This is a genomic window from Paenibacillus sp. FSL H8-0548, assembly GCF_038630985.1.
Lineage (GTDB): Bacteria > Bacillota > Bacilli > Paenibacillales > Paenibacillaceae > Pristimantibacillus.
In genome coordinates this window covers 6,392,844-6,508,186 of the sequence record NZ_CP152049.1, presented here as the reverse complement: position 1 = coordinate 6,508,186, position 115,343 = coordinate 6,392,844, and the positions used below count along the sequence as shown (strand labels likewise).

Genomic DNA, 115,343 nt, shown 5'->3' with positions numbered 1-115,343 from the left:
CTTCCATCTATACGCTGAACGGCGAAAACTACGGCGTGCCTAAGGATTTCGACACGATCGGATTGGCGTACAACAAAGAGTTGTTCGATCAAGCGAACATACCGTATCCTGACGACACTTGGGATTATGCCAAGCTTGCAGAGGTTGCTAAGCAACTGAGCCAGCCTGATAAAGGCATCTATGGCTTTGGGGCGAAGCTTGACACTCAAACTGGATATTGGAACGATATTCTAGCTAATGGCGGAAGTATTCTGTCCGCTGATCTGAGTAAGTCGGGGTACGATGATCCGGCGTCCATTGAAGCTTTGAAGGCTCGTTATCAAATGATTCTCGACGGCGCTTCTCCGACTCATCAACAAATGACGGATACGGAAGCGACGGAGATGTTCAAGTCCGGAAGATTAGCGATGATCTTTGACGGATCTTGGCGGATCAGCGATATTGATAGCAGCGAAATTATCAATGGGAAATGGGATTGGGCGAAATTGCCTACGGGCAAGGAGAAAAGAGGCAATATCATTAATGGCTTAGGAAACGTTATGTCCGCAAAAGGAAAGAATAAGGAAGAAGCTTGGCTATTCCTCAACTTCCTTGGATCCCAAAAAGCAGCGGAAATTACGGCGGAAATGGGTGCGGCAATACCGGCATTCAACGGTACACAAGATGCGTGGCTGACTTCAAGACCACATCTGAATCTGCAAGTATTCACGGAGCAAGTAGCTGATGCGATTCCGTATCCGAGTGGTTCCGAGTCGTACCCTGTATGGTTCGCGAAAGAGCCTGAAATTATGTCGCAAGCGTGGGGCGGAGCTATCGCGGTGGAGGAAGCTGCGAAGAAGGTCGCTGAGATGATGAATCAAGCAATAGCTGAAACAAAATAAGCCTATTATCCAAATTAAAGTGATTCGGGAGACGTTCCTGACGAGCAGGAACGTCTCCAATGAATAGGGAGTGGTCAGATTGAATTCCAGAAGCAGATATGTTTGGGCCTACTTCATGATCGCGCCGACTCTCATAGGCACATTGGTTTTCTGGGGTTGGCCGGTTCTCCAGTCAATTATGCTAGGATTCCAACAGTCGGAGAATTTCGGGCTCGTCAATCATTGGGTTGGATTTGATAACTATGAGAAATTATTCCGTGACGCAGAGTTTTGGCAGAATCTGCGCAACACCTTATATTATGTTGTTCTGTTTGTGCCAATTACGCTAATCCTCTCTACCATTTTTGCTGTGCTGCTGAATACCAAGATTAAAGGTTTGTCCATGTACCGTGTCATTTTTTTCTTGCCTCAGGTCACGATGCCTGCAGCGGCAGCGATGGTTTGGGTCGTCTTGTTCGCTCAGGACTTCGGACTCGTCAATCATATCTTGGGAACGCGCGTGGCATGGTTGTCTAATCCTAATTATGCGATGATCGTGTTGGTTATCGTTGGTGTGTGGGGGGCAATCGGCTTAAATATGCTGCTGATTCTCGCAGGTTTGCAAGGGATACCTAAATCGCTCTATGAAGCGGCAGACATTGATGGTGCCAGGAGATTCAACAAGTTTCGCTATATAACCATTCCCATGCTGACACCAACGCTTTTTTTCACGAGTATTATTCTTTTGATTGGAGCAACGCAGATCTTTGACTCCATCTTTCTAATTATTGGGAAGACGAATGTAGCGCTTCCGTCGGTTCGCTCACTTGTCTATGCCTATTACCAAAATAGCTTCGTTTACTTTAATCCCAATTATGGAGCTGCAATTATCAATGTATTATTGTTGATTAACCTTTTGCTGACAGGGATTCAATTTGCTTTTCAGAAAAAGTGGGTCGTCTACGACTGAGGAGGAAGGATGACAGAAATGCAAATCTCATCGGCGAGGAAGATCAACTGGATTGTTCATAGCATTCTTATAATCAGCGCCGTTATTATGCTCGTTCCATTTGTGTGGATGGTGCTGACTTCGCTGAAGACAACTACGGAAGCTACCCAAATTCCAATTCATTTTTTTCCTGAAGCCCCCAGCTTAAGAGGATATATGGAGGCGATCAAGCAATCCGCATTTCCGTATTATTACATGAATACCGTTTTTACAGCGATAATGAAGACCGTATTTCCGGTTATATTTAGTTCGATGGCGGCATATGCCTTTGCTCGGTTAAGGTTTCCAGGAAGTACGATTCTTTTTGTATTGATTATCTCAGTCATGATGGTGCCTAATCCTGTTTTTTATACGCCGCAATATATGATGATGAGTGACTTTGGATTGGTCAATACGGTTACTGCGCTTTGGATTACTTCATTAATTAGTCCTTTCGCTACCTTTCTTTTAAGGCAATTCTTTATGTCCATATCAAAGGAATTGGAAGAAGCGGCAGTGCTGGATGGCTGCAATCCATTTCAAATTTACTGGCATATTATGCTTCCACTCGTTAAGTCGGCTTTAGTGGCCATTGTCATTATTCAATTGCAGTGGTCTTGGAATGAACTGCAGTGGCCGCTCATTATTAACAGCTCACCTGAGAAGATGACCTTGTCATCAGGTATTGCAACACTCGTCTCCATGTTCGGAACGGATTATCCCGTGTTAATGGCAGGCGCCTTCATGGCGGTAGTTCCGATGATCGTGCTCTTCTTTATATTTCAAAAGCAGTTTATTGAAGGCATCGCATTTAGCGCGCATAAAGGATAAACGATTGATCCTTGTGTCTCTCATTAGCCTTATCGGTTTCGAATGCATTTCCGCAGGTATCCGGACTTATGTGAGTCCGGATTGGCCTGCTGCTTATGATGCAAGGGGCAAATTCAAATAAGTAGAAGTAATTATGACAGCGCTCTCAATTAATTAACAGCGTAATCGAGGAGGATTTTAATGAATCCATTATCCGTACACAAGATTAGGAAGGCATCATTCAAAGTGTTGCTTATTGGCAGTATGTTATTAAGCTCACTCTTTGGGAATGCTGCAAGCATTGCAAGCGCGGACCCCGCGTCAACGCGCGTACCCGCTAATCCATATCCGAGCCCTACGGTGGATAGCACCTTAGCTAAGCATGATTTGAGCTATGCCCCAAGCCCGCTGGACAACCCGTTAAAAGGATTCGCTCCGTTCTATCCGTGGGAAACGGAAACTTCATTCCCCCACAGCTTGGAATGGTATTATATCCCGCTGAAAGCGGTGATGAATGGCCCTGATTCCTATACATTCAATACGGGCATAGAGCCAGCACTGAATGCCATTGCGGCAAGAGGGAATCAGGCGGCACTTAGGGTCTATCTTGAATATCCGGGCAAGGAGGACGCCATACCGGACTTTATTCACCAAAGCGGCGTTGAAATGCGTCATAACGCTACTTTTAACCAGGACGAACCTGATTACGATGATCCGTTAATGATCACTTATTTGACAAACTTCATTGAAGCCTTTGGGGCGGAATATGATGGTGATCCACGCATTGGATATATTCATATGGGCCTCGTTGGACTATGGGGGGAGTGGCATACTTACCCTTATGATGAGGATGCTGCGGATGGTTTGCCGAACTACATGCCTAGCGCAGATACAATCGGAGAAATTTTCACTGCATATGATACAGCGTTTGACCAAACCAAGCTCGAGGTCCGATATCCCGGCTTGCCTGGTGCATCGGAGTATAATTTTGGCTACCATGATGACTCTTTCGGGTACAAGGAAGGCGATCCGCTGCAAAGCGTAACACAGCCAGAGAGTATGGGCGGAGCCTATTATTCTTTTTTGACCAAAATGCTGGAAGCCGGTTCCGAGAATAAATGGATCACGCAGTCGATTGGCGGAGAAGTGCGTCCCGAAATTCAGAGCAGCTTCTTCAGTGGCGGCGCCAATGTTGATGATGCAATGGATGATATTGAACTCACTCATGCGACGTGGATGATCAACCAAGGCGGTATCAGCAACTACAACGCCAACGATGCTGCCGTTGCGGCGGGTGTGCGAAAGATGGGCTACGATTTGAATGTGAAGAGCTCGCATTATAATGACGTAGCTCAAGGTGACCCGCTTAAGGTCGGAGTAACCATCCAGAATAATGGCGTTGCTCCCTTCGCTTATCCTTGGAAGGTAGAGCTGGGAGTGAAAAATGCATCAGGGAAGCTGGTTAAGCAATGGGATACGACATGGGATATGACGAAGGTTATGCCTGTGCAAATCAGAACGTATCCAGAATGGAACCTCTCTGGTGATCCGAAGTATGTCCCATTCGGCGAACCCTATTATTTCGATACGTCGATTCCTGCTCTAGGCTTGAATGACGGTTATTATTATTTGGTTATGAAGGTCGTTAATCCGTTAGAAGCCATTAGCAATAAGGCGAAAAAGGTAGGATTTGCGAATGCGGATCAGGATAAAGAAGGCTGGCTCAATTTGGGGCCGGTGCTGGTAGGGGATTGCGCTTCACCTTGTTCGGCGCCTCCGACTTCACCGCCACCGCCGCCTAAGCGCCTGCTAGTGGATGATTATGATGGAACGCCAGCATGGTCTGGAAACACTCAAAATGATCTAAATCAATGGACCGGTTCAAGTAATTTTGCCAATGGGAATGGCGCTGGCGTTGTCCAAGATGGCGCATTAGTTCTGCAGTATCAGAATATGTCGCGGCTCGAAACCAATATCGGACGAAATGTGGCAGATACGGGGAAGCTGGTCATTCGGGTGAAAGGAGCCGCCGGGGGAGAAGAGAATCAGGTCAGCCTCAGCGTTGGCGGCGTAACGAAAACGCTTGGTCAATTCAGCGGAGATACGATAACAACGAGTTATAAGGATCTGGTCATCGACTTGCATGATCAAGGCATTAATTTGTCGCAAACCATCTGGAGCATTGCGATTTCACAAGCGGCTTGGGATACGACAGGCACTATCTATATTGATGAAATATACTTTACGGACAAGTATGAATCAGATTCTGATCCGGGTACTGACCCTGGTACTGGCCCTGGTACTAATCCTGGTTCAGGAAAGCCGGGACTCATTGAAAATTTCGAGTCTTATGCCGACGATGCTGCGCTTGGGCAAGCATGGACGGAAGCGTGGTCGGACAAACCGGGCTCAGTGACTAGAGCGCTAGGCCAAGCGAGTGGAAGCAAGGGCCTTAAGCTTTCGGTTGCGATCACTGATTCGGAGTGGTCGAATACGATCCATTCCATCCCTTCGGACAAACGTGATTGGTCCAAATTCGACGGTTTAAGCTTCTGGGTGGACAATACAACAAACGATAATAAAGATTTCAGCTTGAATGTTGCGCTTCAAACTCCTGCAGCGAGTGGCGAGTTCGGGCTGAAGGAAGGCGGATCAGCCTTGACGATCGCTGCTGATGGAAGCTGGCAAGCTGCGGCATTCAACGGAAGCTCGCTAAATGTTCCCGCAGGCTTCAAAGGCGTTGTAAGAATGGCTTGGGATCAATTCGTTCAATCCGCATGGCAATGCGACGGCGTTCAAGCTGATTGTGCTGCAGCGTTGGATGCCAGCGAAGTAACTGGCCTTCAGTTGGGATATCCGCCAGCCGGTTATATTCACAATGTCATCACGATTGATGACATCATGCTCTATCGGGCAGATAAAATACTGGAAGATTTCGAATCGTATGAGGGCGATGCCGCCTTGCAGAACGTCTGGAGAGTAGACTGGGAATCTGGAGAACCATCTGCGCTTCGTACGATTGACAAAGTAAATTATGCGAACGGCAGTCAGGCGATGAAGTTTTCGGTTTCTCCTCCTTCGGGAAAACCCATATCCGATTGGGTCAATATTAAACGTGCGGCGTTTACTGGAGCAGACTCGGATTGGTCGGCATTTGACGGCCTCACATTCTGGGTCAACAATATGTCGCCAAGCAACAAAAATATGGATTTGAACCTATCGCTTGTTACTGATGCACCGAAAGGCGAATTCTCATTAAAAGAAGGAGGAGTCGTGAATTTCTACCATGCAGCTGACGGCTGGAAGTTAACTACGCTCGGTGGAGGTTCCCTTTCGATCACTGCTGGCTACAAAGGAATGGTTAGAATTCCTTGGAGTGCGTTCGCTCAATCCGCATGGCAAGGCTGCGATGCTTGCGAGGCAACCTTCGATGCGAGCAAGGTTCTTCAAATTCAATTCGGCTTTGGCCCTAAAAATCAAGCGGACAATGTCCTCAGCATAGACCAGATTGGAATCTATGCGTTAGTGGGCAGAACAAACGGATCTGGAGGAGGTACAACGACACCTCCTGCCGAGCATCCGAGCGCGCCAGTGTGGGCAACAACGGAAGGAACGCATGCCTTGGCGTATCAGCCTGCTCCGGTAGATAATCCGCTCAAGGGATTCCTTCCTTTCTACGATGCAGCTGAGGAAGCCTATTTCAAAGCTGGCGATGATTGGAGAGATCGCCCTACCCAGCTGCCCTACAGCTTAGAATTTTTCTACTTGCCGCTGAGCAAGCTGATGAACAATCTGGATGACTTTAATTGGTCAGAACTGGACAAACGGCTTGCAGAGGTGGCATCCAGAGGCAATCAGTCCGTATTCAGGGTGTATCTGGACTACCCGAACAAACCTTCAGGAATACCGCAATTCCTTATTGATGAAGGGCTGTCGACTTACAATTATGAGGAATTCGACAACGGCAAGGATGCCACGAGTTTGGCGCCTGATTATAATGATGAGCGTTTATTAGGCGCTTTGGACAATTTCATTGGTGCGCTTGGAACTCGTTATGATGGCGATCCTCGAATCGGGTCCATCATGATCGGGTTAATCGGCTTCTGGGGCGAATGGCATACGTATCCCTATGACGGGAATCTGCAATCTCCTAACCTGATGCCAACAGACGCGAACATGAAGCGGGTTCTTACCGCTGTAGACAACGCCTTCAATGAAACACAGCTCGTATTAAGATATCCAGTGGAGAACAACACGCTTCAAACCAAAAATTTCGATGTCGGCTATCATGATGATTCATTTGCATTCCAGACACTCCCGCCAAGCTTGGGCGGACAAGGCTGGCATTTCTGGGGTAGAGTCAATGACGCAGGAGTAACTGAATTCTGGAAGACGAACAGCATGGGCGGAGAGATGAGACCGGAAATTCAAGTGAAGATGTGGAACAATGATCCGCCAAAATACAATGAACCATCGACGCCGATCGAGGGGGCACAGGGAGAGGATTATTACACAAGTCTGGGCTTGACCCATGCATCCTGGTTGATTGCTCAAGGTATATTTCAAACTCCGCTAGATTCAGAGCCTTTGGCGAGAGCTACGGAAGGCTCGCGCAGAATGGGCTATGAATACTATGTGCCTACTGCCTATCTGGATGCACCAGATGGAAACCTGAAGGTGGGAGTAGAGCTTGAGAACAGAGGGGTAGCGCCGTTCTATTACAACTGGAAGGTCGAGCTTGCTGCCCAATCAAGTAATGGCATCATTGAAATATGGAATCCGGATTGGGGTCTGGAAGGCATTCTTCCTAATATGAATGGATTTGATAACAATAAGCTGTTTGAATCGACTAACAATCCGGAATTAAGCAATGGAAGCTATCAAATTTTGATGCGCTACGTAAATCCGCTAGAGCAATTGAATGCAGACGCCAAGAAGTTCCACTTCGCAAATACGGAGCAGAATGGGAGCGGGTGGCTGAATCTAGGCAGCGTAGACGTATCGAATAGTGATTCCGACGGCCCAGTAAGGGTTACGGGATTAACGGCGGATTCATCGGGCCAGGTTCAATTGGCTCCAGGCGCAAGTAAGCAGATTAATGCCACGATAGCGCCGGTAGAAGCCAGCAATAAAAGGATCGTTTGGTCTTCGGCAGACCTTAAAGTTGCCTATGTATCTGCCGCAGGCTTGGTCACAGCAGTTGGTGTTGGCCAAACTGTCATTACGGCGAAGTCTTCTGACGGCAATCTAGAACAACAATTTCATGTAACGGTTGCGTCTGATTCGAACCCGCCTTCTGGTGGCAGTGGCGGCACATCAACACCGACGGCAACGCCAGCACCAGAGATAACGGACAACGGCATCAAGCTGGGACAAGACGCGGTCATACTTGTTCCAACTACGAATGAGAATGGCATCATTGAAGTGGCGGCAAACATTGATTGGAAGAAGCTTCAGGATGCCTTCCTTGCCCTTCTTAAAGGCTCAACTACCGCAAACGCGAAATCGGTTATTATCGAACTGAAAAACGACGGTGGGAATGTGAAGGTCAATATTCCATCCTCTGCATTTGCAGATGTGGCGAATAAGCTGCCAGAAGCGTCAGTGCTTATACAGACGGATTTCGGAAGCTATAAGGTTCCTGTCAAAGCTTTTGGATTAGCTGCTTTAGCGGAAAAGCTAGGCGTGAGTCCTGAAGAGATGACCATAAGTATCGTTATTAGCAGAGTTGCAGGCAGCAGGGCAGATCTATTGTCTGAACAGGCAAGCAAAGAAGGTTTGACGCTGCTTACCCCTGCACTGGATTACAATATTTTTGCTCAAGCGAACGGACAGTCGATCGAGATGAGCAGCTTCGGCAGCACCTATCTCGAAAGAACGGTTATTCTGCCAGGAGCAATAGATCCAGCGAAAACGACGGCACTTCTATTCAACCCGGATACAGCAACCTTTCATTTTGTTCCGTCCATATTCCTAGGCAATGGCGAAAATACAGAAGCTGTAATCAAACGGAATGGAAATAGTATTTATACGGTAGCTTCAGGCAGTAAGACTTTCTCTGATCTTTCTGGCCATTGGGCAAAATCGGAAATTGAGCTGCTGGCCTCTAAGCGGATTATTAACGGGGTTTCGCTGAACAGCTTTTCGCCGGACAAACCGATCACTCGCGCGGAGTTCACAGCCATACTCGTTCGTTCTCTCGGACTTAGTCCTCTAAGTACGGACGCCGCTTTTAGTGACGTATCCACAGGAGACTGGTATGCAGCTGCGATTGCTACCGCGGTTGATGCGGGAATCATTGAAGGCTTTACGGACGGTTCATTCAAACCAAATGAGCGAATCACCCGTGAGCAAATGGCTGTCATGCTGTCCAGAGCTCTGAGCTATATGAACAAATCCGTCCAAGTCGATGAAAAACAGCTTGAGAAATACACGGATAACGGTTCTATCGGTTCTTGGGCAAGAAATTCGATAGCTGAGCTGCTCACCGCTCAAATCATGCAAGGGAAATCAGGAACTACGATTGATCCTGTCGCCGATGCAAGCCGAGCTGAAGCAGCTGTCATGATCAAAAGGCTTTTACAATTTACGCAATTTATTAATTAAATGTTGAACTAAATAAAGGAGCACATGACATTAGCATTCATGTGCTCCTGTTTTATCTCTCCTTTTCGTACATAAATGTGGCTCTGAGCCCCACTTCCGTATCGAATATTTTGAAACGTATTGCCCTTTGTTAAGGGTAGAAGCCTTCATGGTAGTATCATATTCACTTTGATAGAATTAGTGTAGACTAGCATTGAGGTTCAATGGTAAAGGAGGTTGTGTTTTTCGATGAAACCTGCTGTTATTGGAATAGTTGCCATACTTTTCATATCTCTGATGTACATCCTTTACAGCAAATATAGCGGACCCGACCTATCGAATTCGACGGGATACCACAATGCAGATGCAGCGGATAAGCAAGCGGAAGATGTGCCAGAATCATTTGTCACATTGAAAGTAATTATGCCTGGCGATCTGTCGGCGCGCATGGGCGACTTCGTTGAGAATGAATTGAATGATCGACTTAAGAAAGATTTAAATATGAAGCTTGACTTGACTTATATTCCTTGGTCTAATTACCAACAAAAATTAGAACTGGCCTTATCCACCGGAGAAAAGTACGATTTGTTCTGGTATGGCGCACCATTCGTCTCTGTTTATTACACGAAAGGTTATATTCAGCCTTTAGATGAGCTGCTGAACCAATATGGGCAGGATCTTATTCAACATATTCCTGATGAAAACTTCAAGCAGAATCGGATCGATGAGAAGCTCTGGGCGATACCGTCTCAGGCATTTACGTCTGCAGGGAAATTCTCTTCCGTCATGGTTCGCCAGGATTTGCTAGAGAAGGTCAGCATGTCAGAAATTAAGACAATCGCTGATCTCGAGCTTTTTTTCGAAAGAATGCAAACCATAGATCCAAGTTATTATGGCTATTTGGAAACGGACCGAGGCCATGAAATGTTGTGGCGTGAATTGACAGATCGAAATTACTCTTCATTGGATGAGCGATTGTTATTTGTGGTTGATGAGGACTCTGGAGAGATTCTGAGCTATGTAGAGTCTGATTTATATAAAAAAGCGGCTCAATTGCGTGAGTCATGGGTGAAGATGGGCATCATTGACAAGAATCTAGTGGGCAATCCGGCAGCGAAGATCGATCAGGAGAATGCAGGAAAGCTTCTATTTCGAGTAGGTGCGGTCTCCAGGGCAATGGAGAACCTGCAAACGGCACGGAATGCTGATCCGAATGCCAGGCTCCGCGAGTATTATCTTGCAAAGGAGAAACCGAAGTTTATTACTACCCCAAGCAATGAAGCCTTTATGATAACGGAGGCATCGGAAAATCCTGAACGGGCGATGATGTTTATGAATTGGATTTTGCAAAACAAAGATAATTATAATTTTATTGTTTATGGGGTAGAGGGAAAGGACTATGAACTGGAGAATGGTAAAATTAAGCAATTGACCAATGACCAGTTAATATACGAATGGATGTGGCGAAACAAGGATTATTTTCTCGCACCTGCCAGTGTAGAGGATGATATTATTGATGACATGCTTACGAATGATGAAAACTCGCGCATTTCCAAATTATTCGGATTTCATTTCAATGAGGCGTCCGTCAAAAATGAGATAGCCCAGGTCATGGCGGTCTATAAGGAAAAATTCGAGCCCATCAATTTTGGCTTGGCCAGTTATGATGAGTATTATGAAGATGCAATCGCAGCTCTTAAGAAAGCAGGCTTTGACGTTGTTTTTGAAGAATTGAAAAAACAGTTCTCGGAATTCCAACTCCAACATTAAGATGCTGAGCCCGAATTTGAGAGGACGATCGATTATGAGCAGATTCAGCATATTCACAAAACTAATAGCCACTTTGTTGATTTTACTTATCCCAATCCTACTCCTATTTGCGGTGTCGAATCGAACAAGTACGCGTGTATTGACTGACGAAATTATTAAGGTGAAGCAATATCAGATTGAAACGTTCGCCAACCAATTGGATCAGTTGTTTTTTCGACTGGATACCTATAAAAAAATGCTGTACGAAAGCACGGATGTACGAAATTTAGCCTACCCTGATTTGCTTGACGATGTCTTAGATAAATATAGAATCAATCGAACGGTCTCTGAAGAAATTAATCGACTTGCCGGTTACGGTGATTGGAAAGCAGTGATTGCTGTTCTCTATCCTCGTACCGGAATCGTCATCAAAAGCAACTCCAGCTTAAATGCGCTCCCCAAAGAGTTTCCTGCGCAGGATACATTTTGGCAATATTATTCCGATCCTAATGAAGATTATTTCATGGAAATATTGTCTTATCCCGAAAACTCAGCGGAGTCAGGCGAGGCGCATATGAGAGTAGTGCTTAAATTCGGCGTGGCAGCCTTGCGAAGTGCTTTATCTGAATTTAAAGCGAATGGTTCGGGAGATCCGTTCCTCTATCATCCAGGAGCGGACCCTATTCATAATTATTCCGTAAATGTAGATCAAATTGACGAATTTCTTCCTAGGCTTAGAGAGATCGACAGTTCGATGGAAAGCGGATACATGCTGCTTAAATCCGACAAGACGAGGTTTCAGGTCCACTATCAAAAGCTGGAATCATTAGGCTGGTATCTGGTTGATTACGTCCCCATCAGTCATATTATGGCACCAATTAGTCGGAATCAGACGATGTTTTATGTGATAAGCGGAATGCTTCTGTTTATGGGGGCGTATCTTGCTTTTGTGATGTATCGAAATATTCAGATCCCATTCCGGAAGCTGATTCAGAACATGAATTTGATCGAAAAAGGTATTTATTCCGTAAGGATGGTAGACAAGCCCAAAGGGGAATATCGATTTCTTTATGAAAAATTCAACTCCATGGCGTCAAAAATAGAGAAACTGATCGAGGACGTGTTTAAAGAACAGCTCCGCTCAAAGGATGCGACGCTGAAGCAGCTGCAATCGCAGATCAATCCGCATTTTCTGTACAACACGCTTGCTTATATCAAAAGTATGATTGAGCTGAGTGAAGACAAAGCCGCCATTTCAATGACTATGAATTTGAGCAAATACTATCGTTACACGACCAAGACGGGGAACAAGATGGTGAAGCTGAAAGAAGAATTGGACTTGGTTCATTTCTATCTAGAGATCCATTGCATGCTGAGAGATGATTTTGAATTTCATATCGAGGTCGAGCCGCAGATGGAAGACTTGGAAATTCCACGCTTGATCGTACAGCCGCTTGTTGAAAATGTAATCCTTCATTCGTTCAATAATCATTCGGAATATGGAATGATTCGAATTAGGTGTTGGCGGGAAGATAGCATGAACCATGTAGCGGTTGAGGATACGGGCACAGGAATTGATTATGCAGTGATCGAGTCGATTAGAAGGAAGATTCAATCGAGCAATGAAGAAATAGAATCCGGCCTGAAAAATGTACATCAACGACTACGTTTGATGTACGGTGGCGACTCAGGCTTGCTGCTCAGCCAATCGGAATTAGGTGGACTTTGCGTAGAATTATGTTGGAGCAACAGGGAAGACGTATCTTGACCTAAGGAGGGACAAGGATGTTCGAAATATTGATCGTGGACGACCACACACATTTGGTTGACAGTCTGGCAATTGGACTTCCGTGGGAGCAAATGGGGATCACTAATGTTTATAAAGCCTATTCCGGCGAGGAGGCCTTGGAGCTGCTCAATTACCGTTCCGTTGATATCGTGGTAACGGATATCCATATGAACGGAATGACTGGACTAGAGTTGATCGCCCGAATCAATGAGAAATGGAAAAATACAAAAGCGGTTATTATAACCGGATTTGATGAGTTTCAATATGCGAAGGAAGCCATCCAACAGCAAGTAAGTGACTATCTCTTGAAGCCGGTATCGAATGAGGAATTGGAACAAACCCTTCGAAACATTATTAATCGAATTACAGAAGAAGGAAATGAGCTGCTGAATCAGCAGAAATTTGTTTACCGTTTCCGAGAAAGCTTGCCCAAATTAAGAGAAATGTTCTTATATGAATTGATCTCCGGCAAAAATTACCCTATATCTGATTTAAAGGAGAAGATCCATCTCTATGGGCTTCCCTTTTCTGTTGAAAAAGAGGCTATCCTCTTATGCATGAGAGTAGAGGAGGATTATTCGAATACGGATCTTTATAGTCTCTCTTTGATCGAATATGCCATGTTTAACATCGTAGAAGAGGTTTTTTCGAATAAATTTAATGTGATGCATTGCAAAGATTCGCATGATTATTTGATTTTTCTGGTTCAAGCAAGTTCAATAGAACAATCAGACATAGATAACTCCGCAATAATAGAAGACTTGGCCAGGCTCTCCCAGCATCAAATCAAATTATATTTAAAATCGAAGGTTTCCATTGTACTTAGCAATTGGGGAGGATTCCCAAAGGACATATTGTCCATGTACCACTCTTCATTATCCATATATACCGATTACATAGGAAATCAGACGGAAAGCTTTTTTCATGTGACGCAAAAGAAAGAAGTTTTCGAAATCCAACCGCTTGCGGAGCTTTATCGTTCCCAAACGTTAATGGAGTTAATTGATATTGAACAGTGGACGGCATTTGAGAGTAAGCTGACCCGGATATTCGATGAGCTTGAAGGCGCAGGCAGCGGGGCCCGTGAATACGGGCTTGAAATCTATGTTACCTTGCTACAAACCTACGCCTATTATTTGCACAAGAAGGGCAAACGGATCTTTGAAGTTTTTGGAAGAGATATCGAGAAAATGCTGAAAATTGATGCCAGTTGGAGTTTGGAGCCGTTAAAAGAATGGGCTTTCGGCAGCTATGTCCAAATCAAAGCTTACAGCGACAGCCGTTCAGACAATATACGGTTTGACTTGATGGAACGGATTCGCCGATTTATACAAGAAAATATCAAAGATATAACCCTTCAAACAGTAGCTGATCATGTTAATCTGCATCCCGTATATGTATCCAACTTATTTAAGCAGGAAACGGGAGAGAACTTCTCAAACTATGTGCTTCGCCTGCGAATGGAGAAAGCGGTCCAATTGTTGAAGCAGAAGGATTTGAAGATCAGTCAAATTGCGCATGAAGTTGGCTATCAGAAACCGCAGTATTTTATTAAGCTGTTTAAGTCTCACTATGGGATGACTCCACAAGAATTTAAGAACAGTTTATGAAGAGGACCCATGGCTGGCCGAAATCACCGAGAACGGGAGCCGTCGTGGATTGTGGCACGTCCAGTATATTGTCCGAGGGCCGCTCGGTTTGCCCGGGCCGCCGAAAGGACGGCATCAAAATTCTAAGTTAGAAAGAAGATGAACGCAAGGCCGGTGGAGGGCTTTGTGTTTTTTGCGTTGCATGGTTCATTCCCAAACTGTGTCGGATAAGACCAGAAATAAAAGGATCGACCGCTACTAAACCCCCGCCGCCTCTCCTATAATTGGAGACAAGACAGAGAAAAGTAGGTGGAGAACGTGAGCAAACGTAGCGGAGGAGAAGGCGCTCTCCTTGGCGCCGGCGGACGGCGCTGGAAGCTGATTCGAGGCAACCTGGATATGTATTTGCTGCTTATACCGGGCCTTGTGTTCTTGTTATTGTTCAAATACACGCCGATGTACGGCATCATCATCGCCTTCCAGGACTTCAACATCTTCAGCGGCATATCCGGCAGCGAGTGGGTAGGGACGGAACAGTTCGAGAGACTACTGCATTCGGAAGAATTTCTGCAGGTGCTTATCAATACGCTGCTGATCAGCTTGTACAAAATAACGATTTTATTCCCGATACCGATTGTCATCGCGCTTATGCTCAACGAAGTGCGGCGCATGTTCTTCAAGCGGACGATCCAGACGATCATCTATTTGCCCCATTTCCTATCATGGGTCATTATCTCGGGATTATTCCTTAACATCCTGTCGCCAAGCGGCGGCATCGTCAACGAAATCATTCGTTCGTTCGGCGGAGAGCCGATCTCGTTCTTTACCGACAACAGCTTGTTCCGCAGCTTGGTCGTCTTCACGGCCGGGTGGAAGGAAATCGGCTGGAACGCCATCGTCTTTATCGCCGCGATCGCGGGCATTGATCAGGAGCAATACGAAGCCGCCGCCATCGACGGGGCGGGGCGGATCAGACAGATGTGGTCGATCTCGCTGCCGGGCATGCTGCCTATCATCGTTCTGATGTTCATCCTGCGGATCGGCAGCCTGCTGGAAGCAGGGACTGAACAGATTCTGACGATGTACAATCCGCTCGTGTACGAATCCGGGGACGTCATCGGCACTTACGTGTACCGGATGGGACTCGGCCAGCAGGATTACAGTTTCAGCACGGCGGTTGGCCTGTTCAACTCTGCTGTCGGCTTCCTGCTTATCGTCATCGGCAACATGCTCAGCCGCAAATTCCTGAATCGCAGTATCTGGTAAGGAGGAACGACCATGTATAGGAGAACCGCCAAAGATTTTATGCTCGATGGCTCGATCTATGTTGTGCTTATCGCGATGGGGCTTATTACGCTGCTGCCGTTCGTTAACATTTTGTCCAAGTCGATCAGCGAGGAATGGGCCATTCTGTCGGGTCAGGTCGGGATTTTCCCGGTCGGATTCCAGCTTGACACGATGAAATTCGTCGTCACGAACAGCCAGTTTCTTAACTCGCTGTGGATATCGCTGCTCATTACGGTCATAGGTACCTTCGCGTCGCTGCTCGTAACGGCGCTGACCGCTTACCCGCTGTCGAAGCGAGAGCTCCCCGGCATGGGCAACATTATCGTATTGTTCATCTTTACGATGATGTTTAACGGGGGCATCATCCCGAACTATTTGCTCGTTCGCGAGTTAGGGCTTATCAACCATCTGGGCTCGCTCATTCTCCCGGCGCTCATCAGCGTGTTCAACATGCTGGTCATCAAGAGTTACTTTGAGAGCTTGCCAGCCAGCTTGGAGGAATCCGCCAAGATCGAAGGCGCTAACAATCTGACGATTCTGTTCCGAATTATTTTGCCGCTAAGCGGCCCCGTGCTGGCGACGATCGGCCTGTTCTACGCCGTCTATTATTGGAACGACTACTTCAACCCGATGCTGTACATCAACAGCTCGGCGCTGAAGCCGCTGCAATTGTACCTGCAGGACATCGTCATGAACGCGGATACGTCTTCGGCAATCGACAAGTCGGCCGACGATCTCATGAACGTGCCGGCGGAGGGCGTTCGGGCGGCAACGGTCATCGCATCCACGATTCCGATCTTGCTCATTTACCCGTTCTTGCAGAAGTATTTCATCAAAGGCATGCTGATCGGTTCCGTCAAAGGTTGAATCGACATCTAGTCAAGGTTTGCTGACACGCGCATTAACTTTTTCAACAGGTCCGTTGCCTGTGTTACTCGTCACGATCGTGCTCCCGGTACCGGAGCATCGGCCCCTTGCAACGGACGTTGTTGGAAACTTAATGATATAGATTACACTAATTGCAGGAGGGTCTCATTATGCAAAAAGCATTCAAACTTATGTCCGTCATGGCGATGTCCGCGTTTCTGGTAACGACAATGGCCGCTTGTTCTGGCAATAACGGCAAGAACAACGAAGGTTCCGGCAACGGAGCGAACACAGGAAGCGAAGCGACGGCCAAGCCGGACGCGGAGAAGCCGGGCCTGAAGCGATTGAGCGTATGGCAGAACGATGATTACAATGCTTACCCGGTAGCCAAACTGCTTGAAGACAAAACGGGCTACAAAGTGCAATACGATATGATGCCCCAAGACAAATGGGTTGAGAAGCTGAACCTGATCATGTCCTCCGGCGAAGCGTACGACATCGTCACATCCTATAGCGACATGGCTTTATATTCGGACTATGCGCAGAAGGGAGCGCTTGTCGACTTGACGCCGCTCATCGAAGAATTTGGTCCCAACATCAAAGCGGCCATAAAGCCGGAATCGATGGAGGCATTAAAGGTGAACGGCAAGCTGTATGCCATCCCGACAACCGTTACGTACGACATCAACAGCTCCATCCTCATCCGTACGGATTGGCTCGACAAGCTGGGACTTTCCATGCCAACGACGACAGATGAGCTGACGAACGTGCTGACGCAATTCAAGGAGAAGGACCCGGGCGGCAACGGCGACCGCAACGTTCCGCTTACGATTAAAGGCGATCAATCGTTGATCGACAACCTGGTAGGTGCGTTCGGCATCGCCAATGCGTGGAACGACGTAGACGGCAATCTCGTTCCGCGAGTTATGGACCCGGCGTTTAAGGACTATGTCGCTTTTGTAGGCAATCTCTATCAGCAAGGGCTGATCGACCGCCAATTCGTAGTGAACAAGGATGCTACGGCGAAAGAGAAATTCGCAAGCGGCGTGGCTGGCGCCATCGTCGTTCACTGGGCGGATATTCCGGCCATCGCGGATTCGCTTACGAAGACGAAGCCGGAAGCCCAATTCGCTTTCGTTCCGGCGCTTAAAGGTCCTAACGGCGAAGCTGGATTCGCGGCAAATGCCGGATTCGACCGTCTGACGTACATTCCGAAAGCATCGAAGCATCCAGAAGAAGCCATTAAATGGATTAACGCGAGCCTAGAGTCGGAAACGTTCAAAAATATGGCGATCGGGGTCGAGGGCACGCACTATAAAGTTGTAGACGGCGCTTATGAGCCGATTCAGCCGATCTTTACCGATGAGCGCAATCTGGCCAATAACTACATGGCTGGAACAGACGAAGAAAATTATCCGCAATATTGGCAAGCGCGCGTTCGTAAAAACCCGGTCATGTTCGAAGCGTTCAATTTCCTGAATAATGAGCAGCCTGCCGAAGCGAAAATCAAAAACGTGCTTGGTCTTGCTCCCTACATGCAGCAATATTCGAAGTCGAACCAACAGCTCAGCACGATGCTTGGCGACTACACCGTTAAGTTAATCGCCGGCGCAGAGTCTATCGACGGCCTTGCCGACTTCCAGTCCAAGTTCATGTCGTCGGGCGGGGAAGCCGCTTCGAAAGAAATTAACGACTGGTACGCAACGATAAAATAAAAAAAGATAAGCGGCGGGGGTCCATTATGGCGCTTGTCGCTTTCTTTCATCTAAGGGAGAGATTATTATGCATAACGCAGCTTATTCGTTCGCACGCCAAGTAAAAACTCATGCCAAGGCAGATGTCGTTGTCATAGGCGGTGGCCCAGCGGGAACGGCGGCAGCCATCGGCGCGGCCAGACGCGGCAAACAGGTGATCTTGCTGGAGAAGTCCGCTCAGCTCGGCGGAATGGGGACGCTGGCCAACGTCAGCGTGTTTATGCCCGTCGGCAACGTCACCGGCATCTACCGCGAGATCGTCAAGGAGATGCTAGCCGACTATTTGCCCGCCGGCCACGACGAATCGACCGCGCCGCAATATTCGCCGTTCTTGCTTCGCCAATACTTGAATGACAAAATGAAAAAGGAAGGCGTATCAGTTTACTTCCACTGCGAATTCGTTGGCACGATCCGCAGCGGAAATGGAATCGGCGCGGTTATCGTCTCGACGCGCGAAGGATTAAGAGCGATAGAAGGCGATGTTATCATCGATTGTACGGGCGATGCGCGAGTGGCGATCGATGCTGGCGTGCATTATCGTACTGGCCGCGAGACGGACGGACTCACGCAGCCGATGACGCTGATGTTTACGATGCAGGACACGGGCAAGCTGGTAGAGAAAATTCTTCCGGAAGGCTGTTATCATTACGAGGAGGTATCCGATCTGCCGCAAGGGCGCAGACTATATTGGAAGCAGCGCGACGACGGTGTGTTGCTCATCAATATGTCGCGCGTCAAAGCGAACGGAGCTGATATAGAGCAAGTCAATTACGCGGAGACCGAAGCTTTGAAGCAGGTGTTCTCGATTGCGCATTATTTGCAGAGAACGGGCTTCGAGACATACGCGATCGCTCACATTGCTTCGCAGACGGGAGTTAGGGAGACCAATCAAATTGAGGGACTTTACACGCTGACTGAACAAGACGTCGTGAGCGGTACACGATTCCCGGACGTGGTCGCCCAAACGAATTACGAGATCGATATTCATAGCCCGGACGCCAGCAAGACGACCGACGAACGCCGAGTCGACGGCTATGATATTCCGTATCGTACGATGGTGCCCGTGGGCGATATCGACAATCTGCTCGTAGCGGGTAGATCGATCTCTGCGACGCATGTCGCGATGTCCTCGATGCGCGTCCAAGCGACTTGTTACGCGCTGGGGCAAGCGGCAGGCATTGCGGCGGCGATCTCGCTGGAGGATGGCGTATCCGTTCGCGAAGTAGCGATCGACAAGGTGCAAGCCGAGCTTGCGAAACAGGACGCTAGACTGTTAGGCTGATATAATAGACGGAGGGAGATGGCGGGCGATGTACCGATTGCTTATCGTAGACGATGAACCGACGGTTCGGGCGGGCTTGCGTTCTTATTTCGATTGGGCCGCGTACGGAATTGTAGTAGCGGGCGAAGCGGATGACGGGGATGTTGCGCTCGAGATGATCGCCCGCGATCAGCCCGATCTTATACTGACTGATGTCCGGATGCCGAGCATGGATGGCATTACGATGTCGCAGTGTGTCTCGGAGGAATATCCGGCCGTTAAGATCATATTCGTCAGCGGGCATGACGACGCCGAGTATCTCAAGTCGGCGATGAAGGTCAGCGCGGTCGACTATATATTTAAGCCGGTTAATTTGCAGGAGCTGAGCACGGTCATCAAGCGCGTCGTCGCCGATCTGGATGCGGAGCGTTCCGAGCAGATTCATAAGCAGGAGCTGCTCGTTAAGCTGAAGGAAGGCATGCCGCTGCTGCGCGAGAAGTTTCTGCTCTCCATGATCGGAGAGGGGGCGCCTAAATCGGAGTTGGCCGAGCGGGTGTCGTTTCTGGGTTTGAACTTGTCCGTTAATGCCTCCTACTGGGTGATGGTCGTCTCCGTGGACGATCTTGCCGAAGTCATGGCGAGCCGCTCCGAGCGCGACCGCCAGTTATTATGGTATTCGGTGCTTAACATTTACCAGGAACTGATCGACGCCCATATGCGAGGATATGTCTTCGAGCACCGGGCCGGCGAATTCGTGGGCGTGCTGCAGGCGGCGGAGCCCGGCGGCGATTCGGCAACCGAAGCGGCGGAGGCATTGTTTGCACTTGCTGGCGATCTCAGGTCCAATCTGGAGCGCTGGCTCAAAATCGGCGTGACGATCGGCATTAGCGATTTGGCTGGTGGCTTGCCCGGTCTTGCACCGGCATACAAGCAAGCTCGCGAAGCAGCCGACTACAAATGGTATCTAGGCAAAAACCGCATCATCACGATGGATAGTCTGGAAGGCGCTGACCCGGAGGACGGCACCATGCGGAGATACGATTACGAGCTCAACGACAAGCTGATGTCGGCGCTTAAGGCGGATGATGAAGCCAAGGTCGGCGAAGCCGTGGAGTTGATTTTCGCCAGCTTGTCCTATAGCCGGCCCGACGGCCTGAAGTACGGTCGCAATCTGTGCATGCAGCTGGTGCTCGTGATCGGACAGCTGCTCATGGAGCTTGGCGCTGGGGATCCCAAGCTGGAAGCCATGGAGGCGGAGTTGACGGAGGCGTTGTACGAGAAGGAGACGCTGAAGGATATGCGTGGGTTGATGGAGTCGTATCTGGCGGCTGTCGGCGAATGCATCCGGGAGAAGCGGACGGGAAAGGTAACGAATGTGGTTGAGCGAGTACGTGCGTATATTGAGCAGAACTACGCCAACGGTGGACTCACGGTTGCCGATGCCGGCAAAGCGGTCTATTTGTCCTCCACGTACGTCAGTCTTTTGTTTAAGCAAGAGACGGGGCAGACGGTCGGTGAATATTTGACCCAAATACGCGTTGAAAAGGCCAAGGAACTGCTGCGCGATCCGCAATACAAGTTCTACGATATTTGTTACGCGATTGGATATACCGACCCCAGCTACTTCACAAAGCTGTTCAAAAAAGTGACGGGCGCTACTCCTAGCGCATACCGGGACTCTCATGCGTAGAGCCTGGAACGCCGCAACAAGCTTCTTTTCGCCGCTGCGCCAGCTAGCGGCGATTCGCCGTTTCACGATCCCTCGCGCTTGGTTGATCGCGTATCTGTTGCTCATTGTGCTCCCGACGGGTATCTTCTTGTACGGCTATTATGAGCGCTCCGCGGATATTCTGAAGAGTGAGGTCGTCCGGACGATGCAGCAGGCGCTCAAGCAGGCTGGGAGCAATCTCTCTTACCGACTGGAGCGCATTGAAGATATTAGCGACGCCGCGTTCATGAACGCAAACCTGCATTCATATTTGTTAATTAATTCGGATGATCAGTCCATCGGCACTCAGATCAAGGTGATCGAGGATTTGCGGTATTTGGTCGAGACGGTACAGTCGAATTCCGACGTGTTTCGCGTTCGGTTGTTCGTGGACAAATCTAAGCTGTACGCGGAAGAGAGAATTAATTTTTTTACGCTGGACAGCTTGAGGAATAGGTCGTGGTTCCATTCCATCATCGGCGGAAACGGCAGTATCGTATGGACAGGCGTCTACGAGGAGTCGTATCTCGGTGCACCTGATGAGTCGATATTGTCCGCCGCTCGTATGCTGCGCGATCCCGACGATTATGCTAAAGTGTCCGGCGTGCTTATGATCGACATCCGTCAGGGCATCGTCTCGGGCATTCTCTCCGAGCTGCAGTTCGCGCCGGGCACATCGGTCTATCTCGTTGATCGGGAGGGAGCGGTCGTCTATCATCCCGATGCGGCGCTTATCGGCACGGCTGTAGAACCGCATATGCTGGATGCGCTGAACGAAGGGACTGAAGGAACGACGTCTCTCCTGCTGAACGGCGAACAAAGCGACGTGCTGTACACGACGCTTTCACCAACGGGCTGGAAGTTAGTCGCTCAGGGAACGAAATCCCAACTTTCCAAGGCTACGCAATTGCTAACGAAACGGTCGGAGTGGCGCTCACTGATCGAATATATCGCGTTGTTTCTGATCCTTCCGTTTGTCCTGCTGGCGATTATCGTACGGGGGATGAATCGCCGCGTCAATCATGTGATCACGGTCATCCGCAAAGAAGGCAAGGAGGGCAAGGACGGTATCGACGGCTTGCACGATCTGCCTGCGGTCAATGGCGACTTCCATATGCTGGAGCGAAGCGTCGACCATCTGATCCTGCGAGTTCGCACGCTTGTGGAAGAGAATTACACTGCCGAGATTCGCGAACGCGAAGCACAGCTGTCAGCGCTGCAAGCGCAGATCAATCCGCATTTTCTCTACAATACGCTGGATACGATCAACTGGATTGCCATCGGGAAGGGCGCGACCGACATAAGCGCGATGATCGACAGTCTCGCGAAATATTTCCGCCTCAGTCTGAATAAGGGCAAAAATATCGTAAGCGTGATGGACGAGCTGAAACTGGCCGAAGTGTATCTCGAAATCCAGCAGAGCCGTTTCCTTGGTTCGTTCGATTTTAATGTTGCCGCGGGCGAGGGGCTGGAGAGGTACAGAATGCCCAAGCTGATCCTGCAGCCGATTGTCGAGAACGCCTTGCTGCATGGCATTCGCAAGGCGAAGGATCGCAAGGGACGAATCGATATTACGGTCGAGTTGGAACAAGGCGATCTCGTCTTCGTCATTTCCGACAATGGTATTGGAATGGACGAAAAGCTGTCTCGCCGCCTCCTGACGGAGGAGCGCGTCGTCACTGACGATCATACGGGCACCGGAAGCTCCTATGGCTTGTTTAACGTGAACGAGCGGATCAAGCTGTATGCTGGCGAAGGGTACGGTCTAAGCATCGCTTCACAGGTCGGAGTCGGCACCTCCGTCACGGTTCGGATGAGAGCGGAGGTTGCTGCCTCTCGGAATTCTAACGATACTGGAGATTAGTGGCTCTATTGAAAGGCAGTCGTTGGAAGTTTTTAAAAGGGTAAACAGATCCGCGCCTTCATGACTTGGAGGTGTGGATCTGTTGTTGTTGACAGTTAGTTACACTTAATCTAGAATATGAACATGAATGAAAGTGAGCACTTGCATTAAAGGGAGAAGAGATTCATGAGCGCTAATCCACCTACAGGCGAAAAAATATTGCTGGCAGCCATCAGCCTCATGGCCGAAAAAGGATATGACAGTACAACTACCAAAGAAATCGCATTAGCCGCCGGAGTGAACGAAGTCACTATATTTCGGCATTTTGGAACGAAAGAAAAGCTGCTAGAGGCCGCTTTCAAGCGGTTTCACTACGGGAATGAGATGACAAAGCTTTTTAACGAGGGTCTGAAAGGGAATTTGCATGAGGATCTTCTTACACTCAGCCGTACGTACCATAACATCATGAATAGGAACAGAAAACTAATTTCAATCTCACTCAAAGGAAGCAGTATTCTTCCTGATTCCGTTCTTCAAGAGGCTTCCAACAACCCTAAGCATTTGAAAAACCTGCTCACGGAGTATTTAACGACCATGTCATCACAAGGCAAAGTTGTTACTTCAAATCCAGAAATCCAAGCATTATCGTTTATGTGGATGAATTTTGGAGCTTTTATCAGTAGTCTAAATACGAAAGAAGCGGTTTCGGAAGAGACGCTGAACGAATTTATTGAAGAAAGTGTACGTTTATTTGCTAAGGCGCTTAGTCCCTAATTATATTTAGGTTGCTCTTTGAACAGCTCCAATCGGGGCTTTTCTTTAACAACATATGAAAGTATGTACTTGCATTCATTTTAAAAGTGAAAGGTGAGATGCTAAATGATTAGTTCGTCTTTTCCCTACGAAAAGAAGCGTCAACGGGTGTTTGATCTAGAGATGGCCTACGTGGAGGTGGGAAGTGGCGATCCGATTGTATTCCTGCACGGCAACCCTACTTCCTCGTATCTCTGGCGGAATATTCTTCCTTATACTCAAAATCTCGGTCGCTGCATTGTTCCTGATCTCATTGGCATGGGGGACTCCGAGAAACTTCCGAGTAGTGGACCGGGATCCTATACCTTTGTCGAGAATCGTCGCTATCTCGATGCCCTTTTGGATCGACTTGGCGTTCGCGAGCGAGTTACCTTTGTTGTGCACGATTGGGGGTCGGCCCTAGGATTTGATTGGGCGTATCGCCATCAGGAGGCCGTGAAAGGAATTGCCTATATGGAGGGAATCATAAAACCTCGCAGCTGGAGCGAGATCCCTGAAGCGGGACGGAAAATCTTCCAGGCATTGCGATCCCAGGAAGGTGAGCAGATGGTATTAGAACAAAACTCTTTCATTGAGACTAACCTTCCAATCGGTATTATGCGTAAGCTGACGGAGGAAGAGATGGCAGAATATCGTCGGCCATTCTCGCAGCCCGGCGAAGGACGCCGTCCTACACTAACCTGGCCGCGACAACTGCCATTTGATGGTGAGCCGAAAGATGTGACTGACATTGTCACCACTTACGGAGCGTGGTTGGCACAGAGCTCGATTCCCAAACTATTCGTCAACTGTGATCCAGGCACGATGCCGTCTACTCTTGTAGACTTCTGCCGTACCTGGCCAGTGCAAACCGAGATCACCGTTCGTGGACGCCATTATCCCCAGGAAGACTCGCCTGATGAGATTGGCATCGCCCTTGCTGACTGGTTGAAGGATCTGACCTAATAACGGCTGCCTTCATGTCTAGGCGTCTCAAATCTGGGAGCAATGCCTCGGCGTCTGCTCCCGGTTTATTCGTTTACAAATGTGCTTCCAGCAATGTTTTTACCGCGTGCAAGCCAGATCTTGAAGTTTGGATTTTTGTCGGGAAGAACTTTCGCTTCCGTAGAAAAGTATCTCATTGTATAACCGCATCGACGATACGGACTTGTATTTGGTGCGGCGCCGTGAACAATACGTGAGTCATGCAGCGAGCATTCACCTGGTTCAAGCTCGAAGTACACGGATTTGGATTCGTCGATATTTTTAATCTGGCTACTAAAAATATTGCTGTCCTCGCTCACTGTTTCATACTCCGAAAAACCGTTTTTGTGGGTCCCCGGGATTACTCGCATACATCCGTTTTCTTTATTGCTTCGGTCAATCGCAAGCCAAACCGTAACGATTTTATCAAATCTGTCCAATCTGCCGTTCCAATAAGCTGAATCTTCATGCCATGGCGTTTGCTTGCCTACAAAAGGTTCCTTAGCTATGAAGTGGCTTGACCACAAACCAATGTTTGGACCGATTAACGGCTCTACTAAGTCAAGCACTTTATCGTTAAGCAGGAATTTCAGAAGCCTCTCGTCGCGAAAATGCGGCGTATCGAGTTCACTGTTCAGTTTCTTGCCTATCGCTAACCATTGTTCTTCGAAAATACTCGATAATTCCTGCATTTGTTCAGGATCAAATAATTGTTTCTGGTGCAGCAGATAACCATTTTCCTCATAATGTTTTACTTCTTCTTGTATAAGTTTAGCCATTAAAATCATATCCCTTCTGACATTGTCAGTAATGTTTAACATGGATTTATCATAGCAATTCAACAGTCATAAGGACTACGCTTAGCATTGGGAAAAGTATGCATATTTTCGGATGCTATGATAAAGTATCTATCAAACAGGAAAGGAGTAATTCTCTTGAATGCGAATTTAACTCCAGAACGATTGATGAATGAGAATTATTTGACACTCTCATCACCGTTTCGAATATTTCAGCATACGATTACCCGTGATATTGATACACATTGGCATGAGTTTTTCGAAATTGCGTTCGTCGTTTCCGGTACGGGCATGCATTTGTTAAATGGCGAGCAGATGTCTTTACGGCGAGGCATGATGTTTCTGCTTACTCCAGCTGATTTTCATAAAATTATCCCGGATCCCGATGAAACGATCTGTTTATATGATCTTATTTTTGAAGAGCGGTTTATTAGGTATGAAGTGCTCCAAATGATCTTTCGCTCAGAAACGCAGTATATGCATATTTTTCCTGATGAGCTTTCAAGCCAAATCGATCGGGAGTGTAATAGAATTTGGGAGGAATCAGTTCAGACGGACTTCGGAGCAGAAATAGTCATTCAAGGTGCATTAGAGAGAATGATCATTGAACTTATCCGCGCGTGCAGCAAACGCTCAAGTGCAGGAGACATATTACGCAACGACTCCATGCAAATGCATCCATCTATTCAAAGGGCGCTTGTTTATATGCACCATCACTTCAGAGAACAGCTAACTTTGCATGAAGTAGCAGCTCATGCAGGTCTTTCCGATAATTATTTTAGTGAATGCTTTCATCAGCAAACTGGAGTATCATATCAGATTTATCTGCAGAAGCTTAGACTGCAATTAGCCAGCTCACTTCTTCGTTCTACCCACCTAACGGTAACTGAGATTTGCCATGCATCCGGATTTAACACAGTGCCTCACTTTGAACGGGCATTCAAGCAACGATATGCTTGTACACCAAGTGCATATCGAAGAGATATTTCGCACCTTTATAAAGTGGAATAGCTCGGTTAACTAGCGAGGACTTTAATTCTTAGATAACGAAAAGACGACATTTACCCCCGAAAAGTGGGGATAAAGGTCGTCTTTTTATTCGTCTATCTTTAAGCGTCCCGAAAAACCACAAGTTCTTCAGCGGCTTCTGATTAGAGCACTATTTCTTGCCGTACCGACTACCTATCATCCATCAATAAAACCAACGTTTTGCATAAATCGCTTCAGAATCGTCGCCGCCTGTGCTCGAGTGGCCAATTCGGCTGGTGCAAACTGGGTCGGATCGAGCCCGTTCATAATGCCGGATGCGACCATCTCGTCCACTGCTTCAAGTGCCCACGGTGATATCTTCTGCATATCCGTAAACGTCTGTAGCTGAGCATCCTCTGCTCCGTCTGGTGTCACTTGCAAGGTACGGACAAGTATCTGCGCTCTTGCGATCATAACCGCCATCTGTTCACGGGTAATCGGCTCATGAGGCGCAAATTTGGTTGCGCTTATTCCATTTACCAGTCCCGCCTTCGACGCTGCTTCTACCGCTAATGCGTACCATGCATCTGATGCAACATCCGCGAAACCTCGATAAGCCTGATCTTTCTCCAATGACATGCCTAGTGACCGTACAAGCAGAGAAGCAAATTCTGCCCGCGTAATGCGTACGTCCGGTGCAAATTGATCCTTCGATACACCGTTAACGATCAGATTGGACGCGAGCAGCTCCACATCTTGCTGCGACCAATGTCCTTGCAAATCGGCAAATGAACGCTTCGTCGTGCTGACCATGCTATAGATTCTGTTGTTCGGCGCTTGCATCTCGACTTCCACTTGCCCGTCCTCGCGCATGATTCGTTTGTTCGGAACCGGTACTACGCTCCCTGTCGCAGGATCGAAATACACGGCGAGGACATGACCCGGCTCGGTATCCGCATTGTGAATGATCGCTCGCACGAGGTACGTTCCACCCATATCTCGAATCGATTTGATTTGACCGTTCGCTTCGATATGAACTTGAAAGTCTATCGGAGTGCCGACAACATGGAATCCGGTAACAACTCCCACTTGCTTCAACTGCTTCACGATATCGTCGTTTACTTGTTTCATAGTGGTTACAATTTTCAAATCCGCTACTGCTACACCCATAAGTTTGGCTAAGCTTGCTAGATCAAACCCACTTGCTTGCAGCTCCATTCGAGCCTGTTTTCCCATAACTTGCAACATTGCTCCAGGCGCTGCTTTCAAAATGAGTTCCATCGCTCCACCGGATAGCTCCACCTGTATATCGCTTGCTGTGTCCACACGAATGATAAGTTGTGAATGCGCTGCACGTGCAAGCAAATTCGCCGCTTCCGTTATCGCGATGTCTGGAATCCGAACTTTCTGAACAGTTGTTCCGTCTGGAGTTACATGGGTAACAAGCATCGATGCGTCGATGTGCAGAATCACGCCAAGCAATGAATCTTCTTCAATGCGATACGTCGGCTTCACACTCGGCGTCGTATCATTAAACGTCACCGCCAACGTTTGCGTAGCCCCTCCGCTGAACGTGAACGTCAAGCTTGTCGTACCCGCCGGCTGTGCGGCGAGGTAGGAGGCAGCGATTGTTACTGTAGTGCCGTTGACTGTGTAGTCGATTCCTGGCGTCAATAGTGTTCCGCTATTTGAGATATTGACTAGCGAGTCGCTATGAAGTGTCAGCTCTGTTGATACATCGACATGACTTAGGGAGTGGGCATAGCGATCAAATCTGGCTGTCGTCGGCGTCAGGCTCGGTGTGGAATCATCCACCGCGACCGCTAATAGTTGAGTTGCTCCTCCGCTGAACGTGAACGTCAAGCTTGTCGTGCCGACCGATTGCTCGGCAAGGTAGGATCTCGTGATCGTTACCGTGCTGCCAATTGATGTGTAGTCCATTCCGATTGTCAACGGAACTCCATCGTTCGTCAGGCTAACCAGCGTGTCATTGTGAAGCGTCATCGCCGTCGTTATATCCAAATGACCTAATGATCCCGTATAGCGGTCATAGCTCGCTGTCATCATTGAAATGCTCGGCGTTGTATCACTCACCGCCACCGCCAATGTTTGCGTAGCTCCTCCGCTGAACGCCAACGTTATATTTGTTGTACCCGTCGGCTGTGTGGCGAGGTAGGAGGTAGCGATCGTTACCGTGCTGCCACTGACCGTGTAGTCGATTTCTGCCGTCAACGGTTCTCCATTGTTCGAGATGCCGACCAGCGTATCGCTATTTAGCATCAGCTCCGTCGCTATATCCACATGACCCAATGATCCCGAATATTTGTCAAAGCTCGCTGCTGTCGGGCTGATGCTCGGCGTCGAATCACTCACCGTCAACGCAAGCGTCGTCGTAGCTCCACCACTAAATGTGAGCGTCAACGTTGTCGTACCGGAGGGCTGTGCGGCGAGGTACGCTTTCTGAATCGTAACGGTGTTTCCACTGACCGTATAATTGGATCCCGCTGCAAGTGTAGCTGCGCCGTTCTGGATGCTGGTCAATGTATGACCATTCAGCGTCATCGTCGTTGTCACATCAGCATAGCCAGAGGCTCCCGTATATTTGTCAAAGCTCGCTGTTGTCGGGCTGATGCTCGGCGTCGAATCACTCACCGCCACCTCAAGCGTCTTTGTCGCCCCGCCACTAAACGTGAGAGTCAACATTGTTGTACCGTTCGACTGTGTGGCGAGGTACGATTTCTGAATCGTAACGGTGTTACCACTGACCATATAATTGGATCCCGCTGCAAGTGTAGCTGCGCCGTTCTGGATGCTCGTTAACGTATGACCATTCAATGTCATCGTCGTTGTCACATCGGCATAGCCAGAAGCTCCCGTATATTTGTCAAAGCTCGCAGTCATCGGTGTAATGCTCGGCGTCGAATCACTCACCGTCACCGCAAGCGTCGTCGTAGCTCCACCACTAAATGTGAGCGTTAACGTTGTCGTACCGGTCAATTGTTCGGCAAGGTACGCCTTCTGAATCGTAACGCTATTACCGCTGACCGTATAATTTGATCCCGCTGCAAGTGTAGCTGCGCCGTTCTGGATGCTCGTCAACGTATCGCCATTCAACGTCATCGTCGTTGTCACATCGGCATAGCCAGAGGCTCCCGTATATTTGTCAAAGCTCGCAGTCATCGGTGTAATGCTCGGCGTCGAATCACTCACCGTCACCGCAAGCGTCTTCGTAGCTCCACCACTAAATGTGAGCGTTAACGTTGTCGTGCCGGTCAATTGTTCGGCAAGGTACGCCTTCTGAATCGTAACGCTATTACCGCTGACCGAATAATTTGATCCCGCTGCAAGTGTAGCTGCGCCGTTCTGGATGCTCGTTAACGTATAGCCATTCAATGTCATCGTCGTTGTCACATCGGCATAGCCAGAGGCTCCTGTATATTTGTCAAAGCTCGCTGTTGTAGGGGAGATGCTCGGCGTCGAATCACTCACTGACACCGCAAGCGTCTTCGTCGCTCCACCACTAAACGAGAGAGTCAACGTTGTCGTACCGGTCGACTGTGCAGCGAGGTACGATTTCCCAATGGTAACGTTGTTACCACTAACCGTATAATTCGATCCCGCTGTCAGTGTCGCTGCACCGTTCTGGATGCTTGTCAACGTATTTCCTTTTAATGTCATTGTGGTCGTCACATCGAGATAGCCTGTCGCTCCGGCATATTTGTCAAAGCTCGCTGTTGCCGGACTAATTTCACTGTTTATATTCGTTACCGTAAAAACGCTGACCTTTTCGTTCCCAGCCGAATCCTTGGCATAAACGGTATAGGCTCCGCCATTCGACACTTGAAAGCTTCCACCCGAGACATTCGTTCCTCCTGCTCCTGCAAAAGCAGAAACGTTCTGAGTCCCCGCCAGCCATTTTGTACTCACAATGGAATTGCCGCTCCCGTTCGCCTGTACGGCTACAGCCAGTGTGATTGGACCTGCGGTATTAGCAGTCGTAGATGGTGTAATCTGGATATCGGGCATCGCTGGCATCGAGACGGTATGCGTTTGATCCCCTGTAGCCTTTGCCATATAGATGTCATTCCCCGAATAAGTGGCTGTTAAAGAATGGCTTCCTACCGCAAGGTTCGATACGTTCAGTTGCGCTTCTCCGCTACCACTTAGGGAAGCGCTGCCTAGCACCGTAGCGCCATCTTTAAACACAATAGTCCCCGTAGGCGTAGAATAAGCCCCTGTAATCGTCGCTTTCAACGTGACCTGCTGAAGAAACGTGGATGAATTCGGCGTTCTCGTTAACGTAATCGAAGGCTGTAAATAAAACCGAGTGGGGGTTGTCTGCAAGCCCGTCAAGCCAAGCCCCAAAGATTGCTGTGCTCCCCAAGCCCACACCCGACCACTCGTATCGATTGCATAGGATGTGCCTTGATAGCCATAGATCGATTGAAATTGAACCGGACTCCCGTCATAACTCACAGGCAGCTTATGCGGCACGTACTGATTGTTCGTTGTCCCGTCGCCTAATTGCCCGCTGTTGTTATGCCCCCACGTCCATATCGTATTGCTCGTATCGATTGCGAGCACGTACTTGTTTCCCGCATGTACTTGCTTAAACTTAACCGGAGATCCGTTATCGGACACGGAGATACGGGTCGGTAGGGGTACAATAGCCCCCGTATGGTCACCGTTACCGAGCTCCCCTTTGTATTCAAGAATATATGTCCCCCAAGTCCATAAATCTCCACCCTCATCGATAGCGACTGCAAAATTTCCAGCTATTCCATCCGTATCCCCATTTGAAATGGTTTTAAATCGAACGTTGCTACCACTCTCCATCACCGACAGAGAGGATGGTTCCGCTAGCGATTGATAATCATAAAACTTCCATATTTGTTTATTTTCATCGAGCGCGAATCCGGTCACCTCAATCATGCTAATATCTTCGAACCTAATCCGCGTCGCACCGTTCATATCGATCCGTTTCGTAGGAACAGGTATGTTCCCATACTCACCTCCCCATTCCCATATATAGCCGTTACTATCTAAAGCCCCGAGTGCTCGGCGTGCTGCATCCACTTTTGTGAAAGTAACAGCGGTCCCGTTCTCCTGAATATCCAGTTTCGTCCATACCAACAGCTCGGTTGTATCTTTGCTGATTCCTAATTGACCATATGCATTACTCCCAGTTACCCATATATGCCCGGAAACGTCCAGCGCATACGAATTATAGTATTGGGTCTCTAGTTGTTCAAACTGCACCTCGGATCCGTTTTCAAGCACCGAAATGCGCCTTGGCAAATTGTTTTCGGAGGTTGATCCGTCTCCATATTTGCCCCGATTTGTACCCCAAGCCCATATATGACCCGCTTGATCCAAAGCCAATGCCCCCTGATTATACGAGACAACCTCGGTAAATAAGATCGGACTCGCAGCGTCCACCTGGCTTGGCTGCACCAACGGGCCAAGCAGCATAACGACGATCAAACATACAGAAAGCCATTTTTTCATTATCATCATCCCCTACCTCATGTGAATTCATTTCGCAGTACACTAAATAAACAGACTTAGCAACTATAACAAAGCCCTCTGAAAGAATAATGAAAGACTTGCTGTTGAACCGCCATTGGCAGGCACTGCAAGGGCTTAATCGAGAAGTATAGAATGAATCGAGAGGGAATAAATGTACGTTTTTCTATATCACGTTAAAAATCGAATATATACGCACTCCTGCCAAGTCCATATAATTTGAAGTGTACCACCATTGTCTAAGAAAAGGGGTTATTTATGAGTCGTTATGCGAAGGTCATAAGGTTATTAACGCTTTCGATTGCAATTGGACTGCTGCCGATATTAGCCGCCTGTACGAACAGTAACAATCAAAATTCGGCGAGTCCGACGAGCACAGCCAACAGTCCGTCTGCAACAGAACCAGCTAAAGCGGAAGAGAGGGCGGAGCTGTGGAATCAGAAGTTTGACCCTCCGGTCACGATTACGACTGCAATCGTAGACGATGGTACTTCGAGGGGCAATGCGTTTAAGCCTGGCGAGTCCATGGAAGACAACATGAACCTCAGCTGGATGAAGGACAATATAGGAATCAACGTGAAATTCGATTTTATCGTAACGAAACCGGAGGATTACGATACGAAGCTTCGCCTTCTGCTCTCCAGCGGAGGCAAGCTGCCGGATGCATTTGCCGCCGGGAACGATCCGCTGCAAAATTTGCTCGCAGCCGATAAACTGATGCCTTTGGACGAAGCTATCGAGAAATACGCACATCCTGAGTATAAGAAGATGCTGGAGAAGTATGATTACGCACTGGGCGAGGTCAAGAAAGACGGTAAGATTTATGGTTTGCCAGCCTTCTTCATGGGTGATGAAGGCACCGTGATGTGGATTCGCAAAGACTGGCTTGAAAACCTAGGCCTTCAACCGCCCCAAACGTTGGATGAATTTGAAAACGTTCTCAAGCAATTCACGGAGAACGATCCCGATCAAAATGGCAAGAAGGATACGATCGGATTGGCCGTGCCGCTTAAAGAAGGGCCTTGGACTTGGATGGGCCAGACCGACGCGATTGTCGCCGCCCTAACTGATCAAATGATCAATACGTATGACGTGCGCTTGTTCTGGAACAAGGGTGCAGACGGCAAGCTGAGCTATGGCGCGATTCATCCGGACGCCAAGCTGTATTTGGAAAAGATGAGAGATTGGATGAGCAATGGCTACATGGATAAAGAGGCCGGAATCAAGGATCCGTCCAAAGCCTCCGAATTAGCAGCAAGCGGCAAGGCCGGCATCATGTTCGGACCGTTCTGGATGGGCGATTGGCCGCTCGGTGACGCGACCAAGAACAATCCAGATGCTGATTTCCAGCCATATCCGCTTCCAGCGGGACCTAACGGCTTGGTGGGCCGCGCGGAGAAGCCTCTGACCCAAGGATTCACGGTTTTCAACAAAGACTTCAAACATATCGATGCCTGGTTCGCGTACTTTAACAAAATATTCGCGAAAAAATTGGAGCTGGAAGGCGATCCATACTTCGATCCGCGCTGGAAAGATGGTTACCATGAAGGGTACGATTACGTCAAATTCAACGGTAAAGTTATCAAGGGCAACTACGAAGAGACAGGAGTACCGGCGGACCAATGGCCGCTGAAAGACGGCGGCACGATGGACATCAGATTCATGATGACGAATATTCTTGGCAACTTTACGAGCATTCCACATTCCAACATTGCAGCGGTCAAGAAGTTTTTGGCCGATCCTAACGCCGAGCCCGTAACGTCTATGGAGTTTGACGTCAAGCAAATGAAGAAGAGACAACTTGACGCTGCAGGCGTTCGGATTAACCAAACCGTCGCCGAAGGTAAAAACTATTATACCGGCCCGATGACACCGACGATGAAGTCAAAAGGCGAATTGCTGAAGAAACTCGCTACGGAAAGCTATCTTAAAATCATCTACGGCGAAAAACCGGTTGAACACTTCGATGAATTCATCAAACAATGGCTAAATAACGGCGGCCAGAAGATTACGGACGAAGTCAACGAATGGTATGCAAAAAACCAGTAATGATCGTTGACCGCATTTGAAGAAATAAAAAATTGAAGACGGAGGAGAGGGCAGCCTTGGCTCGCTCGCTCCTTCTCTATTTTCCGAAGATAAGAAGGTGCGTAATGGTAGCGTATTTGCGAAAAACATGGCCGTTTCATATTCTCTTGCTGCCGGCCTTAGTATTGTGCATCGTGTTTCAATATGTTCCTTTGTTCGGGGCCGTCATTGCCTTCCAGGACTATGAGCCATGGCTTGGGATTAAAGGTTCACCTTGGGTAGGCTTTGAGCATTTCCGGTACCTGTTCACCTATCCGGACGGCAAGCAGATTATATGGAATACATTAATTATTTCCGCGTTCAAATTGATCATGAATTTATTCATTCCGATCGTTTTCGCTTTGCTGCTCAATGAAGTCCGCAAGACATTATTTAAGAGAGCCGTGCAGACGTTTGTCTATTTGCCGCATTTTTTGTCGTGGGTCATCTTGGGTGGCATTTTGATCGATATTCTGTCGACGGAGGGCGGAATCGTCAATCGTCTTCTGAATGTGTTCGGCATCCAGAGTATCTTTTTCTTAGGTGACGGCAATTGGTTTCGGTTTACGGTCATTTTGAGCGACGTTTGGAAAGAATTTGGATTTTCTACGATTATTTTCCTAGCTACGCTGGTGGGCATCAATCCGGCTTTGTATGAAGCTGCCGAAATCGACGGGGCATCACGTTGGCAGCAAGTCAAATTGATTTCGGTTCCTCTTATTATGCCGATCGTCATCGTCGTCGCCACGTTGTCGCTAGGTCGGATTTTGGATGCTGGATTCGATCAAATTTTGAATCTTTACAATCCTCTCGTCTATTCGCATGGAGATATCATCGATACGTTCGTCTACCGGGAAGGGTTGAACAACGGACAGTTCAGCTTCGGAACGGCGGTCGGACTATTCAAATCGGCGATCGGCTTCGTTTTGATTATAATCAGTTACGTAATGGCTTCCAAATTTGCTAATTACCGAATCTTTTAAGGAGGACGACCATGCGCTATCGCTCTAGAGGGTACACCGTATTCACGATCTCGAACACGATCTTTCTTAGCCTGCTGTCGCTTATTTGTGTTCTCCCTCTCCTTCACGTGTTTGCGTTGTCATTCAGCTCGCGGGCTGCAGCAACAGCGAATATCGTCAATTTCTGGCCGGTCGGATTTACGACGGATGCCTATGTGAAGACGCTCGGCAACGAAATGTTCATCCAATCTTTGTGGACCGGCTTAGAGCGGACCGTATTAGGCACAGTGCTGTCGATGGCCGTCATTACGATGGCAGCCTATAGTTTATCGAAAACAACCCACAAATTTCCTGGGCGTCAAATTTACATTTGGATTTTTGTATTCACGATGCTGTTCTCGGGAGGGCTGATCCCTTCTTATGTATTGGTAAGCAAGCTGCACTTGATCGATACCATATGGGCGCTGGTGCTGCCCTCGGCCGTCAGCGTATGGAATATGATATTGATGCTCAATTTTTTTCGGACAATTCCGCAGGAGTTGGAAGAGGCCGCCTATATTGATGGAGCCGGCCATCTGAGAGTGCTATGGAGTATTTATTTACCCGTATCGATGCCATCCATTGCGACGTTGTCTTTATTTACGATGGTTTTTCATTGGAATTCATGGTTTGACGGCATGATCTATATGTCCAATCCGAATGGGTATCCACTTGCTACTTATTTGCATTCGATGATTGTTAGTGACAATTTGTCAAGGATCGGTGTAACATTGGAAAGTATAGAAAATTTTTCAAACCGAACCATCAAATCAGCGCAAATTTTTATCGGGGCGTTGCCAATTTTACTCGTGTACCCTTTTTTGCAAAAGTATTTCGTGAAAGGAATCGTACTGGGCTCGGTAAAGTCCTAAAGGGGTTTTAACCAAGGATAAGAATATGATCGAATCGGGTGAGCGCCATGTTTAAATTCAGACGGGGAACGGTCGGCAAAATGAATATTTTCACAAAAGTCATAATCGTGATCGTCCTGATGCTTATCCCGATTATATTCATGTACGATTCATCAAATAAGACCAGCACCGGTGTTGTTGAACAAGAGCTGCTTCAGATCAACCTGAATCGGATCCGATTTTTCGTGGAGCAGATGGACGTCGAGGCGGACCGGCTATGGAGAGCCGCCTTCGTTGTTGCAGCCGACCCGGATACGCAGCAATTGCAGCTTCAGTCTGCCACTGAAGCTTCTTATTCCATATTGGCTTCGAAGCGGCTTTTGCTGCAGAAGCTGGATATGCAGTCAACCTCTTTCGAATGGACAAATGATTTCACCGTATATTCCCCCCTTTCCGATGTCGTCGTTTCTACGAATTTAAAGCAAAATTACGATGCGGATTACTTCAAGGATGCGATCCAGCAAAGTTGGGATTATCGTGTTATCGTGGCGGACCGAGGACCTGAGAAAGCATTCGTCCGAAATTTGATTACACCCTACCAGTCACTTGCGAAACGGGGAGATCCGAATTTGTATGTCGAGGTTACTTTCACATCGGAAAGTCTTGTGAAAATGCTCGAAAGGTTCATGCAAGGCAGTGTTGGACAGCCGTTCCTCTATCATCCGGGCTATGTACCGATCATACCGCGGGATCTCGACCCCGAGTTGACGGGCGCCATGGCAGAGCAATTCGATATTATCAAAGCAAAGAACCCGACCGAAGGGTCTGCCAAGATCACCTTCCATAATGAACCGTATCTTGTTAATTACGTACCTTCAGCCTCGCTGGATGGATGGTATATGGTCGATTTCCAGCCAATGAAAAAGGTGCTTGCCCCCATTGATCACAGCAAGCGGATGTTTTATGCCTCGGGGCTGCTGCTGCTGCTGATGGGCATTGCTTCTGCGGCCTTGCTGTACCGCAATGTACAGAAACCGATCAACGATCTGATCCGGGCGGTGAAGTCGCTCAGGCGGGGGGCATATGATCATCGGATCAAGCTCGGGCCCCATAACGAGTTCCATTATTTGATCGAGCAGTTTAACTTAATGTCAGAGGATATTCAGACGCTTATTGATAAGGTGTACGCTGAACAGCTTCATGCCAAGGAATCTTCGCTCAAGCACCTGCAAGCGCAGATCAATCCTCATTTTTTGTACAATAACTTCGCCTATATTCAAAGCATGGCGCAGCTGGATCGAACGAAAGTGATTGTCGCTTTCACGCAGCATCTGAGCCAGTACTATCGTTACACGACCCGAACGGAGCAACAATTAACTTCATTGGCCGAAGAAATGGAATTGATTCGCAATTACTTGGAAATCCATCGGATGCAGTCCGAGCGCCTGCATTTTCATGAACATATCGAAGAAACCATGATGTCTATTCTTATGCCGCGGCTGCTGCTCCAGCCGCTTGTCGAGAATGCGATCGTACATGGTATGGAAGGCAAGATAGGGAAATTCGAAATCGTCATAACCGGCAACAGGACCGAGGAGGGCTGGCAGCTCATCGTAGAAGACAACGGAGTCGGAATGCAGCAAGCTGATTTGGAATCTTTAAGACACACCTTGTCTTTGCAGGCAAGCGCGGATCGCAGTCTTGGGCTGCGAAACGTTCATCAGCGCTTAAGGCATTACTTTGGGCAGTCCTCGGGACTTCTGATTGAACATTCAAATTTAGGCGGGCTTCGAGTGGCATTGATGATGATTAAGGATGATTAAGGACGGAGGCGATTCCGATGTTGGAAGTTCTGATCGTAGACGATATCCCCTCTCAAGTGGACAGTTTCGCAGCGACAATTCCGAAGGACGAACTTGGTATTGGCCGTATTCATAAAGCCTATTCCGGTAAAGAAGCCTTAAAGCTATATCAGGAACAAAACATCCACATCGTCATTACGGATATTCGGATGCCGGAGATGAGCGGAATCGATCTAATTCATGAGATTCGCCAAATGGGGCGGAAAGTCAAAATTATCGTTATTTCGGGGTATGCGGATTTCGAATATGCGAAAAGCGTAGTCCCGTATAATACCTCCGGCTACTTGATGAAACCGGTTAACCCGGATCAATTGCGGGAGACGCTAAGCAAATTAACCGAAGAAATCGCTTGTGAGAAGAAGCTGCAGCAACAGCAGCAACGCGACGGATACGCATTCCGCGAAAATTTGCCTGCACTACAAGGCGAGCTGTTGAATCGTCTGCTGTACGGTTATAGTATCCCTAAAGAAGAGCTGGAACGGAAGCTTTTCCTGTTAAACTTGCCTTTCTCCTTGCAGCAGAAAGTGGGCTTGTTCATCGTAAGGCTAGAAGGAAAACTTCAAGAATATGAAAGAATGGATAAAGAGCTTATCGAATATGCAGTTACGAATATGGCGGAAGAGGTGTTTCGAGACGCCTTTCATTTGTGGTTCTGCCGAGATCATAACGAATATCTCGTAATGATCGTTTCACCCAAAGAGAGAACGGATTCGAAGGAGCAGGCCCTTCGGATTGCGATGGACGTACGGGCGGCAGCGCTAAAGAAAAAGGCAGAATCGCTCTTGAGCGGCAGCATTTCCATCGCGCTCGCTGAAAGCTGGACGTACCTGACTGAAGGCATTCCCGAACTTTATCGATCGATAATCGATGGAATGAGGGTGATCGAAGAGAAGCGGCAAAGCGTATTTTTGCGGATAGCGGGTAATCTCGATCAGGTTCAGATCGAAACGCTGACGTCGCTGTACCGGCCTCCCCTTCTGATTCATTTGCTCGATACGGGGAACTGGGGGCATGCAGAGGAAAAGCTAATCGAAATATTTGCCGAACTGAAAAGCAAAAATTATCCTCCTGAGCATGCCAATGAGGCGTATTTCGCCATTGCCAACGCCTACCAGTATATGGCGCATAAGAAAGGGAAGCTGCTGAGCGAGTTCGGTGCGTCCTCCTTCGGTCTCATGCCGGCCGCTCCTTCGCTTAGGCAGCTAGAGAAATGGGCATTCTTCATGCTCCTACGTCTAAGGGAGCAATCGGGAGATTCAACAGATAAGCAGGCCTGTTTAGTTGACAAGGTCCATAAATTTATCGAGGAAAACATGAACGGCAATTTATCGCTGCAGAGCATTGCGGCGGACGTCGGCCTTCATCCCGCCTACTTGTCGAGAACTTATCGTGCTGAAACGGGAAACAATCTGAGCGACTATATACTGCGGTATCGGATGGAATTGGCCTCTTACTTGCTGCGGAGCAGCAACAAAAAGATATACGAGATCGCCCAAATGATCGGTTACCAGGCAGTGCCGCATTTTATTAAGCTGTTTAAGGGGTTTACGAACATGACCCCGCAAGAATTCCGCGATCGAACGGGATTGTCCTGACTCATACGGTCCGTCCTATTGGAATTTACGCTGAAGCCAGATTCCAAATGAATCTCGCTTCAGCTCATTTTCTTATATGTTGTAGCTATCTATATCTTCTGCTAGTCATTCAGCTGGCGAATAAATGCTGAGAAATCTGGAGTTTGGGTTAAGTCATACGTTATGATCTTATGCATAATGGTCTCCACAATATTTTGCTCCAAGTCGTCTTGTCTGTCCGCTTTCATTTTGTATCTTGCACTTTTAATAGCCGGCATAAAAAAAGAGATAATTTCGTGCATAGCCTCGTTATCACCATTTTGGGCTCTTTGAACCAAATCAAACAATTCATTTTCCATGGCTGTCCTCGCTCATATCATTTTTGATCATTTTCCTCAGCTTTAAGATGTTATCCGTCAAAGCTTCCAGCTTTTTTTCAAATCGAAATAATAAATATCCAGTTAGCACGATAGGAAATCCGACTTCACTCATCGCTGTAATGAAATACGCTAATGGCTGAGTCTCGTCCATTAATTACACCTCCTCTCCGGCATAGCAAGCCGCAGCTTTTGCAAGGCTAGATTTCTGGTTTTGCAGATAGCTTGGGGTGAAACACCGATCATTTCCGCTATCTCATTATCCTGATAACATAATGCGTAACAAAGAGTAGCGATTAATTGTTGTTTTGGTGATAGGGCAGCGAACGCGTTTGCAAGGTGGTCGTTTAAAAAAGAAGCGTGAAATTGAGATGGCTCTGTGATGAGCGGTTCTACGTTAGTAAGGTTCTGAAAGCCAAGCAGCATTTCTCCAACGGTTCCGTCCCCTTCCTCCGAACAAGGACGATCAAAAATAAGTTGATTCCGGCTATCCGTCTTTTGATTTAAACGCATTTGATCAATGGTGCAGTATTTGATTGTGGAAGCAAGATATTTGATAAACCGGACTCGAAAATAATGCCTTCGAAATCGATCCTCAAGTTCTTTTTGCCCCGCGGGCTCCCCATCAATTGCCGTTAAAAGAATCTTGATGTTTTGCTCATCTTTAAAGAAGTTCTGGACAACTTGCTCTGAGCAGACTGACCGATTTTCATTGCAGTATTCGTAAAACCGTTCTCTTTGAGCTGAAGTTAACGATGCCATCCAAATCACCTCTCTTTATTTTTCATTTATTAGTAAAGTGAAATTGCCACTTCAAAAAACAACCAAAATAAGAACATATGTTCTTATTTATTTGCAAATAAAAAACCCCTTATAAAGGGGATCGTACGTTCTTATTTTGAATTATACTATAAATCGTTTAGGATTTGGAGATCTAAACTTGGAATGGTTCATCGTAATAATACTTCCTGTATAGTTAATAACCTAAATTTTATCCCAAGTCTTGCGGAATTGTAGCGGGCTCATACCAGTCCAACGCTTGAATTGGCGGCTAAAATGGGACAAGTTTGCATAACCTAATCGGATCGAGATTTCCTTAAGGGAGAGGTCCGGCTGTCGAATGAGAACTTTAGCTTCGTGAAGCTTGAGCTCCGATAAATATTGCCTAGGCGACATCCCATACACGTCTTGAAATACCTCTAATGCATACCCCGGGCTGATCCCCAATAAAGCTGCTAGGTCTTCGATTTTCAGATTGGCAGTAGGCTGCTGCCCATTTCCGATAAGATGGGAATTAAAACGGGATTTCATCGTCTCAGCGATCGCTTTGGCGTATTTGACTTTAGCTGGAGCTAGCGGTTCTTTCGCTCCGGCTTTACTTGCTATCATCTGAGCAAGAAGGCCAAATAATTCAAAAAGCAGCGCCTGGAGCCGAAAGCGCTCTGCTGAAGAATATAGTCCATCACTTCGGCTCATAATAATCCATTCGTTTATTATCGCTCTGAATTGCTTATTGTCACTGGTGCCCGATAAAAACAATATGCGGTCATGCTTGATCATTTCTTGCCTGAACGAGGGGTCGTCAACATTAAAATGAGCGCAAAAATAGAGCATGCCCGGCTCAGACACACAGCGATTTACATGCTTAAAGCCAGGAGGGATCAAGATCATGTCTCCCGCTTGAAGCCGATATGAGTTTCCCTCCATGATCGTTTCTTGTTCGCCTTCAAGGATAAGGTTGAGCTCGAAGGCGATATGTTTCTCAGACGGTACACTCCACTGATAGGGAACTTGCTGTTTATGTGCGCCGAAAAATTTGACGTTCCAGTCGATTGAAGGCAACCACTCAACATTATCGCCCCATGAGATGTTATTGTAGATATTTTTCACCAAAAACCCACCTTTGATTTGGGTAAATTCGTCGTGGTTTGGACAATCGTCTGATGTTTTTCTAGAATTTATAATAGATTTAACATGTTATAACAGAAATAGCATGAAAGCAAGGATGAAACGGGGGAGTAAGAATATGTCTGCTTCACAAATAAAATGGATCTCCAGTACGCCAGAATTACAATGGTCGGAACAAATGGCACCCTCTCTTGTAGAAACTGGGGAAAAGTTGGATTTAGCATTTTCAGAGGATCGGTATCAACATGTAGAAGGCTTTGGCGGCTGCTTTAATGAACTAGGATATGTCGCATTGCAGCAATTGAGTGATTCTGACCGGAATAAAATCATTCATGACCTATTTCATCCGGAAGGTGCACATCGTTTTGCGATTTGTCGGCTGCCAATCGGAGCCAGCGATTATGCTTTGGAGTGGTATAGCCACAACGAGACGGACGGAGACTTGGCGATGAACCATTTTTCCATCGAACGCGACCAAAAATATTTGATTCCTTATATTAAAGAGGCGCTGAAGCAAAATCCCAACTTAAAGCTGTTTGCCTCTCCATGGAGTCCACCCACTTGGATGAAATCACCGAGATCCTATAATTATGGAACGTTGCGCTGGGAGAAAGACATTCTTGAAGCATATGCGCTGTACTTCGTCAAATTCGTTCAGGCTTACCGTGAAGAAGGCATTACCATTCATCAGGTACATGTTCAGAACGAGGTTGTCGCTGATCAGAAATTCCCTTCATGTGTCTGGACAGGGGAGCAGCTTCGCGAATTCATTCGTGATTATTTGGGTCCAGCTTTTGAAAAACATGGGCTTGATACGGAGATCTGGCTTGGTACGATCAACGCGCCTGAACCGTGGGATGAGTGGATGAAGAAAAAGGTACAGGATCATAGCTCTTATGCGCATACAGTGCTTAGCGATCCAGATGCTTACAAGTACGTCAAGGGCGTTGGTTATCAGTGGGCAGGAAAGTACGGTATCCAGCGAACCGTTATGAGTTATCCAGAACTGCGTTATATGCAGACGGAAAATGAATGCGGCGATGGAGAGAACACTTGGTTTTATGCAAAATATGTCTTTACGCTCTATCAGCATTATTTCACGAACGGCGTGAATGCCTATATTTACTGGAATATGGCGCTTGAACCGAAAGGACGCAGCACTTGGGGCTGGGAGCAAAATGCCATGATTACAGTCGATCCTCATGCTAAGAAGGCCGTATATAACCCAGAATATTATGTGATGAAGCATTTTGCAAACGCCGTGGAGCCAGGGGCGTACCGTATTGGGGTGAGAGGACCATGGACGGGAAATGCAGTCGCATTCGAGACTGTCAATGGTGATCGCGTGATGGTCGTCGGAAATCCTTTTTCTGAGTCTCGTATCGTACGAATAGCAAATGGAGACAAAGCCTACGCATTTGAGCTCCAGGCCGATTCCTTTAACACGATTATCTTTAAACAGCATTAATGTTTAACCCTATCCGCTAACGGAACCAAAATATGATCGAAAAATATAAGCTCGTTTGAGCTGGTGTGACTTTTTTGTAATAAAAATGAAAAAAGGCTCGGGATTTAAATTCGAGTAGACGTAAGTCCATCCCCCTGATAAATGCTTAGCATAAGATTTAGAGCAAGTAGATTTCAGGGGAGGTGTATGAGCATGGGTCATTGCAAAAATCCCAAGAATAAAAAAATAAAACTTAAGAAGTTACAAATTCTACGAAATGTAAAAATTTTACGCTATAAAGTTCACAAGCTTGAAGAGGATGTTAAATATCTAGAACAAACAGCACGAATACGTGGACCGCGAGGATATAGAGGAGTAATAGGAGCCAGAGGAGCACAAGGAGCTAGAGGACTACAAGGAACCACGGGACCACAAGGAGCCGCGGGTCTACAAGGAGCCACAGGGTCACAAGGAGCCACGGGACCACAAGGAGCAACAGGACTACAAGGAGCCGCGGGACCACAAGGAGCAACAGGACTACAAGGAGCCACAGGATCACAAGGTGAACAGGGGCCGCCAGGTCAATCGGGATCAGGTTCAACCTTTTTTGCAATTCAGGCTGCGGATACAGTAAATCTGCTCACAACTCCCGTTATCAATATGGACCTGCCTCCGTTGACAACATCAGTTGGCCAGCAAATAAAGCTCGACTCAACTTTCAGATTGTTTTTCCAAACGGCAGCTGTTTCTGCCTATACTCTAAGTGTAAATTATCAACTACTCAGACTTGGCACAAGTCCGGCTACTTTAACAACTGCCCCCATAAACCGAACTCGAACCTTTGCTTCAAACGTAACATCATCAGATACGTATACACCGAATATTACTTGGATAGATTCTCCACCGTCAGGAACTCATACGTACAGGATTACGATCACAGCGAGTGTTGCAACTGGTATATCAACCTTGCAAGTAACGAATAGAGCTTTAAATGCCGTCGCTCAAATTGATGTAGATCCGTTTAATATTTTTGTTAGGGCAGGTGCGGTTGACGGTGATGGAACCCAAGAACGGCCTCTAGGAACGATCCAACAGGGAATAACCGCTGTTGCTCCTACGGGTACAGTTCATATTTTAGACGGAACATACCCAATCACATCAACAATAGCTGTTAATAAACAAGGAATAACTTTGCTTGGTTCGCCGGGAAGCATGGTCGTATTACAAGCATCTATTATTCCTTTTGTCGTAACGGGTGATGGTATAACAATAGAAGGATTAACAATGACTAGTGATATCCCTTATGCTGTGGAGTTTATTCAGATCGGCGGAACAAATCACCAAATATTGAACAACACTATTTTTGGCCCTGAACAACCCCCTCCATCTACGCTCTGGGTCGTAAACCGAGCGATTCTCACACAAGCAAATAATATGACTAACCTATTGATACAAGGAAACACCTTTTATTCCCTTCGTCAGCCTACGTATTTAAATCCAGGCACAACCGGAGATATCTTGAATAATGTTGTCTATAATACTCGCGGATATGTAGTGGATAGAGCTGTATTTGTATTTTCAGGTAACTCATGGGGAGTTCCTGCGAACGCGGTAGATATCGCACTGTTAGTTGGAACACAAATGGGCCCCCCTTATGATCCATTATCAGAATTATCTGCTAATAATAGCAATGCTACCATAAGCAATCAAAGATAGAATGGTCACTGAAGAGCTTGAAGATTTTTAAAGTATGTTTTACTTTGCTCGAAAAAAGACGACTCTCATCCTAGTTATTGGAATGAGAAGTCGTCTTTTTTTAAAATATAGAAAATACATCATTTCGCCATACTCTCTCTCTATTTCTCGGAATGAAACGCGCAGCGCCGCCAAAGGACGGCGACAGCCGTTTCATCTTAAATAAGCCAAGGCAACAGTTCGTCCAGTGTAGTGGTATCCTTCGGATCGTCGATCTTTAGTCGCCCGTCCTTCAAGAACGCGATAAGCTTATCCTACGGGGCATGAAGCTTATTTAAAATACACCTATACGCAAGTCCTGAATCTGTGTCGTGTGCGGGTCATGGTTAAATAAACGGGTATCGTCCACTAAACGATTATAAAGCTATAGACCTGATATGAAAGTAGTTAGAGTGAGCCGAATTGATAAAGGGGTTTCTATATTAGAGGCTTCGCCTTCCTTCGTGAGGCCTTTTGCCGTCTATAGCAAATATCTTATAGGAGATGTCAAAATGCTCTGATTTTTTTTGCGATTGGACAATTCTATAATCAGAGTACAAGGTTGTTCAGTAGCTACAATAACCATGGGGACCAAATTGGAGGGACGCGAAATGAGAAGACTGAAAAAATTAGGTGCAATGACGTTGGTGCTCGCGTTGTCGATTGGATTGTTAATAGGCTGTGGCGGTAACAATGCAAGTGGAAATAACGGAAGTACCGTTGCAGACAATGCGGGTAATACCGGTGAAGGTTCGACAACCGACAGCCAACCGGTTAAGAAAATCCGCTTTTTCACCAAAGGCAATGAAAATAATGCCGATTACCGTGTTATGAAATCGCTCATCGATCAATATCGAAAAGAAGTGAATCCGAATTTCGAGGTTGAGATTGAGTCAATTCCTAATGATACGCAATATTTCCAAAAGCTCAGAACATACATTGCAGGCAATCAGCTGCCCGATTTCTTTAAAATTCCTAATGGCGTGCTGAGTGAAAATCTAGCCAAGCAAGGTCGACTGGTTGACATGAAGGCAACGCTTGAAGAGTTTGGCATGTTCGATAAGTTCAACAAAGCCGCTATTGATTTTCTTTCCTTCGGGGACGGCAGCTTGTACCTGTATCCGGAAGGTAAGTTCGGTGAAGCTTTCTGGTATTACAAGAAACCTTTCGAAGAGAATAACATCAAGGTGCCTACCAACTTCGACGAGTTCGTTCAAGCTTCAGCAAAGCTGAAAGAAGCTGGATACACTCCAATTGCCGTATCCGGCAAGGAAATGTGGCAGATGGTACGATACCTTTCCTTTATCCCGCTTAGACTTACTCATACGGAGTTCATCAATACGTTGAAAACAGGCGATGAGACCTTTACGGGCGAAATCGGAATGAAAGCCGCCAATTTGCTGTACACGCTAGGCAAGGAAGGTTACTTCCAAAAAGGCTTCAGCAGCATGGATTACACGCAAACGCTGAACTTCTTCCTTGGAGGCAATGCCGTTATGCATTACAACGGATCTTGGGAGCTTGCGCAGTTCAAGGATAAATATGATGCGGGTGAGATTGGTTACTTCTTCGTACCCGATGTGGTCGGAGCCGATAATATCGGGCCAAAAACGTCGATCACGGCAGGTCTGGCGTATGCTTTTAATGCGGAAACCTTTGATGCGCCGACCAAAGACTTCTTCAAATTCGTAGTGGAACATTACAATAACGCTGCGTTTGAAGTTGGTGGATTCCTATCTCCGATGAACGGCGACATTCCGGAAAGCATGTCCCAACTGACTAAAGATTTCTCAAAGGATCTGGAGTCGGTGGATAAGGGCGGCGTCTCATGGGATGACAAATTGGATCCTGCCTCCAACGAAGTAATAGGTACTGCTGCTATCGAATTGGCTCTTGGCATCATTACGCCAGAAGAGTTTGCCGCGAAGGTGGACAAGGCGATCAGCCAGAACGCGCCGGAATTTTTCAAGGATCAAAAATAACTAACTATAATAGCACTTAACTAGTAAGCCTGACAGGCTTGGCAACAAGCCTTGTTCAGCTCCTCCAGGGTAGCCTGAAAGTCCCTAAGGTCAAACCAAAAGGTTGGGAATGAGTAACGATGGAAAAATATTTAAGCCGCAAGAGATATGTGCTCGTTTTCCTTCTGCCAGCTCTGCTTGTTTACATCTTTACGGTAATGCTGCCTATTGGGTGGTCCTCCGTCTATAGCTTTTTCCACTGGGACGGGATTTCACCTATGCGATTTGCGGGTTTGGATAACTATGTCAAGATGTTTACACAGGACGACGTGTTCTGGCAGGTATTTAAAAATAATATTGTGTTTATGGTCGTGAATGTACTTTTGCAGGTCTCGGTAGGACTGTTCATTGCGATTTTGCTAACCCAAATCAAAAAAGGTCGTGAAATTTTTCAAACGCTCTATTTTGCACCGGTGGTCTTATCGACGGTTGCTCTCGTACAAATATTTCAGAACGTGTTCTCCGTTAATCCGGTCGGTATGTTGAATTATGCATTAAGCTGGATTAATCTCTCGTTTCTGGATTCAGAATGGTTATCCGATCCGGATCGTTCGCTTATGATAACGGCTGTTGCAGAAGGTTATAAGTTTGCCGCTGTATACATGGTCATTTTTTATTCCGCTCTAATCAGTATATCGGAGGAAGTTGTGGAAGCTGCTAAGATGGACGGTGCCTTTGGGTGGAAGTTGTACCGTTACATTAAGCTCCCAATGATCAAAGGCATTATATTCACTTGTATTGTACTCGTGTTGAACGGCTCGCTGAAATCGTTCGATATTCCTTATCTGCTTACTTATGGCGGACCCGGTACGTCGAGTGAATTGGTTGCGACGTACATGTACAAGCAAGCATTCAGCAGCATGTATTATGGATACGGCAGTGCCATCGCCGTCTTTATCGCCATCGAATGCTGCCTTCTCGTCGTACTGGTCATGAAAATATTTCAAATGAAAAAGGATGATTGAAATGGACGCACTCCGAAAAACGGTCGGGCGCATCGCCTTTCCCGCCCTTCTGCTGGTCATGCTGACCATTCAGATTTTTCCGATCATTTGGGTGTTTATCTCTAGCTTCAAGACGATCGACGAATTCAGGATCGGCAGCAGCCCATTCGCCCTGCCGAAATCTCTGTATTTCGGCAATTACATTAATGCGATCGTTAAAAGCGATCTGTTGCTTTACTTTAAAAACAGCCTCATTGTAGTCGTTTTCGTACTTTTGGGTATTCTTGTTTTGAGCGCGATGGCTGGGTTCGCACTTGAAAAATTAAGATTTCGATTCCGCAAAGCGGGACTTCTTTTTTTCTTATTCGGCATAATGGTACCGATTCAGGTTACCCTGATCCCGCTTTATCAGATCTATAGCGAGCTTAATATCCTAGACACGTACACCAGCATCATTTTGCCGCAAATCGGTTTCGGGCTTCCGGTATCCATCTATCTTTTTGTTTCTTTCTATAAATATGTACCGAATGAAGTGATGGAATCCGCGGTCATGGACGGGGCCCCGATGTACCGGCTGTTTGTAAGTATCGTGCTGCCGATGTCCAAAAATATTCTGGTGACGGTTGCGACGTTGTATGGCGTCTTCGCTTGGAATGAATTTATTTTCCCTTTCACCTTCTTGCACTCGAAAAATATGCTGACCATTACGCTCGGTTTGCGCGACTACGTCGGCAACTACGGTATGACGGACTGGGGCGCGACCTTCTCCGCGATTATGCTGACGGTAACACCGACCTTTATCGTATATTTTTTACTTAGCAAAAGTATTATCTCCGGCATGACGGCTGGCGCAGTGAAATCATAAATCGAAATAGTTATAACCTATATAAGATCGGGAGGAATTACAAATGACGGTCAATGAAGTGCGTTTTCGTCAAATACATCTGGATTTTCACACGAGCGAGCTGATCGAGGGGATTGGATCGGGGTTCGATGCGAAGCAATTCGCCAAGACGTTGGATGATGCAAGAGTCGATTCTATTAATCTATTCGTTAGATGTCATCACGGGATGATCTATTACGACTCGAAGAAATTTCCGGAGCGAGTACATCCACATCTTAAGAGTCGGGATATGCTAAAGCAGCAAGTCGAGGCGTGCCGCGCACGCGGGATTCACGTCAACCTTTATGTTACTGTACGTTGGGATGTTTACTCCTATAACGAGCATCCAGAATGGGTAGCAATCGATGCTGAAGGCAGATACAGTGATTATGAGAAGAGGGGCTACCTCGAAGCCGGATTCTATCGAAATCTTTGCGTCAATACAGGGTACCGTCAGTTCCTAAAGGAAAATTTGCAGGAAGTGATGGAAGAAATTCCGGCAGAGGGTGTATGGTTTGATGCATCCTTTGTAGTCGAATGCGTGTGTCCGACCTGTATGAAAGGAATGCGTGAGGCCGGACTGAATCCAAAAAATGCGGCTGACCGTAAAGCATACTCCGAGATCACATACCACGATTGGGTGCAGGACATGAGCGCGCAGGTGCGAGCCTTCAACCCGGATTACAATATATTCTACAATAAAGGGCATGTCGGGCGGGTCGATAAACCGGTACTGGATGATTACACGTATGCCGCGTTTGAATCGTTGCCAGGCGGTCCATGGGGTTATATGGATTTCCCGGTTTCAGTAAAATATATCCGTACGTTAGGCAAAGAGACGGTCGGCATGACTGGAAGGTTCCATACGTCGTGGGGCGATAACTCTTCCTTCCGCAACAAGGCTGCGCTCGAATTCGAATGCTACAACATGCTCGCGCAAGGCTCCAAGTGCAACATCGGTGACCAGTTGGAGCCGTCCGGAGTCCTGTCAGAGGCGATGTATGAATTGATAGGAGAGGTTTACTCACAGGTTGAGAAGAAGGAGTCATGGTGCCGCGAGGTGGTTGCGGTAACCGATATTGGCGTGTTTACTCCTGAGGAGTTCTATGGAGCGGACACCGGCCATCTGCCGGAAGCGTCCGAGGGCGTATGCCGTATGCTGCAGGAGAGCGGCCACCAGTTCGATTTCATCGATTCCGCGGAAAATTTCTTGAAGTACAAAGTACTGATTCTTCCGGATGTCATTCCGGTCTCGGAAGAGTTCGGACGGCGTTTGCAGCATTATCTCGACAATGGAGGCTCCATCATTGCTTCGTTCGAATCGGGCTTGAATCCGGAGAAAACTATGTTTACTCTTCCCGCATGGGGCGTGCGTTATAAAGGGAACGCTCCGTACAGCCCAGACTTCATCGTGCCGTCTGGTGATATCGGAAGTGGCTTGAAGCAAGCGGAGCACGTTATGTATAAACAAGGCGCTTGGGTTGAGGCGGAAGGAGGCGAAAGGCTGGCCGATGCTATTGAATCCGTATTCAACCGGTCGTTTGAACAGTTTAGCTCGCATCTGCATTCGCCTTCGTCGGGCAAGGTCGGTTATCCGGCGATTGTGAAGAAGGGCCGCGTTATCTACTTCATTCATCCGGTCTTCGGTCAATACCATGATAACGCGCCGCTGTGGGTCAAAACACTTGTCCGGAACGCGCTGAACATGCTGCTGCCGGATCCGCTCTTGAAGCATAACGGTCCGTCGACGTTGCTGGCTACGGTGAACGAGCAAGCTGCAGAGAATCGTCAGGTCGTGCATCTGCTTCATTATATCCCGGAACGTCGAAGTAAGACGATGGACATTATTGAGGATGTCATTCCACTTCACGACACGCGTATATCCGTCAAAGTAGATCGGGACGTGACGGGAGTATTACTTGTTCCCGATAACAAGCCGCTTGATTATGAGACTAAAGACGGTCGCATTGAATTCCTTGTGCCGAAAATTACTGGTCACCAAATGGTTGAGCTGTCGTTTAGGAAATAAGCGATCATCAGCTTTCGAATCAAAGCATACGACATTGTCCATTCTATGGCCAGTGTTGTATGCTTGATTTCATAATCGGGAAGGACCGGTAGGGGCTGATTTGAAGATGATTTTAAGAAAGCTATATCAACGATTCAAGGATTTGAAAATTCAGGATAAGATCTTTATCTGTTTCGTCTTGATCATTATGATCTCGGTGCTAAGCGTAGGCATTTCCTCTTACTATAAGTCCGCCGTCATTCTAGGTGACAAGACGAGCCAATACAATGTAGAGATCGTAGGGCAAATATCGACCAGTGTCGATTACACGCTGCAGCGCATAGATGAGCTATCTGGCATTCTAGCTTTTGATCAGAGCATTCAACGAGTGCTGAATACGGAGCTCGATGAAATGACTGAGAGGGAAAGGATCGCGGCGGTCAATGAGATCGAATCGATCATGATCACGCATTACAATAGCCAAATTATGCGTTCGATTGAGATTTATGGCAGGAACGGTTTGGTCATCAAAGTACCGAGCAGCTTCAACGATCAGGAAAATGAAGTGGAGCTTCAGCAATATATAAAGGCTGCATCCGCCTACCGTGGCAAAACGAAATGGATAAATAACGCGAAGAACGAAGGGTTGTTACGAGCCGTACGGGAAATTAACGAATTGCAAATGGCCACGAAGCCGCTAGGAACGGTCATCATCAGCATGAAATTCGAAACGGTCTCCAATTTGCTAAGGAACGTCAATTTTGATCGAAGCGGCTCCGTTTTGTTAATGGATGAAAAAGGGGGATCTGTGACCCCAGCTGAGCCACTCAGTGAATACTTCAACGATGAAGCCTTTCGAAAGTCGATCGCTTCCCATTCAGGTTCATCCATCCAGACGATAGTGGATAGGGAGTATTTGGTTTCTTTCAAAACCTCGGAATATACGGGCTGGAAAACGATCGGCATTATTTCGGTAGAAAGACTGTACAAGGACAGCCATGCGGTCCGGAATTGGATCATTGTTGTGACGCTGATCATTATGCTTTTCGCATTTTTGCTCGCCCGTGTCTTCGCGCAGACTATTACCCTTCCGATCAAAAGGATGCTAAGGCCGATGAAAAAAGTGCAGATGGGTGATTTGAACGTAACGTTCCCAGTGGATGGGAATGATGAAATCGGTATTCTAAGCACTGGCGTCAATCATATGGTCAACCAGATCCACACGCTTATTGAAGATGCTTATAAAGGCAAAATCATGCTTCAGCAGTCGGAGTTTAAAGCATTGCAAGCACAAATCAATCCGCATTTTCTGTACAATACTTTGGAATCGATCAACTGGATGGCTAAGACGAACGGCGTTGAACAGATCTGCCGCATGGTTTCTGCATTGGGCGACTTAATGAGAATTAGCATTAGCACGGAGAAGGAGTACATTACGATTGAGGAAGAGATGAAATATATCTCTGATTATTTGTACATTCAGAAGGTGAGATTCGGTGATCGGATTGAAACTGAAATTCATATGGACGATGATTTGCTCTCAGTTGTCATTCCAAAACTTATTCTTCAGCCGATCGTGGAAAACGCACTTTTGCATGGGGTACAGGTCAAGAAAGGAAAAGGAGTTATTCATATACGAGGTCACAGACTTGACGACTGTATTATGTTTACTGTTGAGGATAATGGAATCGGCATGGATACTGAACAGGCAGCCAAGCTCTTGGCAGATGAACAGTTGGAGGGGCCTGAAGCTAAAGGAAGCGGGATCGGTGTGCGAAACGTGCATCAACGGATCCGTTATATTTATGGGATGGAATACGGGGTGACGATTAATTCCAAGCTGGGGGAAGGTACGAATGTGCAAATCCGTATCGCACCCGGCTTGTCGATGGAGGAAAAGTGATGTTGAAACTAATCATCGTAGACGACGAGCCGTTAATCCGTGAAGGCTTGAAAAGTATGCCTTGGGAGCAATGGGGCTGCATCGTAGCTGGGGAAGCGGAAGATGGGGAAGACGGATTGGCAGTGGTGGAAGAGGTGCGTCCCAACTTTATCATAACAGACATCCGGATGCCGGGAATGGATGGCCTTACTTTTGCAGAAAAGGTGAAAGAGCGTTATCCAGAGATTGAGATTTTGATGTTAACGGGCTATCAGGATTTCAACTATGCCAAGACCGCCATGCATATCGGCATTCACGATCTATTGCTGAAGCCGACGAAGTTCGATGAGCTTGAGGCGACCGTCCGCAAGCTGGTTCAGGAAATTCAGGAGAGGACGAAATCGCAGAATGATTATGATCAGCTCCGTACTCAGATGCAATCGGCGGTTCCACTACTGAAAAACAAGCTGGTACATGACTTGCTCCACGGTCATTTATATACGCCTACCGTAATTAAGGCCAGGCTTGCCTCTTTTGGAATCACGATTGATCATTATGTGGTGATGTCGGTTCAGATTGATGACCGTAAAGCGTTTGAGCAGCAATACTCAAGCGAGGACAGAACCTTATTCGAATTCGCTGTTATGAACATCGCGGAGGAAACGGCTAATAAAGTGGATAAACAGGCGATTATTGATTTCGATCACGATCTGTTCAGCATCGTCCTCTCTTTCGAACAAGAACATAATGTCGACATGTGTGAGAGGCTATCGATGAATATCGGGCTGGATATCCAGAAAGGGATACGCACATTTCTGCCCTTCACTGTCTCTATCGGCATATCGAATAAAGGAGACCAGATCGAGCAGATCAATCAGGCATATTTGCAATCGGTTGAAGCATTGAACCATAAATTTTTTCTGGGCGATGACTCGATTGTTCGATTTCGGGATATCTCAAAAACATCGGAGAGCGCCTATATTTTCGGTGAGGAAGACAAGCAGGATATCATTAACGGTTTAAGGGTCGGCGATATCGAGAAGGTCCGTGAGGTCGTCGATCGAATTAAGCGGAATGTAGGTTTATCAAGAGGTGTAGAGATCCAGCATCTGAAAATTTCTCTAATGGAATTGGCATTTGGTTCGGTACGGATAATCGGACAATTTAATCCGGATTTGGTCGATCGGCTGATGCAAGCGGCCTTACCCTTCTCTAAGTCAGAATCGTTTGCGACCGTGGATCGTTTATTCAGCGAGTGTTTGCATATGTTTGAGTTGATTGCACAAGTCGTCAACGCCGCACGGCAATCCAATCTGGGTTCCTCCGTCAAGGAGATCATGAAGCTGATCGAAGGCGAGTACGAGGACGAAATCTCTCTGGATATGCTAGCGGACCGCTTCAAATTGAGCACGGCTTATTTGAGTCGGCTGATTCGTAAGGAAACGGGCAAGACGTTTATGGAAAATCTCACCGATGTCCGTATGGAGCGGGCGAAGTTGCTCTTGGCGAACGGTTCAAAGAAGGTGTACGAGGTGGCTGAGCTCGTAGGTTACAAGGACATGAGTTACTTTATTCAGGTGTTTAAGAAACGCCTCGGCATGACACCGAACGAATACAAAGAGCAGCATTCTTGACGGGAGTGATGAGAATGAAATTGGGTATGCACGCATCTGCATGGTGCGGACAATGGAACAATTCCGCTTTGTTTGTCATTGATGAGGTGAAGAAGCTGGGACTCGACTTTATTGAGATACCTTTAACGAAACACGAGGGAATCGATACAGAGGCGACGCGCAAGAAGCTGAGGGATTCCTGTCTCGAGTCGGTCACTTCCGCTTTAATAATAAATCCTGCACATGATATTACAAGCGGGGATCCCTGTATTCGCGAGTCGGGCATAGGATATTTGAAGGAGTGCGTTCGCCTGTCAAGTGAAATGGGAGCAACCTTTTTCGGAGGAGTCATCTATGCGCTGCACATGAAAATGCACCCGGACCGGCCATCGGAGGAACTACTGCGGATCGTTGCCGATGGTCTAAAAGAAGTTGCGCAATATGCCGGCATGTTAGGGGTAACGATTGGACTCGAACCGATCAACCGGTATGAAACATTCGTCTTGAATACATGTGAGCAAGCATTGTCGCTTATGGCGATGATTGGTGAGCCGAACGTCAAGGTGCATCTCGATACGTATCATATGAATATCGAAGAGAAGCAGATGAAGGCTGCGATTCTGCAGGCGGGAAATGCGCTCGGTCATATCCACCTCAACGAGAACGATTGGGGGGTTCCAGGAACCGGGCATACGGATTGGGAGGGAATTTATGAAGCTTTGAGGGATATTCGTTATGACGGATACGCATCGCTAGAATGCGTTGTGGAATCAAGGGGAGGTTACGTTTGGCGGCAGTTGGCTCCGGACAATAAGAGCTTGACCGAGGACGGAGTTCGGTTTTTGGGTGACATGCGTAATCGCTTTTTCCCAGACTAACTCGTGAATGCCATCAGAACGAAAGTGATGAAGAGAACGAAGAAGTAAAGGAGATGCTTGCCATGTACGTAGGGGCAATTGAAGCAGGAGGAACAAAAGTCGTTTGCGGCATAGGGAATGAACGTGGTGTTATTGAAGACCGAGTTAGTTTTCCGACTGAAGCGCCGGATCAGACACTGGAAAAGATCATTAGTTATTTTCAGGACAAACGAGTCAGTGCCATAGGCATAGGGACGTTTGGACCTATTAATATTGATACTTCCAATCCTTTGTATGGTTACGTGACGTCCACTCCGAAGCCAGGCTGGTCGAATTATGACTTCTTGGGCACATTAAAGCGGGAATTCGATTTGCCATTCGGCTGGGATACGGATGTTAATGCGGCGGCGTTGGCCGAAGCGACTTGGGGAAGTGCGAAAGGGCTGGATAGCTGCGTTTACTATACGATCGGAACGGGTGTAGGTTTAGGCGTGGTCGCAGAAGGAAAGCTCATTCATGGACTTATGCATCCTGAAGGCGGGCATGTGCTGATCAGGCGCCATCCGGATGACGGCTTCGAGGGAAGCTGTCCCTATCACGGAGACTGCCTGGAAGGAATGGCAGCAGGTCCATCTATCGAACGCAGATGGGGATTGAAGGGCAGTGAGCTGCCGACCGATCATCCTGCATGGAAAATCGAAGCATTCTATATCGGCCAAGCTGTCACGAATACCGTATTGACGCTGGCTCCCAAGAAGATTATATTGGGCGGCGGGGTCATGCATCAGGAGCATTTGTACCCGATGATACGCGCCGAAGTTCAGCACAATTTGAATCGCTATATCCAATTGGCCGAGTTAACTGCTGAGATCGAAAGTTACATCGTGCCGCCCGGACTGAGAGATAATGCAGGTTTATGCGGCGCTCTGGCATTGGGATTAGAAGCACACACGAATAATTAATGATATCAAAAGAGCCCTTAACTACCTGTCAAAAGAGGTAGTTAAGGGTACCTTTCTTTTTGGAGATGTGATGTAGGCAAGATCATTCATCTTGCGAATTCGAATGTAGCCATCATGTTATAATGAGGAAAAATGTTATAACCAGAGGAATGGGGATGACTGAGATGTACAATGTTCTTGTTGCTGACGATGAACCGCTTCACAGACGAGGCATCACCGATATGATCAAGACGCTGCGTCCGGATTACCGAGTCTTCGTAGCCAAGGATGGGGAAGAGGCGCTTCGGATCATAGATGCCAACCGTATAGATATCTTGCTAACGGATATTCGGATGCCTAAAATAGACGGGCTCGAGCTGATCGAGAACTTGGGAACACGGATGGAGTCCATAAAGGTGGTCATTCTGAGCGTCTACGGTAATTTTGATTATGCTAGGCAAGCGATTAAGTTAGGAGCTTTTGACTATCTATTGAAACCGTTGGAGCAAAAAGTTATGGTAGACATGCTAGCGAAACTTGATGCCGCGTTCGAGAAGGACTACGAGTTCCGTCGATATGAGGAGAATCTAAAACAAAAGCTAGATTCGACCATGCCTGTGTACGAGCAGCATTTGCTTAATCGTTGGATGCAGTCGGCGGCCGGCGAAGAAGAGCTTCATGAAATAGAAAATTCATTTCCCCTTGGGTATGCTGGATTCGTTGTGCTTGCTAAATTAGACATACAAGAAGTTGGACAAGCTTATTCCCCCGTGGATTTTAATGAAGTGAAAACGAGTTTTAAAGTCTGGATGCATCAAGCCCTTCAATCAATGGGGTCTTCTATTTTGTTCTATCTGGATGGATCTGAAACGATATTGGTTTCTGTGATCGCTCACAATAATCCGTTGGAATGGTTAATGAAGCGAGACGTCGAACGGTTATCCGCATTCATCGAACAAATTCGAATCGAATTCGGTCTCACTGTATCCATCGGTGTAGGCGGGCATGTCACTAATCTTTACCGAAACGCCCGTCTTTCTTTCGAACAGGCCCGTAATGCGATCGAATATATGTTTTACTGCGGAAATGGAAATCTTATTTTTCATAATGAAATCGCTTACAACCCCTATAAGCCAGCCTTAAAAATATTTCCTATTGAAACGGACATTTCCACCGCCTTGAATCAGTCTAATATGGAGCAGACTATCCTTGCGCTTGATACGATAATCGACCGGATGCTTCACGACGATTTTCCTTCTCCCGTTCACTTGAAGGAGAGTATTTTATACGTATTGCTCGATCTTATGAAAGCAAATGCTGCGTTCCTTCGGAATGAGGATGTTACGAACTTAATCGCGGAGATGGAGTTCCAAATTCCCGCTTGTAAGACGCTTCTAGATATTAAGGAGAAGGCGCGCCATTATATTCACAGGATTATCGATGGTATGGAAAAGCGAAAGAACAACAAGAATCAGCAAATCATTGAGAAGTGCATGGCGCATCTCAATGAGCGTTACATGCAGGATCTTTCCCTTGAAGTTGTCGCTAAAAAGTTTTTTTTCAGCCCCGCTTACTTCAGCAGCTTTTTCAAGGCCCATACATCCATGACATTCACTGAATATTTGCTTCGGCTGAGGATAGATAAGGCCAAGGAGCTGCTGTATGATGGTGAAAAAAAGGTTTCGGAGATAGCGCTTAGCGTGGGGTTTCGAGATGCCGGATATTTTACACGGATGTTCAAACGAGAGACTGGCTTCACTCCGGAAGAATTTCGGAAAAACATCGTCCTGTAGGTGAGAATATGAGACTCAAAAACAAACTAATTCTTTCCTATATCGTGCTCATTACGCTTCCCTTGGCCATATTGAGTGCGGGCTATTATTATACTAGCAAAGAGATTATGCTGGATCTTGCCCGCAGCAATGTGCTCGAAATTGTGAAAAAGAACAATCAGATCATCGATGAGCGGATAAGCATTGTTCAAGACAATAGCCTTTCTCTCATGGTGGAATGCGATCTATTTCAGATTTTTGACGGCAAGGGGCCTTCCGACGAGATGCAGTTGCTCCTGACGGATGATCGGGTAACGGGTATTCTGAATCGTTACTTCGCACAGTCGAACGACCTCTACTCGGTCGAATTGGTGACCCGTGCCTTCGTATACGGAAGCAAATCGAAGAATACCTATCCGCCCGGTAACTTTTACGAATCCAGCCTATTTGACCGAGCGACTGCCGAGAAGGGGAGGATCGCATGGGTGCCAACCTACGACTATTCCCAAATGTATCATCTCTCCGAGCTTGCCGACGCTGACATTGATTACCGCTATTTATTCTCGGGTGTGAGGGAGTTGAATCCTTCCTGTGTAAAAAACGATGTCGTGGTCCGAACGCAAAACGGTTCAGAGAAGCCTATTCTCGTGATGAACTTTAAGGATAATATATACACCGATATATTTAAAAACAGCATTCCGATAGATGGCGCACTCTTTCTTGTCGTAAGTGAAGATGGAACGATCGTCTCCCATCAAGACAATTCAATGCTAGCGCTTACGGAAGGGTCTCCTTGGATGAAAGAGGCACGCAATCGGGGAAGCGGGACGGCTTTTGTAGAGGTCGGGGGTCAGCGTATGGTTGCTTGCTTTGCCGTTTCCGCGGTGACGAACTGGACATCGATCGTGCTGATACCACCTTCCGTGCTTACAAATGATATCTTGCATACAATTCAGTTTTTTATGGTAACGCTCGGAGCCACGCTCCTCGGGCTTTCACTTTTATTCGCCTACCTGATTTCAACTAAAATATCTTCACCTATCAATAAGCTGCTGCTTGCAATTAAAAGGGTTGGCGGCGGGGATTTCAACGCGAAGATCCATGTGGAAGGCAGGGACGAGCTTGGCCATGTGCTCACTAAATTTAACAGCATGAACGAGAAGGTAAAGCAGCTCATCGACGAAAACTACATCGTCAAACTGCGCGAGAAGGAAACGGAAATTTTAGCACTTAACATTCAGCTGAACCCTCATTTTTTATATAACACGCTGAATATCATCAACTGGATGGCCGAATATGGCCAGAAGGAGAAGATGAGTGAAATGCTGATCAGCCTGTCTCGGATGTTGCATTACACATCGGATAATCGAAAGGATACTACGCTTCTAAAAGACGACGTAAGCTGGCTGCAGGATTATATCGCGATCATGAAAAACAGGTTTGACCAGCAGCTCCGCGTCGACTTCGATATTCAGTCTGAGTTGTTGGTAGCCTATGTGCCGAAGCTATTCCTTCAGCCTCTCGTTGAGAATGCGATTATTCACGGATTCCGCGATATGGAGATTGGTGGACTTATTACCGTTTATGGGAGGCGTCAGGAAGATGACATCCGGTTCTGCGTAGAGGATAACGGGCGCGGGTTTGAGCCGGAGCGATTAAAAAAGCTGCTGACGGGGGCTTCTAATCGTGTCGGCATACAGAATGTAGACAAAAGGATTAAGCTGCTATACGGCAATAAGTACGGGATTGAAATAGAATCGGAGCTGGGATTAGGCACGCGCGTCAACATGATCATCCCTTTCCGAAAGCAGGATGAATGAACCTTACAGACACCTTTCTGAGGCCGATATACGGCCGGAAAGGTGTTTCCTCGTTATGCGACTGCAAAACGCTATGTAAACGGATTGACCGTAAAATCGTCCGTAATACGAAGATTTGTGCAATAGGTTTTTACTTGGGGCCGTCTTACAATAGGGATAAGCGACTGCAGCGCTTACATTCTAAACTGGGGGAATAACAAAATGAGAAAACGATCGGGTACGAAAACGATATTGTTTGTATTCCTAGCCGTCATGATGATTGTAACCGCTTGCGCAAATGGAAATAACGATAGCGGCCAGTCGAAAAATACCGCAGTGAACGGTAATTCAACTAAAGATAAGTCCTCTGGTACTAATGAGCAGGTGAAGCTGAAATTCACGTTTTGGGGAAGCCCGCAGGAGAAAAAAGCTGTGGAGGATGCAATCAAAGCATTTGAAGGAATCCATAAGAATATAACGATTGAGCCCGTCCATATAACTGGTACCGATTTTTTGCAGAAGCTGAACGCAATGATCGCAGGCAACGAGGCGCCTGACCTAAGCTATTCCGCCGCGTGGAAGCTGAAAATGGGCGAGGAAGATTTGATTTACAACTTCTTCGACTTGATTAAGGAAGATCCGTCTATTAAGAAAGAGGATTATTTGGAGTATGGCTGGTGGAACTGGGATACAGACAAGAGTGCCGGGCCTTATCAGGCTGCCGTCGTTCCCAGCTTGATGTATAATGCCGACATGTTCCAGGACGCCGGTGTGGAGGTTCCGCCTACTAAAGCCTCGGAAGCCTGGACTTGGGATGAATTCGTTGAAACGGCTAAGAAGCTTACGCTTGACCGCAATGGGAAGCATCCGGATGAAGCAGGCTTCGATCCTAAAAATATTAAGCAATACGGTGTGAAGTTTAGCTTGAGCTGGATCTCTTATATGCCGCTAGTCCTCTCCAACGGAGGTGACTACTTGACTGACGACGGCAAGGAGCTTGGACTTGCCAAACCGGAGGCAGCCGAAGCGATACAAAAGATCGCTGATCTTATCAATGTGCATCATGTTGCTCCTTCACCGGTCCAAGCCAGCAGCATCCCGGCACCGGCAACAGCCCTGCAATCGAAGAAGGTGGCCATGGTCATCGACGGGAGCTGGAACCACCTGGACCTCAGCAAAGCGAATATTAACTGGGGAGTCGGCGTACTGCCAATTTTGAAAGAATACAAATCGTTTTTCCTCGGCGGATCACTCATTATCTTCAAGAGCTCGAAGCATCCAAAGGAGGCATGGGAATTCTCTAAGTTTCTTACCGACCCGAACAACGTACTTGAGATGCACCAGGGTCTATGGATGCCGCAATTGACGAAATGGTATGAAGATCCGCAATTGATCGACAGCTGGGCGAATGAGGAGCTGTCAGGAAGACCAATTGGTTTCCAGGATGCGGTCATGCGTTCAACGTTCGAGCATGCGGAGCCGGCACCTGAAAACAACGTGAAAAATTTTGTGGAAATCGATGCTGCAGTAGCAGCCTCATTGGATCAGGTATGGCTTGGCACTAAATCAGCCGAAGAAGCGCTGAAAGAAGCAGAAGAGAGAATCAAACCTCTGGTACAAGGGACGTATTTGAAATAACGAACGATCGGCGGAAGGAGGCTCCGTATAAAGCTGGGGCGGGGCGCCTTCCGCAATGGTTCGACGGAGAGGAATCTTGCTTATGGAAGTCATCACTTCCCGTGTGGAGAAATCCATGAAACAAAAACGTGTATCATTCAAAAATGAATGGAATGGTATCTTGTTCGCGCTGCCTGCGATTTTGGGCTTGCTCATTTTTACTCTGGGCCCCATGCTTTACAGCTTGTACATGAGCTTTACCGACTATTCAGGATCTAACGTACCGACTTTCGTCGGACTTGATAATTATACGAGAATATTCAGCGGTGAAGACCAATATTTCTATAAATCTCTCAGAGTCACGGTTTATTTTGTCATTCTCAGCGTTCCGAGCGGCATCATTTATTCCTTTCTGCTGGCGCTTTTACTCAATCGGGATGTTAAGGGAAAAGCGATTTTCCGTACTATCTTTTATCTGCCTTCCATCGTACCAATTATCGCCATTTCATTCATTTGGTTATGGTTGCTGAATCCAGATCTCGGCCTTGCGAACGAGTTGCTTGGTGCTCTTGGCTTCCCAGGCAGTCAATGGATATTTGGTGAGAAGTCGGTCGTTCCATCTTTGGCCATGATGAATCTGTGGACGACAGGGGGGACGATGATCATTTTCCTCGCGGGCCTACAGGATATTCCACGCTCTTTGTACGAGGCAATCGAAATAGACGGAGGCTCTCGGTTCGATAAATTATGGGCTATTACGGTGCCAATGATGACGCCAACCATATTTTTCAATCTAATTATCGGCATTATCAACGGCTTCCAAATATTTGCGCAGGCGCATGTCATGACGAATGGCGGGCCTAATAATGCAAGTCTGTTCTATGTCTTCTATCTTTACCGGGAGGCATTTCAATTCTCGCGAATGGGAAGCGCCAGCGCTATAGCGTGGGTGTTGTTCATCATTATCATGGCGCTGACATTTATCGTTTTCAAAACGTCGAGAAAATGGGTGTATTACGAAGGAGATGGATCGCGATGAGAAGGAAAGGATGGATCGAGAACGGCCTGGTATATCTTGTGCTTCTGGCAGGCGGTACATTTAGCCTGCTGCCACTAATTTGGCTCGTCCGCAGTTCCTTGATGGATATGGGCCAAATCTTCGAGATGCCGCCTGTTTGGATTCCGAAACCGTTTCGACTCTCAAATTTCAGCGAAGCACTGACGATCCTGCCGTTCGGCAAATATTTTGTTAACACGTCCATTATAGTATTGTTTACGATGATCGGCGTTATCGTCACCTGCTCTTTAAGTGCCTATAGCTTCGCGCGTATGAAATGGAGAGGAAGGGATCTGATATTCGGCCTGCTTCTGTCCAGCATGATGCTGCCATATGCGGTTACGCTCATTCCGACTTTTGTCGGGTGGAGCAAGCTGGGGTTGACCAACACGTTCATTCCACTCATTGCTCCAGCCTGGTTCGGCGGCGGCGCGTTTAATATTTTTTTATTGCGGCAGTTTTATCTTAGCATCCCCCGCGAACTGGACGAGGCTGCGTACGTGGACGGAGCCAGCCACTGGAGAATATTCATATCGATTATCATGCCTTTGACTAAGCCCGCCCTGATTGTTGTCGGTCTCTTCACCTTTCTAGCATCTTGGAATGATTTCCTGGGCCCGCTTGTATATTTGAACAGCGAGTCTAAGTATACGCTTGCACTGGGACTGCAGCAGTTCAAAGGAATGTATGCCGCGGAATGGCATCTCATGATGGCGGCGGCCACCGTCGTGCTGGCTCCGGCCATCATCGTATTTTTCATCGGTCAGAAGTATTTTGTAGAGGGCATTACACTCACGGGCATAAAGGCCTGAACGCAGAAGGAGAGATATGATCTTATGAATCCATTGTATTTGCGTCAAGAAGGTACATCGCGTCGTCATTCCAGTTGGGACACGACCGGCGGAAACAAGGACTTTATTGTGATCGGAGTTAATCAAACCGCGGTAATAGCTAAGATTGAAGGCTCGGGAGTCATCCAGCACATCTGGATGACGATCGCCTCGAAGGATAAATATGCGTTCCGTAAAGTGCTGATCCGTATGTACTGGGACGAGGAGACTGTACCTAGCGTGGAATCACCGATTGGCGACTTCTTTGGCGTTGGACACGGTGTGGCCAGCCATTATATTTCCATGCCGCTGAACATGATCACGACACAAGGTATTATCGAAGACAAAGCGGCTATGAATAGTTTCTTCGAAATGCCGTTCCGGAAGAATGCGAGAATTGAAATCCTCAACGAGTGTGAGAATGAAATTGTCCTTTATTATTACGTGGATTACGTAGAAAAGCCGGTATCGGACGACAGCTTCTACTTTCATGCGTCGTGGCGGAGGGAAAACCCGACAAAGGGCCTTTTAGACCTTTCGGTGCTGAAGGCGGAGCACGATAAGCAGGATAAAGCGAATTACGCGGACCAGAAGGTATATGAGCTCAAAAATTTGACAGGCGATGATAACTATGTGCTCATGGATGCCGAAGGTGAAGGGCATTATGTAGGATGTAATCTGAGCATCGACCATCTGAATCCAATGCCAGGATTTAGCTGGCCGGGCGAAGGAGACGACATGTTCTTCATCGATGGCGAGCCGTGGCCACCTCGTTTGCACGGTACGGGCACGGAGGATTATTTTTGCGCCGCATGGGGATATCCATCAGGTAAATATGATAGTCCGTACCATGGCATATCCCTATACGCGCCTATTAGGCAAAATGGTGATTCGTGGAAAGAGAGCAATACGATATCCTTCAATGATTATTCAGGAAAAATGACGCAATACCGCTTCCATATTGTCGATCCAATTATCTTTCGTCAATCACTCCGATTTAGCATCGAACACGGCCATGGCAACTCGCAATCGAACGATTATTCGTCGGTAGCCTACTGGTACCAGAGAGAGCCGCATAAGGTCTATCCGGAGATGCTGCCTGTCGCAATGCGCCTGCCGTTGCCGGAGAAAGAGAGCGCAAGGCTCTTCTATCGCACGTTCTAAATAAAATACAGAGGAGCGCCCGTTCATGTGGAGCGCTCCTTTCGTGTTTTTGAAACGGAAAATTTCTTTAACCGGCAAAGTTTGCAGAAACAGTCTTAGCAATGCTACGACCATGGAAAAAGGAGTTCCCTTCGGCAATAGCTTGCCAAAGGGAACTCCTTTTTTGGAATCTGATTTTTTCAAATTCCTTATAGAATAGTAGTTTTTGTCGTAATGGTGAACGATTTGGTCTCACCTGGCTGAAGCGTCTCCCTGAAGATTCGGACTGCGCGGCTATGCCGGAGTGAGGATTCATCGCCGCTTTTGGTCTCTGACTGAAAATCGATAGAATCGGTGGGTTCATCGGAAGGCAATTCGATAATAGCTGTAATGGCGTGCGGTCCATAGCTGGTCACGACTGCCTCAGTCATTCCTTCTTCCTTCCGATATGAGACGCTGAAGGTCTGGCTGCCCAGCTTGAAGCGATCCCAGACGAACGGGCTGGTAGGGCTGAATGGGCGGAAGGATAGCTGTTTGGCAGGCGCGTCATAGGCTAGCCCTAGTATTTCCGAGACGAACATGCCAGCGAATACGCCTGAGGCCCATCCGCATTTGCCGCATGTATTGTGGCGGACGACATCTCCGTAAGGCGAGCCGTTATTATAAGGCCACCACCAAAGCGAACCATCTGCGTCGGTCAGTTTGCGGATTTGCGTGAAATAGCCGTCTTCTCCGCTCATGGAATCGGCATTCGTGATCATGCCCATGCCGCTCATATAGCCCGGGAACGTGCAAGCCGAGTGGTCTCCCCATTGAATACCCCTAGATTCCGGATTATAAGTCGGGTTGGATGTACTTAACGAAAAGCGCATATAGTTGCTGTACGTCGGGTTGACATAAGACGTGTAACCGTACAGCGGCATAAGAATCGTATCTGATTCCTCCCCGTCGTGATGAAGCAAGTCGATCTTTCCGTTCTCGGTTAAGTTCCAGATAAACTGCATACCGAAATCCTCGTAAGTTCCCTCATATTTCTTCGCGTTATCCTTCAGCTTGTCTGAGGGGGATATACTGATTCCTTCGACATACTGACGGCCGAATGGGCCTTCCGTGGTCGTAAGTTGCTCCAGATCCTCCTGTATCCGAGCGGCAATATCCCGGTAGCGCTCAGCAGTGGCTGTATCGCCGAACACATCCTCTACGATGCGGGCATAGTGGAAGAATGAAGCCCAGGCAATAACGTTGGAGCCTGTATGGTAATCGCCGAGCGAATAGGCGTCCGATAGCCATACAGAAGGGAATAGCCATGGTCCGTCCGGTTTGCGGGTGCGAGCCGTTTCTTCCAACAAGGCTCGTATTTTTAGATCGATGCCCGTGTTGTCCAGAAAAAGGCGTTTGTCTCCCGTAGTTCGGTAATACAGGCCGGCCATAATGACGGAGGACAGGGAGTTGCTAAGCGAATGGGTAATCCCGCCTTTATACCGGTTGCCGGCAGGGCGCACCCCGTGCTCTAGGAACCATAGTAGGCCTTGCTTGAACAGTTCGGGTTCCGTCGTGTGAAACGGGAGAAATGAATAATACATGTCTTTGTTCCAAATGAATTCCGTGGTCGGGTAAGTACCCCAATTGGAGCCTGCAATAGAGCCGCTGCCATCCATCCCGATCGAACCGAAGCATTGAAGGACGGCACGCTCGTAAAATTCAGCGACAAATGGATCGTTTTCCATTTTCAGCGAGCCGGTTATCCCTTTGAAATATGCCCACGTTTCGTTTAACCAGTGCAGGGAGCCCTTCTCGTCGATAGTCTGAAGCGTTTTTTCACCTGGCGGAGAGATAACAGCCGGCACCCATACAGACTTACCGGGAGACAGCTTGAAGGAAATGGAGCCGCTCTTGTTCTCGAGGTCCGCGGGATGGACGCAGAGCTCGGCTCCGCTGAACAGGTCGCTCCGTACGTCCGCGGAAGGAAGTGAGACTTTGCCGCATACGATTTCCTGTGATTGGTTTTCCAGAAGCAGTCCGTAGATAAGTCCGCGGAGTCGGACGGTTCCGTCTCCTGAGAGGGGAGTATAGGTAATTAGAGTAGCCTTTATTGTACTGAACTGGAACTCTGTGATGGGAAACAGGTTGTCAAGGAGAGAAGTGGCATAAGGGAGATCATCCTCGCTAAGATCGAACAGCTCCTCACCTATTTGAAGCTTGTATCCGTAAGGCCCCGTCTTCTTAAAATCTTTGCACATCCACACTCCAGGAATGTTGTCGCTGTAATAATTCCCATGATAGATCGATACAAGTTTGATGGAGCCGTTCATATTAACATTAACCAGCGTCTTATTGTTTGAAATATCGAAGCTCAGCTCAGGGTCTGGCAGCTTGCGTCCGAAGAAGCTCATTTCATCTTTTGCGAGATAGCTGCCATCTTGGTAGGTAACGCCAAAGAATCGGCTTCTTGGTTGGGACAAAGCTTCGCTTATGCTCATAAAGGGATGCGGCATATTCAGTCTCCTTTGTTAGTTAGATTAGCGGTCTGCAGCGCCTTTCTTCATTATTAGAGATGGGCAGGTACAAAGATATAGGAGAGATTTAAGGAAGTAGGACAAATTATTGCGCTTTCATTAAAGATGCGGTTGAAGCGTTTATAAACTGAATTGACGCCGTATATTTTATGAAATATCAAGCCGTATAGGGCAGAGGATATCCATGCCTCTTTATTTTTGTCCAAGATGTGATTCCAGATGATCAAAGTTCAAATCATTACGATCAAAATCCAATCACCGTTATATGGTTTGCCCAAATGAATCCCCTTACAATGAATATATGAAGGAGGGGCTAAGACATCATGATGGCAAGCCTATACAAATACCGTTGGCAGTATGTAATGATTTTTCCTGCCATTTTGCTTTTGTTTCTATTTAACTATGTACCTATGGCAGGCATTCAGATCGCATTCCGCGATTTTCAGATCGGGTCCTCCATATGGGACAGCGCTTGGGTCGGTTGGCAAAACTTTTCATTCCTACAAGAACCGCAGTTTTGGACAGTTGTAAAAAACACGCTGTTCATTTCTGTATTGAAATTCGTATTCGGTTTTCCCGCCCCCATTATATTAGCTTTAATGATTAATGAATTGGTGCATGCTGGGTTCAAAAGGTTCGTTCAGTCTGTTAGTTATTTGCCCCATTTCTTCTCTTGGATTGTCGTCGCTTATATCTTGCAATCGTTTCTTACGCTGGATGGAGGATTGGCTAACGACTTGATTACAAGAATGGGCGGGGAGCCGATTTTTTTCCTAGGGTCGGAAAGTTGGTTTCGGCCGATGATCGTGTCTAGCGGCTTGTGGAAAGAGGTAGGCTGGAATACGATCTTGTATCTCGCAGCGATATCAGCTATTGATCCGCAGCTGTATGAAGCTGCCACGGTGGAAGGTGCAGGGAAGCGGGCGCAAATTCGGCATGTGACGCTGCCAGGCATTATGCCTACAGTATCGATCGTGCTAATCTTAAGCATTCCGAGCTTGATTGCGGTAGGCATGGATCAGATTTATCCGCTCATGAATCCGGCTAACATGCAGGTGGCGGATGTTCTGGATACCTATGTGCTTCGAAGCGGTCTTCAACAGGGTTATTTTGGAATGGCTACTGCAATTGGGCTGTTGTCCTCCGTTATTAGTCTTGTTCTCGTCGTCGTAACGAATCAGATATCCAGAAAATTGAATGGCGAGGGGTTATGGTAGTTGAAGAAACGTTCATCGGGAGAAAGGCTCTCACAAAGCATCATTGTCATATTTATGCTCTTGCTATGTCTATCCGTGCTGTATCCGTTTGCCTACATGCTGGCGATATCGCTGAATGAGGGGACGGATGCGGCGAAGGGCGGGGTTTATTTATGGCCTAGGGCGTTTACGCTGATCAACTATGAAATCGTGCTGGGGAATGAAGTCATCCAGCGTGCCTATCTGATTACGATCGCTCGTACGGTTCTTGGTACGATAGCAGGTCTTCTAATCACATTAATGGTTGCTTTCGGCTTATCCTATCAACGGGTTCCGTTCCGCAAATCGATTTTGAGCTATATTTTGATCACAATGCTCTTTAACGGCGGTCTTGTTCCTCTCTATATCCAGCTGTACAACCTAGGTCTGATTAATAATTTTTTGGTCTATATTATACCCGGCATGTTCTCTGTTTGGAATATGTTCGTTATGCTGAAGTTCATCCAAGGGATTCCCGAGGCTCTCATTGAGTCTGCCGAGCTTGATGGCGCAGGTCCATTCCGCATATTGATCCAGATTATCGCTCCGTTATCGAAGCCGATGCTGGCGGCAATCGGTTTGTTCATCGCCGTGGGCCATTGGAACGATTGGTTCGCCGGAGCATTTTATGTGACCAAGCAAGATTTGATTCCGGTACAAACGTTTCTGCAGCAATTATTGTCGGCGCAGGATATGTCGGCTATTTTAGGATCAAACTCGAATCAGGAAGCGCTCGCTAGAGGGTCGCAAATGAAAAACGTGACGCTCATGTCGGTCAAAATGGCAACCGTAATGGTCAGCGCCATTCCGATTCTATGTGTGTATCCGTTCCTTCAGAAGTATTTCGTGAAGGGCGTATTGATCGGCTCCGTGAAAGGGTGAAGGGCCGTTTACTAAAGGGTATTGCGCTTGAACATATACCATTATTAATGCAACTTACAAAGGGGAGAAAACAGAATGATGCAGAGCAAACGCTTTAAGAATGGCAGCCTTATGCTGCTTGCTATGGTATTAGTGCTCACGATCGTCGCAGGCTGCTCCGGTTCAAATTCATCGAACAAGGAAACGAATGATGTGGAACAGGGCAGCAACACAAGCACCAAGGGATCACAAAAATTCAATCTTTGGCTGGGCTGGTCGGCGACGGTTAACAACGATAGTCTCGTCCAAAAATATTGGAAAGAGACGCAGCCAGGCATCGAGGTTGAGCTGGAGGCGACTCAGGGTGACGCGGTAACCGCGCTTAACCTAAAGCTGAACACAGGCGGCTTTGAAGATGCAGCCGTATTCGGCCGCAGCGAAATCGTGAAAGCAGCGATGATCCGCTCCAATAAAGTGCTGTCTGTCGAGCAATATTTTGATATGCCTGATCAATACCCTAATCTTGCTAAGATTCCCAAAGTATATTTGGATCAAATGAAGGATGCTGATGGACATATTTGGTCAATTCCGACCTGGTTCGATCAAAATCCAGATAATCCGTGGCCGGGCTGGGCTTCACAATCATGGCTTGTCCGTACGGACGTGTTAGAGAAAGCCGGAATGACCACTGCGGATTTGGCTACAATTGAAGGGGTAGAAGCATTTCTGAAAAAAGCAGCTGAGCAGAAAGATGAGTCAGGCAAGCCATTGCTTCCGCTTAGCTTCTTAATGGACCCTAATGACACGGCTAGCTGGAACGATGAAAATGCGGTTTTGAGCACGTTTGGCGTAACGACGGGAGGCGGCATTATCCCGGCAGAGAAGAAGGGGGATGATATTGTTCTCCTATATGATGACCCGCAGTACAAAGCAGCTTACCAATGGATGAACAAGATGTATCGTTCCAATCTCGTGGATCCAGAGGTCGTAACCGATAAAAAAGAACGCTACAAAGAGAAAAACAAAGCCGGACGCGTAGCGATGAATGTAGGGACCTTCTTTAACGTAGACGCTACGCTTTGGGAGCAGCTGGACGGGCCGACTGAGCCAGGCTGGTTTTATCAAGTCGTTCCATTCCCTAAAGTAGATGGCGTAGAGAAGCTTGGAGCGAACACCGTCATCAATCCATATCCAGGCTATGACGTCTATATTAGCAAAAATTCAAAAAACCTAGAGGCGGTTTTGAAGTTCCTCGACTACACGCTTGATCCGCAAGCGGAGCAGCAGCATGTCATTAACGAAGGACCGGCAGGTAAGTACTGGGGATGGATTGACCAGCCGCTGGGTCTATGGAAATATATTGATGCAGAGTATGAAAAAGCCCGTAATTCCGGTGAGCCTGCTCAAAAAGCTAAAGTAACGCCGGAGCTGTACATGATCTCGTCCTACAATAACGACTGGTACCCGTGGTGGAACTATGGGCAAAGTGATAAGGCCGGAAGCAAAAAAACGGCAGAATTTACAGCAGCGGTAGGACAGATGGGCGCTGTGCGCAGCAGCCAAACCTATGATTTGGTTAAAGCGAAGGCAGGCGGCCTGCTAGAGAAATATTTGCCTGAGCTCGAAAACATCCGTAAGGAGTATAGAGCGAAATTCATCATGTCCACAAGCGACGAGCAGTTTGAAGCAACCTGGAAGGCGTTCAGCGATGCGCTCGAGAAACGCGGACACTGGACTGAGGTCAAGCAAGAATGGCAGGAGCAATATGAAGCGTTGTTGAAAGAGCAAGGCTAGCTGTAAAAGCTGACGGAGCAACCCCTTTAGGGAGGTTGCTCCCTTTTCCATTGTTACGAATACGATTACACTATGGAAAGGAGGGATACGATGCAATTACGCCGCAGCCTTGAACGAATAGTGATCAGGTTCACCCGAAAAATGAACCTGCGAGGAAAAATACTCATTCTTTATGGAGCTATTATTTTTGTTCCTACGATTTTTCTAGGAATTGGCGCAGGCTATCTTGCGCTTGAAAGCTTTAGAGCGAATTATTTGGTTACGATTAATGAGGCGATGCGCCAAACGGTCCAAAATATAGAATTCCGTAAGCAAAGCTACGATGTGCTCGCCACGCGAACGGCTACGGACGGGGAGCTTATCTCGCGATTAAGCCGTGATTATTCAAATATGTTCGAGCAGCTGAATACAGTCGAGTATGTGGATCGCTCATTCGTATTCACGAGTAAATATTTGCCGGGCATCGACGATTTTCGGATTTATCACACGAATCCAATGCTTGTGCAGGACGGGCGTTTGCTTTGGAAGCCGGAAGGGCGCATATTGCAGCCGGACTTTACTGAAACGGATTGGTTCGAGAAAGCAAGCGCTGCCCCCAGCTCATTAATATGGAGCAACGTTAACAAGGATAAGCTTGTAATCTCTCATAAAATTATGAGTCCTGCCGGCGATTTGCAGGGCATTATTTATTTACTGCTAGACTATAAAACGGTTTTTGGAAATCTGTTTAACGAGCCGTTCAGCGGTGCGGGAGAATTATCGATTATTGACGATAACGGCACGATCATCGTTTCCTCCGATCCGGGGAAAATCGGTTTAAAGCTAAAGTCCACAACGTTAAACGATCACTGGGAAGAAGCTGGCTTATCCAACGGCGCAATGGTTGACGGCAATTTGCTCATGGTAAGGCCCATTGATTCAAATTGGCATGTTGCCGCGTTGATCCAAATGGATCAGCTTGAGAGTCAGTCTAAGATGATTTTATACGGCATCATCGCCGTTATTTTCCTGTTTCTGCTTTGTTCGACTTTTTTAATTATGACGGTGCTGAAAAATGTCGTATGGCGTATTCGCAAGCTTGGCACACGTATGTATGATGTCAGTCAGGGCCAATTCGATGTCAGTATCCGCAATACCGATAAAGATGAGCTTGGCGATCTGGAAATATTGTTTAATTCGATGTCCGGCCGCCTAGGCATGCTCGTTGAAGATATCACCCAAGCGAAGCTCAAGGAACGCGAGCAATCGTTCAAAGCGCTGCAAGCACAAATCAACCCGCATTTTATTTACAACTCATTAAGTCTGCTGAGATGGCGAGCGCTGGACCTTCAAGACGAAACGCAGCTGCGTACGATTGATGCCTTAACTGCTTTCTACCGATTGGCGTTGGACAATAAAATTAATGTAACGCAAATTAAGGGTGAGCTTGATCATGTAAGAGCTTATTTGGACATTCAAGAGATGCGTTATCCTGGCAGGGTAAGCATCGAGTGGCATATTGATCAGGAGCTGCTGGAGCTTTACACGATTAAGCTGCTATTGCAGCCCATTGTGGAAAACTGTTATTTGCATGGCAACATTACAGGAAAGAAAGACGCAGTCATCCGGATTTCGGCGCAGCTGGAACTAAATAACGTTCGATTCGAGGTGTTCGATAATGGCGTGGGCATCCCAAGCCATATGCTGGAGCAAATCCGATTAGGAAAGCAGGCGGGTAACGGCAATGGATTCGGCACGGCCAATATACGTGAGCGGCTCCAGCTTTATTTTGAAAACAAGCATGAATTTACCGTAGACAGCAAAGAAAATGAATGGACGGCGGTAACGATTATTATACCTGCATGCGTCCATGTGCCGCAGATCAGGAAGGTGGTGTGATGTTGCTAAAAGCGTTGATCGTAGATGATGAGCCTACCCATATTCAGGGGCTGGTGCGCTATATCAAGTGGAAGGAACTTGGTTATGATATGCCTTTCACCGCAGAGTCCGGTCAGGAAGCGCTCGAAATATTGCGGAATGCTCCTATTGATGTGCTTATATCGGATGTTTCTATGCCCGTGATGACGGGGATAGAGCTTGTCGCCAAGGGTAAAGCCATCCGTCCGCAGCTTCAAGTGCTCATGATTAGCGGCTACAACGAATTCGAATTCGTGCAGGAAGCGATGAACGTCGGAGCGCAAGCCTATGTGTTAAAGCCGATTAAAGTGGAAGAGGTCGAGAGTAAGCTGACGGGCTTTCGGAAGACATTGACTAAGCTGAAGCAAATCGAGGATCAGGCGCAGGAGCTTCAAGAGAAAGTGTCCGGCAGCTTGGATATCGTCAGAGAGCGATTTGTGGCGGATGTCATTGGAGAAGCAGGCATCAATCCTGACATGTTGAATTCATGGGGACGCTTGCTTGAGTTTCCTGCCAGCAATCAAGAAATTGGGTTAATCGTCTTCGGTTATGATCAATTCCATTCTTCGGGACAGGGCGCAAGGGAGAGAGTCGTGATCGGAACTGGCTTTTTGCGAGTGGTTCATATCGGTTTATTCGATTATCGTCATGTCTATGTCGCTAAGACCGGCACCGACGAAATTGTTGCCCTGCACATTAATTTGAGTCCTATTGAACGAGCCTCGATCGAAAAACAGCTTGTCTTTATCCAAAACGTAATGCAGGAGCAATATGGTTCAACGGTTACGATTGGCAATAGCAGGATATGTACGACATGGGAAGAGGTCCCGTCACTGTACAAGGAAGTGAAATTCATGATGGCAAGATCCCGCTTAATGGAAGGCGGGCAAATCTTGCATTACGATCGACTGGATGAATCGGATTTCCAGCAGTTTCGTCTGCGAGAAGAGATTATACCCGAAATTATACAGCTGACGGAGGCTGCCACAGATGGACGTAAGGTGATTGACTACGTTAACAATGTGTTCGATATGCTTCTGTCGCAGCCTTCTATGCTGTTTACGTATATTCAAGCTTTTGGCATGGCGCTGCTCAGCGAACTGGCTCGCAAGCAGAAATGGAACAAAGAGCTGGGCGGGCAAATGAATTTGGAGATGTGGCAAAAGCTTATCGATTGCAGGAGCGAGGCGCAAATTCGGGAAGTTGTGCTCGATTACGTTCAACGCTATATGGTCATTGAAACAAAGGGCGAAGCAAGCCAAAGGCATAATCTGATTGGCAAGGTTACGGAATATCTGGAGGCACATTTCCCAGAACATATTACGGTGAAGCAAATTGCTGAAATTCATCATCTGAATGCGAGTTACTTAAGTGTGCTGTTCAAAAAAGAAATGGGCAAAACGATCTCGGATTTTCTTCAGGAAACGCGGATGAACAAAGCGAAGGAGCTGCTTCGCAATCCTAGCATTAAGGTATATGAGGTGTCAGAGCAGGTCGGGTTTCAGACCTCTGCTTACTTTGCTTATTTGTTCAAGAAGACGACGGGCTATACGCCGCAAGAATATAGAGATTACCATTAAGGCATGGGTATGCCAAGAGCTGGGGGCATTGAACGAAATGATAATAGAATCAATAGCGGGAACGTGGAGATTTGGCCTAGATGCTGCGAAGCAAGGCATCGAGAATCAATATTATAAAGGTCTGATGCAAGATGAAATTCAGTTGCCTGGAACGACCGCCGAAAATAAAAAAGGCGAATATAATACGGCAAGGGAAGTTGCCCATCTTACCGAAACGTACCCGTTAACCGGATATGCTTGGTATCAGCGAGATATTGAAATAAAGGAAGAATGGGCAGGCAAGCCTATTCGGTTGTATTTGGAGCGAACAAGAGTAACGCAGGTTTGGATCGGCGAGGAATGGAAGGGCATGCAGGACAGCGTTAGCGCGCCTCATGTCTATGAATTCGGATCAATGGCACCGGGAACTTATACGTTAACGGTACTGGTCGATAATAGCGGCTTGCCGATAAAGGGCGGGCATATGACATCGCCCGATACGCAAACGAACTGGAACGGGCTGCTGGGCAGAATCGAAATTCAGGTAGTGGAATTGATCCGTTTGGAGCGTATACATGCTTTTCCCGATGTTGCGAATAAGTCGGTTCGTTTCGCTTTTCAAGTGCTTAACGATACTTCGAGTAGCGCCAATGTGAGCATTTCATTCGAGATGGCGGATGCTGCGGGGACGGCATATTCAGCATCTAGCTTTACAGAGAGGACGCTGCATATCTCTTCAGAGCCAGGCTGCCATACGGTTGAATGGGATTACGAAATAGGCGAGGGTGCTGCGCTGTGGGATGAATTCACTCCTGTTATTTATCGCATGCAATTAAGATTGGAGGCTGCTGCCGGGCAAGTGATTTATCGGGGTGAGCAATCCGTAAGCTTCGGCATGCGTCAATTCGGCACGGAGGGAACGCAGTTTACGAATAATGGGCGAAAAGTATTTTTACGTGGGAAACATGATGCTTTGGCGTTTCCGCTAACGGGATATTCGCCGATGACCGTGGAAGAATGGGTTAAGGTGTTGTCTGTGGCGAAATCTTATGGCATTAATCATTACCGTTTCCATACCTGTTGTCCTCCGGAAGCGGGTTTTGCAGCTGCGGACATGCTCGGCGTTTATTTCGAACCGGAGCTGCCGTATTGGGGAACCTTCCACGATCCTGAGGATGAGGAATACGATGAAGCCAAAGCTGACTATTTGCGCAAGGAGGGCTTGCGCATTTTGGAGGCTTACGGCAATCATCCGTCCTTCGCCTTGTTCACGCTCGGCAACGAATTGCATGGAAGCCGCAAAGCGATGCTGGCTCTGCTGAAGGAGTATCGGGAACGAGACAGCAGACGCTTATACGCCGAGGGAGCGAACAATTATTTCTGGGCGCCGTCCTTCTCGGAAGAATCGGATTTCTGGGTGACGATGCGAACGGGACATGGCGGCTCAATGGTACGAGCTTCATTCTCCCATGCGGATTTGCCGCTTGGACATGTGCAGGCAAGCTATCCATCAACGCTCACGGACTATAGGGATAATCTGCCGGACATCCAAGCGCCTATCGTTAGCCATGAAATTGGTCAATTTCAATCGTTTCCTAATTTTGGCGAGATCGAAAAATATGTCGGTGTCCTTCAAGCGCGTAATTTTGAAGTTTTTCGTGAACGGCTTCAAAATGCGGGAATGGGTGATCAAGCCGATGATTTCTTCCGGGCATCAGGACAGCTTGCGGTGAGATGCTACCGCGAAGAAATTGAAGCGGCTTTGCGTACACCGGGCTTCGGCGGCTTTCAACTGCTCGATCTGCAGGATTTTCCTGGACAAGGGACGGCATTGGTCGGTGTGCTGGATGCATTTATGGATTCGAAAGGGTTTATCGAGCCGGAGCAATGGCGTGAGTTCTGCTCGGACATCGTATTGCTTGCTCGTTTTCCTCGATATACGTACACCGAGGATGAGACCTTCGAAGCGGATTTGGAAATGGCGAATTACGGTGCAAACGAGCTTGCGGACGTTCAGCTGGAGTGGTCGCTTAAGCAAGGTGAACAGCTAATCGAGAATGGCGTGACAGTGGCGACGGATGTCGGTCAAGGCGCTTTGGCGTCTATGGGAAAACTTCAAATCAAGTTGTCCAAAGTAAAAGCGCCAGCTAAGCTTGCGCTGGAGCTGAAATGGGTGGGAAGCAAGGTAGTGAATCATTACGCAATATGGGTATACCCGTCCGAGGTTGATACGGATTCAAACCATGGCGTCCATGTACGTCGAAGGCTTGATCAGGAGGTGCGCGATTTACTTGAAGACGGCGGACGCGTGCTGTTGATTGCCGATCAGGAGCAGCTATCTTCCCATATCGACGGAGCTTTTGCCTCGGATTTCTGGTGTTATCCTATGTTTAGGTCCATCTGCGAAGGAAACCATGCAGCGCCTGCACCAGGCACGCTGGGTATTTTATGTGATGAGCAGCATCCCGCATTTAAGGCGTTTCCGACCGAGTTTCATAGTAATTGGCAATGGTGGGCGATTCTGATGAACTCACACTCACTCCTATTGGATGATTGGCCGGCGGCGTTCCGTCCCATCGTACAGGTCATCGACAACTTTGAGCGGAACCATAAGCTGGGCTTGATCGTCGAAGCTAAGGTAGGCAGTGGAAGTTTGCTCGTATGCGCAAGCGATCTCATTGGACAGCAAGATAAGCCAGAAGCTAGGCAGCTTCTACATAGTCTGCTGCGTTATGCAGCCTCAGCGGAGTTCATGCCGACTGAAGAGCTAAGCTTCGAGCAGATCCGCAGCGTTTTAGATCCGAATGCGGCGGCCGACCGGCAGTCGCATCGCGGCCAAGCTGTTGTTAATCCTTCCTATCCGAAATAGATTTAAGTGGTTTAGTCCCCCCTGCTTGATGGATTGCTCCATCCCGTTATTCTGCAGCTATCTTATACAATATAGCTATAAGACGGAAGGAGATGGAAGCATGCAAAGAAATCGTATCGGTGCCTATTTTTTCAGCTTTCCCAGTTTTTTTCTAACCATGGCCCTTGGCGTATATCCGGTGTTTTGGGCGCTTCGATATATGTTTTATGATTATCAGGGCTATGGAACGCCTAAATTTATTGGTCTCGAGAACTTTGCTAGAGTTGCACGGGACACCGAGTTCTGGCAATCTGTGGCGAATACTTTCATATACGCGGGAGGGAAATTGATTATAACTCTTCCGTTGTCACTCATTCTGGCTGTTATATTAAACCGCAAGCTGCGTGGCCGTCATGCCTTCCGGGCAATATTTTTCCTGCCGACGATCTTCAGCGCTTCGGTTATGTCCATCGTGTTTTATATTGTCTTTAACTCTTACAACGGTATTATCAACCAATATCTCCTAAAGCTGAATATCGTATCCGGGCCAGTCGATTGGCTTGGTGCTTCTAATGCCATGCTGACGATTATTATCATTGCCGTGTGGGGAGCTGTAGGAAACTATATGCTGCTCTTTATCGCAGGTCTGCAAAGCATCCCAGAGGATGTATACGAAGCCGCTTCGCTAGATGGCGTCAATTCAGCTCAACGGCTATGGTATATTACGATTCCGATGCTGGGGCCTGTGCTTCAGATGATCATCATGCTTGCGATTACGACCTCCCTTAAAGGCTATGAGAGCATTATGGTCTTGACCGAAGGTGGACCTTTCGGAAAAACGGAAGTCATGTATCTCTACTTGTACAAGTTGTTTTTCCCGCTGACCACGACAGGTACCTCCGTACAAAATATTGGTTACGGCAGCGCGGTCGGTTTCACGACAGCCGTCATCGTCGGTTTGGTCACTTGGCTTTACTTCTGGATGTCGAAAAAGCTGAACAACGTTTATTAAGGGGGAAGAAACATGACTATTCGTAAAATACTGATTCGAATGCCAGTCTGGATTTTGTTAATGATTACGGCGGGACTGATGCTGTTTCCGATCGTAATAGCGATGCTCGGCTCTTTCAAAACCAATTTGGAGCTGACGACGGGAGCTACGGTGTTTCCCCTCAAGTGGCAATTCCAGAACTACTTGGATGCTTGGAATAAAGCTGATTTTTCCGGCTTCACGTTCAATAGCTTATATGTAGCCGTATTCGTTACGGTAGGGACGCTGCTCGTAGCGGCTATGGCTGCGTATGCAGTCGATCGTGTCGCTTTTAGGGGGAAGAAGCTGTTTATTTTTCTTCAATCGTTCACGTTGTTCATTTCAATCGGAGCCGTGGTGTTGAAGCCGCAGTTTAATCTTATGGTGTCCATCGGTTTGCAGAAATCGTTATGGGGTGTCATAATCATTTTAATTAGTGCTCATGCTACCGCTTTCTTCATGATCATTGGCTTTTTTCGAGGCATACCGAAGGATTTGGACGAAGCAGCGCTTATCGATGGCTGCAATTTTTATTCAACCTTTTGGAGAATTATTTTACCGCTTCTCAGGCCCGCACTAGCTGTCGTGGCACTGTTTACCTTCCGAAATGCTTGGAATGAATACATCCTGCCGCTTGTATTCTCGCTGTCGCGTCCTGATTTGCAGACGCTGCCTGTGGGCCTTGCGAATTTGAGATACGGGGCAGGGGCAGCTGTGGAAAATCAATTGATGCTCGCAGGTGCATGTCTCTCTATTCTTCCTTTGCTGATCGTATACATTTTTGCCAACCGCTCCTTCATGCAGGTAACCATGGGCTCGGTTAAGGGCTAATTATTCCATATATTGAGGCGATGGACAACATGAAACATTTATTCAGAAAGATGTCGCTAAAAAGACGGATTTGGGTTTCTTTTGTTTTGCTCACCGTCGTTTGTATATCAGTCACGGGAACTTATGTTTCCGTGTTTTTTTCTCGTGAAATGAAAACACAGGCAACCAAGACGAGCCAGGATACCTTGAACAAAACGGCACAGGTGTTTGATGAGCGTCTGCGAAATATCGTCGTATCTGTCTCAACGCTCATGATGAGCGAGCCGTTCCAGTATACGATGCGTGATGTTCAGGCAAATAACAGCAGTGATTATTATAACCGGCTTTCCCAGCTGCAAACCCCCTTTGCGCAAATGATGCTTACCGAGCAGTCGATTGATTCTGTGCTCGTGCATACGCCTATAGGGGATTTTTATCCAACGGAGAGCAAGCGAAACATGAGTATTGATTTTGACGATACCTTCATCCAAACGATGATCCTGAATGCACAGAAGCAGTGGGCCACGCTCTGGGTAAGCGGGCATGCTGATGAGCTGTTCAGCAGAGGCAATACGGTGATCTCTTTAGTCATTAAGCCTTTATTCGAAATGCAGCTGCCAGGCGTTTATGTAGTTGTTAATATTCGGGAAGATTATTTGGAGGAGCTTATACAGGCTCATTTGCAGGAGGGCAGCCTCAGACAGCTTGTCGTTGATCGGAGCAGCCAGCAGGCTGTATTTTCCTCCGAGGCGAGTTTGCTAAACGATAACAGCCGACTTTACGAGCCGATTGTGGACAGCAGCAGGGGCCATTTTGAATATATAACGGAAAGAAACAATCCATTTCTGGTTAACTATGTAGCGCTCGGTATGAACCCCGACTGGGTTCTCATCGGTTACCAATCCAAATCCGAGCTACTGGAGCCCGTCCGGCATATGCGCTGGACTATACTCACGATTATGGGTGTTTGTGTCGTATTGGCTCTAGTTATGTCCAGCATGCTGTCGGAGCTTCTGCTTAAGCCGCTGTCCAAGCTTCGGAACTTGATGTTCAAGGTCGAGCAGAATCAGCTTGACGTTCGTTTCGAGAGTGTTTTTGAAGATGAAATCAGTCAGGTTGGCCACAAGTTTAACCGGATGCTGGAGCAGATCGGTGAACTGATTGAGGAGGTCAAGGTATCCGAGCAGGCTAAGCGTAAATCGGAAATCAAGGCTCTGCAGGCACAAATCGATCCGCATTTCTTGTATAACACATTAAATACAATTTATTGGAAAAGCGAGATGGAGGAGCATCAGGATGTCAGTGGCATGATTGTTTCATTGTCGCTTCTGTTCCGGCTCGGTCTTAATAATGGCAAGGAAATCACGACACTGCGGCAGGAGCTTGAGCATGTTTCGCAATATTTGAAGCTGCAGGCCATGTGTTATCCCGATTTGTTTGCCTATGAAATACCAGTAGTAGACGAAAAACTTCTGGATATCCCGGTGCTGAAAATCATATTGCAGCCGCTCGTGGAAAATTCGATTTTGCATGGCTTTCAGGAGCTTCCGCACCTTGGTGTCGTTCGAATTGAGGCGGCTGCCGCGGAGGGTATGCTGATACTCACGGTGACGGATAACGGAAGTGGAATGGATGCGGCACTAGTAGAAAAGATGCTGAACGGCGCTGACACGAAACGTATAAGCTATGCACTCTCCAATGTCGGAACCAGATTATCGCTGTATTACGGGTATAAGGCTTCGATGAAGCTCGAAAGTGAGCCAGGCGTAAAAACGTCAGTTAAGCTAATCATGCCTATTCAAGAGGTGATCAACGAATGAACGGGATAACGATGTGCATCATCGATGATGTGAAAGCTGTTATAGAAGGCATTATAAAAAAAATTCAATGGTCGGAGTACGGCATAGAAATTGTAGGAACGGCCATGAACGGCAAGGATGGACTGCAGCTCATCAAGGACAAGCACCCGGATATCGTGATGACGGATATCCGCATGCCGATGCAAAGCGGAATCGATATGGTTCGCAAGCTGAGAGAGGTCGGGGAGCAAGGACCGCAAGTTATATTTTTCAGTGGCTATTCCGACTTTACTTACGCGCAGGAATCGGTCCGGCTCGGTGCTTTCGATTATTTGGTCAAGCCCTTTACCACCGAGCAGGTGGTGGATGTGGTACTGCGCGCCAAAGCCAAAATTGAGACGCAAAGGCTGGAGCAGTTGGATCGTCTCGCTCTTGAAAGAAAGGTAAGGGAAAGTCTGCCGTATTTACGCCAAGAGTACTTCCGTCTGTTAATCCGTCATGATGAGCTGCCTGAACGGGCATATGAGAAATGGGATTTTCTCGGTATCGATATGGGAACCTGCGGTTTTGTGGCAATGGCTGTACAAATTGACGGCTTAATGAACGAACGTACGCCATTGCCTGTACGCGAGGTAGAGCTTACCCGGTTTGCGGTTCAGAACGTTATGGAGGAAACAATTAAGAAGAAAGCCAAAGGGATCGTGTTTCGCGAGCATTTGGGCCAGTTTGTCGTGCTGCTGAACCCGGAGAAGGGAGTAGATGTACTTGCACTTGCAGAAGATTGCAAGCATCATGTGAACCTTTACGCAAAACGTGATATTTCGATCGGTGTTGGAGGCTGGGTGGAAGGCATTGGGGAGATTGCCCTATCCTATGAACAGGCCAAAACAGCGCTCAGCTATCAATTTTATTCTGGAAGTGGTTGTATTATTTCTTACCGTGATATTGAGCGGCAGGATCATATTACGCCTCAGTATTCCGCTGACAAGGAGACGGAGCTGCTATATTGTCTGCGTTCAGGCAACCGGGAAGGAACAGAGAGGCTGCTTGCTAGTATAGCTGAGGAATGCCTGCGCTATCCGGCTCCGCCTGATCCTGAAGTGATGACTAACTTATTTTACGGGCTGGCGTTCTCCATGTATCGTGTCATTGCCGAGAAAGCGGACACGAAGCAGCGCATATGGCTGGATGATCGGTTGAGCGCGATGAAGAAGGGGCGCTATCTCTCGACAGAAGAGCTGATTAGAGATGTGAGAGAGCTAGGGTTAACCGGAAGCGAATGGGGCCAGAAGCGCCAGAAAAATGACGTGGGCCAACTGATCCACCAAGCAATGAACTATGTGAGCGGTCGTCTGGGCAGTGATTTGACGGTACAGGAATGCGCCAACGTGGTCCACTTAAGCCCCAGTTATTTCTCGATTTTATTTAAGAAGGAAATAGGCATGACGTTTATACAGTACGTAACAACTGCACGAATGGAACGGGCTAAAGAGCTGCTGCTGGAAGGCATGCAGGTGCAGGACATCACCTTTGAGCTTGGCTATCGGGATCGGCCATACTTTAGCGAGCTGTTCAAGAAGCATACAGGACTGACTCCGACGGAATTCCGCAGCAAATACGAAAGTACGGAGAACAAAGGCGAATTAGAGTGATTTTCCCCTCCTAGGATTGTGTTTTTGTCCTTCATGGCAAGAAGCGCTTAGGTGCTACAATGAGGGCAGCAAGGTGAACCGGACGAGTTAGTGCGGAAGGAACACTGTTTGCCAAACAAAGGGGAGGTAAGACAGATGAAGAAAAGTTCAGTAAAAAAGAGTACACTTTCGGTCTGTTACTTGCTAGTTATGGCTTTTATGCTGGCAGCATGCTCGACGAATAATGGGGCGAACAAAAATTCGGAAGCTGCCGAAGGCAGCGGCGAAACTGCCAAGACGAAAATTGCATATTGGACGATAGACCGCCATGATATGGATTATATGCAGCAGCAGGTAGATACCTATAACGCGACAAACACGGATAATATTGAAGTGGAAATGAAAGTCATGGCGGATAATTATAATCAAGCGGTAGAAGTTGCTTTTGCAAGTAATCAGGCACCTGACATTTTTCGAAGCGGTGACTTTCAAACGTATGTGAACAAAGGCTACTATGCCCAGCTTGACACGCTGCTTAGTGATGAGTTTCTTGCTAAATTTGACGGACTGCTGGTAGATGACATTTACACCAAGGATGGCCATGTCTACACGCTTCCGAATACCGGCCAATTTTGGCGTTTGCTTTATAATGTGGATTTATTTGAGAAGGCAGGCTACACAGAGCCCCCGAAGACGCTTGATGAAATGGTCGCGATAGCCAAGAAAATATCGGAAATGGGCAAATCGGAAGGCGTGTATGGCTTTGCAAGTAATTTTAAAAGTGGTTCCGGATTTACCCGTCCAGGCTTTGCATCCGGCTCATTAGGTTCAGAGTCCAGCCATGAGGGCTTTAACTTTCAAACAGGGCAATTCGACTTTGGCATGTTTAGCGACATTACGGAGGCGCTGCGCCAAATCAAAATTGACGGCAGTATGATTCCTGGTGCGGAATCGCTTGATATTGATCCACTGCGCGCACAATTTGCACAGGGGAAAATTGGGATGTATGTGAATCATTCCAGCGAGCCAGCGGTGTATACTTCACAGTTTCCGACGACAATTCGTTGGGCATCAACGCTTGTGCCTACAAAGGATGGTCAAATTAACGGCGTTACCTGGGTCAATGCAGGCGGCTATATCGGAATTAGCACCAAATCGACCAAGCAAGAAGCAGCTGTGAAGTTTCTAGAATATTTGTATACCGTCGAGCTTCGTTCGGAATATCAAGAGAAGGGTCTTGGCCTCTCGGTTCTGCCTTATGTCAATGAGGTGGCAGGCAAGCCTGAGCTGGCAGGGATAGAAGGTTTCCTTCCAACTGAATATGATGGTATTTATCCGGCAACGCCAATTTCGATCACTGAAACGAAGCTGGAAGGCAAGAAATTCACCGATGTCTTTATCGAGTATATTTTGACGGGCAATCAGGAGCTTGGCACTGCGATTGAGGATTTGAACGCCAGATATGGCAAGGCGCTCGAAGCAGCTCGTAAAGAAGGACTCACGAATGTACAGGCGAATCCCTCATTCAGTGCCAAGAGCCTTCAGGGCTCCCTAGGCGAATAGGTATTTAACTGAAGGAGACTGCCTGCCCAGGCAGTCTCTGTTTTATAAGCTGAGGAGGATGAGCTAGGATGGACCATTTATTCTTTCATGCTGAGCAAAGGAGCGAGTGGGGAGAGCAGTTTAAGCGGCTTTTTCCCAATAAAGCGTTGGAAGCGATTGCTGATGCAGACCGTTGGTGCGAAGGCAACCGTTTGGTTTGGAAAAACAGCGAAATCGACTTAGGTGATCCTGTGAACTGGCTTTATAATCCGACAGGAGACAAGGAATTTACGTGGGGAATCAATCGGTTCAAGCATCTGCGTTGTTTGGGTATTGCCTATGCCTGTACCGGCGATGAGAAATATGCAGCCAAAGCTTTAGAGCATATCACGGGATGGATAGATACCCAGCCATGTCCGCGCAATTTGCCGGAGGAGGAGCTGACGTACTTTCAGAGACCTGGTCCTTGGCGGCTGCTGGAGACGGGACTAAGGCTCCGTCAATGGGTATATGCCTATCATTTTTTCCAGGGATCAGATAGCTGGAGCGGTGATCGGGAGCAGCAGTTTTATGAGTCGGTGAAGGAGCATGCTTGGTTCCTTACTACCTATACGGCCAGTATAGAAATCAATCATTCGATTATGCATATGATCGGTTTGCTCAGCGCCGGGTTAACTTTCGTGTCTTGGGAGGAAAGTGAGAGCCTTCGTGCCAAAGCGATCGAGAGGCTAGAGGATTGCATACGCGTACAGGTTCTACCTGATGGGGTCCATTCGGAGCTTACCCCACACTATCATATGGTGTCGCTTGAGTTATTTGTCGATTGTGCAGTTATGCTAAAAAAGCGTGGGCTCTCGTTCTCGGCTGAATATGAACGTATATTGGCAGGAATGATGAAATTTGCGAGCTGCATGACGAGACAAGACGGCACGATGGCACCGTTCGCGGATTCCTATGCGAGCCAGCCGCCCGATCTTAATGCGGCCGCTCTTTATTATGATGATCCGGGCTGGGTGCTTGCCGAGCAGCTGCATGAGCAATTTTGGACGGTAGGCCCTGAGAGGATTGACGGACTGCTTGAGAAGGCTGTACAAAACGAGCCACCAGAAATCCTAAATAATAGAAATCTTCCTTTTGCTTTTCCGGAAGCTGGGTATTATGGTCTGGGCAATGAAGAACAGAAGCTGATTTTTGATGCTGCCGCATTAGGCGGACCGCATGGTCATGCAGATGCGCTTTCCTTTGAATGGTGCGCATTTGGCGAAGCCTTGTTTGTTGATCCTGGAACGTACACGTATATGGAAACACCTTGGCGCCGCTATTTTAAAAGCACATCTGCCCATAACACTGTACTTGTAGATGGGCAGGACCAAACGCCTTACTTGCGAACGCAAAGGTGGGGAGTGCCTGAAGCAGAGGTTTCCTTCCTAGCTTGGGAGCCGGAGAGGCAAATGATTTGCGCGGAGCATGATGGCTACGCGGAGCGCGGCATTAGGCATAGGCGCGCGGTATGGTTTTTGAACAGCGGAGAATGGGTGATCTATGACCGCCTGACGGGAGAAGGAGAACATACCTTCCAGCATCGGCTGCATACCAGGCTATTGGAGTGGCAAGTGGAGAAGCTGCAAACGGATGAGAGCGCTCAATATTTTGCCAAAGGCAGCGGCCTAGCAGATGGAACATCACCGCTCGGGTGCGAAATGCTGATCTTTGGTCCGGAAACGATGGAGCTGAATGTGGAGGACAGCTGGGAATCCGTTCATCCGATGACGATGCAGCCTCTGAAGGTGATTCAGAATCTGTTGACGTCGAGGAAAGGCGCTTGGTTTATTACTGTGCTGAAGCCATGCCGCGGAAGCGATGAATTAATGCCTGGGGAGTGGAGTGTCGGTAGCGGTACAGGCAGCATGCCCGTTCTAAGCTTGACACGATCGGAAGAAGTAATTGATTTTCATATGCCAGTATAACCAAAAACGGAGGTGGCGGATGTGGAGGGCTTCAACGGATTTATTTCTCATTATCTGATCTCAGGACCGCAATTGACTGATTTTATCGCCAATCGTTCCGACAAAAACCAGATTCGTTATGAGCAATATATGAGATCAATCGTTGCCGAGCGGAATAAGCAGGCACCTTCTGGTCCGATCCGAATAGGTGATCGGAGCGAGCTAGGAATTCCATGGGAGTATTATTATCCGCGCAGCGGCTTCGTGAATATTAGTCAGTTTTCGGTGACACCGAAAAAAGTGGAGCTGTTAGCAGCAACTGGTCTTGTGGTGAAAGAAGATATCGAGGTACAGGCCGTTCTTTGGACCTACACTGCTGTGGATGTCTGGCTGGACGATCAAAAGGTTTGTTCGGTTGAGGAGCCGGTGTACAAGCCGATTATGAAGAAGGAAATTAAGCTGGTTCTCAAAAAAGGCTACAATGCTTTGTACATTCGTATGCAGAACTTGGCAGTCCGGGACACCAGAAATATATTCGGCATTCAACTATTGGAGAAGTGGGAAGACATTGAAACGGAGCTTCCGGACGCCGAGCACGCAAAGCCGTTTCTCGCGCTAGATCAGTGGTTATCCGGGATTAAAATGATCGGAAATCGTATGATCCTTCCGGAGAATCCTCCTTGCCGTGTCTACCTGACTTATGGTGATGAGAGTAACGAGAAGCAGTGCGCTGACGTAAGCGACAAACGCTTTGTGGAAGTGAAGGAAGAAGAGCTCATGGCTGTTGTTTATGGAGAAATTCAGCATAAAAGGTTGGTTCGCAAGATTGAATTGCTGCAAAATAACAAGCCTGTTTATCGTAACGTCGCCACTCTCGATGAAATAAGAAAGACCATGTTTAATGAGCTCGCCGCTGTGGGTGCAGGCCTGACGTTCCAGCCGCTGCGCTTTGGTTTGTTCCATGTGCTGGCACGCTGGCAGCTGGACAAGATCGGCCTACATGATGAAGAACATATTAGTCAGGCCATTGAACAGATTGAGAGAAGAGAAGACTGTTCGGACTTTTTTCTGGCCGGTCTGCTCCGTCTGATGCAGTTCCACTCCTTGCCGGCTCCTTTGGCCTATCGAGCAGAGCAAGCTATACTGAACTATCGGTACTGGATGACGGAAAGTGGTTCTGACGGGATGTGCTTTTGGAGTGAAAATCACGCGCTGATGTTCTACATATGCGCATATATGGCAGGCAAACAATATCCAAATCAGATTTTTCCAAGGTCAGGACGTACTGGCGAAGAAGCTAGCTTGGTTGCAAAGGACAGGATTCAGCAATGGCTGGGGGATATTGAAGAATACGGCTTTGAGGAGTTTCTGAGCGCCGATTATATGTGTGTGACGTTGGGGGCTTTATTGAATGTGGTTGATTACATGGAAGAGGAGGAATCCGGCAGGGCTGCACGGTTGATTGATTCGATGCTGCGATCGTTCGCTTGCCATACATTCCGCGGCTCCATCATTGCCCCGCAGGCGAGGATTTACCGTTCAGTTATTCTTCCGTTTACTCAATCTGCTCAGTCCTTGATCAGTCTGCTGAATATACAGGCTCCGATGGGCAATAGCGAATGGATGGTTTTTCTAATGAACAGCAAGTACCAGCTGCCTTATTCATTGGTGGATTTGATGAACGAGCCATTGGAGATGGAATATCAGACCGGAAATGCTTGGGTAAAGCTCAAAAAACAGAAGGATTACATGCTCACCTCCGTACAGTCGCCGAGGCTGGATGAGCACCCTGTTTACTGGGAAAATATTAGCTTTGACGATTCTGCCGACATTGAATCCAATGACTATATCAAGTCCTTTAACGAGCGATTCCACGGCACCTCTCGCTTTGAACCGGGGGTTTATGGCTATCAGCAGCATTTGTGGTATGCAGCGCTTGATAATGATACAGTTGTGTTCACTAACCATCCTGGTGAGATGACGGATGATGGGGGCATGCGGCCGGGATATTGGTATGGCAATGGGATTTTGCCAGCTATTAAACAGCAGGGCAATCTGCTCGGGGCCATATATGACATTGGTGAAGACCATCCGATTGCTTTTACCCATTTATTTTTTCCAACCTGCAAATTCGATGTGGTTTCACAGGAAGGGTCATGGTTGTTCGGTCAAAAGGATGGAGGATACGTAGCTATATGGAGCAGCGATGAGATGGTGCCTCATAACGATCGTCTGTTTGAGTGCGAATACCGGGTATATGGCAACCAAACGGCCTATTTATGCCAAGTCGGCTCTAGAGAGGAATTTGGAAGCCTGAACGATTTTATTTACTATTGCAAGCAGCTGTTTCCTGTATTTGATCTGCCCGAGCTGAAGCTTTCTACTTCGAGCGGTTATGAATTGATCTTTGATCGTTGCGAGAACCAAACGCAATATGTCTAGCCTTACTGAAATTAAACATAAATGATGGTTGAATAAAAGAGAAAAGTAAAGGAGAGGAGAATACCGCAATGAGCAGATTAAACGTATGGGAAAATGCCGAGCCGGGAGTCAAACGAAAAATTTTCACGCCAGGCCAGACGATCATGATGATGGAGGTGCATTTTGAGGAGGGGGCGGAAGGCTATTTGCATAGCCATGTGCACGAACAGTTTTCTTATTGTCTGGAGGGCAAGCTGGAATTCTCAGTAAATGGTGAGAAAATCGTGGTTTCAGCGGGAGAAACGATTTATATACCGAGTCTTGCTGAGCATGGCTGCCGTGCTCTTCGGAAGAGCAAGCTGCTGGATACCTTTACTCCGCTAAGGCAGGACTTAATCAAATAGTATCGCGCTAAGCCGAACGAAATACAGGATACAATCCTGTTATCGATCGGTTTTTTTTCTTATGAGAATGAATAATAAAGCACATTAAGTAAAAACTATCGGTAAGTCCATAAAAAATGAAACCAAAGTTGTCCACGACCCGTATCATCTTTTATTAGGCGCATGAAGCGCCGCAATTGAATAGTTAATTAACCCAAACGCAAATGGGGAGTAGCTGTCACATAAAAGTCGTCATTCCGAGAACGAAAGTTCTCCGGCTTTATGGGCATTGCCGATAATGGCATTGTTAGCGAGACCTTTGCCTAACGAGGCAAAGGTCTCTTGGCGTTTGGGAGTTAGCTGACAAGCCCATCATTATATTTTAGGAGGATGTCAAATGGATATTGGTTTGTTAATGGAGTATGGCTGGGTATTGCTCGTATTGATTGCGCTGGAGGGACTGCTTGCAGCCGACAATGCGCTTGTACTGGCGATTATGGTCAAGCATTTGCCTCCAGTAGAGCGTAAGAAGGCATTGTTCTATGGCTTGGCAGGCGCGTTTGTTTTCCGTTTTGGCTCACTGTTCGCGATTTCGTTTTTGGTGGATGTTTGGCAGGTGCAAGCCATCGGAGCACTCTATCTTCTGTTCATTGCGCTCAACCACATATTCCGTAAGCTGATCGTCAAGAAGGGCGAAGATTCCGCAGCTAAGAGTTCGGGCAAAGAACCAAAGAAAAGCGGTTTCTGGATGACGGTGTTGAAGGTTGAAATAGCGGATATCGCTTTCGCAATCGACTCTATTCTAGCAGCAGTTGCGCTCGCTGTCGCTTTGCCGGCAACAACATTGCCGAAAATTGGAGGTATGGATGGCGGTCACTTTATCGTTATTTTCCTAGGTGGATTTATCGGTCTGGTCATCATGCGTTTTGCAGCGAATATGTTTGTGAAGCTGCTGGAGAGCAGACCTGCACTGGAAGTTGCCGCTTTCTTCATCGTCGGCTGGGTCGGCGTCAAGCTGGCGGTCCATACGCTGGCGCATCCAGCGCTGCACGTAATCCCGCATGATTTTGCGGAATCAACAGGCTGGAAAGTGACGTTCTACGTAGTGCTCGTGCTTATCGCCGTAATCGGTTGGTTCGTGTCAGGCGGCAAGGAGAAGGAATCGCAGGCGTCAAATGCTGCTTAAAATATCATGATAATTCCATTTGAGGCTGCCTGCGGGCAGCCTTATTTTTTGTTGCAGAAATCTACTTGACATATGCAATTTGATTTATGTAGAATAGCCTTATCAGAAACCCGCGTAACTAAAACCCGCGATTTAAAAATTCACTTATTTCGAACTCCCTGAGGTGCAGCAATCTATGGTCACGAAAGCTGATGTAGCTAAAAGAGCTGGTGTTTCTACGGCAACGGTTTCACATGTGCTCAACAACTCTAAGTATGTAAGTCCCCAGCTCATGCAAAGAGTACAAGAGGCAGTTGAAGCTCTTAACTACAGGCCTAACATCATTGCTAGGAGTCTCGCAACCAAGAAATCCAAACATGTAGGAATTCTAGTTAACGACATTACAAATCCGTATTATGCAGAAATCGCCCATGGGATGGAAGAAGTCGCTCATAAGAATGGCTATTTACTCTCATTCTTTTTTTCTGAAGGAAATAGCGAGGAACAATTCAGAAGCATTTTGCAAAGAAGTCTCGATGGCTTATTTTTTGTTACGGTTAATGTTCCCTTTTCTGATAGTCAGATCAGGACGCTTTGTGATACAGGGGTTGCCATTGTCAATGGCTCGGATACGTTCGGCTCACATATATGGTTTGACTATACCTCTGCGCTTGAGAGTGCGATCCGATATCTTTATGACTTAGGACATAGAAGAATAGGCTACCTTAGCGGTCAAAATGCGAACTTTAATTCTTTAGGTGAGCAAAGACTTCAAATCTATCAGAAGGCACTGCTTAAGCAGGGGCTTGATTTTGATGAGCAATTGGTTGTGTATGGCAGATATCCTTATCATACGACTTGTGAGGCTGGCTATAATGCGATGGATAGGCTGCTTTCTCGCAATGTACGTCCAACCGCTGTATTAACAACGAATGACCTTATGGCATTTGGTGCTTTCAAGGCTATTAAGGAGGCACAGCTTACTATTCCGGGGGACATTTCCGTGATCGGTTGTGACGATATTTTCTTGGCTGAATACATTACGCCAGGCTTAACTACATTAAGGGTTCCGAAGAAAGAAATGGGAAGACAAGCGATGCAGTTGATTTTAAGTGAATTGAATGCAGGAGAAAACTCAGCTATCAAGCTTAGCGCAAGCCTTGTCATACGAGAATCGACGGGCTCAGCCCCGCGTATTTAAGAAATCATACGAAAACCCTCCATTCAGCCTACGCAACCTAAACTCATTCACTGCTGAAATTCAAACAACTGATGTTTAAACTAGATTATGGAGGGATAGGAAACAAAAAAGAAAGTTATTTGTGTATCAGTAACGCGCGTAACTGCGCTTAACTGTATAGTATGATCAGATTGAAAGGAGGCTGAATAATAATAAACCTTATTCATAATTGGGCAAGGCACGTAAACCATTTTCGAATGATAAAGGGAGGATTGTACTAGAAATGAACAAACGAAAAAAGCTTATTTCCATTATTGTAACCGCTTCCTTTTTGCTGCAGCTGTTGATCCCACTGCAAGCATTTGCGGGAGCCAAGGAACCAGGGCTTGCAGCCAAAAATTCTTTTACTGGCAGCGCCATCTATCCAGAGCAAGTGATTAATGATTTCAATACAGTGGAACAGGGTGCCTCCTGGTTACCCGGGATGAATGCCAAAAAAGTAAGCATGGTTACGACGCTTGCCAATGGTCCCGGAGCTCCGTTTGAAGGAGTAGGAGCACTGGAGGTAGAACCGACGGGGGTGAAAGCCTACACATGGAGAAGCACATATCAGAATTATCAAACGCCTTTAGATCTCTCGAGTTCAGATTTCCTTGCGGTGGCGGCAAATATTTGGGGCTGGAAGCTGGATGACTTTTTTCTTAAAGTGACACTTACCAGCGGTACAGAAACGTTTGAGGGAGTCTCTCCGATCACCGGGAATAAATGGACGACTATTTATTTTGATATCCATAACTGGGCATACAAAAACAGCATTGATAAAATAGAATTTTCTTATATGAAAAACTATGACCTTGAAGATATGTCCCCAGGAGATGCTGGATATGATAGCTGGACTGGAAGGCTGCAGCTCGATTATCTGGTTGCAACTAAGGTTGCTAATTTAGATTTCAATGCCGCAGGAAGCACGGAAGGGTTCTCGGCAGTTGGAGGAACGCTTGATGTATCTAATCATGCACTCCAATATGTGATAACTGATCCGGCCAATACGTATATTGAATCATCAAGCCTGATGCTGGATACCTCCAAACGGAATACAGTCAGCCTTCGTATGAAAAATAATACTGGGGCATCGAAATTGAAAATTTCGTGGATTACTGATCAAGATCAAAGCTGGAACGAAGAGAAGTCCATGCCGTTTGATGTGGAAGATGCTTCCGACTTCACTACCTTTGATTTTGGAATCGTCAATGATTCATGGGCGAATAAAATTGATAAAATTCGGATTTTACCAATAGGTGCCGCAGCGAGTAAGGTGCTTGAGATCGATAAGATCGATTTTTCATTGAAAAATCTAGATGTATATCACTATCAAGGCAAGGTTGACAGCTCCACAATTAGCAATGATCCTACGAAGATTGCAATTAGCGGTATCGTGAATGCAGATTATTTGAGCAATAATGAAGGAGCAGAAGTGCTAGCGTATGAATTGCCGTTATATGCGAACGAAAAGACGGTCAACTACGCTGAAATGACACCGCTTGCAAGCAGTGCTGCTGTGGAAAGCTTTAGTCTGACATTTGATACCGTTCATAATGGTCTCAGCCGCATCTACTCCAAATTGGTCGTTGTTTTGAAAAATAGCAGCGATGAATACGTATTGGCGGATAAGCCTAGATACGTCACCAACCCAGAAGCTCTTGCAACGAATACAGAGGAATATACACCTACCAAGAGCATTAAAGGGCTGCAGGTTCAGATTCCTTCCGATGCCGAACGCTTAGGCGTGCAGCACGGTGCGATTAATATCGACTATGACTCGATGCTTACTCTATCTAATCGTGGCGCCTCCTCTATACCATATGTATATGAAGGAAAAACTTATTATTTTATAAAAAACAGAGTTAACGATCTGGATAGCCAGATCAAAGCGATGACAGATAACGGGATGGCAGTGTCGGCAATCCTCATCGCATATCGAACTAGAATGAATGATGCTGACTCTCCTAATAAGTACATTATCCATCCTGATAGTACAGCAGATGGTACAGTATTCGCACCGAATCTTACCAATGAAGCAGGCGTGGGCTACTACGGCGCGATCACTAGCTTCATTGCAGAGCGCTATTCCAGACCGGATAAGCTTTATGGAAGTGTAATGGGCTATATCGTTGGGAACGAAGTAGGCCAGAATAAGGTTTGGAACAACATGGGTCCTAAATTGCTTGATGAATATGTCAAACAATATGAACGGACTGTGCGCCTGACTTACAACATTGTAAAAAGCAAAATTGAAAATTCCAGAGTATACATCTCATTGGATCATTTCTGGAATGCAGGTGAATCACCAGATTCAGAGTGGCTGTATGACAATAAAGCCATTGTGGACAGCTTGAACAAATTGGCTAAGGAAGGCGGAAACTATGCATGGAATGTTGCCTTCCATCCGTACCCAGAGGATCTGTTCAACCCAAGAACCTGGGCAGATACAACGGCAACGAACAGCTTTGATACACACCGAATTACATTCAAGAACCTGCAAGTGCTTACCGATTATTTGCAGCAGAGCAGCATAACCTTTGAAGGGGAACAGCGGCGTGTAATCCTCTCAGAGCAGGGCTTCCATAGTGGGCAAAACACACTAGCAGATCAAAATCTTCAAGCAGCGGCGTATGCATATGCCTATTATAAAGTGAAATCTTTACCTGGAATTGACGCTTTTATTATGCATCGGCATGTAGATCATGCGCAAGAAGGCGGTCTGAATCTGGGATTGTGGACCAATCTGAAGGGCCAAATTAATGCGGCTGGCGAGGAAAAGGTTCTCTATGATGTTTTCAAGAAGATCGATACCGTAGACTCTCTTGCTGTAACTGAATTTGCTAAGAGTATCATTGGCGTGGAGAACTGGAATGATGCTCTTCCCGGATTTGATCCTTCACAGCTGGAGACAAGGCCTACTCCGGTACAGCTTCCTATGGGGCTTGTTTCCGAATTAAATGGAGAGATATCGATTAGCAATTTCGATAAAGACACGATTGGCTGGTCGGCAACAGACAGCGTTACTAGCGTTGCTCTGGATACGATCGATAAGGCGGCAGGAGCAAGCAGCTTGAAGGCTCCAGTTACAGGGCCGCAGCTTAAGGACCTTAAAGGTGTAACAAAAACATTTGATACACCGCAGGATTTCACTGAAACTCCTATTATTAAAGCTTCCGTCAAGGCTAGTGGGATTAGCGCAGGAGAAAAAGCAGAATTTATGATTCGTGTATACAGCAGCCAGGATCAGATCAGCGAAGGCTCTATTATCGTTGAAGCAGGAGCATGGAATGATGCGGCGCTGGATTTAACCGGATGGGAAGGCATTGACAATGTAGAGCGTATCAAAGTATGGGCGCGACCACTTAAAACAACTGTTTGGTCGACTGGTGCTCTTCAGGTCGACGAAGTATCGAGGGCAGCTTTTGCACCTCTTACAAGCTTGACAGTCACGCTGGATCGCAATGAAGTAGTCAAGGTGGGGGATTCTTTAACGCTTCGTATTACTAATAATGGTAATGCGAGCTATTCAGGAACAGTGGATTTAGTCGGAGTGAATGGTATAACGCTGGATAAAAGCAGTGCTGATGTTACTATAGCTTCCGGACAACAGGTCAGTATTGCGGCAGTAATTACAGGTATAAACATTCCAAATAATAAACGTGGTGAACTACAGGTTACAATCGAAGGAAAGGACTATGTCTTTGTCCTAACAGATTCATCCTGGTCGGACTATGTAGAGGATAATGGAACTTTAGTCTTTGGTGATTTTGAAGATGCCTATTTGGATGGCTGGTATGCGGGCAGTGAAACGAGTTCAGTAGCTTCTGTGGTTGATGACTCTGAGCATCATCTTTATCCTAAAGCAGCAAAACATGGCGTGTATATGCTGGAAGCAGCCAAGTCAGCAAAGGTTGCTACCACGGAGAGCAAAGTGGTGAAAACCTTTAAGGCATCTGTAAATCTATCCAGCTATAACAAAATTAATTTTGAGTTATACGGTTGGGGCGGCGTTTCTTCAGCTTACCTTGCCAAGATTAGACTAGTAGCGGAAGACGGCACATTCTTCAATTATGAGAAACAAGTTGATTCAAATGTATGGAATAGTATATCGGTAGATATTTCTAGCTTTGATAAAAGGAACCAAGTAAAGAGTATCGAAATTTCTTACAGAGGGAAAGATACTGCGGTTTATACAGGACCATGGGGAGGCTTCTTCTATATAGACCATGTAAGAACAGGTTTGACCAATTACACGGTGCAATTTAATACGAATGGCGCCGCAGCGGCCGTAAGCAATCAGACAGTCGAGCACCAGGGTAAAGCAGCAGCCCCGTATACGCCGATTAAAGAAGGTTATCGCTTCGATGGCTGGTATACCGACAATGTTGCATTTGAACAACCGTTTGACTTTGCAAATACACCTATTACAGGGAATATTACTCTTTATGCAAAGTGGTCTAAGGAGGCAGATCTTGCTTTAACGGTCGTATCTGTGAGCGGCAGCGTATATGGAAATCAGCCAAACTACAGCTATGGGGATACCGTGCGTGTTAACGCCTTGCCTAATGAGGGCTACCGGTTTGTGAGCTGGAGTGACCATTCATCCGGAAGGGTATTAAGCACAAATCTATCTTATAGCTTTATCATTACGAGTAATACCAGCTTAATTGCTAACTATGCGAAAGTAGAATCAGATCTATTCGTCGTCCAATTTGTTAGTGAGAGCGGACAAATTCTCTCGGTTCAACAAGTACAGCGAGGGGAAAGTGCTACCGCACCAATGAACCCTTCGAAGCCGGATAGCCAATTCATTGGCTGGAATGCAAGCTTTACTAATGTACAATCGGATCTAATTTTGAGACCGGTGTACTCGGAGAGAGAGAGAACCTATACCCTGACTGTGGAAGGCGGCATCATTCCGAGCGGTATTACCGAGTATTCCTTTGATTCAAAAGTAACGATCGAGGCGAATGCACCAGCGGTGAATGAGCAGTTCTCCCATTGGCTGATGAATGGCGGAATTGTAAGCTACACCGAAACGTATTCCTTCTATATCACAGGCAATACGACCATAACTGCTGTCTATTCAGAGGTTCCGGTAGTAAGGCTGCCGGTCGTTGCGATCTCACATGACGTCATTGTGAATCCTGACACGCTGAAGATGTCTTTTATCGGTCAAATCAATGTAACACCAGGCTTCGCGTTAGTGGAAGCAGGTCTTGTTCTCAAAAAATCGTCGACGGTGCTTTCAGAATTAAACTTTGGCACGGAAGGGGTCATTCGGGCGAAATCAAGCTCCCAGACCTCGAGCGGACAATATATGATGAACAAAACCGGGGTGAATTCGGGTGAAACCTGGTATGCAAGTGCTTATTTGGTATACAAGGACAGCACAGGCCATATGACGACTATTTATAGTGATGTTGCTTCTGGGACGATGCCTTAAGGGATAGGAAGCCATATCTTCATCCGAATCTGATGGAATAGGAATAGAAGGGAGGTGTAGGCGATGAAAAAGGTTTACGAGAAGCCGGAGATTGAAATTGAAGAGTATGAGCTCACCAGCATCTGCTTTCTGTCTGGCGGGCTGGGAGACGGGGAAGATATTTAGGCGTTCATGCTGAAGAATAGATGAGCTTTTGTTATCAGGTAAACGCAGGGAAGCTGGGACAACCGACTTCCCTGCGTTTTCTACCCGAAAATCATTTTGAACTAATAGGTGGGACAGTGATGAACAAAGCAACCATTGCAGATCTCCATGTAGAATATGAAATGATAGATACTGCTTTTTTTGAAAGACGACTTTCTGCTTATAAGGATGAATTCTTTGCAGATCGAGACCTGTTGTTGACAACTACAGCGTACGATAATATCCAAGAACCACAGGGCGATATCATGGAGACCGTCAACGCTACGACTATCGTTCGTATGAATGATAACCGATTGTGCAGATATTTGCGCGAGAAGGAAACGGGCAGGATTGCCATGGCAACCTATTACAACCAGGACTACTCCGAGGTTGAGGTTAGTTTGTGGCGAGGAAGAAAGCATGCTGCTTTTTCAATGACTGATTTTGAATATATGTATAGCGGATTTGCTTTTAGTGACCGATTAATGGTACTTGGCGGAGCGGTGCTTCACGGGTCAGCCATTGCGATAGACAATAGCGGAATTGTATTCTCGGCAAACAGCGGGATTGGAAAGTCTACCCATACGAGCTTATGGAAAGAACGCTTCGGAGATAAAGTAGCTATCATTAACGACGATAAGCCGGCGATTCGCTTCTACGACGGAATTCCATATATTTGTGGAACACCATGGAGCGGGAAGACCGACTTGAACACGAATATTAAGGTTCCCCTGAAGGCTATTGTATTTATTCAGCGGGCAACCATAAATAGAATAGAACGATTGAATATAAGAGACAGTATTTTTTGCTTAACCGGACAAATGGAGAGGCCTTATTATGATATCGGGCTGGGCATACAGACACTTGACCGGATTGAAAAGCTAGTTGCGAATGTACCTGTATACCGATTGCACTGCAGCATTAGTCAGGAAGCCGTTGAGATTGTGTATGAGGAAATTATAGCGAATAGGGGGATCCTTGCATGAAAATGGTAGAGGGCTTCAGTCTGAGAACAATTGCAGGCACGAATGTGGTTGTACCAGTTGGTAAAGCAAATATCAGCTTCAAGGGAATGATTACTTTGAATGACAGCGGGGTTTTTATGTGGAAGCAGCTTCAATCAGACATAAACGATTCAGAGCTGCTGCAGGCGATGCTTGAAGAATACGATATTGATGATCAGACAGCAAAGGCTGATATTCGAGAGTTTTTGGATACATTAACCCGTGCTGGTTTATTGGAGTAGCTATCTTCTATGAAAAAAACGCGGGTAAAACTCAACTCGGAGGGGCTCTTCGCTATGCTAGTACCAATGCTCGAAGACAACCTTGATGTGCTCATCCCGGTTTCCGGAAACAGTATGTATCCTCTATGGAAGCATAATAGAGATAGTGTCGTTGTGACAAGCTGTAATCCATATGCGTTAAAAAAAGGGGATATTCCCTTGTATCGACGAGCGTCGGGACAAGTAGTTATGCATCGAATCATCCGAGTAAATCAGGACGGATATGATATGTGCGGAGATATCGAGACACAGATTGAATACAATTTGCCCAAAGACAATATTATTGCGGTAGTTAAGTGTTTCACTCGCAAAGGGCAGGATTATAGCTGCACTCATTTTGGATATAAGATGTATTCTTTCCTGTGGATACGGCTTCGTCCGCTTCGCCGATTTTTTCTGAAGGGATATCGCGAGTGGATGAAGAGAATGCCCGCTGAGTGAATGATTTCGAAACCAATAGAAGCGTGAGGGGTTCTTAACTATGGATGATTCAACTAACTATTTTTTATCTTTATTAGGTTCGTTTATTCATGAGAGAGAACCTCTCGAGCGAGCTAATATCGATTGGGAGCAGATATATAGGCTGGGAAGCATTCACTCTGTCAGCGGTATCATGTATCTAATGGCGAGTAAACAGGGAGCGCATGGGCCAGATGAGCAGCTGCGCAAGAGGATGAAGCAGGATTTTGCTTCTACACTCATCAGAGCGGCTGAGCAAGAGAATGAAGTAAATAAGGTCATCGAGCAGCTCCGTCACGATAAGATTGTCCATGTGTTAATTAAAGGTTATGGCATAAAAGGCTGTTATCCGGTCGAAGAGATGAGGACAATGGGAGATATTGATATTTTGATCAAGCCTGAGGACAGGGAGAAATCCCATTTGCTTCTTAAGGCGATGGGCTTTCATGCCGATCATACGATCGGTGATGTGTGGAACTATTCCAAGGGGGATGTTCATCTAGAAATCCACACCCGTCTTTTCGATCATAATATTAATCACAAATATGACTATATCACTTATTTTTCCCGTGCGTGGGATCATGTGGTGTTGAAACCAGGTGAGTATACCGGGGCGTTCTCGGCTGAATATCATCTGTTATATTTATTTGTGCATATGGCAAAGCATTGTTATGGTACAGGCTGCGGAGTTCGTATGGTTATGGACATCGCAATATATGTGGCCCATTACGATACTGTGCTTGATTGGAGTTATATTGATCAGGAGCTAGAGAAGCTTCAATTAAGCTTATTTGCTCAAAATATATGGATTCTGTGCCAGAAGTGGTTTGAAGTAAATTCGCCGCTGATTTTTCCTGTGATGGAAGAAGATTATGATGAGGGAATCAGTGAGTATATTTTATCTGCTGGAACTTTCGGCATCAGTGAACGGAACTCCTTAATCCATGGTATGCGCAAAGTATACACGGAAAGAAAAGGAGCCAAGGAAATCGTTGCGCTCAGACTTTTTCTTCCAATGTGCTTTCCAAGCTATAACGTTTTATGCGAAATCCCAGAGTATTCCATGTTGAAAAACAGACCATTGCTGCTGCCGGCAGCCTGGATATATCGGATAGGACGCATTTTGTTTTTGAAGGGCAAGCGCACATGGAGAATGCTGATGAATATTGTCAAAGGGAGTAAGGAATTCGGAGAACAGTATGAGGTTATATCAAAGCTTGGGCTATAAACGATAAAATCCTTGATGTTTCAAGTATTTTTTTGCTATATAGGAAAGCATATCCTTTCGCCATACTTTCTCTATATTTCTCCGGAATGAAACGCGCAGCGCGCCGCCAAAAGGACGGCGACAGCTGTTTCACCTTGCTATATAGTAAACTATGTATTCTTCGAACCTGTTGATAACGATGCTGCGGCAGCAGTCGGAGAGAGGATGCGTCTGCGATTTCCAATCACCCGTAAGGGCGGTGTTGAGGAAAAAGATGATGCGTGTGTTCGTTTGTGTGAAGGATAAGGTGCCTACACAAACATGCCTAGAACAAAGGCGGCAGCATCACGAGCTTTGTCGTGACAGTCAATCATAAGAATGAGTAGTAGTAGGCTATCCTGCACATTTGCAGGGTAGCCTACTCTATTTAATGGTTTAGGGCAGCTATCCTGTACGTAAGCAGGATAGCTGCCAACCATGGAGATCAGATGGCTGGAAATGAGCTGAAATGACGATCTATAATGCGTGAGTGCAGGATAGGTTAGCTAGAGCGTCCCAAAAGCACGAAGATACTGCAATAGTGCAGGATAGCTTCCGCGCTGGGAGTAGGAGAAGGAGTAGGAGAAGTGAGGATTTGAAGAGCGGCATCGAGCGTGGGGAGAGCTGAGGAAAAAGACGATGCGTGTGTTCGTTTGTGTAAAGTATAAGGTGCCTACACAAACATGCCTAGAACAAAGGCGGCAGCATCACGAGCTTTGCCGTGACAGCCAATAAAGTAGACGTTTTAGCGCATTTGCAGCATAGCTGCCAACCATGGAGACAAGACGGCTGGAGATGAGCTGAAACGGCGAGCTATAATGCGTGAGTACAGGATTGTTTTGATAGTACGAATACGCTTCGTCAGCCAGGCTTATAAACTTCAACATACTTGTTGGAATTTGAGTATATTTAGTTGAAAATATTTTAATATAAGTATATTATTAATCTGTAAAGAATACTTTGTTTAACGGAAAAATTAGAATGAACTGATTTTTAAATTCCCTGCTGAGCTGCCGTGCTACGGAGACAGACGATATTTAAATGGAGAGGAAGGGATCGTGATGAACGAGAGAGATGAGCAGTATGCAGTTGATCAATGGGGAGGTATGGACAGTCTAGGGAGGGAGCTGCCTTCTAGGGAAAACACGGGCCCGATACGCAAGGATCGTTATGTCGGTCTATTTTATTTTCTGTGGTTAGGACAGCACGGAACACTCGGTCCCTTTGACAATACGAATATCGTTGCTGAGTGGCCGGAGGCGGTGCATGATTCGGAGCATCCAGCTTGGGGTCCTTTGCAAGCGTTTCATTTTTGGGGAGAGCCATTGTACGGCTATTATCTTAATGATGATGCTTGGGTGCTGCGCAAGCATGTGCAGCTGTTGACGAGCGCCGGTGTTGATTTCCTTATATTTGACACAACAAACACTGATATTTACAAGAAGGTTTATGATGTGTTGTTTCAAATTTTGGATGATGTATATAGGCAGGGCTTTAAGGTGCCTCAATTTGCATTTTACACGAACACGGAATCTGGTCAGACGGTATCAGAAATATTTGAAGATATTTATAAGCCCGGTCGTTATAAGCATTTATGGTTTCATTGGAAGGGAAGGCCGCTCATCATAGGCAATCCTGATGAATGTGACGAGGAGCATCGCCAGTTTTTCACTTTCCGTCTCAACCAATGGCCGAATGAAGAGGCAAAGACGAATGGGTTTCCTTGGATTGAGTTTCAGCGTCCGCAGCGGGTATTTTATAACAATGAGGGTCAGAAAGAGGTCATTAACGTCTCAGTAGCACAGCATCCCAGCATAGCGATGAGTGATACGCCTTTTTACGGGTACGGGGACAATTGGGGCAGAGATTATAGCGAGGCACAGGTAGAGCGGATTGCCGACTCATCGGATGCCATCTATCAAGGGCTAAATATTGCGGAGCAGTGGGCATTTGCCCTTCAGGAAGACCCGCAAATTATTTTTGTCACGGGATGGAATGAATGGATCGCTATGCGGTTTAAGGGGATGCCGGAGCGTCCGGTGTTGTTTGTAGATCAGGCAACGTTAAATTTCAGCCGCGACATTGAGCCGATGAAGGATGGTTATGGCGATCTTTATTATATGCAATTAATTAGTTATATTCGTAAGTTTAAAGGAATGTCGGATCATGATGGAGGGGCAGTTCAGCTGGATGAGCCGCTCATGATAGATGAGGATTTTACGATATGGCATCACATCTCACGTGAATATATTGATTTTGTTGGAGACGAAGAGCCGCGCAATCATCCTGGTTATGGTGAGCTTCATTATCAGAATGATACGGTTAGAAATAGCTTTGTTAAGCTAAAGGCAGCACATACGGATGAAAATCTATATTTCTACGCACAAACAAAGGAACCCATTTCGCCATGTACGGACCGTCATTGGATGATGCTGTTAATTCGAGTTAAAACAGAGAGCGGCCCTGGATGGGAAGGGTACCATTATATCATCAATAGGAGCGTCAAAGATAACTCGATAACATGGTTGGAGCAGAGCACAGGCGACTGGAATTGGGAGCCGGTGGGAGAGCTTCGTTACGCTGTGAGCGGGAATGAATTGCAGATTGAGCTTCCACTGAGCTTTATTGGAATAGATGAAGCGGGCAAGGGGCTATGGCTAGAATTTAAATGGATAGACAATATGCAGAATGATGGAGAAATTATGGATTTCTTTCAATACGGAGATACAGCACCGGAAGGAAGACTGAACTACATATATAAATATGTAGAATAAGGTGCCTGGTCATGAATGGTTCATTTTCTACTTATAACTTGGAGGGGACGATATGGTAAAAGAAAGCTGGAGGGCCAAATGGATCTGGGCACCAGAAGTTGCTCTAGATAACAATGTGTATGTGGAGGCTCGCAAGGCTTTTCTTATTCAGAATTCAGTTGATCACGCCAAGCTGAGAGTCTCTGCTAACCAGTCCTATAAGATTTATATAAATGGCGCTGAGGTAGGGAGAGGGCCTGCACCTGCGGATATGGCCTGGATTTCATATGATACGTATGACGTATCTCATCATTTGCAAGATGGGATGAATGTCATTGCAGTTATTGCTCATAATTTTGGGAATGACAAGATTGTAACCGGTCAGCTGCAGGGGCCGGGGGGAATGATTTGTCAGTTGGATGTGTATGAGACAGATATGCAAAGTGGGAATGGGAGTGAGGTGCGGGTAATTGCAAGCGGTACAGACTGGAGGTGTAGACGTTCGCCGCGGTGGAGACCGGAAGTGAGCCGTCTTCATTACTGGGGCGGATACCGGGAAATCATTGATGTTTCCAAGGAAGATGGCTGGGAGCAAGCCGACTACGACGATTCCTCATGGCCCTATGCTGTATCTGTCGAGGAAGCGGAGCAAACGGGGGGCATATGGCCTCGTTTAATGCCTCGCGAAATTCCTTTTCTAAAGGAGACGCTTGTACAACCGATTGCAATCGTTTCCGCGGAGTCTTATAAAGGAGCTATAAAGGCGCCAGACGCTCCTTTGTCAAAGAAGGAGCGGGAAGGCGCGGAGTTTGTTGTGATGGATGCCTCGGTGCCGGGATCTATTCCGCAAATCACCTATGACTTCGGAGCTGAAATCGTCGGCTATCCAGAGCTGGTGGTGTTTGCAGAGGAGGGTGGTGTCCTTCAGCTATTTTATGGAGAATCGCTGGAGTTAGCGCTGATGGATACTTTCTTGCTGCGCAAGGGAAGCAATATACTTACACCATTTGGAAGACGGGCATTTCGCTATTTGAAGGTAGCTGCAATGGGGACGCCTGTCCCAATTGAAATGAGGAGCCTGCAAGTCAGGTTCGTTCATTATCCTTATGTTAATGGAGGGATTTTCCGCTGCAGCGATGAGCGGCTGAACCGGATTTGGGAGACCGGTCGGTATACGACAATCGTTAACAGCCAAAATCATTTTGAAGATTGTCCATACCGTGAGGGTGCATTATGGATCGCTGATTCGGTTGTTATGGCAAAGGTAGTCTATCAAACCTTTAATGACCCTGCTCTTGTCCGCAAATCATTATTGCAAGCTGCGCGAATTCAGAATGCCGATGGTTCAATACCAGGCACAGGTCCACAGCATAATCCATTTTTGCTGCCAGATTTTTGCGCCCACTGGCTCTTCGGTGTGTGGGAGTATTACAAATATACGAAAGACACAGATTTCCTTATGGAGATATGGCCTTATGTGATTAGACTCACTGGCTGGTTCGCTGATCAGGAGGATGAAGCGGGACTGTTCGCAGATGCGAATCGAGAAGGCTGGTGGTGCTTCATCGATTGGTCGGATGATATTGAACGAAAGGATCGCGTAACAGCAGTTTCTTGCTTCTATTATAAGTTTCTAGTTACCGCAGCCTTAATGGCTAAGGAACTGAGTGAAACAGCGCTGCAAGAGGCTTTTCGGGAAAAGGCGGCTAGGCTGCGCGAATCTATTCGACAATTGCTCCAAGTTCCAGGTACAACTTTATTTGCAGACTGTCTAACTGATGCAGGCTTATCGGCAAGCATAACCGCACAGACGAATTTCGCTGCGGCGTGGTCAGGGATTATGAATGAGGAAGAAGTGAAATCGTTCGTAATGGACTATTATTTGCAGGAGAAATTACCTCGAATCCGGGGGGCTTTCTTCTACCATATCGTATTGGAAACTTTATTCCGTTATGGCTTTACAGATGTAGCGGTTTCGCAGATCCGTGACTATTGGGGTTCAATGCTCGATAGGGGGGCTACGACCTGGTGGGAGACATTTGATCCTTCCCTTCCATTCGTTACGATCCCAAGCCCTTATCTGGGCCACACCCCAACCTACTTGCAGGACGCCATCCCTGTTAGCCTTTGTCACGGCTGGGGGGCATCGCCTACTTATTTATTGAGCAGGGAGCTGCTTGGAGTTGATGTGTCCGAAGCTGGTATTGGAGCAGTTATTTTGCAGCCGTCTTTTGTAGAAGGAGTAGATTGGGCCGAGGGGATCATCCCGACTAAGCACGGTGAGATTAAGGCTGAATGGAAAAAGGATGAAAATGGAAGCGTTAAGTATCGAGCCTCCTTGCCAGCGGGGGTTTCCTGGCAGACATCGGGGCTAGCAGGGATTGCGGTAGTATCGGATAAAGACAGAGTCCATATCACCGGTACGGGTACGCGGCAGGAAGAAGTAAGCATCCACACGTAAAGCTCAGAGTGAAGCCCATGCAATTGTGCATGGGCTTGCTTGATTATTGCAGAAATATCGACAATAAAGTATACTTAACTCAACTTGTTAAGGAGTGATGATTCAGTGGATACGGAAAAAACGGACAAAACTCCGATGTACCAATATATAATGAATGATATTAAACGTAGAATTGCAGCAGGAGAACTTAAACCGAATGATCCTCTTCCTACTCAAATTGAGTTAGCCAAAGAGTATAATACGAGTGAAATTACTTCCAGAAGAGCTCTTTCCGAGCTCGTTCAGGAAGGCTTTGTCAACCGAATTCGCGGAAAAGGCAGCTTCGTTCAAGAAGGCTCTGCATCCGCTGGAACTAAGACTACGCGAGTGATCTACTTTGCGCATCGCAACCATGAAGTGAATTTATTCAATCACCCGTTTTTTACAGATATGTTTGATGGGATTAAACAAGTATGTGAGGAGGAAGGCGTTGCCTTCTACATATGGAATATGGGCGAAAACTATGAGCTTCCTGATGATCCGAATGCGGGCATTATTTTGCTAACCTCGAAGGATGCGTTCGATCTGACACAGCTCACAGTCTGGCGGGAGGAGAATCGGCGCATCGTAACGGTTCACTTTTATTATCCGCATTTAGGCATTCCCTATGTGATCGTGGATAACCTTACTGGAGGGTATTTAGCCACTCAGCATCTGATTTCTCTGAAACACAAGCGCATTGGAGTGATATTGACTGGAAGCTCGATCTTGAATTTGAATCAAGAATTCTCTCTTAGGCTGCAGGGGTATCGTCTGGCTTTGTCACAGCATCAGATTCCGTTTGATTCCGATCTTATTGCTGTCATGGACGGCGATAATGAACGAGTGGAGATGGGAGATGAGGGCTTTAGAAGTTTAATGGCTCTACCGGATCCACCGACTGCAGTCTTTGCTACAAGTGATCATAAGGCAATAGGCGCAATAAATGCAGCGAGAAGTCTTGGTCTCAGAATCCCTGAGGATATTAGTATTATGGGCTTTGACGATGTGAAAATTAGTGAATATTTGTATCCTAGATTGTCTACGATTAACCAGAATACGAGGAAGCTGGGTGAGCGGGCAGCTGAGATTCTCTTGTACGATCTAAAAGATGGCGAGCATAGGCTGGTCAAGGAAGAAATCGTACCAACGCTGGTATTAAGAGACAGCACAGCTCTCGTATCTTCTGCTTATAAAGAGAAATAAGCACATAGTAATAGCATTGCTCCCTTTCACGCGGGAGCTTTTTTTTGGGTGATCATTCAATAACTAGCATAAAGACAGCCATGGAAAAATTATTAGCTGAAAAGTGTTGCAATGAACAAATTATAATAGTATACTTTGTTTTATAAAGTATACGAATTAAAATATTTTATACTTTGTAAAAGTAAGCTTGAATTTTTTTAGAGGAGTGATGGAAGAGGCCTTATTTTTATTGGTTTTTTTGTAAGCGCTTGATTGCTTAAAAACTATGGCAAGGGGAGATTATCATGGTCAAAAGAAAAGGATTGGCAGTTTTTGTAAGCGTTATTATGCTGCTGTCTCTACTGACGGCATGTGCCAAGAACAACCCATCAGAGGGCAATAATGGAAATGCAAATGTGACTAAGACAGATACGCCAGCCACACAAGCGCCAGCAGCTACAGAAGAACCGGCTTCCACTCTGAAAGGTACAATTAATGTTTCATTGTCAGGTGCATCAGCTTCCGTTTGGAATAAGGTTGCTGAGGGCTATATGGGGAAAAATCCAAACGTTACCGTTAAAGTGGATAATAAGCCTGCCGAAGGCTACAAAGAGTGGCTGACAGCGCAGTTTGCAGCAGGTAATCCTGATGTTGATATTGTAAATAATAACGAAGTTGCTGGATTAATGAGTGACGGTAAGTTCGTCAACTACTATCCTTATTTTGATAAAGAAAATCCTTATGCAGGAAAGAGCTGGAAGGATGTTCTCGATCTTAAGGCGATGGGGATTAACTTAGAAGGCGTTAGCTCCGAGGATGTTTTGTACAATCTTAACTTTGAATCCGTACAGATTGTATGGGTATACAATAAAGAGATTTTCGCAAAGGTAGGCATTACAGAGGCTCCTAAAACATTTAATGAGTTGACTGCAGCTTTTGAGAAAGTGAAAGCAGCAGGATATACACCGCTGGCACTAGGTGGAGACTCCAAATCGATGTGGAGTGGTCAAGCTGGCTGGCTGGTTCGTATCTACGCGGACCAATACTTACGTGACTACATTAACGTAAACCGTTCTCAGGAACAGGACTATTCGTACTTACCGGAAGTGGACGATAACTTTACTTATGATTTGACTGATCCGTATAACGATTCGAACAGTAATGTTACGAAGAATGAAATGCGTAACTGGAAAGCGATTAAAGATAAAGAGGGCCCTTATAAAATTGCTGGAAATCCACAGTGGAAAGCTTATTCAGAAAATTTGAAGACACTCTTCAGCTATGTTCCGGACGGATTCTTCGGAGTGAAGGAAGATCAAGCTTATAAGCTGTTCCTAACCGGAAAGGCTGCAACGATGGTAAGTACGCCAGGCTCTTATTGGCAGCTGCCAAAGGATTTCGCGGATGAGTCCGCAACGGAATCGTCAGGCGGCGTGAAGCCGTTCGAGTATGGCTTCTTCAATATGCCTTCGATGGAAGGACCAGAGGTTATGGCTCCTGCCCGTACGATTCAAATTCCTGTTGGCTTCTACGGCATTGTGAATAAAAGTGCTGAACAAAATGAACTGAATATGGACTTTATGATGTATTTGACCAGCCCTGAAGGATACGGTGTATATGTAGAAGCTATTCAAAATAGTACAGACTCCGCACTCTCGGGTTCTCCAGCTATTAAAGATATCGTGCTTCCTACTGAAATGAAAGCAGCATTCGCTGACTTTGAGCCGATCGGAAACACGGAAGGCTATAATAGTGCAGCTAATACTCTGGCTCGTGGACTTTGGGATTATCAGCCATCGGTCCAAGATTGGGTAGGATTAGTACAGCGTTACTTTAGCGGGAAGGTAACTACGGACCAATATTTGGAGCAGCTGCAGGCCAATATTGATAAGTATTTAGAGGCTGCTATGAAAAATGCGAAACGGGAATTGTCCGATTTGGAAAATGTAGAGCGCAGACCACCGGAACGTTGATAATCGGCTCCAATCTGCACAGGCATATGCCTGTGCAGATTGAGTTTTATTATAATCAATGCGGCATAGCTGCGTCATGGACGGAAAGGAAGGGAAGACCATCATGAGAAGAAATATATGGATGTTTTTAGCGCTGATATTGCTGCTAGGGGCTATCCCGCAGGCCGCTTCTGCTAAAGACAGCTGGTCCATCGAAGGAGCAGGGAATATCACCTCGATCTCCGTAGCTCAGGATGGCACCAACTTGGCAATTGGAACCTATGGCAGCAAAGCGTATGTTTATGACATGGAAGGAAATCAACAATTTAGTGCGGAAGCTGGCAATGTGGTTACCGCTGTCCAACTGCTTGCTGACGGAACGCTGCTTTTTTCCTCGGATGATCGTCATTTGTATGCGTACGACAAGGAAGGCGTTCTGCTGTGGGATATGGATTTGAAAAAACAAATTAAGAGTATGTCTGCTTCACAAGATGGTTCGGTGCTTGCTCTAGTTGTCCAACGTAGCAGCGAGCTTCTGCTCATGGACGCCGTTACCGGGCAACAGACGGGCGCAATTCCGATTGGTACAACAATGAAAGCCGTTAAGGTATCCTCTGATGGACAATGGGTTGCCGTCGCCACGAGTGATCAATACACTTTTCTACTGGATGCTGACGGGAAAACTTTTTATAAGTACGGTGCTGGGGACCAAATTCAAGGTGTTTCCGTATCCGATGATGGTGATGTAGCTATCGGCACGAAGTCGAGCGAAGTAGAGTTAATTGATCAAGACGGAAAATTGATGAGAAAGCTCCTGACTAAGGACATCGTTACGGATGTCAGCTTTTCTAAAGACGGTGAAAGTATAGCTGTCTCAGATTTATCCGGTTTTTTCTATATTTTCGATCGTAATGGCAAGAAGCTTTGGGAAAGCAAGGTAAATGGGGAAGGCCGTGAGGTTGAGTTCGATCATGATGGGATGACGCTGTTTGCAGGAACAGGAGACGGCATCATACTCAAACACGATGTAAGCAGTGTGGTTAAAGAAGCAAAGGGCAAGGCGAATAGAAAAATGCTTTTGTGGGCGCTTGGATCGATGGCAGCATTGGCAGGCTTGCTGTTTCTTCTATTCTATATGAAGAAGAAACAACGTCTTGGAATTTTTCGATTGATATGGCAAGCCAAGTGGATTTATCTTGGCCTTGCACCAACATTTATTTTGTTATTTATGTTTCAGTACTATCCAGCATTTTCAGGACTCGTTCATTCCTTCTACGACTGGCAGCCAGGCGGAAGGACAACTTTTATCGGGTTAGCCAACTTCGAACGCATGATCCATGATCCGTACGTAACAAAGGGGCTTGGTAATTTAGGGCTGCTTATCGTAACGGGACTGATTAAAACACTAATTCCTCCGCTCATAGCTGCGGAGTTAATTTATCATTTGCGCAGTAAGAAGCTGCAATATGGTTTCCGGACTGCATTCACCATCTCTATGGTTATTCCTGCTGTTGCGGTTTTATTAATATGGCAAAATTTTTATGATCCTAACGTTGGTTTGTTTAATAATTTCTTGGAATTAATCGGACTTGGCTCATGGGCGCATGGCTGGCTAGGAGATCCGAATACCGCATTGTGGTCACTCATTTTCATTGGGTTTCCATTTATAGGAATACTTCAATTGCTCGTTTTTTATGCAGGCCTGCTGTCGATCTCGGGAGAGCTGATAGAGTCAGCGAAAATAGATGGAGCAACCTTGCCGCGCATTATTCGATCCATTCATCTGCCGCTTCTCGCGGGTCAGTTCAAATTTTTAATTATTTTAGCACTAATTGGCATTATTCAAGACTTTAACGGCATTATGATTGTAACTGGCGGCGGGCCAATGGATTCCACTTACGTTCCCGCATTGCAAATGTACTATGCCGCGACCAAATTTAATGATCTTGGCTATGCTTCAGCGCTCGGTGTAAGCATGTTCGTAGTTGTTCTTGCCATTACTATCGTCAACATGAAATTCATTAAAACGTCGAATGATTAAGGAGGGACACAACGATGAATGCCAGTCAGGAAACAAAATCTGCAGCCGTTGGTTTAGCCAAACGCAAGAAGAGTCAACTATTCAAAGGAAATCCAAAAATTAATCAAGCGATCATTATCGTATTGCTTGGATTGCTCGTTGTCCTGATGCTTGTTCCGATTGTATTCATGCTTGTTAGCTCACTAAAGAGTAATTCGCAAATTTTAGGCAACTTCTGGGGGCTTCCTTCGCCAGCTAGATGGGGGAATTATAACGAAGCTTTTTATACCATTTGGCGTTATATCATCAATACCGTTGTCTATGCAGTTGTCGCGAGCTTTTTCGTTATGGTGCTATCCTCAATATCAGGCTATATATTCGCGAAAAAAGATTTTCCGGGCAAAGAGCTTCTCTTTCTTATGATTCTTGCCATTATGATGATTCCTGGTATTTTGACTCTAATTCCAGCTTATGTGCTCTATGAAAACTTGAGTCTGACCAACACGCCGTGGGTCATTATTATTGCTGCTGCTGCCGGCGGCCAAGTGTTCGGTACGTTTCTCTGCCGCACCTATATGTCTGGACTTCCTAGTGAATTATTTGAAGCAGCACGCATTGATGGAGCAGCAGAGATTCGTGTGTTTTTACAAATCGTAATTCCGCTCTCGCTGCCCATTCTAGCTACCTTGTTTATCATGCAATCCGTAGGTGTCTACAATGATTATATTTGGCCGCTGCTTACGATTCGGGACAGCAGTCTTCAGGTCATAGCGGTAGGGTTAACTATTTTCACGAAGCAGTTCGGAATTACGGATATAGGAACTCAGTTCGCCGCGTATGCAATCTCATCAATACCGCTAATTTTGATCTTCTCCTTCGGCATGAAATATTATATTCAAGGCATGACACAGGGCGCTTTGAAAATGTGAACAACGAAAGGGCGGTACGTTCAATGAACGAAAGACAGCGGATGCTCCCGCAATGGATATGGCATAAGAAACGTGAGAACGAAAGAAAGATCGAGCTGGTTAAAAAATTCGTGATTGAATCCGCTGCGGAGAATATCGAATTTGGAATCGCATTAACAGGTGCTGTTGAGGTGGAGCTGGATGGAAGCAGCCTTGGTGCAATAAAGGAAAGTGCGGCTAACGTATGCGCCTTTCAGCGAATTGTAGAGTTTCCACGAAGGCTGGAGGCTGGTGAGCATATATTACGCCTTCATATCGAATGTAAGAATGCTATGCCAATAGCTCCAATTAGCATTCACCTACAGGGGCGCTTAGTTGGTTGTATCGCCTATTTGAGCTCGGATAATTTCGAGCTGTGCACAGATGATTCCTGGCTGGCTGGCGAAGAGCAGGCAGTCAGTGTCTGCTTGCTTGGCGAGGAGCCATACGGCGATTTGGAGGACGGACCGGAATGGTTCGTAGAGGGTGGATTTAGAGATATAATAGCGTCGCCGTTAAGTCGCGTTGGCTTAATATCAGCCAACGGCGCAGACATTGATATACATAATAACAACGTTCGGATGAGCGGCAAGGGAAAGGGCAGAATATCCATTCCGGAACCGCTGCGCAATGATCTCCATATCTTCTACCATGTGCGAAAACAGACGGAATGGCGAGCTGCAAATATGGAAATTCGCAAGCTGAAGCTAGCGGCTTTGCCTGTTTGCTTGCTAGACCTGCACAAAGAATATAATATGCGCTTTCATCTCAAAAATCTATCAGCTGTACCACTGACCATCATTTGGAACGGAGCGGAGTCCCTTCCGGAGCTGGAGCATTACGAAGGATTAATTACGGAGGTCATCCATCTTGAGGCGGGAGAAACTCGAACAGCCCTTCCCCAAGGACTTCGTTATTTGCGTCTGTATGTGTTAGCGGATGATGAAAGCGCATTTGAATTGGAATGGCGCGGTGAAGAGGTTGGCGTACCTTTAAATCAGGTGGGAACCATTCAGACAGATTCAGTGCTGCTGAAAAATATATTTGATATTTCCATGCATACGAATCGGGTTTGCCATCAAATCGGATTATGGGACGGGATCAAGCGCGACAGGCTGAACTGGACCTATGATTTTTATATGGCGGCTAAAGCGGATTATGTATTGTGGGATGACCTCGCTGTGCTTCGTCGATCGATTGTTGAGCTAGGGAGCGGGACACCTGATGGTTATTGGATGAACGACATTCCCGCCTATACGTTGTGGTGGCTGAATAATATATGGGAGTACTACTTGTACACAGGGGATAAGGAATTTGTTTTATCACTAGAGGATGAAATAATAAGGCACTGTAGGCTAGTAGAGAAAAATATTGACCCGGCGTCTCAACAATTGCTCAATGTATCTGCTACGCTGATTGAATGGGTAGCGATGAAGCCAGAAGAAAGCGTGCTTAATATGCAGGCTCTATTCCGGATGACAGGAGACAATCTTCGTAAACTGAAAAGCTTCATTCCTGAGCTGACAGAGCTAACTAACTGGGGCCATCCGCGGCTTGAAGAGGGAAGCTTCCTATCAGGAGAGCAACTGATTACTAAATTGCTTGGGATCATGTCGGGATATGTCTCAGAGCAAGCGGGAGAGGATTTCCTGAGCTCCTATCAAGTTCAAGACCCGATCACGCCGCTTTCCGCATATTGGCTGGCTGAATGTTATTCGCAGTTTGGTCTTCAGGATAAGGCTTGGGAGGCAGTGTCTCTCGTATGGGGTAAAATGCTCGGGGAAGGCGCTACGACTTGCTGGGAGAGTGTAACTCTTAAGCATGATGGTGACTTTCATGATGCGCTGACGACCTATACGAATTATAACTCTTATCGAATAAGTCTTTGCCATAGCTGGGCGGGTACACCGGTACATTGGATCATGTCGCGAGTGCTTGGCGTTGTGCCGCTTGAGCCGGGCTACCGCAAAATTGCGTTTCGTCCGCAGCGTCTGAATGATATATCGATCTGTGTAGGAAGCATTCCAACACCATTTGGCGCCATTGAGGCTGGCTGGGACGAAGAGAGATCGAGCGAATATATTCTTCGGCTTCCTGATGGCATTACTGTTTAACAGTTAATGCGGGGGGCGGATATGAAACGGCATTCATTTTCCAAGAATATTTAAGCAGTTGCATGGATTGATTTTACAGAATATAAGAGGAATTTAGTTCTCATTCGAGGCTGCCTACAGGTAGCCTCATTTTTTATTTTGGGGGTTTAAACATGGATAAACGACTGTGAGGATTAATTTAAGAAGATTAGCTACCCTATCTGGCATTAAATATCTATCTAAGCAGTTGTTCATCAGAGTGTATACTACTACTAAATAATCGGAAATCAACACGTGTACGATAAAATGATTTTATTGCATACATGTCTATTTGCTTGAAAAGGAGGCGGCAATGGTCATTACGATTAAACATATTGCTGATCTTGCTGGCACTTCGATATCGACCGTATCGCGCGTCATTTCAAATGATTCAAGAATTAGTGAAAAAACACGTTCAAAGGTAAAGAAAATTATTGAACAACAAGGCTATCAACCCAATATGCTAGCAAAAGGCTTAGTATCAAAAATGAGTTATAACATGGGGCTGGTGCTCCCTAATCCGACTGAAAATATGCATTTCAATTCTATTAAAGCTGTACGGGGTGTTCTATCTCAAGCGCAAAATTGGGGTTATCATGTGTTGATTTTGACAGGGAATAGCGAGGAAGAATTGATTCGCTCCATAACCGCCAAATACAAAGGAAGAAGTATGGATGGGCTTATCATTCTTTATTCCAGAGATAGAGACAAGGTGATTTCATATCTAAAATCGGATGAGATTCCCTTTGTCCTCATGGGGAGAAGTGCGGAGCACTCCGATATTTATACCTCCGAATATGATCAATTTAAAGTTGCATGGGATGCTACCCATTTCCTGATTCAGCAGAAACATAGGAATATTGCTATTCTTCATGGTCCTGCCCATGTCCTTATCCATTCGGATCGGCTGCGGGGTTACCAAATGGCTTTGGAAAATGCACAAATTGAACCAAATTCCAGATGGATTAGTCTAAATGAATCGGACACGGAGGATAATATTGTATGGACATGGATGAATGAGCGTGAAAGGCCTACAGCCATTATGGCTCAAGACGATGTAACTGCTTGGAAGGTGATTAAAGCATTGACAAGATTAAAGCTGAGAGTCCCGGAGGATGTTAGCGTGCTTTGTTTTAATCATGATTATATGGGTGACCTTATATCTTCATCTCTGACGGCTGTTGATACGGATTCTTTCCATAATGGATATTCGGCTGCTACAATGCTGCTTCAAATACTGAAGGGAACCGAGATTGAAGCCAGACGCAAGATCTTGCCGCACCGAATCATAGTTAGAAAATCAACAGAGATAAAAGGACAGGTCAAACAATGAATGCGAATGCTGGATAGACGGGGCGATGAAAGCTCATGTGACTTACACATGAGCTTTTTTTACATTTCATGCATGATAGAAATTTAATTTTCAAAAAAATGCAAAAGTTAGATGTTTCGATGAAAAGTAGATAGACAGTTTTCGGTACATCATTTTGTTTTTGCTTAATAATCATCCTTATTCGAAACCAACCTCTAACTTGGAATAATTTCTACAGTGGTATATTAGTGGGGACATACATCAAACGTTTGAAAGGGAGGATATGCCTTAATAATAAAAATGAAAGCGCATTATTAGTTCGGTAATTTGGAAGGAGAGGTTTAGTTGAAAAGGAAATGGAATAAGGTAGTTGCGCAAGTGCTCATTTGTTGTTTGGTAGTCGTTTCATTACAGTGGTTCTCGATTTCAACTCCGGTGAATGCGGAAGGATCGATAGAGGTGCAAGCTGGGACTGCTAATATCCCTGCGGATACATTAAGAGTTCATTATCAGAGGGCAGATAACTCCTTTGATAATATGGGTCTTTGGTTATGGGGAGGGGTTGTGTCGCCTTCAGAAGCGGTAGGTAGTTGGCCATTAGGCGCCACCTCATTTACAGAAGAGCAGAGAACCTCTTATGGCGCGTATGTGGATATTAAATTGAATGATGAGTCCAACAAAGTGTATTTTCTTGTCATTAATAAGGCTACTGGAGTTAAAGAAGCGGATCAAAAGGAAGTAACGCTGTTCACACCGGAAATAAATGAAGTGTGGATTAAAGAAGGCTCAGATGAGGTTTTCTTGTGGGAGCCCGTTAATCTTCCGGAGAACACGATAAGAATTCATTACAAAAAAACAGATCAGAATTATAGCGACTGGGGTCTTTGGCTGTGGGATGATGTAAGAACACCCTCTGAGACGGTAGACAGTTGGCCTACCG

At 46.7% G+C, this 115,343-nt stretch carries 74 protein-coding genes (2 of these 74 cut by a window edge); 67 read left to right on the top strand and 7 right to left on the bottom strand.

The window, feature by feature from the left end; genetic code table 11:
* From MHI37_RS27480 to MHI37_RS27410, 15 genes are all read left to right on the top strand, one after another.
* A protein-coding gene (locus tag MHI37_RS27480) for a sugar ABC transporter substrate-binding protein (RefSeq protein WP_076336680.1) crosses the window boundary here: on the top strand, positions 1–881 show its 3' portion. Its footprint begins 442 nt before the window's first position; the window shows 881 of its 1,323 coding nt (coding positions 443–1,323); the start codon falls outside the window, past its left edge; it ends in the stop codon at positions 879–881.
* 79 nt (positions 882–960) lie between these two features.
* The gene (locus MHI37_RS27475; RefSeq protein ID WP_179090204.1) at positions 961–1,830 is read left to right on the top strand and encodes a sugar ABC transporter permease; all 870 of its coding nucleotides are present in this window, start codon (positions 961–963) and stop codon (positions 1,828–1,830) included.
* A gap of 18 nt (positions 1,831–1,848) precedes the next feature.
* Positions 1,849–2,679, top strand: coding sequence for a carbohydrate ABC transporter permease (locus MHI37_RS27470; RefSeq protein WP_076336748.1), 831 nt, complete (start codon positions 1,849–1,851; stop codon positions 2,677–2,679).
* Between the two features lie 180 nt (positions 2,680–2,859).
* Positions 2,860–9,264: an S-layer homology domain-containing protein gene (locus MHI37_RS27465; protein WP_076336678.1), complete on the top strand. Its 6,405-nt coding sequence runs from the start codon at positions 2,860–2,862 to the stop codon at positions 9,262–9,264.
* Positions 9,265–9,492: 228 nt separating this feature from the next.
* Complete coding sequence (locus tag MHI37_RS27460; protein WP_076336677.1) at positions 9,493–11,013, top strand: ABC transporter substrate-binding protein; 1,521 nt, start codon at positions 9,493–9,495, stop codon at positions 11,011–11,013.
* 34 nt (positions 11,014–11,047) lie between these two features.
* Entirely contained in the window at positions 11,048–12,760 is a 1,713-nt protein-coding gene (locus MHI37_RS27455; protein WP_076336676.1) for a histidine kinase, read from the top strand.
* A gap of 17 nt (positions 12,761–12,777) precedes the next feature.
* Positions 12,778–14,391, top strand: coding sequence for a response regulator (locus tag MHI37_RS27450; RefSeq protein WP_076336675.1), 1,614 nt, complete (start codon positions 12,778–12,780; stop codon positions 14,389–14,391).
* 297 nt (positions 14,392–14,688) lie between these two features.
* Positions 14,689–15,636 carry an ABC transporter permease subunit gene (locus MHI37_RS27445; protein WP_076336674.1) on the top strand — a complete coding sequence of 316 codons (948 nt, stop codon included), beginning with the start codon at positions 14,689–14,691 and terminating at the stop codon, positions 15,634–15,636.
* Between the two features lie 12 nt (positions 15,637–15,648).
* Positions 15,649–16,524, top strand: coding sequence for a carbohydrate ABC transporter permease (locus MHI37_RS27440; RefSeq protein ID WP_076336673.1), 876 nt, complete (start codon positions 15,649–15,651; stop codon positions 16,522–16,524).
* Positions 16,525–16,694: 170 nt separating this feature from the next.
* Entirely contained in the window at positions 16,695–18,239 is a 1,545-nt protein-coding gene (locus MHI37_RS27435) for an extracellular solute-binding protein (protein ID WP_076336672.1), read from the top strand.
* Positions 18,240–18,306: 67 nt separating this feature from the next.
* Positions 18,307–19,560 (top strand): FAD-dependent oxidoreductase, encoded by a 1,254-nt coding sequence (locus MHI37_RS27430; RefSeq protein WP_076336671.1) that lies wholly within the window; start codon positions 18,307–18,309, stop codon positions 19,558–19,560.
* Between the two features lie 28 nt (positions 19,561–19,588).
* On the top strand, positions 19,589–21,229 hold the full coding sequence (locus tag MHI37_RS27425) for a response regulator (protein WP_076336670.1): 1,641 nt from the start codon (positions 19,589–19,591) through the stop codon (positions 21,227–21,229).
* 106 nt (positions 21,230–21,335) lie between these two features.
* On the top strand, positions 21,336–23,111 hold the full coding sequence (locus tag MHI37_RS27420) for a sensor histidine kinase (protein ID WP_342556565.1): 1,776 nt from the start codon (positions 21,336–21,338) through the stop codon (positions 23,109–23,111).
* A gap of 165 nt (positions 23,112–23,276) precedes the next feature.
* Positions 23,277–23,864: a TetR/AcrR family transcriptional regulator gene (locus MHI37_RS27415; protein WP_083676225.1), complete on the top strand. Its 588-nt coding sequence runs from the start codon at positions 23,277–23,279 to the stop codon at positions 23,862–23,864.
* A 105-nt stretch (positions 23,865–23,969) separates the two neighbouring features.
* Positions 23,970–24,848, top strand: coding sequence for a haloalkane dehalogenase (locus MHI37_RS27410; RefSeq protein WP_076336668.1), 879 nt, complete (start codon positions 23,970–23,972; stop codon positions 24,846–24,848).
* A 65-nt stretch (positions 24,849–24,913) separates the two neighbouring features.
* Here the strand turns inward: MHI37_RS27410 and MHI37_RS27405 are convergent, their stop codons facing one another.
* Entirely contained in the window at positions 24,914–25,645 is a 732-nt protein-coding gene (locus tag MHI37_RS27405; RefSeq protein ID WP_076336667.1) for a phytanoyl-CoA dioxygenase family protein, read from the bottom strand.
* 156 nt (positions 25,646–25,801) lie between these two features.
* Here MHI37_RS27405 and MHI37_RS27400 point away from each other — a divergent pair, with 156 nt between their 5' ends.
* A complete protein-coding gene (locus tag MHI37_RS27400) occupies positions 25,802–26,674 on the top strand; it encodes an AraC family transcriptional regulator (protein ID WP_179090203.1) in 873 nt (290 codons plus the stop codon).
* Positions 26,675–26,848: 174 nt separating this feature from the next.
* Here MHI37_RS27400 and MHI37_RS27395 read toward each other — a convergent pair whose 3' ends face one another.
* Positions 26,849–32,140: a X2-like carbohydrate binding domain-containing protein gene (locus tag MHI37_RS27395; protein WP_342556519.1), complete on the bottom strand. Its 5,292-nt coding sequence runs from the start codon at positions 32,138–32,140 to the stop codon at positions 26,849–26,851.
* Between the two features lie 276 nt (positions 32,141–32,416).
* On the opposite strand from MHI37_RS27395, the gene MHI37_RS27390 reads away from it, so the two are divergent.
* The 5 genes from MHI37_RS27390 (at position 32,417) to MHI37_RS27370 (ending at position 39,534) form a co-directional block, all read left to right on the top strand.
* A complete protein-coding gene (locus MHI37_RS27390; protein WP_076337527.1) occupies positions 32,417–34,207 on the top strand; it encodes an extracellular solute-binding protein in 1,791 nt (596 codons plus the stop codon).
* 104 nt (positions 34,208–34,311) lie between these two features.
* Positions 34,312–35,208: an ABC transporter permease subunit gene (locus MHI37_RS27385; protein ID WP_076337528.1), complete on the top strand. Its 897-nt coding sequence runs from the start codon at positions 34,312–34,314 to the stop codon at positions 35,206–35,208.
* Positions 35,209–35,219: 11 nt separating this feature from the next.
* Positions 35,220–36,098: a carbohydrate ABC transporter permease gene (locus MHI37_RS27380; RefSeq protein ID WP_076337529.1), complete on the top strand. Its 879-nt coding sequence runs from the start codon at positions 35,220–35,222 to the stop codon at positions 36,096–36,098.
* 47 nt (positions 36,099–36,145) lie between these two features.
* Positions 36,146–37,900, top strand: a complete 1,755-nt coding sequence (locus tag MHI37_RS27375; protein WP_076337530.1) for a sensor histidine kinase — start codon at positions 36,146–36,148, stop codon at positions 37,898–37,900.
* A 17-nt stretch (positions 37,901–37,917) separates the two neighbouring features.
* On the top strand, positions 37,918–39,534 hold the full coding sequence (locus MHI37_RS27370; RefSeq protein ID WP_076337531.1) for a response regulator: 1,617 nt from the start codon (positions 37,918–37,920) through the stop codon (positions 39,532–39,534).
* Between the two features lie 101 nt (positions 39,535–39,635).
* Here MHI37_RS27370 and MHI37_RS27365 read toward each other — a convergent pair whose 3' ends face one another.
* The 4 genes from MHI37_RS27365 to MHI37_RS27350 all read right to left on the bottom strand — a co-directional run bounded on the left by MHI37_RS27365 (position 39,636) and on the right by MHI37_RS27350 (position 41,780).
* Positions 39,636–39,872: a helix-turn-helix domain-containing protein gene (locus MHI37_RS27365; protein ID WP_076337532.1), complete on the bottom strand. Its 237-nt coding sequence runs from the start codon at positions 39,870–39,872 to the stop codon at positions 39,636–39,638.
* Complete coding sequence (locus MHI37_RS27360) at positions 39,862–40,044, bottom strand: YvrJ family protein (protein WP_076337533.1); 183 nt, start codon at positions 40,042–40,044, stop codon at positions 39,862–39,864. The genes MHI37_RS27365 and MHI37_RS27360 overlap by 11 nt, the downstream gene beginning before the upstream one ends.
* On the bottom strand, positions 40,044–40,652 hold the full coding sequence (locus MHI37_RS27355; RefSeq protein WP_076337534.1) for a sigma-70 family RNA polymerase sigma factor: 609 nt from the start codon (positions 40,650–40,652) through the stop codon (positions 40,044–40,046). Before MHI37_RS27355 ends, MHI37_RS27360 begins: the two co-directional genes overlap by 1 nt.
* A gap of 222 nt (positions 40,653–40,874) precedes the next feature.
* Positions 40,875–41,780, bottom strand: a complete 906-nt coding sequence (locus MHI37_RS27350) for an AraC family transcriptional regulator (RefSeq protein ID WP_179090237.1) — start codon at positions 41,778–41,780, stop codon at positions 40,875–40,877.
* 136 nt (positions 41,781–41,916) lie between these two features.
* Here MHI37_RS27350 and MHI37_RS27345 point away from each other — a divergent pair, with 136 nt between their 5' ends.
* The 16 genes from MHI37_RS27345 (at position 41,917) to MHI37_RS27270 (ending at position 64,367) form a co-directional block, all read left to right on the top strand.
* A complete protein-coding gene (locus tag MHI37_RS27345) occupies positions 41,917–43,266 on the top strand; it encodes a glycoside hydrolase family 30 beta sandwich domain-containing protein (protein WP_076337536.1) in 1,350 nt (449 codons plus the stop codon).
* Between the two features lie 192 nt (positions 43,267–43,458).
* Positions 43,459–44,961 carry a collagen-like triple helix repeat-containing protein gene (locus MHI37_RS27340; protein ID WP_306010678.1) on the top strand — a complete coding sequence of 501 codons (1,503 nt, stop codon included), beginning with the start codon at positions 43,459–43,461 and terminating at the stop codon, positions 44,959–44,961.
* Positions 44,962–45,590: 629 nt separating this feature from the next.
* Positions 45,591–46,961, top strand: a complete 1,371-nt coding sequence (locus MHI37_RS27335) for an extracellular solute-binding protein (protein ID WP_076337537.1) — start codon at positions 45,591–45,593, stop codon at positions 46,959–46,961.
* Positions 46,962–47,080: 119 nt separating this feature from the next.
* Entirely contained in the window at positions 47,081–47,965 is an 885-nt protein-coding gene (locus MHI37_RS27330; RefSeq protein ID WP_076337538.1) for a sugar ABC transporter permease, read from the top strand.
* Between the two features lies 1 nt (position 47,966).
* Complete coding sequence (locus MHI37_RS27325) at positions 47,967–48,809, top strand: carbohydrate ABC transporter permease (RefSeq protein ID WP_076337539.1); 843 nt, start codon at positions 47,967–47,969, stop codon at positions 48,807–48,809.
* Between the two features lie 43 nt (positions 48,810–48,852).
* The gene (locus MHI37_RS27320) at positions 48,853–50,856 is read left to right on the top strand and encodes an alpha-amylase family protein (protein ID WP_076337540.1); all 2,004 of its coding nucleotides are present in this window, start codon (positions 48,853–48,855) and stop codon (positions 50,854–50,856) included.
* Positions 50,857–50,962: 106 nt separating this feature from the next.
* Positions 50,963–52,738 (top strand): sensor histidine kinase, encoded by a 1,776-nt coding sequence (locus tag MHI37_RS27315; protein WP_076337541.1) that lies wholly within the window; start codon positions 50,963–50,965, stop codon positions 52,736–52,738.
* Positions 52,738–54,351 carry a response regulator transcription factor gene (locus MHI37_RS27310; RefSeq protein WP_076337542.1) on the top strand — a complete coding sequence of 538 codons (1,614 nt, stop codon included), beginning with the start codon at positions 52,738–52,740 and terminating at the stop codon, positions 54,349–54,351. Before MHI37_RS27315 ends, MHI37_RS27310 begins: the two co-directional genes overlap by 1 nt.
* Before the next feature lie 14 nt (positions 54,352–54,365).
* On the top strand, positions 54,366–55,208 hold the full coding sequence (locus MHI37_RS27305) for a sugar phosphate isomerase/epimerase family protein (RefSeq protein WP_076337543.1): 843 nt from the start codon (positions 54,366–54,368) through the stop codon (positions 55,206–55,208).
* Positions 55,209–55,270: 62 nt separating this feature from the next.
* Positions 55,271–56,149 (top strand): ROK family protein, encoded by an 879-nt coding sequence (locus MHI37_RS27300; protein WP_076337544.1) that lies wholly within the window; start codon positions 55,271–55,273, stop codon positions 56,147–56,149.
* 155 nt (positions 56,150–56,304) lie between these two features.
* Positions 56,305–57,921 carry a response regulator gene (locus MHI37_RS27295; RefSeq protein ID WP_256710556.1) on the top strand — a complete coding sequence of 539 codons (1,617 nt, stop codon included), beginning with the start codon at positions 56,305–56,307 and terminating at the stop codon, positions 57,919–57,921.
* Between the two features lie 8 nt (positions 57,922–57,929).
* Positions 57,930–59,720, top strand: a complete 1,791-nt coding sequence (locus MHI37_RS27290; protein ID WP_076337545.1) for a histidine kinase — start codon at positions 57,930–57,932, stop codon at positions 59,718–59,720.
* A gap of 201 nt (positions 59,721–59,921) precedes the next feature.
* Positions 59,922–61,337: a sugar ABC transporter substrate-binding protein gene (locus MHI37_RS27285; protein WP_076337546.1), complete on the top strand. Its 1,416-nt coding sequence runs from the start codon at positions 59,922–59,924 to the stop codon at positions 61,335–61,337.
* 115 nt (positions 61,338–61,452) lie between these two features.
* On the top strand, positions 61,453–62,355 hold the full coding sequence (locus MHI37_RS27280) for a sugar ABC transporter permease (RefSeq protein ID WP_256710557.1): 903 nt from the start codon (positions 61,453–61,455) through the stop codon (positions 62,353–62,355).
* On the top strand, positions 62,352–63,185 hold the full coding sequence (locus tag MHI37_RS27275) for a carbohydrate ABC transporter permease (RefSeq protein WP_076337547.1): 834 nt from the start codon (positions 62,352–62,354) through the stop codon (positions 63,183–63,185). The genes MHI37_RS27280 and MHI37_RS27275 overlap by 4 nt, the downstream gene beginning before the upstream one ends.
* A 24-nt stretch (positions 63,186–63,209) precedes the next feature.
* The gene (locus MHI37_RS27270; protein ID WP_076337548.1) at positions 63,210–64,367 is read left to right on the top strand and encodes a glycoside hydrolase family 172 protein; all 1,158 of its coding nucleotides are present in this window, start codon (positions 63,210–63,212) and stop codon (positions 64,365–64,367) included.
* Positions 64,368–64,555: 188 nt separating this feature from the next.
* Here the strand turns inward: MHI37_RS27270 and MHI37_RS27265 are convergent, their stop codons facing one another.
* Positions 64,556–66,841 (bottom strand): hypothetical protein, encoded by a 2,286-nt coding sequence (locus tag MHI37_RS27265; protein ID WP_076337549.1) that lies wholly within the window; start codon positions 66,839–66,841, stop codon positions 64,556–64,558.
* A gap of 344 nt (positions 66,842–67,185) precedes the next feature.
* Here MHI37_RS27265 and MHI37_RS27260 point away from each other — a divergent pair, with 344 nt between their 5' ends.
* The 30 genes from MHI37_RS27260 to MHI37_RS27115 form a co-directional block, all read left to right on the top strand.
* The gene (locus tag MHI37_RS27260) at positions 67,186–68,079 is read left to right on the top strand and encodes an ABC transporter permease subunit (protein ID WP_076337550.1); all 894 of its coding nucleotides are present in this window, start codon (positions 67,186–67,188) and stop codon (positions 68,077–68,079) included.
* Positions 68,080–68,979, top strand: coding sequence for a carbohydrate ABC transporter permease (locus tag MHI37_RS27255; protein ID WP_256710558.1), 900 nt, complete (start codon positions 68,080–68,082; stop codon positions 68,977–68,979). It begins immediately after the preceding gene.
* A 75-nt stretch (positions 68,980–69,054) separates the two neighbouring features.
* On the top strand, positions 69,055–70,752 hold the full coding sequence (locus tag MHI37_RS27250) for a hypothetical protein (RefSeq protein WP_256710559.1): 1,698 nt from the start codon (positions 69,055–69,057) through the stop codon (positions 70,750–70,752).
* Between the two features lie 90 nt (positions 70,753–70,842).
* A complete protein-coding gene (locus MHI37_RS27245) occupies positions 70,843–72,630 on the top strand; it encodes a sensor histidine kinase (RefSeq protein ID WP_076337551.1) in 1,788 nt (595 codons plus the stop codon).
* Positions 72,630–74,228 carry a response regulator gene (locus tag MHI37_RS27240; RefSeq protein ID WP_256710560.1) on the top strand — a complete coding sequence of 533 codons (1,599 nt, stop codon included), beginning with the start codon at positions 72,630–72,632 and terminating at the stop codon, positions 74,226–74,228. The genes MHI37_RS27245 and MHI37_RS27240 overlap by 1 nt, the downstream gene beginning before the upstream one ends.
* Before the next feature lie 37 nt (positions 74,229–74,265).
* The gene (locus tag MHI37_RS27235; RefSeq protein WP_076337552.1) at positions 74,266–77,076 is read left to right on the top strand and encodes a sugar-binding domain-containing protein; all 2,811 of its coding nucleotides are present in this window, start codon (positions 74,266–74,268) and stop codon (positions 77,074–77,076) included.
* A 100-nt stretch (positions 77,077–77,176) separates the two neighbouring features.
* Positions 77,177–78,067 (top strand): sugar ABC transporter permease, encoded by an 891-nt coding sequence (locus tag MHI37_RS27230; RefSeq protein WP_076337553.1) that lies wholly within the window; start codon positions 77,177–77,179, stop codon positions 78,065–78,067.
* A 12-nt stretch (positions 78,068–78,079) separates the two neighbouring features.
* The gene (locus tag MHI37_RS27225; RefSeq protein WP_076337554.1) at positions 78,080–78,916 is read left to right on the top strand and encodes a carbohydrate ABC transporter permease; all 837 of its coding nucleotides are present in this window, start codon (positions 78,080–78,082) and stop codon (positions 78,914–78,916) included.
* A 29-nt stretch (positions 78,917–78,945) separates the two neighbouring features.
* Positions 78,946–80,715 (top strand): sensor histidine kinase, encoded by a 1,770-nt coding sequence (locus tag MHI37_RS27220; protein WP_076337555.1) that lies wholly within the window; start codon positions 78,946–78,948, stop codon positions 80,713–80,715.
* Positions 80,712–82,346 carry a helix-turn-helix domain-containing protein gene (locus tag MHI37_RS27215; RefSeq protein WP_076337556.1) on the top strand — a complete coding sequence of 545 codons (1,635 nt, stop codon included), beginning with the start codon at positions 80,712–80,714 and terminating at the stop codon, positions 82,344–82,346. Before MHI37_RS27220 ends, MHI37_RS27215 begins: the two co-directional genes overlap by 4 nt.
* Before the next feature lie 135 nt (positions 82,347–82,481).
* Complete coding sequence (locus MHI37_RS27210) at positions 82,482–83,888, top strand: extracellular solute-binding protein (protein ID WP_076337557.1); 1,407 nt, start codon at positions 82,482–82,484, stop codon at positions 83,886–83,888.
* A 68-nt stretch (positions 83,889–83,956) separates the two neighbouring features.
* A complete protein-coding gene (locus tag MHI37_RS27205; protein ID WP_076337558.1) occupies positions 83,957–85,834 on the top strand; it encodes an alginate lyase family protein in 1,878 nt (625 codons plus the stop codon).
* A 21-nt stretch (positions 85,835–85,855) separates the two neighbouring features.
* Entirely contained in the window at positions 85,856–88,255 is a 2,400-nt protein-coding gene (locus MHI37_RS27200; protein WP_076337559.1) for a hypothetical protein, read from the top strand.
* Between the two features lie 68 nt (positions 88,256–88,323).
* Entirely contained in the window at positions 88,324–88,638 is a 315-nt protein-coding gene (locus tag MHI37_RS27195; protein WP_076337560.1) for a cupin domain-containing protein, read from the top strand.
* Between the two features lie 376 nt (positions 88,639–89,014).
* On the top strand, positions 89,015–89,803 hold the full coding sequence (locus MHI37_RS27190) for a TerC family protein (protein ID WP_076337561.1): 789 nt from the start codon (positions 89,015–89,017) through the stop codon (positions 89,801–89,803).
* A gap of 175 nt (positions 89,804–89,978) precedes the next feature.
* Entirely contained in the window at positions 89,979–90,983 is a 1,005-nt protein-coding gene (locus tag MHI37_RS27185) for a LacI family DNA-binding transcriptional regulator (protein WP_076337562.1), read from the top strand.
* Between the two features lie 262 nt (positions 90,984–91,245).
* Positions 91,246–96,450: a DUF5722 domain-containing protein gene (locus MHI37_RS27180; RefSeq protein WP_076337563.1), complete on the top strand. Its 5,205-nt coding sequence runs from the start codon at positions 91,246–91,248 to the stop codon at positions 96,448–96,450.
* A 284-nt stretch (positions 96,451–96,734) separates the two neighbouring features.
* Positions 96,735–97,619 carry a hypothetical protein gene (locus tag MHI37_RS27175; protein WP_076337564.1) on the top strand — a complete coding sequence of 295 codons (885 nt, stop codon included), beginning with the start codon at positions 96,735–96,737 and terminating at the stop codon, positions 97,617–97,619.
* Positions 97,616–97,879: a PqqD family protein gene (locus MHI37_RS27170; RefSeq protein ID WP_076337565.1), complete on the top strand. Its 264-nt coding sequence runs from the start codon at positions 97,616–97,618 to the stop codon at positions 97,877–97,879. Before MHI37_RS27175 ends, MHI37_RS27170 begins: the two co-directional genes overlap by 4 nt.
* Before the next feature lie 54 nt (positions 97,880–97,933).
* Positions 97,934–98,359, top strand: coding sequence for a S24/S26 family peptidase (locus MHI37_RS27165; RefSeq protein ID WP_144023709.1), 426 nt, complete (start codon positions 97,934–97,936; stop codon positions 98,357–98,359).
* Between the two features lie 40 nt (positions 98,360–98,399).
* The gene (locus MHI37_RS27160) at positions 98,400–99,605 is read left to right on the top strand and encodes a nucleotidyltransferase family protein (RefSeq protein WP_076337567.1); all 1,206 of its coding nucleotides are present in this window, start codon (positions 98,400–98,402) and stop codon (positions 99,603–99,605) included.
* Positions 99,606–100,684: 1,079 nt separating this feature from the next.
* The gene (locus MHI37_RS27155) at positions 100,685–102,397 is read left to right on the top strand and encodes a hypothetical protein (RefSeq protein ID WP_076337568.1); all 1,713 of its coding nucleotides are present in this window, start codon (positions 100,685–100,687) and stop codon (positions 102,395–102,397) included.
* A 52-nt stretch (positions 102,398–102,449) separates the two neighbouring features.
* Positions 102,450–104,837 carry an alpha-L-rhamnosidase N-terminal domain-containing protein gene (locus MHI37_RS27150; RefSeq protein WP_076337569.1) on the top strand — a complete coding sequence of 796 codons (2,388 nt, stop codon included), beginning with the start codon at positions 102,450–102,452 and terminating at the stop codon, positions 104,835–104,837.
* Between the two features lie 105 nt (positions 104,838–104,942).
* Positions 104,943–106,061 (top strand): GntR family transcriptional regulator, encoded by a 1,119-nt coding sequence (locus MHI37_RS27145; RefSeq protein WP_076337570.1) that lies wholly within the window; start codon positions 104,943–104,945, stop codon positions 106,059–106,061.
* Positions 106,062–106,345: 284 nt separating this feature from the next.
* Complete coding sequence (locus tag MHI37_RS27140) at positions 106,346–108,013, top strand: extracellular solute-binding protein (protein ID WP_144023710.1); 1,668 nt, start codon at positions 106,346–106,348, stop codon at positions 108,011–108,013.
* 103 nt (positions 108,014–108,116) lie between these two features.
* Positions 108,117–110,033, top strand: coding sequence for an ABC transporter permease subunit (locus MHI37_RS27135; RefSeq protein WP_076337572.1), 1,917 nt, complete (start codon positions 108,117–108,119; stop codon positions 110,031–110,033).
* A 14-nt stretch (positions 110,034–110,047) separates the two neighbouring features.
* Positions 110,048–110,941 (top strand): carbohydrate ABC transporter permease, encoded by an 894-nt coding sequence (locus MHI37_RS27130; RefSeq protein WP_083676324.1) that lies wholly within the window; start codon positions 110,048–110,050, stop codon positions 110,939–110,941.
* Positions 110,942–110,964: 23 nt separating this feature from the next.
* A complete protein-coding gene (locus MHI37_RS27125; RefSeq protein WP_076337573.1) occupies positions 110,965–113,073 on the top strand; it encodes an alpha-L-rhamnosidase C-terminal domain-containing protein in 2,109 nt (702 codons plus the stop codon).
* Positions 113,074–113,404: 331 nt separating this feature from the next.
* Positions 113,405–114,424: a LacI family DNA-binding transcriptional regulator gene (locus MHI37_RS27120; RefSeq protein ID WP_076337574.1), complete on the top strand. Its 1,020-nt coding sequence runs from the start codon at positions 113,405–113,407 to the stop codon at positions 114,422–114,424.
* Positions 114,425–114,748: 324 nt separating this feature from the next.
* A protein-coding gene (locus MHI37_RS27115) for a pullulanase-associated domain-containing protein (RefSeq protein WP_076337575.1) crosses the window boundary here: on the top strand, positions 114,749–115,343 show its start. Its footprint extends 2,693 nt past the window's final position; 595 of the gene's 3,288 nt are visible here — the first part of the coding sequence; the start codon lies at positions 114,749–114,751; the stop codon falls past the right edge of the window.

Excerpts from the sequence above, each read along its gene's own strand:
- MHI37_RS27470 (WP_076336748.1), top strand. The coding sequence starts at position 1,849 with ATGCAAATCTCATCGGCGAGGAAGATCAACTGGATTGTTCATAGCATT.
- MHI37_RS27465 (WP_076336678.1), top strand. The coding sequence starts at position 2,860 with ATGAATCCATTATCCGTACACAAGATTAGGAAGGCATCATTCAAAGTG.
- MHI37_RS27460 (WP_076336677.1), top strand. The coding sequence starts at position 9,493 with ATGAAACCTGCTGTTATTGGAATAGTTGCCATACTTTTCATATCTCTG.
- MHI37_RS27455 (WP_076336676.1), top strand. The coding sequence starts at position 11,048 with ATGAGCAGATTCAGCATATTCACAAAACTAATAGCCACTTTGTTGATT.
- MHI37_RS27450 (WP_076336675.1), top strand. The coding sequence starts at position 12,778 with ATGTTCGAAATATTGATCGTGGACGACCACACACATTTGGTTGACAGT.
- MHI37_RS27440 (WP_076336673.1), top strand. The coding sequence starts at position 15,649 with ATGTATAGGAGAACCGCCAAAGATTTTATGCTCGATGGCTCGATCTAT.
- MHI37_RS27435 (WP_076336672.1), top strand. The coding sequence starts at position 16,695 with ATGCAAAAAGCATTCAAACTTATGTCCGTCATGGCGATGTCCGCGTTT.
- MHI37_RS27430 (WP_076336671.1), top strand. The coding sequence starts at position 18,307 with ATGCATAACGCAGCTTATTCGTTCGCACGCCAAGTAAAAACTCATGCC.
- MHI37_RS27425 (WP_076336670.1), top strand. The coding sequence starts at position 19,589 with ATGTACCGATTGCTTATCGTAGACGATGAACCGACGGTTCGGGCGGGC.
- MHI37_RS27415 (WP_083676225.1), top strand. The coding sequence starts at position 23,277 with ATGAGCGCTAATCCACCTACAGGCGAAAAAATATTGCTGGCAGCCATC.
- MHI37_RS27410 (WP_076336668.1), top strand. The coding sequence starts at position 23,970 with ATGATTAGTTCGTCTTTTCCCTACGAAAAGAAGCGTCAACGGGTGTTT.
- MHI37_RS27405 (WP_076336667.1), bottom strand. The coding sequence starts at position 25,645 with ATGGCTAAACTTATACAAGAAGAAGTAAAACATTATGAGGAAAATGGT.
- MHI37_RS27395 (WP_342556519.1), bottom strand. The coding sequence starts at position 32,140 with ATGAAAAAATGGCTTTCTGTATGTTTGATCGTCGTTATGCTGCTTGGC.
- MHI37_RS27390 (WP_076337527.1), top strand. The coding sequence starts at position 32,417 with ATGAGTCGTTATGCGAAGGTCATAAGGTTATTAACGCTTTCGATTGCA.
- MHI37_RS27385 (WP_076337528.1), top strand. The coding sequence starts at position 34,312 with ATGGTAGCGTATTTGCGAAAAACATGGCCGTTTCATATTCTCTTGCTG.
- MHI37_RS27380 (WP_076337529.1), top strand. The coding sequence starts at position 35,220 with ATGCGCTATCGCTCTAGAGGGTACACCGTATTCACGATCTCGAACACG.
- MHI37_RS27375 (WP_076337530.1), top strand. The coding sequence starts at position 36,146 with ATGTTTAAATTCAGACGGGGAACGGTCGGCAAAATGAATATTTTCACA.
- MHI37_RS27370 (WP_076337531.1), top strand. The coding sequence starts at position 37,918 with ATGTTGGAAGTTCTGATCGTAGACGATATCCCCTCTCAAGTGGACAGT.
- MHI37_RS27365 (WP_076337532.1), bottom strand. The coding sequence starts at position 39,872 with ATGGAAAATGAATTGTTTGATTTGGTTCAAAGAGCCCAAAATGGTGAT.
- MHI37_RS27360 (WP_076337533.1), bottom strand. The coding sequence starts at position 40,044 with ATGGACGAGACTCAGCCATTAGCGTATTTCATTACAGCGATGAGTGAA.
- MHI37_RS27355 (WP_076337534.1), bottom strand. The coding sequence starts at position 40,652 with ATGGCATCGTTAACTTCAGCTCAAAGAGAACGGTTTTACGAATACTGC.
- MHI37_RS27345 (WP_076337536.1), top strand. The coding sequence starts at position 41,917 with ATGTCTGCTTCACAAATAAAATGGATCTCCAGTACGCCAGAATTACAA.
- MHI37_RS27340 (WP_306010678.1), top strand. The coding sequence starts at position 43,459 with ATGGGTCATTGCAAAAATCCCAAGAATAAAAAAATAAAACTTAAGAAG.
- MHI37_RS27335 (WP_076337537.1), top strand. The coding sequence starts at position 45,591 with ATGAGAAGACTGAAAAAATTAGGTGCAATGACGTTGGTGCTCGCGTTG.
- MHI37_RS27330 (WP_076337538.1), top strand. The coding sequence starts at position 47,081 with ATGGAAAAATATTTAAGCCGCAAGAGATATGTGCTCGTTTTCCTTCTG.
- MHI37_RS27325 (WP_076337539.1), top strand. The coding sequence starts at position 47,967 with ATGGACGCACTCCGAAAAACGGTCGGGCGCATCGCCTTTCCCGCCCTT.
- MHI37_RS27320 (WP_076337540.1), top strand. The coding sequence starts at position 48,853 with ATGACGGTCAATGAAGTGCGTTTTCGTCAAATACATCTGGATTTTCAC.
- MHI37_RS27315 (WP_076337541.1), top strand. The coding sequence starts at position 50,963 with ATGATTTTAAGAAAGCTATATCAACGATTCAAGGATTTGAAAATTCAG.
- MHI37_RS27310 (WP_076337542.1), top strand. The coding sequence starts at position 52,738 with ATGTTGAAACTAATCATCGTAGACGACGAGCCGTTAATCCGTGAAGGC.
- MHI37_RS27305 (WP_076337543.1), top strand. The coding sequence starts at position 54,366 with ATGAAATTGGGTATGCACGCATCTGCATGGTGCGGACAATGGAACAAT.
- MHI37_RS27300 (WP_076337544.1), top strand. The coding sequence starts at position 55,271 with ATGTACGTAGGGGCAATTGAAGCAGGAGGAACAAAAGTCGTTTGCGGC.
- MHI37_RS27295 (WP_256710556.1), top strand. The coding sequence starts at position 56,305 with ATGACTGAGATGTACAATGTTCTTGTTGCTGACGATGAACCGCTTCAC.
- MHI37_RS27290 (WP_076337545.1), top strand. The coding sequence starts at position 57,930 with ATGAGACTCAAAAACAAACTAATTCTTTCCTATATCGTGCTCATTACG.
- MHI37_RS27285 (WP_076337546.1), top strand. The coding sequence starts at position 59,922 with ATGAGAAAACGATCGGGTACGAAAACGATATTGTTTGTATTCCTAGCC.
- MHI37_RS27280 (WP_256710557.1), top strand. The coding sequence starts at position 61,453 with ATGAAACAAAAACGTGTATCATTCAAAAATGAATGGAATGGTATCTTG.
- MHI37_RS27275 (WP_076337547.1), top strand. The coding sequence starts at position 62,352 with ATGAGAAGGAAAGGATGGATCGAGAACGGCCTGGTATATCTTGTGCTT.
- MHI37_RS27270 (WP_076337548.1), top strand. The coding sequence starts at position 63,210 with ATGAATCCATTGTATTTGCGTCAAGAAGGTACATCGCGTCGTCATTCC.
- MHI37_RS27265 (WP_076337549.1), bottom strand. The coding sequence starts at position 66,841 with ATGCCGCATCCCTTTATGAGCATAAGCGAAGCTTTGTCCCAACCAAGA.
- MHI37_RS27260 (WP_076337550.1), top strand. The coding sequence starts at position 67,186 with ATGATGGCAAGCCTATACAAATACCGTTGGCAGTATGTAATGATTTTT.
- MHI37_RS27250 (WP_256710559.1), top strand. The coding sequence starts at position 69,055 with ATGATGCAGAGCAAACGCTTTAAGAATGGCAGCCTTATGCTGCTTGCT.
- MHI37_RS27245 (WP_076337551.1), top strand. The coding sequence starts at position 70,843 with ATGCAATTACGCCGCAGCCTTGAACGAATAGTGATCAGGTTCACCCGA.
- MHI37_RS27240 (WP_256710560.1), top strand. The coding sequence starts at position 72,630 with ATGTTGCTAAAAGCGTTGATCGTAGATGATGAGCCTACCCATATTCAG.
- MHI37_RS27235 (WP_076337552.1), top strand. The coding sequence starts at position 74,266 with ATGATAATAGAATCAATAGCGGGAACGTGGAGATTTGGCCTAGATGCT.
- MHI37_RS27230 (WP_076337553.1), top strand. The coding sequence starts at position 77,177 with ATGCAAAGAAATCGTATCGGTGCCTATTTTTTCAGCTTTCCCAGTTTT.
- MHI37_RS27225 (WP_076337554.1), top strand. The coding sequence starts at position 78,080 with ATGACTATTCGTAAAATACTGATTCGAATGCCAGTCTGGATTTTGTTA.
- MHI37_RS27220 (WP_076337555.1), top strand. The coding sequence starts at position 78,946 with ATGAAACATTTATTCAGAAAGATGTCGCTAAAAAGACGGATTTGGGTT.
- MHI37_RS27215 (WP_076337556.1), top strand. The coding sequence starts at position 80,712 with ATGAACGGGATAACGATGTGCATCATCGATGATGTGAAAGCTGTTATA.
- MHI37_RS27210 (WP_076337557.1), top strand. The coding sequence starts at position 82,482 with ATGAAGAAAAGTTCAGTAAAAAAGAGTACACTTTCGGTCTGTTACTTG.
- MHI37_RS27205 (WP_076337558.1), top strand. The coding sequence starts at position 83,957 with ATGGACCATTTATTCTTTCATGCTGAGCAAAGGAGCGAGTGGGGAGAG.
- MHI37_RS27195 (WP_076337560.1), top strand. The coding sequence starts at position 88,324 with ATGAGCAGATTAAACGTATGGGAAAATGCCGAGCCGGGAGTCAAACGA.
- MHI37_RS27190 (WP_076337561.1), top strand. The coding sequence starts at position 89,015 with ATGGATATTGGTTTGTTAATGGAGTATGGCTGGGTATTGCTCGTATTG.
- MHI37_RS27185 (WP_076337562.1), top strand. The coding sequence starts at position 89,979 with ATGGTCACGAAAGCTGATGTAGCTAAAAGAGCTGGTGTTTCTACGGCA.
- MHI37_RS27180 (WP_076337563.1), top strand. The coding sequence starts at position 91,246 with ATGAACAAACGAAAAAAGCTTATTTCCATTATTGTAACCGCTTCCTTT.
- MHI37_RS27175 (WP_076337564.1), top strand. The coding sequence starts at position 96,735 with ATGAACAAAGCAACCATTGCAGATCTCCATGTAGAATATGAAATGATA.
- MHI37_RS27170 (WP_076337565.1), top strand. The coding sequence starts at position 97,616 with ATGAAAATGGTAGAGGGCTTCAGTCTGAGAACAATTGCAGGCACGAAT.
- MHI37_RS27165 (WP_144023709.1), top strand. The coding sequence starts at position 97,934 with ATGCTAGTACCAATGCTCGAAGACAACCTTGATGTGCTCATCCCGGTT.
- MHI37_RS27160 (WP_076337567.1), top strand. The coding sequence starts at position 98,400 with ATGGATGATTCAACTAACTATTTTTTATCTTTATTAGGTTCGTTTATT.
- MHI37_RS27155 (WP_076337568.1), top strand. The coding sequence starts at position 100,685 with ATGAACGAGAGAGATGAGCAGTATGCAGTTGATCAATGGGGAGGTATG.
- MHI37_RS27150 (WP_076337569.1), top strand. The coding sequence starts at position 102,450 with ATGGTAAAAGAAAGCTGGAGGGCCAAATGGATCTGGGCACCAGAAGTT.
- MHI37_RS27140 (WP_144023710.1), top strand. The coding sequence starts at position 106,346 with ATGGTCAAAAGAAAAGGATTGGCAGTTTTTGTAAGCGTTATTATGCTG.
- MHI37_RS27135 (WP_076337572.1), top strand. The coding sequence starts at position 108,117 with ATGAGAAGAAATATATGGATGTTTTTAGCGCTGATATTGCTGCTAGGG.
- MHI37_RS27130 (WP_083676324.1), top strand. The coding sequence starts at position 110,048 with ATGAATGCCAGTCAGGAAACAAAATCTGCAGCCGTTGGTTTAGCCAAA.
- MHI37_RS27125 (WP_076337573.1), top strand. The coding sequence starts at position 110,965 with ATGAACGAAAGACAGCGGATGCTCCCGCAATGGATATGGCATAAGAAA.
- MHI37_RS27120 (WP_076337574.1), top strand. The coding sequence starts at position 113,405 with ATGGTCATTACGATTAAACATATTGCTGATCTTGCTGGCACTTCGATA.